The sequence below is a fragment of the Arthrobacter sp. SAFR-023 genome (assembly GCF_051965295.1).
GTDB lineage: Bacteria > Actinomycetota > Actinomycetes > Actinomycetales > Micrococcaceae > Arthrobacter.
Map to the genome: position 1 here is coordinate 1 of NZ_JBQCMF010000019.1, position 85,901 is coordinate 85,901.

72 protein-coding genes and 5 pseudogenes are annotated in these 85,901 nt (G+C 64.0%); 46 read left to right on the plus strand and 31 right to left on the minus strand.

The genetic code is table 11. The features are described 5' to 3' along the window. The 5 genes and pseudogenes from ACTHQX_RS18400 to ACTHQX_RS18420 form a co-directional block, all read right to left on the minus strand. Positions 1-634 (minus strand): annotated as a pseudogene (locus tag ACTHQX_RS18400) (IS21 family transposase); the annotation flags it as partial. A gap of 1,195 nt (positions 635-1,829) precedes the next feature. Then, positions 1,830-3,023 carry an oligosaccharide flippase family protein gene (locus ACTHQX_RS18405; protein ID WP_440158714.1) on the minus strand — a complete coding sequence of 398 codons (1,194 nt, stop codon included), beginning with the start codon at positions 3,021-3,023 and terminating at the stop codon, positions 1,830-1,832. 205 nt (positions 3,024-3,228) lie between these two features. Continuing rightward, entirely contained in the window at positions 3,229-4,398 is a 1,170-nt protein-coding gene (locus ACTHQX_RS18410) for a glycosyltransferase family 4 protein (RefSeq protein WP_440158713.1), read from the minus strand. A gap of 81 nt (positions 4,399-4,479) precedes the next feature. Further along, positions 4,480-5,988, minus strand: coding sequence for a polysaccharide biosynthesis tyrosine autokinase (locus tag ACTHQX_RS18415; RefSeq protein ID WP_440158712.1), 1,509 nt, complete (start codon positions 5,986-5,988; stop codon positions 4,480-4,482). Positions 5,989-6,467: 479 nt separating this feature from the next. Further along, on the minus strand, positions 6,468-7,910 hold the full coding sequence (locus tag ACTHQX_RS18420; protein WP_440158711.1) for an O-antigen ligase family protein: 1,443 nt from the start codon (positions 7,908-7,910) through the stop codon (positions 6,468-6,470). 252 nt (positions 7,911-8,162) lie between these two features. Here ACTHQX_RS18420 and ACTHQX_RS18425 point away from each other — a divergent pair, with 252 nt between their 5' ends. The 3 genes from ACTHQX_RS18425 (at position 8,163) to ACTHQX_RS18435 (ending at position 11,144) form a co-directional block, all read left to right on the plus strand. After that, on the plus strand, positions 8,163-9,440 hold the full coding sequence (locus tag ACTHQX_RS18425) for an acyltransferase family protein (protein ID WP_440158710.1): 1,278 nt from the start codon (positions 8,163-8,165) through the stop codon (positions 9,438-9,440). A 77-nt stretch (positions 9,441-9,517) separates the two neighbouring features. Next, positions 9,518-10,306 carry an SGNH hydrolase domain-containing protein gene (locus tag ACTHQX_RS18430; protein WP_440158708.1) on the plus strand — a complete coding sequence of 263 codons (789 nt, stop codon included), beginning with the start codon at positions 9,518-9,520 and terminating at the stop codon, positions 10,304-10,306. A gap of 175 nt (positions 10,307-10,481) precedes the next feature. Next, on the plus strand, positions 10,482-11,144 hold the full coding sequence (locus ACTHQX_RS18435) for an SGNH/GDSL hydrolase family protein (RefSeq protein WP_440158707.1): 663 nt from the start codon (positions 10,482-10,484) through the stop codon (positions 11,142-11,144). A gap of 80 nt (positions 11,145-11,224) precedes the next feature. On the opposite strand, the gene ACTHQX_RS18440 is transcribed toward ACTHQX_RS18435, so the two are convergent. Further along, entirely contained in the window at positions 11,225-11,689 is a 465-nt protein-coding gene (locus ACTHQX_RS18440) for an Lrp/AsnC family transcriptional regulator (protein ID WP_440158706.1), read from the minus strand. A gap of 159 nt (positions 11,690-11,848) precedes the next feature. On the opposite strand from ACTHQX_RS18440, the gene ACTHQX_RS18445 reads away from it, so the two are divergent. The 22 genes from ACTHQX_RS18445 (at position 11,849) to ACTHQX_RS18550 (ending at position 36,739) form a co-directional block, all read left to right on the plus strand. Then, positions 11,849-13,108 (plus strand): thiamine pyrophosphate-dependent enzyme, encoded by a 1,260-nt coding sequence (locus tag ACTHQX_RS18445; RefSeq protein ID WP_440158705.1) that lies wholly within the window; start codon positions 11,849-11,851, stop codon positions 13,106-13,108. Then, entirely contained in the window at positions 13,105-14,217 is a 1,113-nt protein-coding gene (locus tag ACTHQX_RS18450; RefSeq protein WP_440158704.1) for an alpha-ketoacid dehydrogenase subunit beta, read from the plus strand. Before ACTHQX_RS18445 ends, ACTHQX_RS18450 begins: the two co-directional genes overlap by 4 nt. 4 nt (positions 14,218-14,221) lie before the next feature. Then, the gene (locus ACTHQX_RS18455; protein ID WP_440158703.1) at positions 14,222-15,724 is read left to right on the plus strand and encodes a dihydrolipoamide acetyltransferase family protein; all 1,503 of its coding nucleotides are present in this window, start codon (positions 14,222-14,224) and stop codon (positions 15,722-15,724) included. A 364-nt stretch (positions 15,725-16,088) separates the two neighbouring features. Beyond that, complete coding sequence (locus ACTHQX_RS18460) at positions 16,089-16,904, plus strand: MBL fold metallo-hydrolase (RefSeq protein WP_440158702.1); 816 nt, start codon at positions 16,089-16,091, stop codon at positions 16,902-16,904. Between the two features lie 94 nt (positions 16,905-16,998). Next, positions 16,999-17,262 (plus strand): hypothetical protein, encoded by a 264-nt coding sequence (locus ACTHQX_RS18465; protein WP_440158701.1) that lies wholly within the window; start codon positions 16,999-17,001, stop codon positions 17,260-17,262. A gap of 376 nt (positions 17,263-17,638) precedes the next feature. Further along, positions 17,639-17,842 carry a hypothetical protein gene (locus tag ACTHQX_RS18470; protein WP_440158700.1) on the plus strand — a complete coding sequence of 68 codons (204 nt, stop codon included), beginning with the start codon at positions 17,639-17,641 and terminating at the stop codon, positions 17,840-17,842. A gap of 266 nt (positions 17,843-18,108) precedes the next feature. Then, on the plus strand, positions 18,109-19,344 hold the full coding sequence (locus ACTHQX_RS18475) for a MinD/ParA family ATP-binding protein (protein ID WP_440158699.1): 1,236 nt from the start codon (positions 18,109-18,111) through the stop codon (positions 19,342-19,344). A 365-nt stretch (positions 19,345-19,709) separates the two neighbouring features. Then, positions 19,710-20,225 (plus strand): SGNH/GDSL hydrolase family protein, encoded by a 516-nt coding sequence (locus ACTHQX_RS18480; protein ID WP_440174644.1) that lies wholly within the window; start codon positions 19,710-19,712, stop codon positions 20,223-20,225. Positions 20,226-21,707: 1,482 nt separating this feature from the next. Further along, the gene (locus ACTHQX_RS18485) at positions 21,708-22,397 is read left to right on the plus strand and encodes a hypothetical protein (protein WP_440158697.1); all 690 of its coding nucleotides are present in this window, start codon (positions 21,708-21,710) and stop codon (positions 22,395-22,397) included. Between the two features lie 89 nt (positions 22,398-22,486). Then, positions 22,487-22,744, plus strand: a complete 258-nt coding sequence (locus ACTHQX_RS18490) for a hypothetical protein (protein ID WP_440158696.1) — start codon at positions 22,487-22,489, stop codon at positions 22,742-22,744. 20 nt (positions 22,745-22,764) lie between these two features. Continuing rightward, entirely contained in the window at positions 22,765-23,166 is a 402-nt protein-coding gene (locus ACTHQX_RS18495; protein ID WP_440158695.1) for an FG-GAP repeat domain-containing protein, read from the plus strand. Beyond that, complete coding sequence (locus tag ACTHQX_RS18500) at positions 23,163-23,462, plus strand: FG-GAP repeat domain-containing protein (RefSeq protein ID WP_440158694.1); 300 nt, start codon at positions 23,163-23,165, stop codon at positions 23,460-23,462. The genes ACTHQX_RS18495 and ACTHQX_RS18500 overlap by 4 nt, the downstream gene beginning before the upstream one ends. 255 nt (positions 23,463-23,717) lie before the next feature. After that, positions 23,718-25,823 carry an acyltransferase family protein gene (locus ACTHQX_RS18505; protein ID WP_440158693.1) on the plus strand — a complete coding sequence of 702 codons (2,106 nt, stop codon included), beginning with the start codon at positions 23,718-23,720 and terminating at the stop codon, positions 25,821-25,823. A gap of 55 nt (positions 25,824-25,878) precedes the next feature. After that, positions 25,879-26,997 (plus strand): acyltransferase family protein, encoded by a 1,119-nt coding sequence (locus tag ACTHQX_RS18510; RefSeq protein ID WP_440158692.1) that lies wholly within the window; start codon positions 25,879-25,881, stop codon positions 26,995-26,997. A 177-nt stretch (positions 26,998-27,174) separates the two neighbouring features. Further along, the gene (locus tag ACTHQX_RS18515; protein ID WP_440158691.1) at positions 27,175-27,726 is read left to right on the plus strand and encodes an alternate-type signal peptide domain-containing protein; all 552 of its coding nucleotides are present in this window, start codon (positions 27,175-27,177) and stop codon (positions 27,724-27,726) included. A gap of 70 nt (positions 27,727-27,796) precedes the next feature. Then, entirely contained in the window at positions 27,797-28,405 is a 609-nt protein-coding gene (locus ACTHQX_RS18520; RefSeq protein ID WP_440158690.1) for a SipW-dependent-type signal peptide-containing protein, read from the plus strand. 88 nt (positions 28,406-28,493) lie between these two features. Continuing rightward, the gene (locus ACTHQX_RS18525; RefSeq protein ID WP_440174640.1) at positions 28,494-28,988 is read left to right on the plus strand and encodes a signal peptidase I; all 495 of its coding nucleotides are present in this window, start codon (positions 28,494-28,496) and stop codon (positions 28,986-28,988) included. Between the two features lie 529 nt (positions 28,989-29,517). Then, on the plus strand, positions 29,518-29,808 hold the full coding sequence (locus tag ACTHQX_RS18530; RefSeq protein ID WP_440158688.1) for a hypothetical protein: 291 nt from the start codon (positions 29,518-29,520) through the stop codon (positions 29,806-29,808). Between the two features lie 153 nt (positions 29,809-29,961). Next, positions 29,962-31,719: a CAP domain-containing protein gene (locus tag ACTHQX_RS18535; RefSeq protein ID WP_440158687.1), complete on the plus strand. Its 1,758-nt coding sequence runs from the start codon at positions 29,962-29,964 to the stop codon at positions 31,717-31,719. A 244-nt stretch (positions 31,720-31,963) separates the two neighbouring features. Beyond that, entirely contained in the window at positions 31,964-34,135 is a 2,172-nt protein-coding gene (locus tag ACTHQX_RS18540) for a S8 family serine peptidase (RefSeq protein ID WP_440158686.1), read from the plus strand. A 551-nt stretch (positions 34,136-34,686) separates the two neighbouring features. Continuing rightward, positions 34,687-36,006: a S1C family serine protease gene (locus ACTHQX_RS18545; RefSeq protein ID WP_440158685.1), complete on the plus strand. Its 1,320-nt coding sequence runs from the start codon at positions 34,687-34,689 to the stop codon at positions 36,004-36,006. 133 nt (positions 36,007-36,139) lie between these two features. Continuing rightward, positions 36,140-36,739 (plus strand): dihydrofolate reductase family protein, encoded by a 600-nt coding sequence (locus ACTHQX_RS18550; protein ID WP_440158684.1) that lies wholly within the window; start codon positions 36,140-36,142, stop codon positions 36,737-36,739. A 21-nt stretch (positions 36,740-36,760) separates the two neighbouring features. Here the strand turns inward: ACTHQX_RS18550 and rox are convergent, their stop codons facing one another. Then, positions 36,761-38,203: a rifampin monooxygenase gene (rox, locus tag ACTHQX_RS18555; RefSeq protein ID WP_440158683.1), complete on the minus strand. Its 1,443-nt coding sequence runs from the start codon at positions 38,201-38,203 to the stop codon at positions 36,761-36,763. 205 nt (positions 38,204-38,408) lie between these two features. Between rox and ACTHQX_RS18560 the strand changes: the two genes are divergently transcribed. Next, positions 38,409-38,906: a DUF2975 domain-containing protein gene (locus ACTHQX_RS18560; RefSeq protein ID WP_440158682.1), complete on the plus strand. Its 498-nt coding sequence runs from the start codon at positions 38,409-38,411 to the stop codon at positions 38,904-38,906. Continuing rightward, positions 38,906-39,151 (plus strand): helix-turn-helix domain-containing protein, encoded by a 246-nt coding sequence (locus ACTHQX_RS18565; protein WP_440158681.1) that lies wholly within the window; start codon positions 38,906-38,908, stop codon positions 39,149-39,151. The genes ACTHQX_RS18560 and ACTHQX_RS18565 overlap by 1 nt, the downstream gene beginning before the upstream one ends. On the opposite strand, the gene ACTHQX_RS18570 is transcribed toward ACTHQX_RS18565, so the two are convergent. Next, complete coding sequence (locus ACTHQX_RS18570) at positions 39,148-39,567, minus strand: hypothetical protein (protein WP_440158679.1); 420 nt, start codon at positions 39,565-39,567, stop codon at positions 39,148-39,150. The two genes, ACTHQX_RS18565 and ACTHQX_RS18570, sit on opposite strands and share 4 nt — an antisense overlap. Positions 39,568-39,669: 102 nt before the next feature. Here ACTHQX_RS18570 and ACTHQX_RS18575 point away from each other — a divergent pair, with 102 nt between their 5' ends. The 6 genes from ACTHQX_RS18575 to ACTHQX_RS18600 all read left to right on the plus strand — a co-directional run bounded on the left by ACTHQX_RS18575 (position 39,670) and on the right by ACTHQX_RS18600 (position 45,425). After that, positions 39,670-40,599, plus strand: a complete 930-nt coding sequence (locus ACTHQX_RS18575) for an ABC transporter ATP-binding protein (protein WP_440158678.1) — start codon at positions 39,670-39,672, stop codon at positions 40,597-40,599. Positions 40,600-40,603: 4 nt separating this feature from the next. Continuing rightward, positions 40,604-41,851, plus strand: a complete 1,248-nt coding sequence (locus tag ACTHQX_RS18580; RefSeq protein WP_440158677.1) for an ABC transporter permease — start codon at positions 40,604-40,606, stop codon at positions 41,849-41,851. 34 nt (positions 41,852-41,885) lie between these two features. Beyond that, a complete protein-coding gene (locus ACTHQX_RS18585; protein ID WP_440158676.1) occupies positions 41,886-42,449 on the plus strand; it encodes a GNAT family N-acetyltransferase in 564 nt (187 codons plus the stop codon). 132 nt (positions 42,450-42,581) lie between these two features. Continuing rightward, positions 42,582-43,244 carry a response regulator transcription factor gene (locus tag ACTHQX_RS18590; RefSeq protein WP_440158675.1) on the plus strand — a complete coding sequence of 221 codons (663 nt, stop codon included), beginning with the start codon at positions 42,582-42,584 and terminating at the stop codon, positions 43,242-43,244. Further along, positions 43,241-44,449, plus strand: a complete 1,209-nt coding sequence (locus ACTHQX_RS18595) for a sensor histidine kinase (RefSeq protein WP_440158674.1) — start codon at positions 43,241-43,243, stop codon at positions 44,447-44,449. Before ACTHQX_RS18590 ends, ACTHQX_RS18595 begins: the two co-directional genes overlap by 4 nt. Next, entirely contained in the window at positions 44,442-45,425 is a 984-nt protein-coding gene (locus ACTHQX_RS18600) for a hypothetical protein (RefSeq protein WP_440158673.1), read from the plus strand. The genes ACTHQX_RS18595 and ACTHQX_RS18600 overlap by 8 nt, the downstream gene beginning before the upstream one ends. Positions 45,426-45,588: 163 nt before the next feature. On the opposite strand, the gene ACTHQX_RS18605 is transcribed toward ACTHQX_RS18600, so the two are convergent. After that, positions 45,589-48,843: a bifunctional cytochrome P450/NADPH--P450 reductase gene (locus ACTHQX_RS18605; RefSeq protein WP_440158672.1), complete on the minus strand. Its 3,255-nt coding sequence runs from the start codon at positions 48,841-48,843 to the stop codon at positions 45,589-45,591. A gap of 666 nt (positions 48,844-49,509) precedes the next feature. On the opposite strand from ACTHQX_RS18605, the gene ACTHQX_RS18610 reads away from it, so the two are divergent. Together ACTHQX_RS18610 and ACTHQX_RS18615 are read left to right on the plus strand one after the other, a co-directional pair. Continuing rightward, on the plus strand, positions 49,510-50,841 hold the full coding sequence (locus ACTHQX_RS18610; RefSeq protein ID WP_440158671.1) for a M23 family metallopeptidase: 1,332 nt from the start codon (positions 49,510-49,512) through the stop codon (positions 50,839-50,841). Between the two features lie 113 nt (positions 50,842-50,954). Then, positions 50,955-51,401 carry a nucleoside deaminase gene (locus tag ACTHQX_RS18615; protein ID WP_440158670.1) on the plus strand — a complete coding sequence of 149 codons (447 nt, stop codon included), beginning with the start codon at positions 50,955-50,957 and terminating at the stop codon, positions 51,399-51,401. Positions 51,402-51,468: 67 nt separating this feature from the next. Here ACTHQX_RS18615 and map read toward each other — a convergent pair whose 3' ends face one another. Then, positions 51,469-52,245: a type I methionyl aminopeptidase gene (gene map / locus ACTHQX_RS18620; protein WP_440158669.1), complete on the minus strand. Its 777-nt coding sequence runs from the start codon at positions 52,243-52,245 to the stop codon at positions 51,469-51,471. A 66-nt stretch (positions 52,246-52,311) separates the two neighbouring features. Here map and ACTHQX_RS18625 point away from each other — a divergent pair, with 66 nt between their 5' ends. Next, positions 52,312-52,614, plus strand: a complete 303-nt coding sequence (locus ACTHQX_RS18625) for a helix-turn-helix domain-containing protein (RefSeq protein WP_440158668.1) — start codon at positions 52,312-52,314, stop codon at positions 52,612-52,614. A gap of 82 nt (positions 52,615-52,696) precedes the next feature. Here ACTHQX_RS18625 and ACTHQX_RS18630 read toward each other — a convergent pair. Then, positions 52,697-52,906: pseudogene (locus ACTHQX_RS18630) on the minus strand (hypothetical protein); the annotation flags it as partial. A 144-nt stretch (positions 52,907-53,050) separates the two neighbouring features. After that, entirely contained in the window at positions 53,051-53,908 is an 858-nt protein-coding gene (locus tag ACTHQX_RS18635; RefSeq protein ID WP_440158667.1) for an aldo/keto reductase, read from the minus strand. Between the two features lie 129 nt (positions 53,909-54,037). Between ACTHQX_RS18635 and ACTHQX_RS18640 the strand changes: the two genes are divergently transcribed. Beyond that, positions 54,038-54,922, plus strand: coding sequence for a helix-turn-helix transcriptional regulator (locus ACTHQX_RS18640; protein ID WP_440158666.1), 885 nt, complete (start codon positions 54,038-54,040; stop codon positions 54,920-54,922). Positions 54,923-54,931: 9 nt separating this feature from the next. Here ACTHQX_RS18640 and ACTHQX_RS18645 read toward each other — a convergent pair whose 3' ends face one another. The 9 genes and pseudogenes from ACTHQX_RS18645 to ACTHQX_RS18685 all read right to left on the minus strand — a co-directional run bounded on the left by ACTHQX_RS18645 (position 54,932) and on the right by ACTHQX_RS18685 (position 62,777). Further along, a complete protein-coding gene (locus ACTHQX_RS18645) occupies positions 54,932-55,786 on the minus strand; it encodes an IclR family transcriptional regulator (RefSeq protein ID WP_440158665.1) in 855 nt (284 codons plus the stop codon). Between the two features lie 172 nt (positions 55,787-55,958). Beyond that, complete coding sequence (locus ACTHQX_RS18650) at positions 55,959-57,230, minus strand: aminopeptidase P family protein (RefSeq protein ID WP_440158664.1); 1,272 nt, start codon at positions 57,228-57,230, stop codon at positions 55,959-55,961. A gap of 34 nt (positions 57,231-57,264) precedes the next feature. Then, positions 57,265-58,626: an MFS transporter gene (locus ACTHQX_RS18655; RefSeq protein ID WP_440158663.1), complete on the minus strand. Its 1,362-nt coding sequence runs from the start codon at positions 58,624-58,626 to the stop codon at positions 57,265-57,267. 834 nt (positions 58,627-59,460) lie between these two features. Continuing rightward, positions 59,461-59,970 carry a hypothetical protein gene (locus ACTHQX_RS18660; protein ID WP_440158662.1) on the minus strand — a complete coding sequence of 170 codons (510 nt, stop codon included), beginning with the start codon at positions 59,968-59,970 and terminating at the stop codon, positions 59,461-59,463. A 291-nt stretch (positions 59,971-60,261) separates the two neighbouring features. Then, positions 60,262-60,507: pseudogene (locus ACTHQX_RS18665) on the minus strand (alanine dehydrogenase); the annotation flags it as partial. A gap of 468 nt (positions 60,508-60,975) precedes the next feature. Further along, positions 60,976-61,398: a diacylglycerol/lipid kinase family protein gene (locus ACTHQX_RS18670; protein WP_440158718.1), complete on the minus strand. Its 423-nt coding sequence runs from the start codon at positions 61,396-61,398 to the stop codon at positions 60,976-60,978. Between the two features lie 133 nt (positions 61,399-61,531). After that, positions 61,532-61,879 (minus strand): annotated as a pseudogene (locus tag ACTHQX_RS18675) (acylglycerol kinase family protein); the annotation flags it as partial. Positions 61,880-61,886: 7 nt separating this feature from the next. Continuing rightward, positions 61,887-62,129: a hypothetical protein gene (locus ACTHQX_RS18680; RefSeq protein WP_440158661.1), complete on the minus strand. Its 243-nt coding sequence runs from the start codon at positions 62,127-62,129 to the stop codon at positions 61,887-61,889. 96 nt (positions 62,130-62,225) lie between these two features. Continuing rightward, the gene (locus ACTHQX_RS18685; protein ID WP_440158716.1) at positions 62,226-62,777 is read right to left on the minus strand and encodes a dihydrofolate reductase family protein; all 552 of its coding nucleotides are present in this window, start codon (positions 62,775-62,777) and stop codon (positions 62,226-62,228) included. Positions 62,778-63,189: 412 nt separating this feature from the next. Between ACTHQX_RS18685 and ACTHQX_RS18690 the strand changes: the two genes are divergently transcribed. The 3 genes and pseudogenes from ACTHQX_RS18690 to ACTHQX_RS18700 all read left to right on the plus strand — a co-directional run bounded on the left by ACTHQX_RS18690 (position 63,190) and on the right by ACTHQX_RS18700 (position 64,630). Then, positions 63,190-63,648 (plus strand): hypothetical protein, encoded by a 459-nt coding sequence (locus ACTHQX_RS18690; protein WP_440158660.1) that lies wholly within the window; start codon positions 63,190-63,192, stop codon positions 63,646-63,648. Positions 63,649-63,863: 215 nt separating this feature from the next. After that, positions 63,864-63,956, plus strand: a pseudogene (locus ACTHQX_RS18695) (ABC transporter permease); the annotation flags it as partial. 92 nt (positions 63,957-64,048) lie between these two features. Beyond that, a complete protein-coding gene (locus ACTHQX_RS18700; protein ID WP_440158659.1) occupies positions 64,049-64,630 on the plus strand; it encodes a dihydrofolate reductase family protein in 582 nt (193 codons plus the stop codon). Positions 64,631-64,661: 31 nt separating this feature from the next. Here the strand turns inward: ACTHQX_RS18700 and ACTHQX_RS18705 are convergent, their stop codons facing one another. The 4 genes from ACTHQX_RS18705 to ACTHQX_RS18720 all read right to left on the minus strand — a co-directional run bounded on the left by ACTHQX_RS18705 (position 64,662) and on the right by ACTHQX_RS18720 (position 67,840). Then, entirely contained in the window at positions 64,662-65,357 is a 696-nt protein-coding gene (locus tag ACTHQX_RS18705; RefSeq protein ID WP_440158658.1) for a maleylpyruvate isomerase family mycothiol-dependent enzyme, read from the minus strand. 8 nt (positions 65,358-65,365) lie between these two features. After that, on the minus strand, positions 65,366-65,761 hold the full coding sequence (locus tag ACTHQX_RS18710) for a hypothetical protein (RefSeq protein WP_440158657.1): 396 nt from the start codon (positions 65,759-65,761) through the stop codon (positions 65,366-65,368). Next, entirely contained in the window at positions 65,758-66,102 is a 345-nt protein-coding gene (locus ACTHQX_RS18715; RefSeq protein ID WP_440158656.1) for a PadR family transcriptional regulator, read from the minus strand. The genes ACTHQX_RS18710 and ACTHQX_RS18715 overlap by 4 nt, the downstream gene beginning before the upstream one ends. A 184-nt stretch (positions 66,103-66,286) precedes the next feature. Further along, positions 66,287-67,840, minus strand: a complete 1,554-nt coding sequence (locus ACTHQX_RS18720) for a PucR family transcriptional regulator (protein WP_440158655.1) — start codon at positions 67,838-67,840, stop codon at positions 66,287-66,289. A 127-nt stretch (positions 67,841-67,967) separates the two neighbouring features. Between ACTHQX_RS18720 and ACTHQX_RS18725 the strand changes: the two genes are divergently transcribed. Both ACTHQX_RS18725 and ACTHQX_RS18730 read left to right on the plus strand, forming a co-directional pair. After that, the gene (locus ACTHQX_RS18725; RefSeq protein WP_440158654.1) at positions 67,968-69,500 is read left to right on the plus strand and encodes a purine-cytosine permease family protein; all 1,533 of its coding nucleotides are present in this window, start codon (positions 67,968-67,970) and stop codon (positions 69,498-69,500) included. A 48-nt stretch (positions 69,501-69,548) separates the two neighbouring features. Next, the gene (locus tag ACTHQX_RS18730; protein ID WP_440158653.1) at positions 69,549-70,514 is read left to right on the plus strand and encodes a polysaccharide deacetylase family protein; all 966 of its coding nucleotides are present in this window, start codon (positions 69,549-69,551) and stop codon (positions 70,512-70,514) included. A 106-nt stretch (positions 70,515-70,620) separates the two neighbouring features. Here the strand turns inward: ACTHQX_RS18730 and ACTHQX_RS18735 are convergent, their stop codons facing one another. After that, the gene (locus ACTHQX_RS18735; RefSeq protein ID WP_440158652.1) at positions 70,621-71,841 is read right to left on the minus strand and encodes a glycoside hydrolase family 3 N-terminal domain-containing protein; all 1,221 of its coding nucleotides are present in this window, start codon (positions 71,839-71,841) and stop codon (positions 70,621-70,623) included. Between the two features lie 376 nt (positions 71,842-72,217). Then, positions 72,218-73,126: a helix-turn-helix transcriptional regulator gene (locus ACTHQX_RS18740; RefSeq protein WP_440158651.1), complete on the minus strand. Its 909-nt coding sequence runs from the start codon at positions 73,124-73,126 to the stop codon at positions 72,218-72,220. Between the two features lie 129 nt (positions 73,127-73,255). Between ACTHQX_RS18740 and ACTHQX_RS18745 the strand changes: the two genes are divergently transcribed. Next, positions 73,256-73,669, plus strand: coding sequence for a (R)-mandelonitrile lyase (locus ACTHQX_RS18745; RefSeq protein WP_440158650.1), 414 nt, complete (start codon positions 73,256-73,258; stop codon positions 73,667-73,669). A gap of 19 nt (positions 73,670-73,688) precedes the next feature. Continuing rightward, complete coding sequence (locus ACTHQX_RS18750; RefSeq protein ID WP_440158649.1) at positions 73,689-74,009, plus strand: carboxymuconolactone decarboxylase family protein; 321 nt, start codon at positions 73,689-73,691, stop codon at positions 74,007-74,009. A gap of 119 nt (positions 74,010-74,128) precedes the next feature. On the opposite strand, the gene ACTHQX_RS18755 is transcribed toward ACTHQX_RS18750, so the two are convergent. Together ACTHQX_RS18755 and ACTHQX_RS18760 are read right to left on the minus strand one after the other, a co-directional pair. Next, on the minus strand, positions 74,129-74,305 hold the full coding sequence (locus ACTHQX_RS18755) for a CsbD family protein (protein ID WP_440158715.1): 177 nt from the start codon (positions 74,303-74,305) through the stop codon (positions 74,129-74,131). A 273-nt stretch (positions 74,306-74,578) separates the two neighbouring features. After that, the gene (locus ACTHQX_RS18760; RefSeq protein WP_440158648.1) at positions 74,579-80,296 is read right to left on the minus strand and encodes a beta strand repeat-containing protein; all 5,718 of its coding nucleotides are present in this window, start codon (positions 80,294-80,296) and stop codon (positions 74,579-74,581) included. A gap of 572 nt (positions 80,297-80,868) precedes the next feature. Here ACTHQX_RS18760 and ACTHQX_RS18765 point away from each other — a divergent pair. Next, positions 80,869-81,243: a hypothetical protein gene (locus tag ACTHQX_RS18765; RefSeq protein WP_440158647.1), complete on the plus strand. Its 375-nt coding sequence runs from the start codon at positions 80,869-80,871 to the stop codon at positions 81,241-81,243. Positions 81,244-81,276: 33 nt separating this feature from the next. On the opposite strand, the gene ACTHQX_RS18770 is transcribed toward ACTHQX_RS18765, so the two are convergent. Together ACTHQX_RS18770 and ACTHQX_RS18775 are read right to left on the minus strand one after the other, a co-directional pair. Next, positions 81,277-81,969 (minus strand): potassium channel family protein, encoded by a 693-nt coding sequence (locus ACTHQX_RS18770; protein WP_440158646.1) that lies wholly within the window; start codon positions 81,967-81,969, stop codon positions 81,277-81,279. Then, positions 81,962-83,395, minus strand: coding sequence for a TrkH family potassium uptake protein (locus ACTHQX_RS18775; RefSeq protein WP_440158645.1), 1,434 nt, complete (start codon positions 83,393-83,395; stop codon positions 81,962-81,964). The genes ACTHQX_RS18770 and ACTHQX_RS18775 overlap by 8 nt, the downstream gene beginning before the upstream one ends. Before the next feature lie 408 nt (positions 83,396-83,803). Here ACTHQX_RS18775 and ACTHQX_RS18780 point away from each other — a divergent pair, with 408 nt between their 5' ends. Next, on the plus strand, positions 83,804-85,786 hold the full coding sequence (locus tag ACTHQX_RS18780; protein WP_440158644.1) for an amino acid transporter: 1,983 nt from the start codon (positions 83,804-83,806) through the stop codon (positions 85,784-85,786). Positions 85,787-85,901: the final 115 nt, after the last annotated feature.

Below are 85,901 nucleotides of genomic sequence, written 5' to 3' on the forward strand. Positions count from 1 at the left end.
CGCAGCCCAGCACGCCGGCGAACGCCGCCGCCGGCTCGGTCAGCCGCCCCTGGCCGATCCCTGATTCGTTGTCCCAGGCCAGCTGCTTGGGCACTGCACCGGCCTCCTGCAGCAGCGACCACATCCCGCCCAGCAGATCAAAGGTCGTGCGGGTCGGCAGCATCCTGGCGTGGATGTATCCGGAGAACGCGCTCGTCATCACCAACACCGGAGGGTTGCCCTCCTGCCCGTGACCCAGCGGCAGCGGCTCATGGGGAAACCACCAATCGCACCGCATCGCTTGGCCCGGTTCATGGACCAGCCGGTCCACCGGATCCGCCGGCATATACTCGGGCCGGAGTCCACGGACCTTGTCCCGAAACAAGGATGCAGAGCCCGTCCAGCCGACGCGTTCGGCCAGTACCGAGGCCGGCATCGTCGGCGTCTGCACCAACAAGGCCCGCACCTGCGGCGCGTAAGCATCGAAGCTCGAACCAGCCGGCTTCCGCTCATACTTCGGCGGCCGCTCCGCCTCCAACGCCCGGTCCACCGTTCCCCGGGAAACCCCGAGCTGTTTAGCCAGCTCCCTCTTGGAGATTTTCTCCGTCGCGTATCGGTGGCGTATCTGCACCCAAACATCCAATGTGATCACCATTCCATAATGGTCAGTGGCCTCATTTTCAGTTGGCGTATTTGGCCCTATTTTCGGCTGGCGTCAACAGCCTCTTTGAAATGGTTGAGACCAAGCAAAGCAATACCCAAAAGTAGACCCTGATATGAATAACTCTATGTCTTTGTCCCCGTGACCGTTGGTGCACGCGCGGGTGCTCTGCCCGGTGTTGAGGGCGTCCACGCCAGCTCCGTCACGACAACCAGGACCGGTCTGGTTCTGGGCGTCGCGACCGGAGAAGATGTGACGGGTTGCCCGGGCTGGCGTCGTGCCGTGGGCAATGGCCGCTGGCGGGTTCGGCTTCATGACATCCGTGTTTCGGCAGACCAGTGCGCTACGCCGACGGGATCGCCATGTTTGCTGGACCTCGTTCCGGGCTAGTCCGGGAAGCCTGTGCGGACTGGCCCGCACGAGGCTTCCCCAGTTTCACCATCTATGGGCAGAGATGCCGACGCCACCGGCGGTCGCCGCCCGTATCGATAGAACGCCCCCAACCATGGCCAAATGCCAAGGGCCGTGATGTCGGGCTGACCTGAGGTGTTGCATCACCCTTAGAATCCGCCCACTCGGCTGCGTTAAGGGGCGTCTTCGAGCAATTCTCACTGGCTACTGAAGAGCAGAGCCAAATACTAGTGAAGGTCTGATATAAGGCTCTTTATGACTACTGCTGGTGTGCCTGCAGCCAAGCTACACTCTGGAACGTCCTTGAGAACCACTGAATTGGCTGCGATCACAGACTCTTTGCCTATATTAATGCCACCTAAGACACTCGCTCCCGTGCCAATGACGACATGGTCGCTGAGTTTGGGGTAGTTGTGTGGCCCCTGTCCATCCGCGTACTTTTCTCCGAGGGTGACACATTGAAGAATCGTACAGTTCTCGCCTACTATGACACCGCGGCCGATGACAACACCGTTGGGATGGGGAAGGAGGAGGCCGGGCCCAATTATGCATCCGGGCAAGATGTCTGCGCCTGTCCATGCATTGTTGAGAACCCTAAGTATTCTCGCTAATCGCAGCTGTCCACGACTCCAGGCAAACGATTGTATCCGGAAGATTGCGCACGCCAGCATTCCTGGATTGGTTAAGCAGGCGTCTATCAGTCGAAGGAAGCTCAGGTGTCTACCCGGCTGCATGCGTCGATAGTCCGCGGCCAAATAGGAACTTTCTAAAAGAGTCACTAAGAAGCGTCCCTCCGGAGACGTAGTGTGGCAAGGATGCGGGTCGGAATGATCATACAAACGCCTAGCGGCAATAGGGTTGCGATAACAGCCCCCGTCGCACCGAACATCGGTATGAAAACGGTGCTTAGGAAGATCTTTGAAGTCAGAAGGAGGCATGCACCCGTGGCTTGAATCCTTCTGCCTTCATGGTCCATCAGAAGCATGCCCGGTGAAGCGTTGCTGCCAAACAATAGGATCATTACTCCAAAAGCAATGAAGAGAGCAAGGGGGGGGTCACCCTTACCATCGCTCACTATCCGGGTAACTACTGGGCCCACAGAGACCAGCCCCAGCATCATTACAACCCCCAGAGCACTGAAAACTCTATCAGCACGCTTGAACTCCCTTGAGAGCCGCCGAGGGCTAGACCGCATCCTCATGTACAGAGGCCACAGGGCTTGGCTTCCTATGGTGATGATAGAAAGTAGAGGCATGTAATACATGCTGACAAAAGAATAATCAGCTACCTGGGTTAGGTCTGCGAAGTGGGTGAGTAAAACGCGATCTGTCTGATACGTCAGGGGAAGCGCGACCGTGAGAATTGCCATGGGCAGAGCCATTTTCAGGATGCGAACGGGGCGAGCCTGGTCTGCGTGTTCGCTGACCCGCCATTTCTCCTTTAGGCTGCGGACCGCAATCACAAAAATCGCAGTTTGCGTTAGCAGGGGTCCTAACCCATAAGCAACCGCCAGAACCGCATAGTCCGGAGTCGAAAACGACAAGGTAAGCCAAACCATGGCAAGCGAAATGCACCCAGACGAGGACCCGAGCAGCGTCGCTGTAGTCTGACGACCTAATCCGAGCATGACCCTCTGCCCTGCACCGAGCGGGATACCCAAAGCCATGATAAGCATCATGGCGAGGCCGGCAACGTCGGCCGTATCGTCGTGTGGGAGCCCCAGGATGTTGCCCCACTGGTTACTCAAGGCGAGGACTGCAGCAATAACACCGGTAACAAGGGCTATGGCGACGAGAAGTATAAGCGTGCGCTTCCAGACAAACCGAAATTCTGCACTGGAAGGTCCATTCTTAGCCAGAGTATCAGTAATTGATACCGAAATGCCGAAATCGGAAATTGGAACCATGTAGGGCAAGGCCACGAAAATCGAAAAGAGCGCAAATCCTTCGACACCTTTTGATTGGGTAACCAAATTCGACGACCACAAAACCGCGACGGCTGATATAGGCATCAATACGGCCCGCGCAGCGGTTGAACCCGCTACATCGGCAAGGGCACGCCCACGAGGACCTGATGACAGTTTGCTTGTGATCAACTTGTTTGCTTTCTGGCAAGTTAGTAGCGCTGATCCCTAGCGGCTGGTGACCGAGGGGAGTATCAGATAGGTACTTTCCGAACTAGACTTCTCCGCCGCTGACTTGGTCCAACAGCATCGGAACGCTTGATTTTCCGCTCCTTTGCTCAGCTATTTGCCTGCACGCCGGCCGTGAATAGTCCTTGGCTGCTAATAGCGCCGCGGCAAGGGCGGCTGCATCGCGGCCGCGAATACGTTCGCCGTTGATGCCGGTTTGAAGCGCATGATCCGGGTCGGACTCTTCCGTAGCGACAACTGGGAGGCCGGAGGCGCCTGCTTCCAGCAGTACGACCGGGGATCCCTCGTACCGTGAAGTCATCAACAGCACGTGACTCTGTGCCAAGACATCAGCGACTTCTGCTCTGGATACTGCCCCGAGCATGTCGAACTGTGCGTCAAGACCGAGCTCCCGTGCTTTGGCGCTAACGCTCGCTGCAAGGGCGCCGTCGCCAACCATGGTCAGGCGTGCGCGCAAACCATTCGCAGTCAAATGCCTTAAGACTTCCAAGGCTAGATGTGGATCCTTCTGGGAGTCAATTCGTCCGATCCAGCATATTTCTATGTCATTCGCAGAGGCGCTGTCGTTGGCACGCGAACCAGCCTTATCAGGCACAAAGACATCTGAATCAAACCATGTTCGGCTAACAATGAGGTCACTGCGAAGTTTCGCCAGGCGGGAGCTGTCAGTCTTATTGAAGAGGACAGTTCGGTAGGTGTCGGACACAACGCTGCGTTCAAGGCGGCGATATAAGGCAGGAGCCCTGCGCCATATGGAATCAGACCCAGCTCCCAGCAGGCCATTCGAATCGTTGTGTATGAATTGCACAATCGGTCCCTTCTGCAGCTTCAGAAGAAGGTAGCCTGTTTCGATCCGGTGGGTGTGATAAGCGGCGGCCGGTAGGCTTCGGCGATGCCTCATTAGCCCAGTTGCGAACAACAGCGAATGAGGGGCGAACCGAGCTATTCCGTGGTGAGACATGCGATCCAGTTGCAAAACCGGCAGAAAACGGACATCTCTGCCGGCGAACTGGATAGGTTGCCATTTCCCAATTTCAATCTGAGGGTCTGTAGCTATTCCTACAATCGAAAAGCTAGTTTCCGGGCGTGAAAACTTAACTATGTCGTGGATGATGGAATCTATTCCTCCCGGAACCAAGTTGAGCGGATCCAGGTGTTCAACGATCACAATGTGCAGAGACTCCGCGGAGTTCATTCGGCTCCTTATTCGGCCACAGTCCACTCATTCTAGATGAGGGCCGAGGATAGTAGTTGGGCCCAACTGGGACCAGGCCGGCTATTTCCTGTTCAAGCTCGCGTTTGGATAGGCCCTTACGTTCCGACCTTCTTGCCCGCCAGCGATAATGGAATCAAAATCGCTTCCTTGGTCCGCGGACCGCGGAGGGGGCGAGGACGTCGAAGATTTGATCCGACGAGATGGGACCGCATCGACCTTAGATTCATAGTTGTAGTAGCTGTAGGCATACGCGTCAGGTCCTTTGCTCGGCAGTCGGTTGAGAACGACCCCAAGCACAGCACCGCCCACCAGCTCCAATGCGTTGAGCGATTTTTGCAGTTCTTGTGACTTCAGCTTGTGTGAGCCGACGACAACGACGACGCCACCGACGTGATGGGACAACACGGCCGCATCTGTCACTGGTAAGAGTGATGGTGCATCGATCACGATGGCGTCAAATTTCTCCTCCAGTCGCAAAATCAGATGGTTCATTTCCTCAGAGCCCAATAGCTCGCTGGGGTTTGGAGGAATTTGCCCCGAAGTAAGAACGAAGAGATTATCTTCTCCCCATGGCTGCAGTAGGTCCTCGACGTCGGCCGTCCCAACCAAAGCCGTCGTCAGTCCTGCGCTTCGGTCGAGTCCTAGATATTCGTTCACCATGGGACGACGAAGGTCAGCGTCGATGAGGCACACATTTTGCCCCGCTTGGGCCATGGCAATGGCGAGGTTGGTAGCCGTGGTGCTTTTTCCCTCGCCCGGGATCGAGGAGGTCACTAATACGGTCCGGGCATGCCCGGCGACGTTGGCGAACTGCAGGTTGGTCCTCAGCTGTCGAAAAGACTCCGCCCGCGGGCTCTGTTGAGCAGTCTGCGTTAGCAACGGTTTGCGGGTGGCATCTTGGTCGTACGATATGGCGCCAAGAATGGGAGCTGTTGTGACGCGCCTTAGATCAGCTTCTCCTCGAATCCTGTTGTCCAAATTAGTTTTCAGGAACGAGCCGAAAACGCCCAGCAGAAGTCCGGCCAGAGCCCCAATCACAAGATTGAGCCGCGTATTCGGGGAGGACGGAAGCGTAGGCGCCTTGGCAGGTTTTGTAATGGAGAGGCTGACAGGGGAGGACCCGCCCGTTTTGGGTTGCTCAAGAGTGTCGACGGTTTTGATCAAGCTGTCGGCTACGGCTTGCGCAGTGGCCGCCGCCTGAACGGGCGATTCGTCGGCCACAGTGATGTTGATCAGGACTGTATTAAGGTCGGTGGTGGCAGTTACCTGCGAGGCGAGTTGCTCGGCCGAAACGCTGAGACCGAGGGTGTCGATAGCTGGCTGCAGTACTAGTGGCGAATCCACCGTCTTCACATAGGACTGGACCCGCGCCTGACTGAACGTATTGCCCTGCTGCAATTCCTGGACGGACCCTGAGCTTTGTATAGCAACGAAGAGCTGTGTCTCCGCTTCGTACGTCGGCTTCGCTAGGACCGAGATGACGCCGCTGATGAGGACCCCAAGTAACGTGCAGGCAGCTATCAGTAGCCAGTTCCGACGCAAAATGCGCAAGTAGTCGCGTAAGTCCAAACCAGGGCCCCCCTGTGTCGATGGCAAGGGACGTCGAACAGTTGAGTCCCCCGAACGGCATTATTCATGCGGTCCAGCCAATTCTACCCGTCAACTTTCACCCTCAGCTTCACTGAGCAGATTGGAACCACTCATGCTGGAAAGCGTCTTTGACAGCAACAAGTCCTCTCCCGCGCCGCGAACCAAGTCGCTGTCATCTCGCGTGCCCGGTCGGAGTGGAGTCGGTCTCGCTCTCGAAGCACGGGAGCAGGAGGGGGCCCTGGGAACGGGGCAAGAGGTGGGTTGCGAGCCCTAACTTCCCGCTTTGGACTCACACTATGCTCACGAATTCAAGAAGGCAGCAGCGACCAACAACGGCGCGTGCTTAGCAGATGGCGGCAGTTTATTGAAGTAGCCAGCAGATTGCGACAAGTTCAGGTGTGAACCTGCGGCCTATCTGCGGGAAGATGTCGCATCACCCAGCACGCCTGCAACTTGAGTCAACCGTGCCGTAGACAGTTGTCGTTGGAACACCGTCGCAAGCTGGAGTGAACGCCTTCTCGTTTGCCGGTTGTGGCTGGGTGAAAGCCGCTGGTGGCCCAGCCGGGAAGCAGGACTGCCGGCTGAACTTTGACGTCCGCTGTCAACACTTCCGCTTCATGTTGATCCTCCTGCGATCTACGGCCCACGGAGGAAGCCATGACGATGGCTAGCAGTGCCCAAGTGAATCCATCGACGAGCGTCATCGACAACGGCCGCTCAAAAACACCGAGCGAAAATAGCCCCACAAAGACTGGCGCCAAGATCAGACGTTGCTCTAACCTCGCCCGGACGAGGCTGATGTAAATAAATGTCGCCATCAGCAACGCGCCGGCAGTGCCAGAAATGAGAAGCGCCTCGATCCACATGTTGTGTGTGGAATACGCTGCGGCTGCCCCGAACGCGCGATCGGCAAAAAGCTCTGACCATGCAGTGGCGCCTGCGCCGAAGGCTGGGGTTTCTTGATAGACACTGAGCGCGAGCCGCCAAAGGTATCCTCGTCCCGTTACGAACGTATCCTCATGCGGGATGAGGGCCACGATAAGTGCGATGATGCATGCGCCAAGCGCTGCAACCACTCCGAAGATGGATCGACGTCCCGTGACGCGGCCGCGGACCAGTGAAGCTTTTGTCACGGTGAGGACAAAGACGGTGAGGACTGCACTAACTAGGGATGTGCGACTCCCTGAAAGGGCCACTATCAGCAACAAATATCCCGTTATCCAAAGCTGAGATTTTCCATTCGCCACAAGCCACGTGAAGACAATCCCCAAGGTAACGAAGAGCGCCAAACCGTTGCCATGTGAGAAACCTCCGGTAAGAATTTCCCCCGCGAACGTACATTTGTCCACGCACTGCTGGATGGCGGCGTCCGGCCGCAGGACTGCGATGACGGTGCTCATTAGAACTGAACTGAGGACCAAGATCGACACGCCTGTCACCACAGCACGTTTTGAAGTCCGGACTAGGGCGGAGGCGACCAGAAGGGTGATGAGCATGAGCGGCTGGCCTGATGGGAACGAGGCCGTTTTCATTGCGGTGACCAAAGTGCCGACGAGAGTGATCCCTATCATCGGTATGGCGACCGGGGCCCACGACAAGCGTTCAGCCCTGGCAACTGAAACTAGGATCGCGACCACGGCCATCGCCAGCGCTGCGTAATCGCTGAGGGAGACAAGCCTATCCGCCCACCCCAGTCCAGCTACTGTTTTTTCTCCGAGGGGACCAATACGGTAAACCTGACTGTCCGTAAGCTTCGCAGCTATTGTGGGGACCTGATACGCCCACCCCACACCGATGATCAGCAGACTGCCAAAGTCCCATTCGAACCGCCCCTTCCGGGCGAGTTGGATGAGGACAACTAAGGTGACTGCACCTGTTGCGACCAGCACTGTTGTTAGCACTGCACTATTCTATGTGCGGACACCGCGTCGACCGCGCCATACGATGCTTTGCGAATGGGCCTCTCTGACGTTCTGGGGAGCACTCGTTGCGCGGACAAGCCTGACTCGATCTCGGACCGCAGTGCCTATGGCTTAAGGACAACAACTGCGGCGCTCGATTTTTAGAGTGCTCGGCCTCGCACTAAGATGACGGACGTGCTCAGCAGCCAGCATGGCACTGCCGCATTTTGTTGAATCTAACCAGGGGGAAAAATGGGGCAGTCCACTCTCACCGCTCGTGCCGCCTTGCCTGCGGTCGCGCCGCAAAACACATCGCAATTTCGAGCTGATATTCAGGGCCTTCGAGCGGTCGCTGTCCTGGCTGTAGTCTTTGACCACCTGCTCTCGTGGCCGCAGGGCGGGTTTGTCGGAGTTGATATCTTCTTCGTAATTAGTGGCTTTCTCATCACGTCACTGCTCATCAAAGACATAGAGCGCTCGGGATCCATTTCATTTATTGGGTTTTACAAACGCCGCGCAAAGCGCATTCTCCCCGCCTCCCTACTCGTGCTTCTCGTGACTTGCATCGCGTCATATTTCCTCCTACCGGTCTCCAGAGCTGACGCGACAAGGGCTGATGCGCTGTGGGCCTTGGTCTTCTCTGGCAACTGGAAGTTCGCAATTGGCGGTACGGACTACTTCCAAGAAGGCTTGCCTCCTTCGCCACTTCAGCACTTTTGGTCGCTGGGAGTGGAAGAACAGTTTTACTTCATCTGGCCTTGGCTGATGTTGCTTGTGGCTTGGGTTGTCGCGACGAGGACGCGTGGTGCTCGGACCGGCCGCTCGGCGATGGCGCTGCTTATGGTGGTCATTATCATTGCGTCCTTCACTTGGGCCATGCTGGAGACGGCCACGAGTCCGACCTGGGCATATTTTTCGACGTTCTCGAGAGCCTGGGAGTTGGGCATAGGTGCGCTGATTGCCGTCGTGGCCCCAATTCTCACAAAACTACCCAGTTGGCTACGCCCCGTTCTCGCTTGGTTGGGAGTTGGCGGGTTGATAGCGTCTGTTCTGTATGTTTCACCTGGGGCAGGATTTCCAGCCCCGTACGCTGCTTTCCCCGTAGCGGCAACGGCAGCGATTATTGTCGCTGGCACTGGCGGGCGTGTTGCCTCGCTGTGGCTTCTGACCAATAGAGTCATGGGGTACCTAGGTGATATCTCTTATTCGCTATACCTTTGGCACTGGCCCGTAATTATTCTGCTAGTCGCCTTTATGCCAGACGGAAACCCGACCTATTATTTGACAGCTCTTGCGGTCAGCGCTGTGCTGTCCGTGGCCTCGTACCACTTCGTCGAGAAACCCACGCGCAACTTCAGTCGACAAAAAACCTGCGCCGCTTGCGACGAAATCATCACGTTGCGCCAGTGCGTGAAGGGTGGAAATATGTCGGCCTCACGGCGCTTTTCGTTGCTACAGCGTTGGTGGCAACCTCTGCCCTGGTCCGGACGACACTCCCTGCCGCCGATAGCACTGCCGCCGCCGCGGTAAAGCCGCAGTCTGGAGCGCCCCTAGCGCCGGCGTCGAAAGCCTCTACGGATCCCACTACTTGCTTTGGTGCCGCCGCCATGGAAACGGATAGGCCGTGCGATGCGGACAAACTGGGCGGCATCATCCAACCGCAGGTCGATCGTTATGCGGAAGACACAGGATCTGCCTTCGCATGCTGGCGTGCTCAAGGGAAGCCGTTGGCAACCTGCAGCATCGGGTCGTCTAAGTCTGATGCCCTAAGTGTGGCGCTCATCGGGGACAGCCACGCGGCTTCACTCATTCCTTCTCTTGAACCAATTCTGGAACAAAAGAACTGGAAATTGGATGTTTTTGTTGGATACGGCTGTCCATGGATGCAGCTCGAGCCGGACTCTGACTGTTACGAAGTTATGCAGGAGATACAAAAGCGCGTCGACACTGGGAAAAAGTATGACGCTATTATCACTACTGCTTCCCGATCGAAAATGGGGGAGGATAAGGACCACGCTGCCGAGATGTTGGCCGCGGCCTGGAAGCCTGCTGCGGACCGCGGAACGAGAATTATTGCTGTTGGAGATGTTCCGTTAGTCAGCGATGACGCTTTGGCATGCATTACACGCATTGGCTTTGATGTGAAAAACACCCAATGCGGCACTGACGTTGCAGAGGCCACGGGCTCACTTGATCCACTCGTCAAGGCTGCATCCCTGGTGGACGGAGCTCGACTCATTCAGATGTCGCCGTTCCTGTGCACGGAGAAATTATGTCCATCCGTAATTGGTCACGTCATCGTTTACCGCGACGCGGAAGCGCACCTCACGTCAACTTTCGCCAAAACGCTGTCTCCTTACCTGAGCTCGAGCTTTTCGTCGGCGTTGAAGCCTTAGTAGCAGGTGATGCGTGCTAACGCGACCGGATCATATCGGCGTCTCGCAGCACGTGCTGGGTCTTCAACGTTCCGAGACGTTTCTTTCTCTGTGAGTTGACCGTGTTCAGGCTGATAACGCGATGCCGGACTGAACGCAGCGTAAGGTGTCACCTAGATTCTTTTATAATCGAAGTATGCGGGTGGTCGAGAAGCTCAAAGTCGTTAGGAACACTGCCAAAAGAAAGCTGTCCATACGAGTTGCTTCGCGTTCCAAGTTCAACAAGGAGACCTTGACAGTACTCGGAGATTCTTTCGTTACCGGAGCACCTTATGTACCTGCCGAGGGAACTTTTCCTCATTTGTTAGCCGATCACATGGGCTGGTCTGTGCGCTATTGCGATGGACAAAGCGGAACCGGCTACGTAGCTCGTCCGGCCGGCAACGGTAGTAGCAGTTATCCGGATCGGCTCAAGGACTTGCTTCCAGTGTCCGCGGACAACCTGCTGATAACTGGCGGATACAACGACACGTGGAATGTGGTCACCGGACTGGTTTCGATGGATGAAGTCTTTTTGGCCGTTGATAAGACACTGAACTCGGCTCGCTCGGTGGGTAGGCACGTCGTGATAGTGGGACCGTTTTGGACGCGAGTCGAAGGGGTTCCTCATGAGGCTTACACCATAAACAGGTATCTGAAACGCGGCGCGGAGTCGCGGGGGTTTCGGTATATCGACGTTCTGACCGACAACTGGATAACTCCAGAGAATCGCCATAGGGTTATCAGCTCAGACAGTACGCATCCGAGCAGCGCGGGGCAAGAATACATCGCCGACCGGTTGGCGCTTGCTCACAGATAGCCGTTGTTTGCCTTTCTGCTCAACAAGACGCGGGCGTACTTTCGGAAGGTCGGGGGCTTGTTGCCTAAGCTTTTGAGTTTCTACCGTGCATCCACGTCCTCAAACACCAGGAACGTCTGTGTATCCAGCACCCCTGCCATCGACTGCAGTTGGTCAAAGATCACGTGCTTTAAGTGCACGTTGTCTGTCGCCCGAACCAAAAGGATGACGTCGAAGTCTCCGCCAACAAGGGCGACGTGGTGCACTTCAGGGATCGTGCGAAGCTGCTCACGCAACTTTCGCCACGAGCGTTGCTGCACCTTGAGCGTGACGTAAGCGGAGGACTTGAGGCCGGCCTTGATCGGATCCACAAGTGCCGTAAACTTCGTCAGCACACCCTCGCCTGTCAGCCGTGCTATCCGCGTGTAGGCGTGAGCCCGGGAAATGTGTACGTTCTCGGCCACCTGCGTCACAGACATCCGGCCGTCACGCGTGAGCTCGGCGATAATGTTGCGGTCAACCTCGTCCAGCGGCACAACCGCCTGCTCCTCGTACGCTTCAACCATTCGTCTACAACTCCACCCAGTTATACAGCTCACATTTTCGATTTGTCTTTCAGAATATGCGACGGGAGCGTACTCATCCACAATTCGCGGGGGCACTGGATACGAAAGATCGTCCGGGACCATACTGAAAGCGAATAGTGGCTACAGAAGGACGGACCGATGACGATCTCCGCAGACCACACTTCGCCCGGCAAGGCGGGGAAGAGCCAACTTGCTCCGGAGCAGGCCGAGGACACATATCTGCCCGGCGAAGCCGCCGAGGCCGTGCGCAAGTTCGGCATTACTGCTGAGGACTACATGCTGCCCGCCCGCCATCAGATTCAGATGGTTGACCAGGGCGGGAACCTGAAGCACCGTTCAGAGCAGGGCGCCGAACCGGGCCATGAGTACCCGTTGCCCGGTGATAACGAACTCCTCACAGCCTACGAGCAGCTCGTCGTCGGCCGGCGGGTCAATGACCAGAACTCCGCTCTGGTTCGCCAGGGCCGCATGGCTGTCTACCCCTCGAGTCACGGCCAAGAGGCGTGCCAGGTCGCTGCCGCCCTCTGCCTCGCCGACGGCGACTGGATGTTCCCCACCTACCGCGATGCTGTAGCTGTCATGGCACGCGGCGTCGACCCGATCGAAGCCATGACCATCTTCCGCGGGGACTGGCACGGGGGCTATGACCCACTGAAGCACAGAGTCGGCATCCAGTGCACGCCGCTCACCACGCAATTGCTTCACGCCGTCGGCGTTGCGCACGCCGCCAAGCTGCGCGGCGAGGACACCGTGGTGCTGGCCATGTGCGGCGACGGCGCCACAAGCGAGGGCGACTTCCACGAGGCGCTGAACTTCGCCGCCGTATTCCACCTGCCCGTCATTTTCTTCGTGCAGAACAACCAGTACGCCATCTCCGTGCCGCTGGCTCATCAGTCAGTGGCTCCTTCGCTAGCGCACAAGGCTGTGGGATATGGCATGGCGGGTGAACGGGTGGACGGCAACGACGTCGTTGCGCTGCTCGCTGTGCTGGACCGCGCGGTCAAGCTCGCCCGCGGAGGCTCCGGCCCGCTCCTGGTCGAGGCACACACCTACCGCATGCAGGCCCATACCAACGCCGACGACGCCACCCGCTACCGTCAGGACAGTGAGGTTGCGCAGTGGGTTGCCCGAGATCCGCTCACACGGATGAAGAGATACCTCACAGACAAAGGGCTGCTGGACGACGGCAGTGACGCCAGGATTGCTGAAAAGGCAGAGACAGTTGCCGCACAGCTCCGTGACGGCCTCGGCGAGGACGTGTCTGTCGACCCACAGGACCTGTTCAAATATGTCTTCGCAACGCGGACACTGCAGCTCGATCAACAGTCGGCTCTGCTCGCCGACGAGCTCGCCCGTGATGCTGCCGGCGCATTTTCCGAAGAGGAGGCCTACAAATGAGCCCCACTGTCACCACTTCCGCCGAGGCCGACGGCAACGTCAGCTTGGCCACCGCCCGTGCTGCTGCCTCCGCTGCGGCAAGCGCCGAGGAGGCCGGACCGCAACCCGTCACCATGGCCAAGGCGCTGAACACGGCGATGGCGGATGCCATGCACGCGGATGATTCTGTCCTCGTCTTCGGCGAGGATGTCGGGATGCTGGGCGGTGTCTTCCGCATCACCGACGGACTCATGAAAACCTTCGGTGAACAGCGCTGCTTCGACACGCCCCTGGCCGAGTCGGGGATCGTCGGCATGGCCGTGGGCATGGCCATCAACGGCATGCGGCCGGTCATCGAAATGCAGTTCGACGCGTTCGCGTACCCGGCTTTCGAGCAGATCGTCAGCCACGTGGCCAAGATGCACAATCGCACCAAGGGCCGGGTCAAGCTGCCTATGGTCATCCGCGTTCCCTACGCCGGCGGCATCGGGGGAGTGGAGCACCATTGTGATTCCTCCGAGTCCTATTACGCACATACCGCCGGACTGAAGGTCTACACACCGGCTACGGTTACCGACGCCTACCGCACGCTCCGGGAAGCCATCGACTCCGACGACCCGGTGATGTTCATGGAGCCGAAAAAGCTCTACTGGTCCAAGGATTTGGTGGACTTGGATGCGCTCCGGGCGGAGTACGAGCGGCAGGTCGACGGCCGCGAGGCCACCGAGGGCCGTGCCGCTGTCGCCCGCTCGGGCACTGACGCGACGCTCATCGCATATGGTCCCTCTGTTCCGACGGCACTTGCAGCGGCCGCCGCAGCCGCCGAAGAAGGGCGATCGCTCGAGGTCATCGACATTCGCACCATCGTGCCGTTCGACGACGCGACGGTGGCCGCTTCCGTCCGGAAGACCGGCCGGGCGGTGGTCATCGCGGAGGCACACGGCTTTGCGTCCGTGTCCTCGGAGATCGTGGCCCGCATTCAGGAGCGCTGCTTCCACTATCTTACCGCGCCCATCCGCCGCGTCACCGGCTTCGATGTGCCGTACCCGGCGCCGAAGCTCGAGCACTACTATTTGCCCGGCGTGGACCGCATCCTCGACGCCGTTGACGACCTCCAGTGGGAAGACTGATCAGATGACCGAACGGAAAGTGTTCCTCCTGCCCGACCTCGGCGAAGGGCTGACAGAAGCCGAGCTCTTGAACTGGCTCGTGGCGGTCGGCGACGAAATCCGCGTGGACCAGCCCATTGCTGAGGTGGAAACCGCGAAGTCAGTCGTGGAGGTACCGTCACCGTACGCCGGCACTGTAGCCGAGTTGCATGGCGAACCGGGCGAGACTTTGGATGTGGGCAAACCGCTTATGTCAGTGACCCCAACGGAATCACAGTTTGAGCCCGTCGAAACCGAAACCACGCTGGTTGAGCCCCTCGAAACCCAAGAGACCGCAGCCGAAGCATACCGAACAGAAGAAAGAGCGGGCTCAGGCAACGTCCTTATCGGTTACGGAACCCCTGGCGGCACAACCACTGTCCGCCGAACCCGCCCCCGGCGCACCAATTCGGTGGTTGAGCCTGTTGAAACCGCGCCCGTCGAAACTGAGCCCCAAGACGATACAAAGCTGACAACACCCGCAGACGATGCCTTACTTCTGCGCACTCGCGTCCCCGGCAAGCTCGGTGCTGTTATTTCTCCCCTCGTCCGCCGGATGGCCAAGGAGCATGGTGTGGACCTCGGCCACATGCAGGGATCTGGAGAGAGCGGCCTGATCATGCGTCGGGACGTCGAAGCAGCCATAAAGTCCCCGGTGGTTGAGCCTTTCGAAACCCAGCCTGCCGAAACCAAACTGCGTGCGCTGATTGAGCCCGTCGAAACGGTCTCGACAAACTCGATCAGCGAGAACGTCGATACCCGCACCGGCCTCCAAATCACGGAACGCACGCCCGTCCGGGGCGTGCGGAAAGCCGTGGCTGCCAACATGTCACGCAGTCGCTCCGAGATCCCAGAAGCTACGGTCTGGCTCGACGTCGATGCCACTGCACTCGTTGAGCTCCGCGCCGGCCTTAAGAAAACGGACCCGAGTCATACGCCCGGGCTCCTGGCCTTCATCGCCCGCTTTGTGACTGCAGGCTTGAAGAAATACCCGGAGCTGAACACCCGCCTCATCAACGCAGAGGACGCGTCTGGCAGCGTGTCCCAGGAGATAGTTGCCTTCGATGGGGTCAACCTCGGGTTTGCAGCTCAGACGGATCGCGGGTTGGTGGTCCCATCTATCCGCCATGCGGAGCAATTGAGTGCGAGGAAACTCGACGAAGAAATTAAGCGACTTACCGCCGTCGTGCGCGACGGCAAGGCGACCCCAACGGAACTGGGCAGCGGAACCTTCACGCTTAATAACTATGGCGTGTTTGGCGTGGATGGTTCCGCGGCAATCATTAATTATCCGGAGGTGGCTATCCTCGGCATTGGCAGGATTATCGACAAGCCCTGGGTCGTCGAAGGCGAACTTGCCGTCCGAAAAGTCACTGAGCTGACTTTGACCTTTGACCACCGCGTCTGCGATGGCGGTACGGCCGCCGGATTCCTACGTTATGTTGCCGATGCGATCGAGGCCCCGCCCTCGCTTTTGGCCGATTTGTAACCGAAAGTATTGAAATCCAGGTGATCGGTCCTTCGCCGCTCTTTTTCGGCGGCGAAGGACGACTGGTCTTACCGTGTTGTATCTGAGTGGTCGCTGCACCTTACGAGAGCCACGAGGCCTCTTCCGTCATCCTTGTATGAAGTGACGTGGTTGGTGATCGTGTTGCAGGTCTCGCAGAAGTGCTTCTGTTGTTTAGTCCCCATGACCAGATCATACCTAGCGCGGTGTTTCGAATGAATGAATTTGCGGCCAGGGGCTGGGTCCCCCGCCGGTCTGGCGCCATAGCGCTTCCCTGATAAATCCCAAGCTAGATGAGTACAATCGAGGCCAGAAGATCGCAGCTCCCCAGATTTATGGAGAAACAATGTCACGATGGCTCGACGTCGGCGCGGACAACTATGTGCTGGTGACTGAAGGTTCAAAACTCAACACTGGCCTGATCGTAGGAACCGAACGGGCTTTGGTGATCGATACTGGGTGCGGGCCGAGGCAAGGCAAGGAAATCCTGGACGCCGTACGGGAGAAGACCCCGCTGCCGCTTGTCGTGGTGAACACCCACGCACACTACGACCACTTTTTCGGCAACGCGGTCTTCACCGAGGCCGGCGTCGAGGAGTTCTGGGCGCACGAGAACTGCGCTGAGGAAATCGGTGAGGGCGGCGACGCACAGCGCAGTGAGGTCACGGAGACCGAACCTGAAATGGCTGCTGGCGACGGTGAGCACGTGGAGATCGTGGTCCCCAACGCAATCGTCCGTGACCAGCCAGTGCTCGTTGACCTCGGGGGTCAGACTGTCACGCTGTTCTATTTGGGCCGCGGGCATACCGACGGTGACCTCTTGGTCGGAACCACCACCACGCTGTTTGCCGGTGACCTCGTGGAGCAGGGCTCCCATCCGTCCTTCGAAGATTCGTACCCGGAGGAGTGGGCCGACGCGCTCCGGCACCTGTCGGCTCTCCGGCACCGCTACGAGTTCCTCGTCCCGGGGCACGGCGAACCCTGCAGCGACCGGTTCGTCAAGACCATGGCCGACACGATGACCACCGCTGTGCGTCAGGCCCGGCAGTCCATCCGCGACACGCCGGCTGATGCCACCAAAGCCATCCCGGTGCTGCCGTACGGGCCCGAGCAGTCGCGCTGGTTCATTAAGCGTCTGCAGGAGACCCGCCAACAGCACTGAACCAAGTACTCGCTGCAGTCCGCGTATCGGACGCCCGAAAACACAGGTATTGACTACGCTGTGGGTGTGACCTGTGCCACTCTAGGTTTGGGTCATGAATACTGGAATCAGGGCGGTCATCCGCCGCTTCATTGATACACACATCGTGGCCGATGACCCGTTCCCCGAGCGTTCATGGCTCGACCGGCAGGACATGCCGGGCGTGGAAGAGCGTGCCAGGGCTGCCGTTGCGGGTTTGCCCGTGGAGCCGCTGTCGCCGCTTCCCGGCCGACACGCAAGGCATGGCGGGTTCCCGCAGCGGCTGCGGCGGACGGTGCACCGCCACAACGCCGCCACTGGTCACGGCGACGGCATCTAGGCCTATCTAGGTGGGAAGCGCTACATCTTGATCAAACCTTGATGTTTGCTTGCGCTTTCCTTGAGTTTCAGTCCGTAGCGTCTCCGCCATGGGATTCCGTGGGGGAGGCCGATACGGTCGGGAATCGCGGCGCGAAGTACGCCGCCGTCAGCTTCGCGCACTGTCATTCGTCGGGCTGGCGGTTCTGGCAGTGGCGACTGCGGTGGTGGTGACGCTGGCCCTCCGGCGCTAGGGGCAGAGGCATGAAGCGCAATAGATGAATAGTGGTTGCACCAATGGGCGTGTCCAATTGGACAGCGCCCTTAAGTGCTAAGTAGGCTGGCGAACGACCCAAAAATGGGGGGTCCATTCCCAGCCCCTTTGTCGCACCCTGAGCATGGTCGCTCTGGTTGTGTCGAAGGAGCTGCCGCTTACGGAGGTCTCAACCGTGGCTGTCACCGATTTCGTTCTCGCGCTGTCCGGCTTGCTCGGCAGCCTGTTGATTCCGTTCGCCGGGCTCTACTGGATGCTCCGGCTCAAGCGCAGGGCCGTTGCCGTTGCCCCGGCGGCAGCCTCTTCCGTTCCGGGTGGGCTGAAATAGCCGTGCCGTACGTCGACATCAACCCGCACCGTAGTCGACCCAAATGGTGGGGCTACGTGGCGTTGGGCATTCTGCTAACGATCACTGCCGCTGTTGTTGTGGCAGCCCTCATTCACAGCTGAGAAACCGTGTCTTTTGGCGCCGCGACGAACGCCCTAGCTAGGTCGCTGATCAATAGGTACTTTGCCAGCGCCTAGAATGGCTATTTGAACGAGACCAATCGACCACTGCAGCGGGACGCCGCTGCGAGCCCGGGGGGAACGACCATGCCCAAGCCAGCGAACCGATTAGCCGAGGCCAGCCCCGACGGGCAGCCCGAGCTCCGCCGCCGCTTCCGCCGCCGCAATGACGACGGCTCCGACGCCTGGACAGGAACCTTTCCCGCCGTGACACCTGAGCCCACCGCACCGCCCCGTCCCGTCCGCAGCTCGTCCTGGGCGGAAGCGGCGGCCGTTGCCGATGCACTCTCCGACGCCCCTCCTGCACCGGCGGCTCCGCCGACGCCCGCGCGCCAGCCTGCGGGAGCGCTGCCGTCAAACGTACCGGAAAGCCTTCCGGAGCCTGAGGTGCCGGTTGCGGACGCCACCGCATTGCCGACGTCGTTTGTCCGGGAGCAGAAGCCGCGCCCGAAGAAGGGCTTCCGGGGCTTCCTGTACCGGGCGACCGGCGGCGCCTGGAACCTGGGCCCTAGCGCTCTTGAACGCGAGGAAGATGAGGTGGCCCGCCGGATCTCGCGCCAGCTGCAGGGCAGCTATAACACCGCAGTGCTCAGCCTGAAGGGCGGGATCGGCAAGACGTCCACCACCGTTGGGGTCGGCCTCACCCTTGCAGAGTTCCGTGGCGACCCGCCATGCGCCATCGACGCGAACCCCGACTCCGGCGACCTCGTGGAGCGCGCGTTGGGGGAAGGCATCTACCAGAAGGCCACTCCGCGGACGATTACAGATCTGCTCCGGAACATCGACTCCGTCGACTCGCTCACTGAGTTGTCACGCTATATGCACCACTCCGGCCGGCTGCACCTCATTGCTGGCGAACAGGACCCCGAGGTGTCCGATTCACTCACCGCCGAGGAATACCTCCGGATCCGCAGGCTTATCTCCAGCTACTACTCCGTGGCGCTTACGGACTGCGGCACCGGAGTGACGCACAACGCGATGAGTGGGATCCTGCAATCCGCGGACAACCTGATCATCGCTGCCGGTTACGCAGTGAGCGGCGCCAAGCGCGCACGCAGCACACTGCAGTGGCTCGCCGGTCACGGCTACGAGGATCTGGCCCGCAACGCCATCGTGGTGATCACGGACAAAGACGAGGTCTCCAACCGTGTGGACAAGGACGCGATCGAGGAGCACCTTGCCGGGATGTGCCGCGAGCTCATCGCCGTGCCGCACGACCGGGGAGTGGCCGATGGCGATTTGGTCACGCTGGACCACCTGAAGCCAGAGACGCGGCGGGCTTATAAGGAGATCGCTGCTGCAATCGTGGATGGGTACCGGTAGGGCGGTTGGCTTCAATAGCGCAGCTAGATTCTGAGGCTGGACCTAGCTGAACGCTGAGTGGCCCTTGCAGGTAATGTCCCTAGCATAGTCATGCCCGGTGACGGGGTCCGCCCATAGCTACCGGGTAGAATCAGGGCACATTACTTCTTCTGGGGGACATCTTGCGCGTTCGTCATGTCATCATAAGTGCCGTTGTTGCGGTGGCCGTCGTCGGCGGTGGAACTGCCGCAGCACTTCAGGTCCGAAAGAACCTGCAAGCGCTGCAGGACAACCGAAAGCAGGCGGCCCAGTGCGAGGCGATAAACGCTGAAATTAGGTCAGCCGGAGCGATCCAAGCGATTGGCGCGGGCAGCCTCAAGGTAGCGGTGCTGGGAGACTCCTATGCGGCCGGTGAGCATCTCGCTGACCCAGCTGCGGGGTGGGTTTCTAAGGTGGCTAGTTCGAAGAAATGGGCCGTCGGGGTTGATGCGATTGGAGGCACTGGCTTCCTCAACGGTGGCCCCTGTCTCACGCATAACTTTTCGTCTCGTATCGGCTCAGTGGTCGAGTCGAAGCCAGACATTCTTATCATCCAGGGTGGCCTCAACGACCACGGGCGGGCTCCCGAATCGGAAGCTCAGGCTGTGACCAAGGTTCTAAACCAAGCAAAGGTGATCAAGACTGTCATCGTTATTGGACCGGCCGATGTCCCGAAAGTTACGGATGAGGCCCCGACTGACGAGGCCCTCAAGGACGCCACGGTAACTGCTGGGCGGACCTATATCTCTGCCCTCGGATGGGATGACCTGACTTTCATCGAGGACGGACTGCACCTCACACAGGAAGGGCACGCCGCCTACGCCAGCCATGTGGCTGTGGCCCTCCCGGCTGTGCGCCCCTAGCCGGGCGGCATAGGGGTAAGGTCGTTTTGACTGGTTCACGGGGCGCCGCGCACTTCTTATCCCCCGGTAGACTTGAGGGCATAGTCTCCTAGCCAATGTAGAAAAAACTACTTCTCCCACTGGCACGATTCACTGGCAATTCTGCGGTTCGTTGCCGTCATGCTCGTGGTCGTGCATTACGCGTCGGTGACGCTGGTGCCCGAGTTGTATCCGTTGGTGTCCATGGTGCAGACGGGTTGACGTTCTTTTTCCTGCTGTCCGGTTCGTTCAGCAGTCCAAGGCAGCTGTGGACGGCGACGAACATCGAGCACAGGGTGATCGTCACCCGGGTGGAGATGGCCCCATCATGCCGCGTCCCCTTCCCACAGACGTACTTCCGTGCCTGCAGCCCGGGAGGACGTGATGGCGGCGGATCCGCCCACGGCCTCAAGCGCCCGGTGATGGACACGCGGACCCCTGCCGTCGGTCGGAAACCAGTCTGGGGTCGAAACCGGTCCCGGTGTCACGAACGGTGGCCGTGACACGTGCCGTCCGTCCACTGCGGTGGCCCGCACGCGGACATCGCAGCGGTCCGCCCGCCGCGGAATGGCGGGGGGAGTTGGTGACCGCCTCACAGGCCGCCTCGACAACTTCACGGACGACGCGGGCCGGCAGGAGAAGGTGCTCCGGTGAATCCGAGGTGACTGCCGCTTCCGGAACGTGAGTGCCGCCGTCGGCCGCAGGGCGGTCATCAGGCTGTCACGAAACAGCGCGTCCATCCGCCGCCTCCCGGTAGCGGGAGATGGCGTCCTCGGCCGCGGCAGGCGTCCAACAATTGCCCAGGGCGTCTTGACAAGCGTCACTCGTGTCCCCACCTCTGGTGACAATTACCCCACCAGCGGATGACCCCGATGACGGCGCAGTTAGGGAATGGCTAGCCTCTGAGAAGGCGCAAGGATTCCAACGGGTTTTATGGGGGGCCGTTGGGCTCCTTGCTGCCGTGGGAGGACCTCACGTCCAAATCGTGATTCGACACGCTGCCTTCCTACTCAAAGGCCGCCGACTCGCCCCGGTAGTCTCGCCGCACCACAACTGGAAGGTGCGGCCGCGATGACTATCTCTGAATACGCCTCAGCACTGGCACTTACGCTCGGGTCCTTGGCCGCAGCAAGCGGTCATTCTGCTGTGATCATCCGGACAAGGGCCCGACGCTAAGCAGGTCGTCCACGAGCACACCCCGTAACTCCTCGCAGCCTCGCGCGCTTGACGAGCCTGTTCCCCTTTGGGGCGTCGGCGGTTCATCGCCGCAACCGCCTGGACTGGGGACCCGACTCATTCACCCGCGGAACTTGCTGGGGGCTCTACCCACTTCGGCTGCATCTGAGGCAGCGGGGCGAGCAGCGCGTTCTGCAGCTCGTCGCTAACGCCGTTGGGAACATCCAAGTCGACGCCCATGGCCAACACCCACTGACTGATGTAGTTTCGTGCGGGGTTACGGTGACGGTGACTGCGCGAGCGAAGAAGGATTACGTTTTGAAGGCGGGTGCCGTCACTGAGTGGTCGGCGACGTTCAAGGCGACCCCGATTGAGGTGGTCCCGGCTGCAGTGGTGTTCACGGATAAGGACGGCACCGCCGAGGACACCTACACGGTCCCGGTGACCGAAGGTGTGGAGTACGTGGTCGGGGACAAGGTCGTTGAGACCGGCGCCCACCCGGGTAGCGGTACGGTGACGGTGACTGCGGGGGCGAAAACCGACTGCGTGGTCAAGGCCGGTGCTGTCACTGAGCGGTGGGCGACGTTCAAGGCGGCCCCGTTCGCGGTGGTCCCGGCTGCGGTGGTGTTCGCGGACGAGGACGGGACGGCGCAGGATGCCTACGTGATCCCGGCCGTTGAGGGTGTGGAGTACGTGGTCGGCGACACGGTCGTCGGGGCCAGAACGTATCCGGGCTCCGGGACGGTGACGGTGACGGCGCGGGCGAAGACGGACTACGTCCTGAAGACCGGTGCGGTCACTGAGTGGACGGCGACGTTCAAGGCAACCCCGTTCGAAGTGACACGGCTGCCGTTATATTCACGGACAAGGACGGCGCCGCGGAGGACACCTACCCCGTTCCCGAGACTGAGGGCGTGGAGTACCTGGTCGGCGACATGGTCGTCGAGGCGGGGACCCTTCCGGGCTCCGGCACTGTGACGGTGACGTCGCGGGCGAAGACGGACTTCGTCCTGAAGGCGGGTGCGGTCACGGAGTGGTCTGCGACGTTCAAGGCGGCCCCATAAGAAGTGACACCGGCTGCCGTTACATTCACGGACAAGGACGGCACTGCTCAGGACACGTATACGGTGCCCGTCGTGGAGGGTGTTGAGTATCTGGTCGGCGGCAAGGCCGTTGCTGCCGGGACCTATGCCGGGACAGGAACGGTCAACGTCACCGCGAAGGCCAAGGCGGACTACGTCCTGAAGGCCGGGGCGGTTGCATCCTGGTCCGCGACGTTCAATGCCGTGTTCCGCATGACCCTGGTTGTACCGCGGGTGACCTGAACAGCGACGGGAAGGCCGACATGATCGCCCGCGACAGCGCCGGAACTTTGTGGCTGTATCCCGGCAACGGGCGCGGGGGATGGCTCGCACGCACAAAGGTCGGCGGCGGCTGGAACGTCATGAACTCGCTCGTCGGGGCCGGCGACCTGAACGGGGACCGCAGGGCCGATATGCTCGCCCGTGACTCTGCCGGGACGCTGTGGGTGTACCCGGGCAACGGGCGCGGCGGCTGGCTGGCCCGCATCCGCGTGGGTGCCGGCTGGAACGTCATGAACTCCATCGTCGGGCCGGGTGATGTGAACGGTGACGGAAAGTCCGATGTGCTGGCCCGAAACACGGCTGGCACGCTCTGGGTCTACCCTGGCAACGGGCGCGGTGGCTGGCTGGCCAGGATCCGGGTGGCGGAGGCTGGAACGCGATGACCGCCGTCGTCGGTCCCGGCGACCTGACCGGTGACCGCAAGGCTGACATCCTGGCCCGCGACGCGAGCGGAATCCTCTGGGTCTACCGTGGCGACGGGCGGGGCGGTTTCGCCTCCCGGAGCAGCACGGGTGCGGGCTGGAATGCGATGGGCACCATCGCGGGCCGCGGCGATTTCAACGGCGACGGCAGGACAGATGCCCTGGCCATAGATGCCTCCGGCGTGCTCTGGCTGTACAAGGGCAATGGTGCTGGAAACTGGCTGGGCCGGTCATCCATGGGCGCCGGCTGGAACTGACACCTCAGCTTCACTGAACTGAACGGCCGCCGCACGAAGCTTCGTGCGGCGGCCGTTGCACTTTTCTGCCGGCCATAGAAGGCACGTCACGGTTCCCTGCTCTGTTCGAAAAGCTGGTTTTAGGCATGCCAAAATGAGAGGGCGTTTGGGGGCGGCACTCGCTGAACAGGCGGGCAGCCGGCGTGCTACCTATCCTTACGCTCTGCAAAAACGGCTGCTGTCCCACAGCCCGATGGCGATGACACTAAGGACACCATGAGCACCACGGACACTGTGCGTTCGGCACCGGCGGAGTCGCGGCGGCCGGCAACAGGCTTGCGGCCCCGCAGGGCATTCCGTGCCGATATCCAGGCCCTCCGCGCTGTTGCCGTGATGCTGGTGGTGCTCGATCACCTGGGCTGGGTGCCCGGCGGCTACGTCGGCGTCGACATTTTCTTCGTGATCTCCGGATTCCTCATCACCGCCCACCTGCTCAAGGAACTCACCGCAACGGGAAAGATCCGGCTCGGGTCCTTCTATGCCCGCCGTGTCCGCAGGCTCCTCCCCGCGGCTTTCACCGTCCTGGCCGTGGGAACGGCCGCAGCCATGATGTGGCAACCCTACGACCGGTGGGCGGCTTCCGCGGCCGAGATGCTGGCCAGCACCTTCTATGCGGAGAACTGGGTGCTGGCGGCGAAGGCTGTGGACTATTCGGCCTCCTCGGAATCGGCCACCTTCGCCCAGCATTACTGGTCGCTCTCGGTGGAGGAGCAGTTCTACCTGGCGTGGCCGTTGCTGCTCCTGGCGCTGTTCTGGGCCGCCGCGCGGTTCCGGAAGGCAAGCGCCCAGGTGATGCTCATCGGGATTGCGGCCGCCCTGGTGACCAGCCTCGTCTTCTCCGTGGTGATCACCTCGCTGTCGCCCAGCGAGGCCTATTTCGTGACCCCGGCACGCGTCTGGGAATTCGGGGCCGGCGCCCTGGTGGCTCTCGGCCTGGGCCGTCTCACGCTCGGACCGCGGCAGACGCAGGCAATCGGTTTTGCCGGATGGGCCCTGATCGCCTTCTCCGCCGTGACGTACAACCACGAAACCCCCTTCCCGGGCTGGCTCGCCCTGGTTCCCGTTCTGGGTACTGCCTTCGTGATCCTCGCGGGCAGCTTTGGCCGGCGGCCTGCCTTGGGGAAAGTGCTTGGCTGGACGCCGGTCCAGTACCTCGGCGACGTTTCGTACTCCCTGTACCTGTGGCACTGGCCCATCATTGTGGTGGCACCGTTCGCCCTGGGGCGGGCCCCGTCCCCCCTCGACAAGGTCCTCATACTGGTTCTCGCCATCCTGCTGGCCGCAGTGACGAAGGCCCTCGTGGAAGACCGCGGGCAGAGGTTCGTCTTCCTCACCGCGTCCAGGCGGAACACCTTTGGGGCCATGGCCGTCGCCATGGCCCTGCTGGCAGCCCTGTGCTTTGCGCAGGTCAAGGCAGCAGAATCCAGGGGGGAGCAGGACGAACGTGCCGCCGCGGCTGCGGCGCTCCAGCCATGCCGCGGCCCGGCCGCCATGGCACCGGGCGCCGACTGCGCGGACAGGTTCGGCCCCATCAGTGCGGCGGGAAGTCCGGAAGCACGGAAGTACTGGAAAACTCCGCCCGAGTGCGCACGGTCCACGGAGGAGGCCAGGATCGGGCTGCTCTGTGACTTTTCGAAAGGGAAAACTGACGCCGACGTCGTCTGGCTGGTGGGCGACTCCCACGCGCAGCACTGGCAGGCGGCTGTCTTCGCGGCCGCCAAGCAGCGTCGCTGGATCGTCAAGACCGCGATGGCTGGGGGATGCCCTGTAGCGGACGTCCACTTCATTGGCTTCAACGGACACACCGAGGCCGAGCCTGCCCGGAAGTGCAGGGACTGGGCCCGCCAGGTCACCACTGCCGTTGCGGAGGACCGCCCTCAGCGGATCTTCACCTCCGCCTTTGCCCGGAAGGTCGTCGTCGACGACGGTTCCGGCACGTCCGGGACGGAGCAGATTGTTGCCGGGCTGCACCGGACGTGGCAGCGCTGGACGGATGCGGGCGCGAAGGTGGATGTCCTGGCCGATCCGCCGCTCAGTGAGGGCGTCCGGGCGGCTGACTGCAGCGTCCTGAACGTCGCCGCCCCGGCCAAGTGCGCCGTCGAGCGTTCCAAGGCCCAGCCGCCGGATCCCCTCGTCCTGGCGGCCCAATCCGCCGGCAACAGCAAAGTCACTCTTGTCGATCTGACCGACTACTTCTGTGACGCGGAGAAGTGCTACAACGTGGTCGGCGGCGTGGCCGTCTACTACGACCCCATGCATTTGAACCGGGAGTTCAGCGAACTGTTCTGGCCCATGATCGTGGCCAAGATCGGCAAGGACTAGCGGACCCGGTTGGAGGCAACATGTGGCCGGCCGGTAAACTGGTCCGTTTATTGCCGTGACACATGGGAGAGAAAGCATTTCACGCACGCGGCTGGATTCACTGACAGGACTGCGGTTCATCGCCGCCATGCTGGTGGTTTTGTACCACGCGGCAGTGACGCTGGTGCCGGAGGCGTATCCGCTGGTGTCCATGGGGCAGACCGGCGTGACGTTCTTCTTCATGCTGTCCGGGTTTGTGCTCGCCTGGTCCATGAATCCAAGCACGTCCAGGCGCCAGTTCTACTGGCGCAGGTTCGCCAGGATCTGGCCGCTCCACGCGCTTACGACGGCGGCCGCCGTCGTCCTCGTTTTGGTCACCCAGGGTGACCAGTCAGTTCCCCAGCTGCTGTCCTCGCTGCTTCTGGTGCAGGGCTGGCTCGGCGAGCAGCACTGGGTCTACGCCTACAACGGGGTGTCCTGGTCGCTGTCCTGCGAGGCGTTCTTCTATGCGGTGTTCCCGTTCCTGGCGGTGCGGCTGGCACGCCTCGAGCCGGGGAAGCTCTTCCGCGCCGGCGCCACGGTTTTCGCGGCCGCTGTTGCTCTTGTGTCCGTCCTGCTGGCGTTCGCCCCCGGCTTCGACTGGGGTGCCCTGTTCTACACGTTCCCGGCGTTCAGGATTGCAGAGTTCACCGTGGGTGTGTGCCTGGCCATCGCCATGGGGAAGGGCTGGAAGCCCCGGGTCGGCGTGGGCGTCGGAACTGCCGCGGCCCTTGGTTCCTTCCTTCTGCTCGAAGCGGTGGACGGCATCGCGCCGTGGCATACCGCCGGGCCGCTGGCGGGAGCGCTCAGCATTCCGGGCTTCGCCCTCCTGATCGCGGCCTTTGCGGACCGGGACCGCTGCGGGGGCCGCCCCACCTTTGTCAGTGCCCCGGCCCTGGTGAAACTGGGGGAGTGGTCGTTCGCGCTCTACCTGGTCCACGAACTCGTGCTGCGGACAGCACTCGAACTGGGCCCGGAGAACCTCGCCCAGCGGGCCGCGCTCGCCGCCGTCGGAATTGCCTTGTCCATCCCGTTGGCCGGCGCCGCCTACACGTTCGTCGAGCGTCCCATTGAGGCCCGGCTGCGGAGCCGGGGCGCGAGTCGCGGCCCAGCGGCGGATACCCCCGAGCCAGAGAAGAGCCTGGTGGCCAAGTAGCGCCGCCGAGACACCAGACCCAAGTAGGTCTAGGGGCGCCGAACCAAGCCAACAGTTGAAGTTCAAATAAATTGAGCAATCCTTGATTCTTTACACCCTTTGTTCCTGAGAGTCGCATCGCATTGTTGTTCCAGCAAGACAACTTCCAAGCCACACCAAAGTCTGAGGGGACACATCATGAAGAACAGCACTCTGATCAAGGGAACCGCAGCTATCGCCGTTGGCGCAGCACTGTTGCTGGGCGGCGGCGGAACCCTGGCCAACTGGAATGCTTCGGCATCCACCACTCCGGGCACGATCGTTGCCGGTGACCTGAACGTCGAAAACGTCGCCGCAGGGACGTGGACGGACCGTAACGGCGTGGCCATCGCCAACATCGCCAACTACACAGTGGTGCCTGGCGACAAGCTGACCTTCACACAGGATTTGAAGGTGACGCTTCACGGCAACAAGATGGCAGCGAAGATCGAGACCAGCGGGGTGAACAACCCGAACAACGGCTTCACCGGCACGAACGTCACTGTGTCCCCCGTGAGCCTGAAGGTCGGCACCGCGGCTGTGGTGAACCCTCTCGTCGCCTCGACTAATACCCAAACGGTCACCGCTACCGTAACGTTTGAATTCAGCGCCAACACCGCTGACCGGATTGACGTGGGGGCGACCTACAAATTCAACACGGTCGGCTTCACCCTCACGCAGGTGAACTCCGCCAACGACGGCCTGTCCTAGTCCGGCGCCGGCGGGTGGCTGAACGGCCACCCGCCCGCTGACGATCGGAACCAGGACCAGGAGGAAACGCATGCGCATCAGGCGCTCGCTGCAGGCCGCGGCACTGATCGCCGCAGCAGTGGTCCTGGGCCTCCTGACCGTGCAGGGGACTTACGCCCTCTGGAACGCGACCACGTCAACGACCCCCGGAACTGTCTCCTCGGCATCGTTCGATGTAAAGATGACCGCAACGCCGAACAGCCAGACCACCACGAACATGACGCTGGCCAACGGTACCTCCGCCAACCTGGCCATCACCCCCACCGGCACATTTCTGCCAGGCGACTCGGCGTACGGGGGAGTGGTGGTCACCAACAACACCAACGCCGGCGGGTCTTTTAATACGGTAATCACCGCAACTAGGGAAACAGTGACCAGTACGGGAGACGGAAGCCTGGCACTCAATGTCACCGTCAACGCCAAACGCGGCACCTCTGCGGCAGACTGCAGCACCACCACCGGCTACACGGTCCTGGGAGTTTCCGGACTTGTATCTCCCACCGTTCCAAAGGGCGGGTCCACGGTCCTCTGTTTCCAGGTCACACTTAATTCGAACCCCCCGGCATCTGTGAAAGGACAAGCTGTGAACATCTCCCTGACGCTCACCGCCCGTCAGTGCGGGGTGCCCGGTGATTGCTGACCTGACCGCGCGGCCGGAACCTACGGATAGCAAGGGCAAGGGCGGTGGTCCGTGGTCCGCCGTCGGACGCATTGCCAGCAAGTCCGCGATGCTTATTGCCTTGTTTGCAGCGGTGGTGCTGATTGTGATCCCGCTGGCAACCGGATCGCAGACCTACACTATCCTCACCAAGTCCATGGTGCAGAAGTTCCCGCCGGGGACGTTCATGGTGATGAAGCCGGCGCCATTCGACGAGCTGAAATACGGCGATGTCATTACCTTTCAGCTGTACTCCGGCCGTCCGGACGTGGAGACCCACCGCATTGTTGGATTCGGTGCCACCCAGCAGGGTGAAAAGACCCTGATCACCAAGGGCGACAACAACGGCGCCAACGATCCTGAGCCAGTCCGTGCCATCCAAGTCAAGGGCAAGCTCTTCTACGCTGTCCCGTACGTGGGCTACGTGGCCAACGCCCTGGGCAACTCGGACCGGGGCACCTGGACCATCGTGGCCGCTGTCGGTCTGATCGGGTACGGGGCCTTCACGGTCTTTAAATCCCTCCGCCGGTCACGGAACCGTGCGACTCCAGCCGAGGTGGAATAGATGCTTCGGTTCCGGAATCTGCCAGGGGCAGCAGTGGCTGTCTGCGTATTCGTCCTCACCGTCATGCTGGGGCTCGGAGGCACGGCTGCGTCTGCCCTGTGGCAACAAAGCGCGAAAGCCACGGTGACCGTGACCGCGGCGGCGACGTGGCCGGCACCCGCCTTCTCGGGGTTTGTCTGTAGCAATGACAGCAACAAAACTACTGCGACCCTGCGCGCCACCGGCACGAGGGCCCCAGCCTCCCTGACTTATTCTGCGCTCCAGACCAACGGAACCTACGGCCCCTCGTATACCGACTCGGTGACCCTGGGCACCGTTAGCAGCGTGGCGTTGACCATGACCTCACCGATGATCGTCGCCAACAGGACCACTTCGCAGCTCACTGTCAGGGTAATTGCTACCTACTCAGACCAGACTGAGACCACCGCGACCGCAGTCGTGCAACTCGAACAAGGCAACAACAGCAACAAAGTCACCTGCATCTCACCTCTGGCCTAACCCAGCGCTGTACCAGGTGGTCGACGGCGTCGTGCCATGGCATACGGCTGGGCCGTTGGCGGGCGCGCTCTGCATCCCGGGTTTCGCCCTCCTGATTGCGGCCTACGCGGCCCGTGACCGCTGCGGGGGTCGCGCCACCTTCGCCCGTTCTCCTGCCATGGTGAAACTGGGCGAGTGGTCATTCGCGCTCTACCTGGTCCACGAGCTGGTGCTGCGGACAGCCCGGGAACTCGAACCGGAGGGCCTGGCCGAGCGCGCGGCGGGCCTGGCCGAGCGCGCGGCGGCGCCGTGGCGGATACACGCGAGCCCGAGCGGGAGCTGATGGCCAAGTAGCGTCAGCTTGGGGTGGCTGGCCCGGCGACGGCACCTGCCACCACAGTGTTGCCGAAGGATTGACGCAAGTCCTCCGGCCCGGGTGAAATCCGCTGTTACGTTTGAATTCACTTTGCTGTTGGGGGACCCGTGGGGGGAACAAATGAATAACTTGGTTATGCCTCGGCTCGCCTCGGTGCTGATTGCGGCGGGCATTATTTCTGGCGGAATGGCCGCACCGTCCCAGGCGGCGGAGACGGGCAACGCCATCAACACGCAGTCGCGCGATGCCGTGGTGGCTGCATACAAGTCGCGCTACCTGCCCTCCCAAGCGGAGGACATCAACTGGACGGGGTCGGTGGCCGGCTGCAATGCGGGGACCCAGTCGCCGAACTCGCTGGCCAGCGGAACGGCGGCGATCAACTTCTTCCGGGGCCTGGCGGGACTGGACAGCATCGTACTCACCGCTGCGCAGAACGACAAGGCGCAGGCCGCGGCACTGATGATGCATGCCCAAGGCACGCTGAGCCACTATCCCACCAGCGACTGGAAGTGCTTCACGGCGCAGGGCCAGGCCGGTGCCAACACGTCGAACCTGCACTACAGCTACCCCAGGATCCCCTCCATGGCCACGGTCCTCAGCGGATACATGGACGACGAGGGTTCCGGCAACGCGGACGTGGGGCACCGCCGCTGGCTCCTGAACCCGGCCACCACCACCATGGGCATCGGGACCACCAGCATGTTCAACGCCGTCAACGTCATCGGCGGCGGAACCAGCACGGCGCGGGCCAACCCAGACTTCATCGCCTTCCCGAATGCCGGCTACTTCCCGGCCCAGCTGCTGCCGCCGGGTCGCTGGTCGCTGTCCTCCGCCCGCGGCGTCGATTTTTCCAAAGCCGCTGTCACGGTCAGGAATGCTGCCGGGACGGACCTGTTGGCCACCACGTACCACGCCGCGAACGGCTACGGCCCGAACACCGTGGTCTTCGACGTCCCGCAGGTGCAGGTGCCCAGCGGCGCCAATGAAACGAACTACACGGTCAAGGTCACCGGCATGGTGCGGGACGGAAAGCCCCTCGAGCACACGTACACGGTGAAGCTGGTCGACGCCACCGTAGCCGGCCCGAGCACCCCGGACCCCACTCCGGCTCCGGCGGTCCCCACACCGCCGCCGGCGGCCCCGCCCGCAACCCCCACGATCAAGTCGCAGGACAGCGTGCTCGCCATTGATTCAGCAGGCACCCTGTGGAACTACGGGAACCTGAAGGCAGCCCGGACCAGAATCGGCACCGGCTGGGGCATCTTCAGCGACATTCACGTGACGGACTGGAACCGCGACGGCTACTTCGACATCCTCGGCAAGACCAAAGCCGGGCAACTTCACCTGTATAGGGCCCTCCGCGGCGGCGGCTTCGCCAGGGAGGCGATCGGCGGGGGCGGCTGGCAGAACTACACCATCGACGTCGGCCCTTGGCGGGTTGCCGACAAGTACCCCTCGATCGTGGCCAAGCACGTGGCCACCGGCAGGCTCTACCACTACGCCAACACGTCCGGGAAAGCGCCCAGCGCGGGCGTCCAGATCAGCGCGGGCTGGCAGAAGCTGGACATCAGCCTGCTCGACTGGAACCGGGACGGTGCCACGGACATCGTGGCGCGGAACGCGGCCAGCCAGCTGCTGCTCTACCGCACCAACGGCCGAGGTTCGTTTCTCGCGGAGAACCGCCCGGTCATCGGAGCCAGCTGGCAGGGCTTCACCTCCCTCACGGTGGCGCGCGGGCTGGGAGGGGCCGGGACCCAGGGCCTTTTGGCGCGCACCAAGGCCGGAACGTTGGTGTACTACCAGGCGAACACGTCCGCCTGGGCTGCCCCGCGGACGCTCGGTACCGGCTGGGGAGCGTACCTCATCGGCAGCCACTGACCTGCACCAGTCACTGATCTGCCTCTTGCACTGACTCGCCTTCCACTGACGCGCCGCCATCACGACTGGTGGCGGCGCGGGGCGCGGTCACGTGATGCCCACCAAGCCCGCCCCCCGCTAGACTCGTCCTGAACGCGGCGGGGGCCGCGCCACATAACTGCGTCCCGGCACCAGCGGCCGAGCGGCGCCGCACAGGATGGTCTCGATGTCTCTTACGCGCCGAACACGTTTCTCTGCTGCTGTCATGTCCGCTGGCATCGCCAGCCTGGTGGCGGCCGCCCTCATCGCCCCGGCCGCCTCGGCGTCCGACGACACCACGTTCCCGTCCGTCCCGCGCCGGCCGTCAGTGGCCACCGCGCCCACGGACCAGTTCATCGTGAAGTTCAAGGACCCTGCCCGGTCCGGCTCCGCGCTCCGCGCGCAGTCTTTCAGCCGCGCCGCCGGCAAGCTCGGCGCAACCGCCAAGGACGTCCGCGGCACCGCCGGGGGAGCACGCGTGGTGCGCACCAGCAAGGAACTGGGCGACGGCGACGCCGAGAAGCTGCTTGCCTCGCTGCGCGCCGATCCCGCGGTGGCATACGCCGAGCCGGACGTGAAGCTGCACGCGCTGGCTTCCAACCCTAACGATCCAGCCTTCGTTGACCAGTGGAACCTCTCCCAGAACACCGGCGGCATCAGGGTCACCGGGGCATGGGATGTCACCCAAGGCGCGGGCCAGGTGGTGGCCGTCCTCGACACCGGCATCACCAGCCATACTGACCTGGACGCGAACGTCCTGCCGGGCTACGACATGATCAGCAGCCCCGAGGACGCCCGCGACGGCGACGCCAGGGATGCGGACGCCACTGACATGGGTGACTGGTCGGACAACGGCCAGTGCAGCGAGGGCTCGGCGGAAATGGCTTCCTCGTGGCACGGCACGCACGTGGCCGGGATCATCGCGGCGGTAACCGGAAATGCGGCCGGCATCGCCGGCGTCGCCCCCCAGGCGAAGATCCTTCCGCTGCGCGTCCTCGGCCCCTGTGGCGGGCAGGTCTCGGACATCGCCGATGCGATCCTCTGGGCGTCCGGAGCCCCCGTCACTGACGCGCCGGCCAACCTGCATCCGGCGCGCGTGATCAACCTGAGCCTTGGCGGCACGGAAGCGTGCCCGCAGACGTTCCAGGACGCCATCGACATTGCCACCGCCAGGGGAGCGGTGGTGGTCGCGGCGGCAGGTAACGAAATGGCGGAGGCCTCCACTTCCACCCCCGCCAACTGCCGGAACGTCATCAGCGTTGCCGCCAGCGGACACGGCGGCGGATTGGCGCCCTATTCCAACTTCGGTGCCGGGGTGGACATCACCGCCCCCGGCGGCGACATGACTCCCGCCTCCGCCGAGGATCCCGACAGTGGTGTCCCCAACGGGGTCCTCTCCACCGGGAACGACGGCGACAAGCAGGCAGAAGCGCTGCCCGGTACCAACTACTACTGGGTTGAAGGCACCTCCTTCGCGGCACCGCACGTTGCCGGCGTGGCCGCGCTGCTCCTGGCGCAGATGGGCCCGACGGCGACACCGGCCGCCGTCGAAGCCCGCCTGAAGGCCACCGCCAGACCCATCACCGGAGGCTGCCCGCAGGGATGCGGCGCCGGGCTGGTGGACGCCGCCGCCGCAGTGCTGCCGGACCGCGTCCGCATCACCCTGCTCGTGGCAACCGGCGACATGAACGGTGACCGGAAGGCCGACGCGGTGGCCAGGGACAGCAGCGGCACGCTGTGGCTGTACCCGGGCAACGGCCGGAGCGGCTGGCTGCCCCGTGTCCGCATGGGCGGCGGCTGGAACGTGATGACGGCCCTGACGGGAGCAGGCGACATGAACAGCGACGGCAAGGCGGATGTGCTGGCCAGGGATACCGCCGGAACGCTGTGGCTGTACCCGGGGAACGGGCGCGGCGGCTGGCTGACCCGCGTCCGCATGGGCGGTGGCTGGAACGTGATGACCGCCGTCGTCGGATCCGGCGACATGAACAGTGACCGGAAGGCCGACCTGCTGGCGCGGGACAGCAGCGGAACCCTGTGGCTGTACCCGGGGAACGGGCGCGGCGGCTGGCTGACCCGCGTCCGGGTGGGCGGCGGCTGGAACGTGATGACCGCCGTCGTTGGGCCAGGCGACATGAGCGGCGACGGGAAGTCAGACCTGGTGGCCCGTGACAGCAGCGGAAACCTGTGGCTGTACCGGGGCAACGGCCGCAGCGGCTGGCTCCCGCGGATCCAGATGGGCGCGGGCTGGAGCACCATGTCCGCCCTGGCCGGACGCGGCGACTTCAGCGGCGACGGCAGGAACGACCTCCTCGCCATCGACGCCGACGGGGTCCTCTGGCTGTACGGCGCAGACGCCTCCGGTGGCCGCATCCGGATGGGCGGCGGCTGGGGCTAAGCCCTTCGCCGCACGGGGCCGCGCGGTCAGCCGGTAACCGGGTATTCCGGGCCCGGAAAAACAGGTAGTGGTTACGCTGGGGCCGCGAGGTTAAACCTGCCTAGGTTTGCACTGTAAGACCGGGCCCTTGTCGTGGGCCCGGACCAGAGCAGGAGGCAGTGATGACAACCCAAAGCCAGGTGCGCATAAGCAAGGCCCGGCATCGCAAAGAGACACCGGCAGGCCCATCGTTCCTGTGGGTGGGAGTGGGCGGCGTTGCTGTTGTGGCGGTTGTACTGATGTTGCTGTTCGTCCGCTAGGCGCAGCCGGCCGCCAGCCTGCCACGCAAAGCAGGTCCTTGCGGCACCAGTCGACCTTACGGTGCCTTGTCATTCCTGAACGGCAGCCGACCGCTGCCGTTCAGGAACATTGCGGTCACGGCGAGAGTGCTAGTCACGGGACCAGCCTTCACAGGCTCCGCACAGCACCGGGACAGAAGGGCCAAAGCCCCGGTGGACAGGATTAGGGGAAAGCTCCGGGAAACCGTCGGAGCGGAACCTCGAGGAGCCACCATGCACACGGAGACCAGCCACAACCCCGTCCCTCACACCGGTGGTCCGCAGGGGACTGCAACCGTACCCTCCGTCCCTCCGGCCGCTTCGGCCTTTGGCCCTGTGCCCCCGGTCCCGACAGCCCGTTTGCGTGACAGGCGCCGGGTTGGCCCGGCGGTCTTCGTCACCTGCCTGGTGGCGGCGGGTCTCCTGGGCGGCGGGGTGGCTTCAGGTGTTTCCGCACTGTGGCCCGATGCGCCGGCACGGGCAGCCACCGCGGTGCAGGGGGCGATCAGCCCGGTCATTGTCAACAATACGGAGAGCGTCAACGCCGTCACGTCCGCCGCGCAGAAGGCCTCTCCCAGCGTGGTGACCATCAGCGTCAGCTCCGGCAGTTCAGGGGGTACCGGATCGGGCATCATCCTGGACACCGACGGCCACATCCTGACCAACACGCATGTGGTGACCCTAGACGGGGCGGCAGCGGATGCCGCCGTCGAGGTGCGCACCAGCGACGGTCAGGTCTACAAAGCGACCATCGTGGGCACGGACCCGCTCTCCGACCTGGCCGTCATCAAGATCGATGCCCAGGGGCTGACCCCGGCAACCCTCGGTGACTCTTCTGCCGTTAATGTGGGCGACACCGCCATCGCCATCGGTGCACCCCTGGGACTCAGCGGCACCGTCACGGACGGCATCGTCTCCGCCGTGAACCGCACCATCGAGACCGAGTCCTCAGCCACCTCCGACGGGTCCTCGTCCCAGGACGGAAGCTCGTCGCAGAACCAGTTCGGTTCCCAGTCCGGCATCTCCGCAGCAGCGCAGGATTCCATCAGCATCAACGTCATCCAGACAGACGCGGCCATCAACCCCGGCAACTCCGGCGGCGCCCTCGTGAACGCGCAGGGCGAGATCATCGGCGTCAACGTGGCCATCGCGTCGGCGGGATCGTCGTCGTCCTCGTCGAGCTCGAGCGGCAACATCGGCGTCGGCTTCTCCATTCCGATCAACCAGGCGAAGCGGGTGGCGGAGGAAATCAACGCCACGGGTAAGGCGACCCATGGCCAGCTGGGACTGTCCGTTCAGGACAAAACGTCGGGGTCGTCGTCGGACTTCACTGCAGGGGCGGAGGTGGCCTCCGTGACCTCCGGGTCCGCGGCGGAGAAAGCCGGGCTGCGGGCTGGCGACGTGGTGACCGGTCTGGCCGGCCGGACCGTGACTGACGCTTCCGAGCTGACGGCCGCCGCGCGCGAGCAGGCCGCCGGGTCCACGGTGAAGATCACTTTCCAGCGCGACGGACAGGAGCAGACCGCGGACATCACACTGGATGCGGCCTCCTAGCACTTCTTCCAAGGAACTCCATCTTTCTTCCAAGGACCGTGGCAAAGACTTGAACCGGCCGGCAGCGGACAGAGCCGCCTAGCTGTCCGCTGTTGGCCGCCAAATGGACCTCGGAGTCGTCTAGGATTCGTGTATGCGCCGGATTGTTGTGAACAACATCGTCTCCCTGGACGGTTTCTACGCTGACGAAAGCGGGAACCCGACGGTGCTGAACATGGACGAGACTTTCGACGCCTACAACCTTGAACGGCTGCGGCGGGCAGGAACCGTACTACTGGGCCGGACATCCTTTGAAGGATTCGGTGCCTATTGGCCATCCATCGCTGACGCTGACGAGGACCCCAACAACCGCGCGTTGAGTCCGGACAACCGGGAAATCAGCCGCCTCTACAATCGCGTCGCCAAAGTGGTGGTGTCAGACTCCCTGAATGTCCCGGCGGACCACCCGTGGGCGAGCACCACCACCGTCATCCGGCGGGATGAGGTGGGCAAGTGGCTGGAACAGGAAAAGGTTAACGGGACCGGAGACATCCTGATCTTCGCCAGCCGCGTTATGTGGAACGGCCTGCTGGCCCAGGGGCTGATCGACGAACTGCATCTGACTGTTAGTCCGGACGCCCTGACCGCAGGCCTGCCCCTGTTCCTCCAGCCCGCCCACCTTTCCCTGTTGGAGGTTCGGGCGTTCCCGGGATCCGGCAACGCCCTGTTGCGGTACCGCCCGGCGTCGGCCTAAAGCCAGCCGCCGTCGTCGGACTTAGCCGTCTTCGCTGCCCTCGGAAGCGGCCCCGAACCATCTCTCCAGCTGGGGGAGCAGCTCGTCCTGGTCTTCGCCGATCCAGGCGACGTGGCCGTCCGGCCGGAGCAGGACCGCGGGCGCGTCCAGTTCCGCGCTGGTGTCCGCGACGTGGCTGACCCGGTCCGTCCAGCCCGTCACGCAGAGCCTGCCGGTCTGGTCGAGCAGGAGCCCGCGGCCTTCGCGGGTGAGCTCGTAGAGACGGCCCCGCGAGAGGGGGATGTCACGCAGCCGTCTGCCGAGCAGCCCGGGTCCTTCGCCGAAGTCATACCGGACCCCGATCGAGGCGATCCTTTCGGCCAGGAACCGGCTGACGTCGTCGAACTCCATCAGCTCGGCCAGCAGGCGGCGCACGGCCTGGGGGCCGGGCTCGGGGGAGATCAGTTCGCTCTGCGCGCGGGTGATGGTGAGTACGCCTTCCGCGACCGGGCGGCGCTCAGCGAAGTAGGTGTCCAGCAGCCCTGGCGGCGCCCAGCCGTTGATTTCGGCGGCGAGCTTCCAGCCGAGGTTGAACGAGTCCTGGATGCCGAGGTTCAGGCCCTGCCCTCCCAGCGGCGGGTGGACGTGCGCCGCGTCTCCGGCGAGGAACACCCTGCCGGCGCGGTACTGCTCGGCCAGCCGGGTGGCGTCGCTGAAACGCGTTATCCAGCGCGGTGAATGGACGCCGAAGTCGGTGCCGGCATGGGCCCGCAGCTGGGTCTTTAGCTCCTCCAGCGTGGGCGGCACCGAGCGGTCCTCGGCCACCGTGGCCGCCGGCACCACAGCGCGGAACAGCCCGTTCCCGGCCGGGCCGACGCCGAACCCCCGGTGCGTCTTGCGGACCTCGTCCACAATCTTGGCTAGTTCGTCCGGCGGGGTGGTCACCTCCATCTCGCTGTGGATCCATTCATTCGTGGCGGGGTCGCCGGGGAAGCCGATGCCGAGCTGCCTGCGCACCAGGCTGCGTCCGCCGTCGCAGCCGACCAGCCAGCGCGAGCGCTCTTGTGTGCCGTCAGCAAGCGCGAGGGTGACACCGTCGTGGTCCTGCTCGAAGCCCGTCACCTCGCAGCCGCGCCGGACCTGTGCACCGAGTTCGACGGCGCGCTCCGCCAGCAGGCGGTCGGTGACCGGCTGCTGGATGCCGAGGATGTAGGCGTGTGCGGTGTCCAGGTCCGCCGGCAGGGGTTTGTCGATCCCGGCGAAGCGGCCGACCCCCGGGTACTGCTGCCCGTGTGCGAGGAACCGGTCCAGCAGGCCGCGCTGGTCCATGATCTCGATGCTGCGCGGGTGCAGGCCCAGTGAGCGGACCGCCTTGGTCGGCTCCGCGTCCTTTTCCAGCACGAGCACGTCCACGCCGTGCAGTCGCAACTCGCTGGCCAGCATCATCCCCGTCGGCCCGCCACCGCTAATGATCACGTCAAACATGTGAAACCCCAATCCAATAAGTAGGCGCGGCCAACCATTCTGGCCGAGGGTAGGGGCCTTGCGGCAAGCCCCCGGGTGCGCTATATCCTGAAAGTGGCAAGGAGCCTGGTTCTCCTTGCCTTTCTCATGTGCGGTCCCGCCGTTGGGCGTCTTTCAGCGAGGCGTTCATATTGACTTTCGATAGAAATAATCAGAGCATAGCGCTATGTCTATCGCTAGTCGATTGGTCCTCCCGCTTAGGGTCCTGCTGGTAATGGTGTTCCTCGGGCTGCTGGTGGCCCAGGTTATGTCGTTCCCCGGCCAGTTTCTTTCCACAGCCGACGAGGGCTCCGGGGCGGATCCCTGGCGCTGGCCGATGCTGCTGTTCTGGGAACTGGAAGCCGTCTGCCTGCAGGTTGTGATCGTGTGCATCTGGCGGCTGCTGACCCTGGTCCAGCGTGACCGGATCTTCACGGCGGCGTCGCTGCGGTGGGTGGACGTGATCATGTGGGCGTTCGTCGCGGCGTGGCTGGTGCTGGCGGCCATGGCCGGTTCCCTCGTCGCGTACATCTATTTCACCCCCGAGCTGCGCGACCCCGGGCTGCCAATGGTGTTGATTGGCGTCACGCTGATCGGTGCTGTGCTGGTCCTGCTGATCGTGGTGATGCGGGACCTGCTGCGGCAGGCGACGTCCTTGCGGACCGACATGGAAGGGGTGATCTGATGGCCATTGTGGTGCGCATCGACGTCGAACTGGCCAAGCGCAAGATGAGCGTGGGCGAGTTCGCCGAGCGGGTGGGGATCACCCCGGCCAACGTGGCGGTGCTGAAGAACGGCCGGGCCAAGGCGGTCCGCTTCAGCACGCTGGACGCGATGTGCCGGGTCCTGGGCTGCCAGGCGGGCGACCTGCTCGAGTGGGTCGATGACGATGCTGCCGGCGACGATGCTGCCGGTGACTTGAGGGACTAGGCCGCGCGGGGCACCCTGTCCGGGTGCACCATGTCGCCGAAGCCGTGGACCATCCACCGGCCGTGGTCGGGCCGCCACACAAGCGTGATCAGCAGCGGATCGTCCAAAATTGTGGCCGGTGTGATGAACGTATTTTCCTTGGCCTCCCGGATGACTCGCATGTAGCAGACCTCGAGGTCCCCGTGGGCGTAGACGGCTTCCTGGAGCATGCCGGGGTCCTCGATGGAGTCCAGCAGGGCTGCCGCGATTTCGAAGGCTCCCCACAACGGACGGGACTCCGGGGTGACGATCAGGTGCAGGTCGTCCAGGTTCCTTGCCCTGTCATGGAGCGCCCTGAAGAACCAATACCCGATCCGGCGCGGATCATCGGCGATCTCCTGCGACTCCTCCGCATAAAGGTCAAAGTCCTCCGTCATGGCACAAAGGTACTCGTGGACGGGGGCGCTGACGAGACCTCGCCGGGGGCGAAATTATGGCCGTAACCGGGACGGCTGAATCGTTTCCGCTAGGCTGGCGTCATGACGTTGGGGGACGCGGCAGAGCCGCTTGTGCACATTCAAAACTTCCGCATGGATTTCGGGGAGACGACGGTGGTCAAAGACCTGTCCTTCGATGTCCGGGCCGGTGAAACCTTCGGGTTCCTGGGCAGCAACGGGTCCGGGAAGACCACCACGCTGCGGGCGCTGCTGGGCATCTACCAGCCCACCGCCGGCACCCTGCACATCGGCGGGAAGGTCTTCGAGCCCCGGGACGGGGCGCGGCTGGGGTACCTGCCCGAGGAGCGGGGCCTGTACAAGAAGGAAGCCGTCCTGGACGTGATGGTCTACTTCGGCAGGCTCAAAGGCCTGAGCAAACACGGAGCCCGCGCCTGGTCCCAGACCTACCTGGAGCGCGTCGGCCTCGCGGACAAGGCCGCCGTCCGCCTGGACAAGCTCTCCGGCGGCCAGCAGCAGAAGGTCCAGCTCGGCGTCACCATCATGAACGACCCCGACCTGCTCATCCTCGACGAGCCCACGAAAGGCTTCGACCCGGTCAACCGGCGGCTGCTGATGGACATCATCGAGGAGCAGAAGCTCGCCGGCGCCACGGTCATCATGGTCACCCACCAGATGGAGGAAGTGGAACGGCTCTGCGACCGGGTGATCCTCCTCAAGGACGGCACGGCCCGGGCATACGGGACCGTCGCCGAAGTCCAGGACCAGTTCGGCGGCACCGTGTACCGGCTGGGCTACGAGGGCATCCTGCCCGCCTCGGACCTTTACGACGTGGTGCGCGACGGCGACGGGCACGCGGAGCTGGCCCCCGCCGTCGGGGCCGATGAAACGGCCGTCCTGCGGGAACTGATCGGCGCCGGCGTCGCGGTGCGCAGCTTCGCCACGGCACGGGCGTCGCTGGAGGAGATCTTCATCCAGGTGTACGGGGAACAGCACGAAATGGCGGAGGTCTAGGACCATGGCACGCACAGCATTCAAACAGCACAACCTGGGCACCGTCGTCGGGTTCGAATTCATGCGGACCATCAAGAAGCGCGGGTTCGTGATCGCCACCCTGGCCATACCGGTGGTCTTCGCAATCATCTTCGCCCTCGTTTACGCCAGCAACTCCAGCACCGAGGCGAACGCCGACGCGCAGAAGAACTCGGCGCTCACCTTCACCTACACCGACGCCTCCGGCCTCATCCCCGCACAGCTGGCCCAGGCCGCCGGCGGGAGCCTGACAACCAACCCCGGCGCCGCCCTCGAGTCGGTGAAGAACGGCGGCAGCGAGGCCTACTTCGCCTACCCGGCAAACCCCGGCACCGAGCCGGTCAAGGTCTATGGCGCGGACAAGGGCATGTTTGAGAACGGCAAGTACGAGGCCGTGGCCAAACACCTGCTGGTCACCGCTGCCCAGTCCCGGGTCAATGCACCGGAAGTCACCGCCGCCCTGAGCGGGGGAGTGAAGTTCGACGCCGAAACGTACCGGGACGGCCGGGTCTCCGGAGGCATCGGCTCAGTGATTCCGCCGCTGGTGTTCCTCGTCATTTTCTACGTCAGCATGATTCTGCTGTCCAACCAGATGCTCAACAGCACGCTGGAGGAGAAGGAAAACCGGGTCACGGAGATGATCCTGACCACGCTGAACCCCACCACCCTGGTGACCGGCAAGATCATCTCCCTGTTCGCCGTCGGGCTCCTCCAGATAACGGTGTTCCTCGCCCCGATTGCCGCCGCATACTTGCTCTTCCGCGACTCGGTGGCGCTGCCCGATCTCGACCTGTCCTCCCTGGTGTTCGAGCCCGTGCCGATGATCACCGGGGCGCTGCTGCTGCTGGGCGGCTTCACCCTGTTCACCGGCGTGCTCGTGGCTATCGGCGCGATCATGCCCACGGCCAAGGAAGCCGGCACCATCTTCGGCCCGCTGATGGCCCTGATCTTCGTGCCCTTCTACGCCGTCAGCCTCATCATCAGCGACCCCGAGGCCCTGATCGTGCAGGTCTTCACCTACTTCCCGCTCACCGCCCCCGTCACCGCGCTGCTCCGCAACGGCTTCGGAACCCTGGGTGCCGTCGAAGCAGCCATCGTGATCGCCGAGGTGTTCATCGTGGGGATCCTCATCCTGCGCATGGCTGTGCACCTGTTCCGCTACGGCTCCATCGAGTATGGCCGCAAGCTTTCCATCGGCGGGACGTTCCGCCGGAAGGAACTGACGGCCAAGTAGCTGACACACCTGCCGCCCGGTGCGAGAATGCCGCATGCGCATCTTCTTGGAGACCGAGCGGCTGGTGCTGCGGCAGTTCACTACCGACGACGCAGACCTGCTCCTGGAGCTCGACGGCGATCCGCGCGTGATGCGGTACATCACGGGCGGCGCCCCCACACCCCGGGAAGAGATTGAAGGCGACTACCTTCCGGCGTTCCTGGGCTACTACAAGCGATTTCCTGGCTACGGCTTCTGGGCCGCGGAGGAGAAATCGACGGGAGAGTTCCTCGGCTGGTTCCACTACCGGCCCGCCCCCGGCGATCCGCCCGACCAGCCGGAACTGGGCTACCGGCTGCGCTGCGAGGCATGGGGCAAGGGATACGCCACCGAGGGCTCCTGTGCGCTGATCGCCAAGGGGTTTGCGGAGTTCGGCGTGCAGCGTGTTGTTGCCCAGACCATGGCGGTGAACGCCGCCTCGCGGAGGGTGATGGAGAAATCCGGGATGCGCTTTGTCCGTTCCTTCGTAGCTGACTGGCCCGTATCCATCCCGGGCGATGAACACGGGGACGTCGAGTACGCGATCACCCGGAGTGAGTGGGTCGCAGCACAGCCGTGATACCTGACTGGCGTCATCTGCAAACCCATTCGCGACATCATCAGGAATGACCCGTTGAATGCGTATAGGTTGATCTGAAAGCCGCCTACTCGCCGTCGCGATGGTGGTTCCGCGTTGACCTTGGGGGAGTGGATGGATCATCGTGTTGTCAGGGTCGGGGTTGTTGACGATCACGAAGCTGTCCGCATTGGCTTCGCCGCTGCAGCGTCGGTGGAGGCCAAAACGGCGGAGGTCCCGGTTGTTGCGGTGAGGCTCGCGGACACAGTTGGCTCGCTGTTGGCTGGCTCCGACGGGATGTTCGATGTGGTGGCTCTGGACATGTCCCTGGCCGACGGATCCCGTCCAGGGGATAATGTGCGCAGGATTGTGCAGGCCGGGTACCCAGTTTTGGTCTTCAGTGTCGGTGACCGGCCGGACGCTCTTAGGGAGGCACTCGCGGCCGGTGCCTCCGGCGTATCAAGGAAGTCCGATGACATCCGTGACACGCTGAACCTCGTGCGCCAAGTGGCGGACGGGGCGACCATCGACAACCAGGACCTGGCGGCAGCCATCGACGGAGATGCCGAATTTGTGGTGGCGTTGAGCGACAGGGAACGCGAGACCTTGGGGCTGTACGCCGCTGGATTCACGCGGACGCAGATCGCGTCAAGAATGAACGTCTCTTCCAATACGGTAGGAACAAATATCAAGCGAATCCGCGAGAAATACGCCGCTGCCGACAGGCCTGCCGCCACCAAGCTGGAGCTCTACCACCGGGCTGTGGAGGACGGCGTCGTTCCCTCCGAGCGGTTGTGAGCAAGGCAGGGCCCATTTCCCGGGCCAGCATCGATTTCGTCCTTGGCCGCTCCATCAGCATCTTCGCGCTCGTGCTCTACTGCCTGTCCCTGCCCGCTGTCTTGGCCCAAATACCGTTGCACAACCTGTGGTGGGATCTGGTCTTCATGGCGGGAATCCCGGCCGCAATACTGTGGACCATGCTCGTTCGGAAATCGCTCGTGTGGCTTCGGATCGCTGCCGGCGTCGCCGCTACTCTGATGATCTCAAGCTATCTCTTGTTGTTCATGGGGCTTCTAGGCGACGGCAGCCAAAGTGCGTCAAGGCCCTGGTCATGGGGTGTAGCCGGTGTTGGCATCGCCCTGGCCGCCATTGCTTCCAGCGTTGGGGCGGCAGCAGTGTATGGAACCGGGTTTTGCGTGCTGATTGTGTTGGTGCCGCTGGCGGCGGCTGGTAACACTCAGGTGGGGACCGGCGCCGTTCAGGACGCGCTCCTGACCGCTGCTTTGGCGGTAGTGATAATCGCGCCGATCACGGCGCTGCGCCGAGCAGCTTCAGCTTCAGACCGGGCATCGATTGCGGCCGTTTCCAGCTTCGCTGCCGCTGCCCGCGCAGAGGCCATCCGAGTTGAAAGATCCAGGCTGGACGCGCTGACCCACGATACGGTGATGGCAACCCTCATCGTGGCGGGGCAGGCCCGTTCTCCCGAAGTGGTGGACGCCGCGCAGAAAGCCGCAGTGGACGCCCTTTCCAACCTCGCAACCCTGGCCGGGGAACCGAACGTGGACAGTGCAGTCGTCGGTGAGGACGAACTCGTAAGCCGGCTCCGCGCAGCCACAGCCCGGTACGGACCCAGCATCAGCTCTCATCCAAGTCTTGCGGAACCGGAAACCCAGTGGGCCATTCCGCTGGGCGCGGCCCGTGCACTCATCCAGGCAGCCACCGAAGCCGTAAGAAACAGCTTCCTCCACGCGCCGGCTGCGCCGGCACAACTGACCATCGCATGCCGGCCGGGATCGGCTGCCGCGGGGCCGGAAGTGGCTATTGATATCACCGACCGTGGACCAGGATTCGACACTGGCGCGCTCCCACAGGAGCGGCTGGGCGTCCGGGTGTCCATCATCCAAAGGATGCGCGAGGCAGGCGGCGAAGCCCGGATCACGTCGAGCCCGGCCGGCGGTACCCATGTCCGCCTCACGTGGAGGATGCCCGCGGACCATGGATAACGCCATTACACGGCCGCTCATTCTGGCCCTCGGCCTGCCCTTCCCGGCAGCCCACATCCTGCTCGGCCTGGCCAACCTCGGCACGGTGACGTCCATGTGGAATGCACTGGCCGCCATGGCAATCTGCCTCGGGCTAATGGCCATCGTTACGTGGCCAGGCAAGGGCAGGACCCTGCCACGGCTTCATGCGGGGGTGGCCGTTTTCGGCGTTGTTCTGATGGACCTGCTGGTGATGACCGCGCTCCCGTCAGATGTTCATCCCGGTTACGCTGCATGGCACTGCGGAGCCATCGAGATGCTGATGGTGACCGTCGCCATGAGGAACAGGGTGGCCCTGGCCTGGCTGGGCATCAGCTTGTTCGCCATTTTGGACTTCAGTGGCTCGATGCTTCACCGGCGGAGCGTTGTGGACGGGCTCGCCTTGGTGGTCACCCCGCTGATGTGGATCGGCATTGCAACCGCGGTGAGCAAGGTACTGCGTCGCTGCGTTGACCAGGCCCGGACATACACCAGTCAGGAGACTGAGGCGGCCGTCCGCTTGGCCCGGGAAGAAGCGCGGCGGCTGGCGCAAACCCACTGGACCCGTGAGCTTGACCGTCTGGCCCGTCCCTCACTGGAACTCATCGCAAGTGGTTCGCTGTCGGAGCAGGATCGCCAGGACTGTGCCCTTTTGGAAGCCCAGCTCCGCGACCAGATCAGGGGCCGCGCCCTGGCAACACCGGAAGTGCTTCGAGCTGCCCGGGATGCACGGGCGCGTGGGGTCAAGGTCGACATACTGGACGACCGGGAGACGGAACTTTCAGCCGCTGTGCTGAGTGAAGCATCTGCGCTGCTGAGCACCTCGCTGGAGAATGCTGACGGGGGATTCGTAAGGGGACGGGCACTCCCTTCCGGGTCGGAGACGGCGGTGACGATCCTCGCCTACGATGAGCTGGCGGATCAGGATGAGGTCTACGTGGAGATCAGGGAGCGGTAACCATCTTGTGGAGCCCGCCGTCACCAGTTCTGGTGACAATTCCTCGAATACGGCGTCTCAGCGGAGCAGCGCCGCCCTGAATATCGATAGCGTTTGGGCAGGGCCTGCTGCGACGGCTATTTGGGGGATCGTCGCAGCAGCCCTGAACAGGAGGGGCCACCTCCTAGGTGAAGATGTCCGCCACGTACCTGCCGTGCGTGCGCTCCACCTCGTCCATCCAGGCATCGGCATCCGCTTCGGAAGCGCCGGTGGCCTCCTGGTAGATGCGCTCGCAGGTCTCGCGGACTTCCGGAGCCATGTTCTTCCCGTCGCCGCAGACGAATACCGTGGCCCCTTGCTGCACCAGTTCCTTGACGTCCGCCCGGTCAGCCCAGAGCCGGTGCTGCACGTACTTCTGGCCGTCGGTCGGCGCCTTGGAGAAGACCGGCCGCAGGTCCAGGTTGGCCTGCTCGGCCCAGGACTCCAGTTCCGCCTGGTAGAGGAAATCGGTGTCAGGCGCCCGGCACCCGAAGAACAGCAGGGACTTCGCCGGCTTGATGTCTTCGGCCTGGGCCCGCAGCGCCCGGTCCTGCACAAAGCCGCGGAACGGGGCGAGCCCGGTCCCGGCGCACACCATGATGACCGGCAACGCCAGGGACTCCGGCGGATGGAAGGCCGCGTTCGACGGCCGGACCGTCACCGCCACCCGTGACCCCGGCCGCGCCTGGGCCAGGTACGTGGAAGCGGCCCCCTCGAAGATGCCGCGTCCGGACCATGCCGGGGCCTGGATGACGGCGAAGGTCAGCGTCGCGTGGTCAGGGCTCCAGAGCGGCGACGACGAGATGGAGTACCGCCGCGGGGTCAGCTGGGTGAGCAGCTGCAGGAACGACGTGAACGGAAGCTGGCACGACGGGTACATCTCCAGCAGGTCCAGCAGTGAGACGCGCTTGTCCACGATCTCCGCCGCATGGCGCTCCCGGTCCTGCGCCAGGGCCCCAAGCTCCGCGCGCTGGGCCGGGTCCGCCGCCACCTCGGCCAGCTGCTCCAGCTGCGGCCGCGTGGCCGGAACCGCGAGTTCCAGGTAGCTGCTCAGGAGCTCGCCCACGGCCACGGGCGTGCCGGTGGGCAGGAACGTGTCCCCGTGCTCCATGGCCAGCACCACGTGGGAATCGTAGTCCAGGTTGAAGCGCGTCAGCGCCCGCTGCACCAGGTCGCTGGGGTTCAGCGGCAGCACGGCCAGGTAGTCGCCGGCCCGGTAGCTCATGCCCTCCGGCAGCGCGATCTCCACATGCCGTTTGGACCGTGCATCCGGCTTGGTCAGGTCCACCAGTTCCCGGTTGACGACGACGGTTCCAACGGCCAGGTCGTTTTGCCGCAGGAACGTGTCCCGGACGTTGCCCACGAACTGGACCGCCAGCTGCGGCTTGCCGGTGGGCGCGCTGGTCCGCTGGCCCAGGGCGGCGTCCACAGCCGGCCAGAATCCCGCGTACCACTCCTCGAAATCGCCGAAGAAATCACCGCGCGCGTTCGCCTCGCCGCGTTCGTAGATCCGCTCGGCGCCGGCCGCCTCGAGCCGGCCGTCGATGGCTTTGGGCACCTCCTGGTACGTCCGCGCCCAGTCCCGGTTGCCGTTGCCGAACACCGTGTACCGCACCCCGGCGAGGCTGCCCGGCTGCAGGCTTTCGGTCCAGGTCATGAACTTCTTTGCGTTGTCCGGCGGCATCCCCTCATAGGAGGAGGCGACGACGGCGACCAGCCCCACCGTCGGCAGCCCGCCGGCCGCCTCGTCCAGCGGGGCGATGGTGGGGCTGTAGCCCCGCCGCCCGGCGTCGTTCGCTATCCGCTGCGCAAAGTCCTGGGACGTGCCCGCGTTGGACCCGTACAGCACGCGCACCGGAACACCGTTGGCGGCGGCAACCGCCAGCGCTTCCGCCGTCCTTGGCTGGCTGCCGCTCTCCAGTCCTCCAGCTGCTTGTCCGACGGCGGCACTTGCCGCTGCCTCGATCCGGACGTTCCGCCGTCGGACGTGGATGAACAGCCCTTCCGGCTTCATGGTGAGGGTGTGCTTGATGTGCAGCTCATAGTTCGGATCAGCGGCGGTGATGTCGAAGCGCTGCAGGGCCTTGGCCAGGAACAGCTGGGCCTCCTGCAGGGCAAACCCGCGCCCGATGCACGAGCGCTGGCCGTTGCCGAACGGCTTCCACGCATTGGCCGGAATGGACTCGACCCGCTCGGGGGAGAACCGGTCCGGATTGAAGAGCTCGGCGTCCTCACCCCACGCAGTCTTGTCCCGGTGCAGCTGCGGGATCAGCACCATGAGGGTCTGGCCCTTGGGGATCTCGTACTGGCCGCCGATCACGGTGTCCTCGTAGGGCGCCACGTTGAACGCCGGGGCGGTCGGCCACAGCCGGAGCGTTTCCTTGAGGATCTGGTCCAGGTAGCCCAGCCTGGGCAGGTGCTCGAACCGGGCGGCTTCGCTGCCCAGCACCTCGTCCACCACCGCGCGGGCCTTTCTCAGCACCTCCGGATGCCGCAGCAGCTCGTACATCATGAAGGTGATCAGGCCGCTGGTGGTCTCGTGCCCGGCCACCAGGAAGGTGACCATCTGGTTGCGGACATTCTCCTCGGGCAGGCGCTCGCCGGTCACCGGGTCCGCCGCATTCAGCATGGTGTCCAGGATGTCCTCGCTGCCCGGCGGGTTCGGGTTGCGCCGCCGGTCGCTGATGAGCTGCTCGGCCACCTCGAGCATCAGCGCGTTGTCCTCCTCGAGCTGGTGCCGCTTACGGATCATGAGCTTGTTCTGCACCGGAAGCCGGGTGGACCTGTCCCGGGACTCACTCAGGGCACGGACCATGGCCCCGATGAAGGGATGCATCTCATCGCGGTAGAGGCTGTTGAAGCGGTAGCTGAACGAGCACAGGGCAATGGTGTCGAGGGTCAGCCGGGTGGCATTGTCCGCGACGTCGATCCGCGCCGTCGGGCCGAGCCGCTCCCACTTGAGCAGGAGCTGCTCCAGGATGTCGTCCATGCCGGAGAACATCTTGGTCAGGGCTTTCGGCCCGAAGGCGGGCATCAGGATGCGGTGCGCCTTTTGCCAGTTGGGTTCCTCGGTTTCGGCAGTGAACAGTCCGTCGCCGATGAAGTCGCGGACCTGGCGCAGGGAGATACCTAGCACCTTGCCGAAGCGGGTCTCGTCGCAAATCTCGTTGACTAGCTCCTGGGAGGACACGGCGATCATGCTGCGGTTGAAAACCTGGATGCGGACGATGGGGCCGTACTCCTCGGCGACTTCCATCAGGCCCATGACTCCCTGGCTGGCGTCGATATCTGGCAGGTTGCCTACCAAAGGCTTTGGCGGCGGCTGGGGGATGGGGGTGCGGTTGCTGCTGTTGCTTTGGGCGCTGTCGGTGGGGTTGCTGGGGTTGCCGGGCGCAGGCATGGTGCCCTCCTAGGCGGTCTGCATTGACACTTGTGCACTAGTTTTGTTGGTTCCTGTTGCCGGGAGGGGCGCCACGTCTTGCCACTGTTTTGACGGGCTGGCCGGGCGTCACGGGCCGGGCTGGACCTAGGATACTCCCGTTGGATGCCGGGGACTACGGGTATTTTCTTCCGCGGTTTGGGTGGGTTTTTCGCTCCGTAGACCTGCCCGGGCCGCGGCTACGCCCTGCTTAGACGTGAGACCGGCCCTGGCCCTCATGACCGGCCCGGGCCGCGGCCGCTCCTGCGGTTTGGGACCGGTTTTGGTCGCTGAGGACAGCCCGGATTCCTCAACGTCAGCTGAAGATTTGCGCAGTTCAGCAAAGGCCCGGTCAAGATCTTCTGAGCTTATCCACATATGCGGGCGAATCGGTTTCGCCCGCCTGCCCGCCATGCTCCCATGGTAGGAACGACCGCGATTCACTCGCACCTGGCGAACTTCATGGGGGAGATCTACTTGTCAAAGCACCTGGCACCTGCCGCTGACCGGCGCACGCCTCGCATCACGAAAACTCAGGACCTGCGTCATGCGGTTCCGGGCAGGCCTGTACTGAGTCGTGCCGTTAGGATCGGCGCGGGCGCGGCGTTCCTGGCGGTCTACGCTTTTGGATTCCAGGGCGCTGGCCCGGTGCTTTCATACGGTCTGTCGTCCGGGCAGGCGCCGGCCGACGTGCGCGGTGACGCCTCAGTCAACGTGCCCCTCGGATCGGCCACGCTTGCCTCGGCTGGGGTTGCTTCGGCCACTATTGCCTCGGTTGCGGAGGGCTCCGTTTCAGGTGCCTTCGTTTCATCCGCCGGTGCCGTCTCGGCCTCGGCGGACGCGTACGTTTCCTACAGCCGCACGGTGGTCTTCACCGCCGCAAAGCCGGTGAGCCAAAAACTCCATGCGGCTTCAAGCAAGGTGCGGCGTCCCGCGGCAGGAACCCTGATGGCACCGTTGGATGTCCTTACCCCCACCTCGCACTTTGGGCTGCGGACGAGTCCCATCACAGGCTCGGCCGATGAGTTTCACTGGGGCCAGGACTTCTCCGCCGCCTGCGGAACCCGCGTGTATGCAGCGGATTCCGGCGTGGTGCGGGCCGTGGGATGGCATCCGTGGGGTGGCGGCAACAGAGTGGAAATCGACCACGGCAACGGCCTGATCACCACCTACAACCACCTTGAGGGCATCGGTGTGAAGAAGGGCCAGTCGGTCCAGGTGGGGCAACTCATCGCGAAGGTCGGGACCACCGGGTCATCAACCGGATGCCACCTCCACTTCGAAACCATTCTGAACGGCAAACACACCGACCCCGACAACTGGGCTCTGCTGCGGCTGCGGCACTCGGGGCCCGTTGCCAACATCAAGATGACCGACTACCAGAAGGCCGGCCCGGCTATGGAGGCTGCCTCCTGGGCTGTTCCGGTGGAAGCCAGCGCCGCCCGCCATGCAGTGTCGCACGAAGGGCATGAGTCGCCCGCCGGTGTCGTTTCGGCGGCCAGGTCTTCCTCTGCTGCCGCCGCGTCTGCTTCAGCAGCGCAGCCGTCGTACTCGTGGGCCGCGCTTCCGGCGCAATGGGTGGCCTCGCCTAGGCCGGTAATGCCGGTGCCGGCACCGAAGGTGGCCGCGACTATGCCCAAGCCGGCAAAGCCGGCTCCGGCACCGAAGGTGGCCGCGCCGAAGCCCAAGCCCAAGCCGGCAAAGCCGGTTCCCGCACCGAGGGTCGTCGCGCCGAAGCCCAAGCCCGCCAAGCCGGTCCCGGCACCGGTTGTCGTGCCCAAGCCGGCAACGCCAGCTCCTGGGGTTACCCCGGCTCCGGCCCCGGTTGTAGTGCCGGCTCCTGTGGTTGAGCCGGCTCCGGTGGTTGTGCCCGACCCGGCAGCTCCGGCTGTTATGCCGGCTCCTGTGGTTGAGCCGGCTCCGGTGGTTGTGCCGGCTCCGGTTGATGCTCCTGCTCCTGTGGCGGCTCCGGCACCATAAACCAAAGCAGCTCCGAGCGGGTGGCAAGACGGCGCCAAGAAGTGACCTGTTGAAGCCGAGTTATCAGTGGGTCGGACACTTGGCGCCGGTCTTGCACCTGCGACAATGACCGCATGACCCACGAACAGCACCGCACCGCTTTCGAAGCCGCCTACCAAGCCGCCCAAAAAAGCCTCCGAGAAGGCGGCATCCCCATCGGAGCAGCGCTCGCCCGTGACGGCGTGGTCATCGCGAGCGGCCACAACGAACGCGTCCAGAACGGCGATCCGATCGCGCACGGCGAAATGTCAGCACTTCGCGCAGCCGGCCGGCAGGCGAGCTACCGGGACACAACGCTCTACACCACGCTCGCCCCGTGTGCCATGTGCACCGGAACCATTATTCAGTTCAAAATCCCCCGCGTGATCGTGGGTGAAGCCAGCACCTTCGACGGCGAATTCGACCTTCTGCGGTCACGTGGTGTTGAGGTGCTGGTCCTGGATGACCAGCGCTGCGTGGACATGATGCGCACCTTTCAGGACAACAACCCGGACCTGTGGGCAGAGGACATCGCCGAGTAGAACTAGACGACAGTGTGTAGGGGCCTGTGCCCTGCGCTCCTCACAGTTTCTAATTGTGGTTCGGCTTCTAGTAGTGGTTCGGCAGCGTGAGTATTTCGGCTCCGTCATTGGTGATGGCAATCGTGTGCTCGCTGTGAGCCGTCCGGCAGCCCGTCGCACTTCGCAGCGTCCACCCGTCGGCATCGGTGACGAGCTGGGCCGTGTCCGCCATGACCCACGGCTCCAGCGCGAGCAGAAGGCCCGGCCGCAGTTTGTACCCGCGGCCGGGCCGCCCAGTGTTTGGAACGTGCGGGTCCTGGTGCATGGTTGATCCGATGCCATGACCGCCGAACTCGGTGTTGATCGGATACCCCGCCGCGCTGAGGACCGAGCCGATGGCATAGGAGATGTCGCCGATGCGGGCCCCGGGGCCGGCCGCGGCTATCCCGGCACTCAGTGCGCGTTCGGTCGCGTCGATCATCGCGACGCTCTCCGCGGGCTTTGATTCGCCCACGATGAAGCTGATGGCGGCGTCTGCGGCGACTCCGTCCTTGGAGACGGCGAGGTCGAGCGTCAGCAGGTCGCCGTCAGCAAGCGTGTAGTCGCGTGGCAGCCCGTGGAGCACGGCGTCGTTGACGCCCGTGCAGATGTAGTGGCCAAACGGCCCGCGTCCGAAGGACGGCGCGTAGTCGACGTAGCAGGACTCCGCCCCGGCCTCGCGGATCATGTCCTGGGTCCAGCGGTCGATCTCTAGGAGGTTCGTGCCCACCGCGCTGCGGCTCTTCAGCGTGTGCAGAATGTCAGCGACCAAGGCGCCGGACTCTTTTGCTCGGGCCAGTTCGGCGGGGTTCAGGATCTCGATCATGCGGCGGCCCTTCTCGTCTACCAATAACTATACCGGCCATATTATCCCGGTATTAGTATTGGAGCCATGGTCAGGTTGCCGCTCACATCTGAAGAAGTCGAACGCGGACAGCGTCTCGGTGCCCTGCTGCGCCGCGCCAGGGGAGGGCGCTCGATGCTGGAGACCGCGCTCGATGCCCGTGTCTCACCGGAGACCCTCCGCAAGATCGAGTCCGGCAGGGTAGCAACCCCTGCCTTCCCGACGATCGCTGCGATCGCGGATGTCCTGGGCCTTTCACTCGACGCCGTGTGGGCCGCAATGAACCAGCCCGAACCCGGTGTTGAACCAGCGGGCTCCCGGCGCAGCGCCAGTGAGCGGTTGGCTTCGTAGACCGTAATCCGTGGCGTTTGCAGGTGCTTGCAAAAGCTCCCGGGCAGGAGGCTCTGTAGTCGCGGGCTGTTGTCCCTAACCCGCTCATGGCATGGGTGGTGACGGGGTGGATGGTTTTACCGGCGAAGTCGTGGCTTTCGGCGAAGGTGGTCATGATCATTGGGGCTCTGACGTTCCACGTCGAGGTTGGTGCGGCCCCCGTAGTAGTAGTTCTCGCCAGCACGGGAAAAGTAGGCCAGCAGAATGCGCGCGCCGTTTTGGTTGGGGCGGGTGCTTGGCAAAGGGGTGGCATCAGGTGAAGGCAATGTGTCTGTTCCTCCCGTTGCGCAGCTGGTTGTAGCTGCGGCCAGCAGCCCGGCCAGGCCGGCGGCCGCCCCGCGAAGGGCGAACCGCCGGCTGACGCCAGCCAGTTGGTTGGTCATAGGTGGTCCCGTGCTTAGTTGTACCGGCGGCCGCCGAGCCAGCTGACCATGGCGGGGTCGCGGTGGTCGAAGAAGAGGCTGGCGCCGGTGTCCAGTGCCGCGATTAGCGTCGTCTGCTCCTCCGTGAGGGTGAAGTCGAAGACGTCAAGGTTCTGGGCCATCCGTTCGGGCCGGACGGACTTGGGGATGACGACGACGTCCCGCTGGATGAGCCAGCGCAGCACTACCTGGGCGACGGACTTGCCGTGGGCCTCGGCGATGGCGCTGAGGACCGGATCGGTGAACAGGTTGTTCTTGCCTTCGGCGAAGGGCCCCCAGGACTCGATCTGGACGCCGCGTTCGCGCATCAGCTCCTGGTCGGCCGCTCGTTGGTGGAACGGGTGGGTCTCAATCTGGTTCACCGCCGGGACGATTTCGTTGTGATCGATGAGGTCCACCAGCCGGTCCGGGTGGAAGTTTGAGACACCGATGGCCCGAGCGAGGCCTTCCTTGTTCAGGTCCTGCATGGCGCGCCACTCGCTGTAGTAGTCCCCGAGCGGCTGGTGGATCAGGTACAGGTCGATGTAGTCAAGGCCAAGCCGTCTCAGGGAACTGTTGAAGGAGCGTTTGCTGTCGTCATGGACGCTGCCCGTGGGGGCGTGCTGGATCCAGAGTTTTGTGGTGACAAAGAGTTCCTCGCGGTTGATGCCGCTGGCTTTGATGGCCGCACCGACGGCGGCCTCGTTGCCGTAGGAAGCGGCCGTGTCCAGGTGCCGGTATCCGGCGGCAAGGGCCGCTTCGACGGCGGCCTGCGTCTCTTCGTCTGGGATTTGGAAGACACCAAATCCCAGGATCGGCATTTCGACGCCGTTGTTGAGCGCGACATTCTTCATGGGATTTCCTTAGCGTTGTTCGTAGGGCTCTTCAAGAAAACCAGCCCTTTCACGCGCGGGGGAGTGCCTGCTGTGCGGTGTACTGGCAGTTCCTGTTAGAACGACTTGCCCCGCCGTAGCGTAGAAGCCATGGACAAGAGCAAAGACGTCCGCGAGTTCCTCATGAGCCGGCGGTCGCGCATCACACCGGCCCAGGCGGGGCTGCCCGCCTACGGTGGAACCAGAAGGGTGGCTGGACTCAAACGCGAGGAAGTGGCCATGCTCACCGGCGTCAGCACTGAGTACTACGCCCGCCTCGAACGGGGAAACCTGCGAGGAGTGTCCGACTCCGTTCTTGACTCCCTCGCCCGCGCCCTGCAGCTTGACGAGGCAGAACGTGCCCACCTGTACGACCTGGCCAAAGCCGCCGCGCCCGCCCCGGCATCTGGTGTCCGCCGGGCACGGTCTGAAGTGCGCCCGAGCATCGAAAGGCTCCTAGCCGGGATGACCGGAACGCCCGCCTACATCCGCAACGCCCGCACAGACGTGGTGGCCGCCAACAACCTCTGCTTCGCCCTCTACACGGACATTCTCAGCCCAACCACTCTGCCGATGAACCTTGCCCGGTTCATGTTCCTGAACCCGCGTTCCCGGGACTTCTTCGTTGACTGGGAAACCCTCGCTGACGACTTCGCGGCGGCCATGCGGACCGAATCCGGCCGCAGCCCCCGGGATAGGGCACTAAACAGCCTCATCGGTGACCTCGCCGCAGGCAGCAACGAGTTCTCCACGCGGTGGGCACGGCACAACGTTCGTTTTCACCGCACAGCCCGCAAGACCATGCGTAATCCGCTCGTCGGCGACATTGAACTCACCGGCGACGCACTCGACCTACCCGGCGAGGGACTGACCCTGATCGCTTACACCGCCGAACCCGGCAGCCACGCCCAGGACCAGCTGGACTTTCTCGCCAGCTGGAGCGCCAGCAATACAAGCACGGTTGACCAAGCACCAGCCATCCCGCCGACGGCATGATTGTGCTTCTTACGCGCTGCGGCGCTGCTTCGGGGCCACTCCGCCCAGGCGCTGGGTCACCTGCCGGGCCGCTGCGGCGCAGGCTTCGCCGAGGCTTTGCAGGGTGTCGGGGGAGACCCGGAACTTCGGTGCGGGGATGAGGACGGAGGCCACGATGTCGCCGCGGTGGTCGTACACGGGGGCCGCGATCCCCACTTCCTCGATGGACGTCTCGCCATAGTTGATGGCCCAGCCGCGCGTGCTGACTTCCTCGAGCCGCCGCACGTACGCGTCAACGGACTGGTCGTCGAGGCCAGGGAGCGTAATGGTGCCGCCGCGGAGCAGGGTGCGGACGCGTTCGGGCTGTTCGGTGGCCAGGAAGATCTGGACGGAGGCGCTGAGCGCACTGTTGTAGCGGGCGCCGAGCGGGGCCGTGTGTTTGACCTGCTGCCGGCTGGCGATCTGTTCCACGCACATGGACTCGGTGCCGTTCCACACCATGAGCGCACTGGTCTCGCCGGTGCGCTCGGTCAGTTCGCGCAGCACCGGATAGGCCACCCGGCGCTCCTCGAGCTCGGCCAGCAGAGGTCCGGCCACCGCGATGAGCCCCATGCCCAGCCGGAAGCGCCGGGTGTCCGGGTCCCGCTCCACCAGGTGTTCCTGCTCGAACGTGGCGAGGATCCGGGACACCGTGCTCTTGTGCAGGCCCACGCGGCTGGCGATCTCGGTGACGCCGAGCATGGGCTCGTCCGCGGTGAAGCTGCGCAGCACGGCGATGGCGTTGACGATCACCGAGGCGCCGCGGGCATCCCCGTTGCCTGCGTCTTTGCCTTCGGGGCCGCCGCTTGCGGGGGCGGGGTTCGCTGGTGTTGCCGGGGGAGTCATGGTGTTCACTATATTTCTTCGCTGTTGTGCTTCCGGCCCATTTGGCCGCGGAAGCGGGGGTGGGCATGCCCTCCCGGCCGCCCGCCGTCGTCGTACTTAACCCAAGGCTGCTAAAACTAAAGCCTTGCTGACAGCGGACGGCGGGGGAGGGCATGCCCCAGTTGCCCAGGTACTAGGCGCTGATGATGTTGTGCTCAGGGCCGAACGGGAACTTGGTGATGTTTTCGGCGCCGTCCTCGCCCACCACCAGGATGTCGTGCTCGCGGTAGCCGCCGGCGCCGGGCTGGCCGTCGAGGACCGTGATCATCGGTTCCATGGAGACCACCATGCCCGGCTCGAGCACGGTGTCGATGTCCTCGCGGAGCTCGAGTCCGGCCTCGCGGCCGTAGTAGTGGCTGAGGACGCCGAAGGAGTGGCCGTAGCCGAAGGTGCGGTTGGCGAGCAGGCCGTGGGACACGTAGATCTCGTTGAGCTCGGCGGCGATGTCCTTGCAGACGGCGCCGGGCTTGATGAGTTCCAGGCCGCGGCGGTGGACCTCGACGTTGATGTTCCACAGCTCGAGGGAACGGGCATCCGGTTCGCCGAAGAACAGCGTCCGTTCCACGGCGGTGTAGTAGCCGGAGGTCATGGGGAAGCAGTTCAGGCTCAGGATGTCGTGCTCCTGAATCTTCCGGGTGGTGGCCCAGTTGTGCGCGCCGTCGGTGTTGATGCCGGACTGGAACCAGACCCAGGTGTCGCGGATCTCCGAGTTGGGGAAGGTGCGGGCGATCTCGTGCACCATGGCCTCGGTCCCAATGAGGGCCACCTCGTACTCGGTGATGCCGGCGGTGATGGCGTTGCGGATGGCCTCGCCGCCCAGGTCGCCGATCCGGGCGCCGTGCTTAATGACCTCGATTTCCTCGGCGGACTTGATCATGCGCTGGCGCATCGCGGCCTGGGCCACGTCCACCAGGGTGGCCGAAGCGAAGGCGGCCTGGATCTTGTTCCGGTTGTCAAGCGGCAGGGAGTCGTCCTCGACGCCGAGCCGGCGGACACTGATGCCGCGGGTGCGCAGGATTTCCTGGATGGCGTGGATGTAGTTGTCCCGGCGCCAGTCCGTGTACACCAGGTTCTCGCCGTAGCTGCGGCGCCAGGGCATCCCGGCGTCGATATTTGCTGTGACGGTGACCGTGTCCTCCTTAGTGACCACCATGGCGTAGGAGCGGCCGAAGTAGGTGAACAGGAAGTCGGAGTAGTACTTGATCGAGTGGTAGCTGGTCAGGACGACGGCGTCCAGATCCTTCTCGGCCATGATGCTGCGCAGGCCCGCGAGGCGGCGCTCGAACTCTTCATTCGAGAAAGTCAGGGCGACCTTTTCGCCGTTGTTGAGGACCTTGAGGCGCTCGAGCTTGGCGACGTCGTTGACAGCGTTGCCGTGACGGGTGAGGTTCTCGGTGATGGTCATGCGGTTTTTCCTTTTCTTTCTTGGATGGGTGTTGTCAGTGCTGCTGCAGGGGCTTCTTGGAAGTCTCCGCGGCGAACAGCACTGCGATGAGGGAAACCAGGGAGGCGGCCACGAGGTACCAGCCGGGGGCCAGCTTGTTGTGCGTGAGGCCGATGAGGAGGGTGGCCATGAACGGGGCCGTGCCGCCGAACAGGGCGTTGGAGAGGTTGAAGCTGACGGCGAAGCCGGTGTACCGGGTCTTCGTGGGGAAGAGTTCGGCCAGGAAGCTGGGGAGTGTGCCGTCGTTGAGGGTGAGCATGCCGCCCAGGAGGATTTGGACCAGGACGATCACCAGGAAGTTGCCGGTGTCCAGGAGCATGAAGGCCGGTACGGTCAGCAGCATGAACAGCACGGAGGCGGTGATCAGCATCCGTTTGCGGCCGAACCTGTCCGAGGCGATGCCGGTGAGGAAGATGAAGCCGATGTAGCTGGCCAGCGCGATGGTGGTGGCCAGGAAGGATTCGCTGGCGCCGAAGCCCAGTTCCTCGGAGAGGTAGGTGGGCATGTAGCTGAGGATGACGTAGAAGCCCACGGCGTTCAGCAGCACCGCGCCGGTGGCGATGATGAGCTGCTTCCGGTTGTTCCGGAACATGTCCCTGGCGGGTTTTTTGGTCCCGTGGTCCTCTTGGGCGAGGGCGCGGAAGGCGGGGGTGTCCTCGAGCTTGGTCCGGATGTACCGGCCGATGAGGCCCATGGGCGCGGCGAGCAGGAACGGCAGGCGCCATCCCCAGTCGTGCAGCTGGGATTCGCTGAGGACTGACGTGAGCAGTGCGGCCAGCAGGCTTCCGAGGAGCAGGCCCGCCGCGGTGCTTGCGGGTACGACGGCGGCATAGAGTCCGCGGCGATGTGCCGGTGCGTACTCCACCAGGAAGGCGGAGGCGCCTGCGTACTCGCCCGAGGCGGAGAATCCCTGGACGACGCGGACCAGCAGGAGCAGGACCGGCGCGAGAAGGCCGATGGTGCCGTAGCCGGGGATCAGGGCGATGCAGAACGTGGCCACGGACATGATGACGATCGACAGCGACAGTGCTTTCCGCCGTCCGAGCCGGTCGCCGATGTGGCCCCAGAAGAAGCCGCCCAGGGGCCGGACGAAGAAGGAGACGGCGAAGACGCCGAAGGTTGCCAGGAGCGCTGTCTGGCGGTCTGCTTCGGGGAAGAAGACCGTGGAGATGATGCCGGCCAGGTAGCCGTAGACGGCGTAGTCGAACCACTCGACGAAGTTGCCGATGAAGCTCGCGGTGATGACCCGGCGTCGGGTGTCCTTGCTGACGTCGTCGCCGGTGTGGGGTGTGCTGCTGTTGGGCTGGCTGGTCAGCGGCTCTGCTGCTCCAGCCGGTTGGGTTATCGGGTGTTCCATGTGTCCACCAATAAACTTGGGGTTGCTTCTGTTGCAACGCTGTTGCACCAGAGTAGGCGTGACACAGCTCACCCGTCAATGGGTACTTTTACTGTCATCCGGGAGTCACCCCTTCGCGGCGTTGCTGAACGGCGATTCTTAGCTGGGAAATGAAGTTGCTTTCACCGCAACGAGGTTGTGACCATAGCCGCGATGGAGGCAGGCCGAGCTGGAACGCGTCCTCACTTCTCGTCGCGTTTTCCCTGACGCGTCCTCACCTTTGGTCGGGTTGCAGGCGCCACGAGCGCCTGGTATTGCTGGGGGTGGCCGGCTCGTCGCGTAGGGCTTATGCTCCGATACTCGAAGGCTGCGCCAGCTAGCGGTCGTCGTGGTTTTTGGCCCAGCGTCTTTTCAACGCTTTGCTGTTGTGCCGCGCCAGATCCAGAAACTCGGTCAGTGCGTCCGCTGGGCGCGGCAAACTGTTGGGTCCGGTGCTGTCCGCCGCAGAGCTCCGGTCATCCCTGACCCTGTTTGTTTACCGGATACGTTGATTCTCGACACGTCGTTGCCGCTGGCTGCGACGCAGTCCGTCAGAACCGCTGACTGCGTAACGGCTCTGATAGGGAACTGTGAACTCGTCGTTAGTCAGCGCCTGAGGTTAACGATTCCAAGGCCGTTGGCTTGACCGATTCATCGCTCTGCTCTTGACCAGCATGCGCGCACTAACGTCAAATAGCGAACTGGACGTCCTTCACAGGCACTGGCTGGAGTTACTTACCGCAGGTTGACGGGCCAGATGGCAACCGGGAATGTGGAGATTGCTTTCTTTTTCGGCCGATCCAGCGAGGATATCCTTCATTCTGTTGTGGCGGGCGTTGTGTTCATCGGTACCAGCCAGCCGACGGAGCGTTCAAAATTGGAAGCGAGTGTCCCCGTTCCCGGCCCAGTACTGCCTACGGTCGAGAGGTAGATAACACCGGCTTCGGCGCCTACCGTGTCGAGTCGTTCCCTGGCCCAGACCTTGGCGTCTTTCAGGCTCTTCATGGGAATGGTTTCCCTGGTTGTGTCGGAATCAGTGGGGTGGATATCCAGCTGATAGTCCCCTTCTTGAGGATGTCGGGGCAGGTGGAGGGGTTTGTTCTCGTCGCGCCTGCTGATTAGGACTTGCGCGGAGGCCTGAAGAATCGAAGGGTCCACGTGGTTACTGCCATGCGCGTATTTCTCCCTCCTCATTCGCGAGACTACGCTCTCCACGTTGTCCTCACCGCTGACCGCGCAGGCAGATCCGGCGACGTCAGCTTCTGAACCACCCAGACTTTTCAGATACAGCATGAATTGTTCGGAGCTGGACTGGTTGGGGTTCATGCACCCTCCCTGAGGGTAGTTGCGCGGCAAGTGCCGACACACCCAACACTAGGCCCGGCGGACCCCAATGCACCTGAAGTGCCCCAAGAAAATCGTTCCTGCGGCTTTGTTCATCCCGCCGGAACGCTGAAGCAGTCGAAGGGCGCCATGGGGCGCATGCCAAGCTCGCAGCCGTGGCAGCCGGGGTTGCTAGCCCGGAATCGGGGAGCGTCACAACCTCGAACCGGCCGCTACACCCGAGCGAGGTCGAACATCCGCTCGCCCAACCTGGGCGCTGAGGTGACGTAGCCTCTAGGCATGTAGTGGGAAGTGTGGGTACTCCGGCTCCCGCTGCTGGAACTGCAGCACGTCCTGGTTCAGGACCACGCCGTCGCGGATTTCGATCGCGCGGCTGATGGTCTCGTTCCCCGTCCAGGCTGTGGGACCCGCTATCACGGTTTCCAGGAAGGGCAGCAGGGCTTCGCTGATCTCCCAACTGGAGGAGTTCCAGAGGTAGGAGGGACTGTGGTCCACCGCGTAGTAGTCGATGTGGTCGCCCGCTCGTCGGGTTTTCGGGTGCTGGAAAGGACACCGAGGGTGAGGTGTTCTGTCAAACCGCTCACTTCTTAGGGCTCGTGGACTTGGCGGCGGTGGCCTTGTCTCCCGGGCCGGGGGTGCTGAAGCGGCCTTCTTGTCGGCGCGCTTTTGCTTGATGGATTTGCCGGATTTCTTGGATGCTGATTGGCGGGGGGATTTGTCAGCCATGATTGCTCCTGTAACGGAACCGAAGGGGTTCCTGACTTCGAACGATACAGGTGCCGTCTTAACGCGGCCTCGGAGCCGTCGGTGCCGATCGCTAGAATGCTCGCGGTCCGTGGGGAGTCCGGCGGCAGGCTGGCAAAAGACACGTAAGGGGTGTCTCGTTATGGGAGCAAAGCCAGGGCAATCAGGCCGGGCGGCAAAGCTGTACGAACGCCTATCCGGGCGGGGCGGCAAACACGTCATTCATCAGAAGGGCGCTCTGGGTCAGATAACGGCCAGGGCGCCCTTCGCGCTTTCCACCAGAACATGGGTGGCGGCTGGAAGATGTGTGACCTCGCCGTCAATCTGGCAAGGAACAGCATCCCGCGTGGTGAAGTCGTAGCTGCTGACGCTTGGTTGATTCCCGAGTCCCAGCGTCACCGCCCGAAGAGTCATCAGAGCCATCTTCCAGCGCCCGGAGTGGGGGAGCGTCACAACCTCGAACCGGCCGTCGTCGGGGCCGACCGACTCGCTGACCGTCCCATACTTGGCCATCCGCGAAATATTGGCCAGGATCAAGCTGTCGAATCGGGCGGTGGCCCCGTCTGCCCGGACAAGCTCGAACGGGCTCAAGTGAGAGAGCGTGCGCGCCACGGACAGAAGTTCGAGGAATTTGCCCTTTCCCCCGCTCTCGATTCCGATTGCCATCAGCGGCGTAAGCCCGAAACCTATGTAGGTGCGCGTAGTGAACCTTTGCCGGCGGCTCCTTCCCAAAGGTTATGCGCAACAGGTCGATGTGCCGGACCTGCCCTTCCCGGACAGCCTCCAGCAATGTAGTTACCGGCATGCTCCGGTGATGGTCATTGGCGTTACCTGCCGCGACGACGGTGCACACAGCCTTGCTGTCTGGAACGTCCATCACCCCGTTGACAACCTCGTTGTACCCGCCGTCGCCGCTAACGGAAACAATAAGCGGAGACCCTGTGGCGGCCACGGACCGTGCCAGGTCCCGCGCATGCCCCGCAAAGTCGGTCGGCAGCAAATCAACCCGCAGATCCGGCGCTCCGGCGGCGAGCTCCCGTTGCAGCTCGTTGATCCTTGCGCTCATACCGGGCTTGCCGGGATTGAAGACCAGCACAGTCCGATCAAAACGTGCTGCCGGTGCCCCCTTCGGGCCACTCGCTGTCATCGGCGTTTCAGCGCTCTCGTTCCCCCAGGTCGTCGGCTACGCGGCGAAGGTCCTGGACCCAGCCGGTTGAACGGCTGGGCGCTCCCGAACTGGCTTCAAAGTTGCCAAGAGCTTCCGCTATGCGCTCCAGTGCTTCCGAGATGTTGGCCTTGACCGCCGCGTAGCCTTCTTCCGAGCGGGGGTCGGAAGAAGCCGAAGACAGCAGTTCCGCTCCGGACTTGATGACCAGTGAAGCCTCGTACTCGTTCACACATGCACCTGACTTCCTTGTGTTGGACGTGCGGTATGTTTTCGTCAGCACAACCATACATCTGCGAGGCTTCTGACAGCCGAAGCGTTGACTGGTTCAGTCGTTGCGCACGCTGTAGGTGCTGACGACATTGCCCTTGCTGGTCCTGTACTGGTCCTTGAGTTCCAGCCTCGTGAGCGGGTCGCCATCTTCGAACAGCCGCCGCCCGCTGCCGGCCACCACGGGGTGAGTCATCAGGGTCAACTCATCGAGGAGGCCGGCGAACAGCAATTGCCGCGTGACCGAAATGCTTCCGCATACGGCGATCTCGCCGCCGTCGCGCTTTTTGAGATCTGATACGAATTCCTCCAGCGGTGCCTCGATCAGGTGCGAGTTTTCCCACTCCAGCGGCTCGGACAGGGTGCGCGATACGACGAACTTTTCCACCGGGTTGATGAAGGCGACGAAGTCCTCGTCCCGGGAGGCGTTCGGCCAGTAGCCCGCCCATTCCTGATAGCTGACCCGCCCGAGGACGACCGTGTCCACGGTGTTGATCATCTTGGTCAGCCCCTTGCCCAGGTCCTCATCGAAGCTGTCGAACTGGAACTTGAACGGGTCCTGCACCACGCCGTCCACGGAGTGGAACAGTCCGGCGGTCACTTTGCGCATCGCTTCCTCCAAAATCGGGTCGTCAGGCAATACCGTATTCGGCCGCAGCTGGCGTGGGAAGGTTTTGAAGCAGTCGCGTGCGGCGGTTTGACATGCCGAAGCTGGGCGGATGAACTGTGGGGACGTGCAATGATGCAGCCCGTTGCCCGGCTTTACGTTAACGCTGCCGTGGGGAACCACGCCAAGAATGATGGGCGGGCTGCAATTATCAAAAAGACAATGGACCACAAGGTCCGGCTGAAGGCCGTGCAGGCCGGCGAATTTGTGAAGCTCGGCGGGATCCCTCTGCGTGTTCTCTCGACTCGCCGCGACGCCGGCCTCGTGACCTTGAAACTTGAAGATAGACCGGAAAGACCCATGACGCTGGTAGGTCGGGCGGATATGGCGGTTCATCGCCCGAAAGCAACCTAAGGTGGCTCACCGCGCCGCCTTCGTTATTGCCGGTGCCATCGCGCTTTTTCTTTCGGCATGTTCGGCACCGCAGGGCGAGCCCGCTTCCGTGTCGGCTGTGCCGTCGGTTCAGCAGGAAATGCCGACGGCGGTGGTACAGAGTGCGGGAGGCAAGAAGGCCGTGGTGCACGCCGGAGTGTCGACCGCGCCCGAGGAAAGCGGCCAGCTCGTCGGCAATCTTGCCGCGGATGGTGCCGGATGCATTGTGGTGCGGGCTAGCGACGGGGAAGAAACCACTCTGGTCTTTCCTCAAGGCACGGCGTTCAAGGGCGAATCCCTGGCATTGCCGGACGGTTCATCCCTGTCCGCGGGGGATAACGTGGCCCTGGACGGTGCGCGTGTTCCGGCTGACGAGAAATTGAGCGTGTGCCCGAACTACTTCAGGCTCTTCTCAGTAGTGAGAGCCACCGTCAGCCCATAGCGGCAGGACGTGCGGACGCGTTGGGCTAGAAGCGGCAGGATGTGAGGACGCGTTCCCGTCGGCGATGGCCCTCAGGCGTCTCCGGGAGGATTGGCGAAAAACGGCAGGACCTGATGGAGGGTCTGGATCTAAGCGGCGAAAAGCCAGGAAGCGCTCGGTCACCCGAACGCTTTCTCAGCTTTCGTCGTCGTACCCCCAACGCTTCCTCAGCTTGGGACGGCGCCGGCGGCATCTCCTACCCCCTGATATTCCTGCCGTTCATCAGCTCAGCCTCTGTCCCAACGGCCACCATGCCGGGTCCTGTGCGCTCTACCGGCGCAAGATCTCGTAGGGCTGCGTCGTGCCACCAGCCGCGAAGAGCAACTAATCTGGGGGCACGCGAAAGCAAGAGGAGAGCCCCATGGGCAAGGTGGTCATGTACAGCTCGGTGTCGGTGGATGGCTTCATCGCAGACGAGAACGACCAGCCCGGACCCCTGTTCGACTGGTTGACCAGCGGCGACGTGCCGTTGGATGAGAGCGGCGAATTGAAGGTGTCGCAGGCGTCCTACGACTACACCCGGCCCTACTGGGACCAGATCGGGGCGACCGTCGTCGGCCGCCACGTCTTCGACATGACGGACGGTTGGGACGGGAAGCCTCCGGGCGGGATCGACCACATGGTCGTCGTGACGCACCGGCCGGAGCCTGAGGGGTGGGATGCCGAGGCGCCGTTTCACTTCGTCGACGGCGTCGAGGCAGCCGTGGCCAAGGCGAAGGAGCTTGCAGGTGACCGCATGGTCGAGGTCGCTGCTGGCGACGTCGGCGGCCAGGTGCTTGCCGCGGGCCTGGTCGAGGAGGTGCGCATGGACGTCGTGCCCGTCGCGTTCGGGTCCGGCAAACGCTACTTCGGGTCGGTCCACGCGCAGCACCTGTTGGAGGATCCTGACGTGGTGATTCAGGGCAACAGGGTGCTTCATTTGCGCTATCGGGTGCGCCGTTGACCGGTCTGAGCGGGTGCGCGAGACGGATCGTTTACGGCGTCAGCGGACCGCGGATGACGCGCAACGCGAGGCCGACGTCGCCGTCGAGCACAGCCGTTCCGGAAAGGCTGGCGCGGCCCCAGAGGCCCAAGTACATTTCCTGCGGCGCTGCTGTGACCGACGCCGCGACCTCTCCCGCCCCGAAGTTCCAGGCCGTGCCGCCCGGTACGCGGAACGTCACAGCCTTTCCCGGGTCGGTCATTCGCTGCAGCCGGAGCTGCCGTGGGGCAAACATCGCCAGCGCCTCGTCGATGCCGTCGAGCATGAAGTCTTCGGTGAATTCCGGGCCCGCCAGGCCGGATGACTGGTGGGCGTCGACGAGGTGGATGGCGTGTTCGTGCGCCTGCCGGCGGAGCCAGAAACCGGCCGTGCGTGGGGGAGGGCCGAAGTTCCAGCACGGCGCCGCCGGATCCAGGGAAGACATGGTGGCCAGAAAGTCAGGCGCTCCATCGAGGAACCATGCTGCGGCCTTCTCCGCTGGTGGGGCAGGCTCCGTGACATATTTGCCGGCACGAATCACTGCGGCAGCCCACCGTTCAATCGAGCCGAGATGCCCGAAAAGCGCATCCAGGGTCCATCCCGGACAGGCCGGAACTGGGCTTTTCAGCATGCCCTCGGACTGGCGAGCCAGTGCTTCGAGGGCGCCGAGGCTGCTGGTGAGTTCGGCAAGGTAGCGACCGGGCAACATGGGTCGATCTACCCCGGTACACCTTGGGTGAGCCGCGGTGCCGGTCTCAGGTAGTCGACAAAGAATCCGATGAGGGTGCCGCCGAAGACCAACGCCAGCGCTGGCATAAGCGATACCGGGCCCACGTATGTCCGGATGTCAACGCCGACGAACATCAGGAGAACCGATGCCACTACGTAAGCGAGAGCCAGCAGCGCAGCGACGGCGCCGACGACCTTCCCTCGGGACCAGTGGTTCTTCTTGGGAAACTGCTGGGCGTATTCTGCGGCCGTGCCAAACTCTTCTCTCGCCGGTACCCCGGTAGCCGCTTCATGGGAGCGGATATCTTCCAGCCCTTCAGCGATTTCACGTTCCGAGAATCCGCGTATCCGGAGATTGAAGGCGAGGTCACGCTCGTATTTCATGGAGTTTCCTGTCTGTCTGCGCGAAAATTCTTCAGCACTTCATCCATCTGGGACCAGGCCTTCGCCGCTCTTGCCAGCTCCTGGCGGCCCTGTTCCGTGACTGCAAATTGTTTGCGTCCTGGCCCTGCAGCGTCGTGCTGCCATTCATGCCTGACCAGGCCTTGGTCTTCCAGCCGTTTCAACAGCGGGTACAAGGTTCCGCCTTTAATCTTGCGGAACCCCCGCGAGCTCAGCACCTCGAGCATGGCGTAGCCGTGCATCTCGCCGTGGGTCAGCACCGCGAGTACCGCATGCGGCAGAGCTGCCCTGGTCAGCTCCTGCTGCCAATCGATTTCTTGCACGGTTAGATAGTGGCACTACTTAGGTTGCATGGCAAGCTGTGGTGCACAGGGGTGCACCAGCAGCCGAAACAGCAGGTGATGCTTTGAAGCGACGGGATGTGAGGACGCGTTTGGGTTTAGGCGGTGGGATGTGAGAGGGCGTTGGGTGGGAGGCGACGGGATGTGAGGACGCGTTGGGTGGGTGCTAGGGGAGTGGGGCCAGGCGGGTAGCCAGATGCAGGCCGACGAGGCGGCCGGTTCCCCGGGGGTCGCCGCCACAGAGGTCGAAGATGCGCTGCAGCCGGTGGTACATCGACTGCCGTTCGAGGTGCAGCTCGCGTGCTGCCTGCGCCGTGTTGCAGCCGGAGTCGAGCCACACCGTCAGGGTCTGCAGGAGCTGCGAGTTCCGCTGCTCGTCGTGCTCGAGGACCGGGCCCAGTGTCCGGCGGACGAAGTCGCGGCGGGCGCCGGCGTCGATACTCTCGGCGGCCAGTCGCTCGGCAACAAAGGCATCCGCGTCCCGCACCTGCCGGGCGGGACCGCCGGCTCGTCCACTCCGCGGCGCCAGGTCCAGCGTCCGGCGGGCCTCGGCCATGGACCAGGCCGCCTCGCCGATGCCCAGCCCCAGAGGTCCGACGGCGACCGTGGAACCTTCCGGAACTTCCAGGTTGCCCAGCGCCTCGATCAGTAACGACCGCGCGGCCCGCGTTCCCTCACGGGGGAGGCCGGCCAGCGCGATGAGCTCCAGCTTGTCCGCGTAGCTCGCCGCATGCGGCACCGCCCCTGCCAGGACCACGTCCAGCGCCGGGCGCAGCCGGCCCGATGCGGCGGAGCGGACCATGACGGCGGCCACCGGACCGTCGATGGCGAACCCCGCCGCTGCCCCCAACTGCTCCAGCCGCCATGGCTGGACGCCGGAATGGACGGCGCGCATCAGTTCCGCTCCCCCCAGTTCCTTCAGGCCCGGCGGCATCCGCTGCAGCAACGCCAGGCCGAGAATGTCGACGGACCGTTCGCCCGCCACCCGGACAAACGTCGGGTCGATGCCTTCAGGCAGTTCCAGCTCCAGCCGCGCTGCCAGCACACCGCGGACCGGAACGTCCACCGCCGTCGTACTCACCGCCGTCGTACTTACTGCCCCGGAACCGACTGTCCCCAAACCGCCGGTCCCCGGACCGCCGTCGGAAGCGCCGCCGTCGGCCGCTCCGGCACTCCCCAGCGTCAGCCCCGCCGGTGACACCAGCCGCACGCCGGTCCCGGTCTGCCCGGCGAGCACGGCGAGAACCTCGTCCAGCCCGCCGCCGTGGGCGAGTTCGGCGGCCATGGCGTGGCTGATCTCGTCGCCGCGCTGCAGCAGTTCCACGGACTGGCCGACCAAGATCGAGTTGATCTCCTGCATGATGCCGACGAAGGGCGCCACCTTGCGGAGCTCGAACAGTGGCAGGCCGTTGGACTCGGCGGCAACCAGCATTGACTCGGGAATGTCGGGCAGCGACGGCCCGGTCTCGATGGCCAGGGCGGCCACGCCGCGTCCGGCGAGCTCGCGCACGTAGCCGACCCGCCGTTCATCGGTAGCCGTGGCCAGGGCCTGCCCGCCGGTCAGGAGCAGCTCGCCGCCGCGGAGCAGGGGAGCGATGTCCAAGACCTCGCTCGAGTGCACCCACCGCACCTGCCGCCCGGGAACGGCGGCCGGCGCGGCGCGGAGGAGCGGGTCAGCCGCCTGCACGGTTCGATGCTTCAGGACTTCGTCGAGGAACATAACACTCCGTCATAAGGAAGGGGATTCTCTTAGACGGATCGTACCTTGTTGCTGTGATGCGGCCCACATACGCTTAATTCATCCCTTCTTCACGGAGGCTCTTCTTCCTCATACGGAGGCTTTTCCGATGCACAACTCCTCAACACCGCAGTCCGGGCCCGCAATGGAGCAGGCCGAGGACTTCGAAGCCTGGCTCCAGCCCATTCCCGAATCCGCGCGCACCCGCAAGGTGTCCGGCCAGTTCTGGATCTGGGCCGGCGCAAACCTCGCCCCGATCAACTGGGTCCTCGGCGCCCTGGGCATCAACCTGGGCCTCGGGTTCGCCGACACCGTCACCGTCCTGGTCCTGGGCAACCTGATCGGCATGCTGCTCTTCGGCTGCTTCGTCCTGCTCGGCCAAAAGACCGGAGCCACCGGCATGGTCCTGGCCCGAGCGGCGTTCGGCCGCCGCGGCAACTACCTGCCGGCCGCCATCCAGGCCCTGCTGGTGGTAGGCTGGTGCGCCGTCAACACTTGGATCATCCTCGACCTGGTTATGGCCCTCTTCGGCACACTCGGCTGGGTCGACCCACAAGCCCACAACTACGCGTGGAAGATCGGCGTTGCCACGTTCATCATGGCCGCGCAGGTCGCCATCGCATGGTTCGGCTACAAGGCGATCGCCGCCTTCGAAAAATGGACGGTCCCGCCCACCATCATCATCCTGGTGGTCATGTCCGCCGTCGCATGGTTCGGCCTGAAGATCGACTGGACCTACGCCGGCCCCGCGGGCAACATCCTGGAAGGCTCCGAGCGGATCGCCGCCATGAGCGCCGTGATGACGGCCATCGGCATCGGCTGGGGCATCACCTGGTTCACCTACGCCGCCGACTACTCCCGTTTCGTCAGCACCTCCGTGCCCAAGAAAAAGGTCTACCTGGCCTCGGTCCTGGGCCAGTTCATCCCCGTCGTCTGGCTCGGCGTCCTCGGCGCCAGCCTCGCCACCAACAGCGGCGAGGTCGACCCCGGCAAGCTCATAGTCCAGAACTTCGGTGCCATGGCGCTGCCCGTCCTCCTGATGGTGCTGCACGGGCCCATCGCCACCAACATCCTGAACATCTACACCTTCTCGGTGGCCACGCAAGCACTCGACATCACCATCAGCCGCCGGAAACTTAACCTGTTCGTCGGCGTCTTCTCGCTCATCGCCGTCGTCTACTTCATCTTCCAGGAGGACTTCGCCGCGGTGCTGGACGCCTGGCTGATCGGCCTGGTGGCCTGGGTGGCTGCCTGGGGCGGCGTGATGCTGGTGCACTACTTCTGGCTGGAGAAGCGCTGGCCCGGCAACGTGGAACGGCTGTTCGACGGCGTCGGCACCCGCCGCCTGCCCGTGGTCAACTGGGCCGGCGTGACGTCGCTGCTCGCCGGCATCTTCGCCACCTGGCTGTTCATGTACGGACTGGTTCCGGTGATGCAGGGCCCCATCGCGGTGGCACTGGGCGGCTGGGACCTCTCCTGGCTGGCCGGCGGGCTCACCAGCGCCGCGGTCTACGCGGTTCTCGGGCCCCGGCTGCACCGGCCGTACGTGACGGTGACGTCCGACGGCGGCTCCGCGGCTGTTGCGGCCAACGCGCCTTCCGCCGCCGAGGCACCCCAGCCGGTTCCCGCCGTCGAACTCTAAATCCTTCTGCACCGCTCCACTTCGCCCTCTGACGAAAGGAACCCCGGCATGAGCACCAGCGCCTTCGCGGATTCCCAGCACCCCATCACCTGGCCCGCCGGCTTCACCGCCGCCGCGTCCTTCACCTTCGATGTCGACGCCGAATCCTGCGTCATCGCGCACGACTCCACCAGCACGCGGCGGATGTCGCTCATGAGCCACCAGTCGTACGGGCCGAAGGTCGCGGTGCCGCGGCTGCTGCAGATCCTGGCGCGGCAGGAGGTCCGCGGGACGTTCTTCATCCCCGGGTTCACCGCGGAGTGCTACCCCGACGTGGTGCGGCAGATCGTCGACGGCGGCCATGAGGTTGCGCACCACGGCTATCTGCACGAGCCGATGCAGGGGATCGACGCCGCCACCGAGGCGAGCTACATGGACCGGGGACTGGAGGCACTCGAGAAGGTCGCCGGAATCCGTCCGGTGGGGTACCGGGCACCGTGGTGGGAACTGAACTGGCACTCCCCGGCGCTGCTCGCTGACCGCGGCTTCCTCTACGATTCGAGCCTGCTCGACGGCGATGCGCCGTACCGGATGTCCGTCGCCTCGGGTTCTCCCTCCGGCGCCGGCGACACCCGCGACATCGTGGAGATTCCCGTGGACTGGACCCTGGACGACTGGGAGCAGTACGCGTTCTACCCCGGCGTGACCGGCAGCGGCGTGATCGAAAGCCCCGTGAAGGTGCTGGAGATGTGGACCCTGGAGGCCGAGGCGCACCACTCGCAGGGAAGCTGCTTCGTGCTCACCAACCACCCGTTCATCTCGGGCCGGCCCTCCAAAGCCGTGGCCCTGGAACGGCTGATCGAGCGGGTAAAGGGCATGGACGGCATGTGGGTGACCACGCTGGAGCAGATCGCGGAGCACACCAAGGCGACTGTCACCGAGGTGCACACCCACGCGCGGATCGACGTGCCTGCCGCCCCCGGTTACGGCGCACGGTTCAAGCCGGGGCAGGTGCAGGTGCCCGCACTCAGCTAGCGCGGCTTCGTTTAGTGCGAGCGGACACTTGAGGCCCTTCAGGCAAGGGCCTCAAGTGTCCGTTCGCGCTCGCTGGGTTTCTGCACCTGGCTCTATCGCCGCGCCCCTAGTGCCCGGCCTTGACCGTGAGAACCTTCAGGGCAGCGGCGTTGACCTCCGCCGCGAACGCAGGGCTGTGTTGGGCGAGCTGAAGCACCGCGGTGTACATGGCGGGAATGGCGCGGGGGTTAGCGCACAGCAGCATGGTTCCGCCGGCATGGATGAAGTTCGTGGCCCGGGTGCCCAAGGCCCAGGGAGCCAGCTGCACCGCGTTGCACAGGTCGTCGGACAGGACGGCGCCGGTGAAGTGCAGGTCGGAGCGCAACATCGTCCGCATGACCAGCGGCGAGAACGGCGCGATGTGGCCGGCATCGATGCGCGTGTAGTAGGCGCTGGAGACCATCACCCACCGGGCGCCCGCCTGGATCGCTGTCCGGAACGGCAGCAGGTAGGGGTCGGTGCGTGTGGTGACGGTGTCCTTCACGTTCCGGGTGGTGTCAGTGTTCAGGGTAACGCGGCCCAGGCCGGGGAAGTGCTTGACGACGGGGGCGATGCCCGCCTGCCGCATGCCGGCTGCGAAGGCGCCGCCGTGGGTTGAGACCGCCTGCGGCGTGAACCCGTATTCGCGGGCGAAGAACCCGATGGGCGCGTTGCGCGGGGCGAACTGTCTGCTCGGCACTGTGTCCAGAACCGGCGCCAGGTTCATGGTGAGCCCGGCCGCGCGCAGCTGGCTACCCCACACGCGAGCGTTTGCCTGCAGGGCAGCCGTCGGCTGTGTTCCCTGCGACAGCGCTGTGGGGATCGCCGAGAACCCGGGGCCGCCGAGGACCTGGACGAAGCCGCCCTCCTGGTCGGTGGCCACGGCAAGGCGGATGCCGCCGGTGGTGGCCGCTGACACGGTTGCAGTCATCCGGCGCACGACGGCGGCCGTCGCCGCCGTGCCCGCGCGGCTGCGCCCGGCGAGATACACATTGCCGACGTGGTACCTGGTGAGGCCGGACATCGTGTTGGCGTCCGCTCCGGTGGCCGCGGCCGCCACCATGAACAGCTGGCCGACACGCTGCGCCAGTGTGAGCCGGGCGAGCTGCTGCGCCGGAGTGGGAGCAGCCGTCGCAGTGGGGGCATGGCCGTCGACGGGTTTGCGGATGGCGCGGGGGACAGATGCGGGCTGGCCTCTTGACGGCTGGCTTACGGTGGGCCTGGGCGTTGCGGGCAGAAACCCGGATCTGGCTGCCGGAAGGTTTGCTGGGGGCTGGGACGGGCCGGCCGATGCAGACAGCGGGAGCAAAAGCGCCGCTCCTATTACTGCCAATTTACTTAGATAATGCATGTTCACGCGGCTTTGCTGGGGCACTCATATATCAATGAGCGTACGCCGTTTCTGGCCTGCCGGACCCACCCCGCTCCGCTCTTCGTTTTGCCACGATGAGCAGCAACTCCGAGCCCTAGATGTTGCCGCAGACCCCGGGGCGCAGGAGGACGCCCACTGAGGTCATGGAAATGCCGCCCTGCGGTGTTGGGGGCCATCGCAGGACGGCATGGATCAAAGGTACTGTGCCGGGCTTCGCCCCAACAGCATTTTCGCCGGTGGCGGCGGGATCTTAACGGTTTTTTAACGCCTCCTGCCTTGATATGCGAAGGGCGCGCGGGTCAGCCACGGAGGGTCATCCGTTGGCGGGCTTGGGCTCCAGCGCGGCCTGCCGTGACGAGCCAGCCGCGGGTTGCTCCTGGCTCGCGGCCCAGCTGGCCAGCAGTTTGAGGGCGTCTTCCTCGGCGGAGCCTGGCTGCGCGCTGTAAGCGGTCAGCGTCAGCCCAGGATCAGCCGGCAGGTCCATGGCGTCGAAGGCGAGGTCGAGGGTGCCCACCACCGGGTGGTGGAAGTGCTTGAGGCCGGTCCGGTGGAGGCGCACGTTGTGGGCTGCCCACCGGATGCGGAACTCATCGCTGCGGGTGGACAGTTCCCCGATGAGGTCCTGCAGTGCCTTGTCGTACGGGTCCCTGCCGGCTTCGGTGCGCAGCAAGGCCACGGTGGTGTTCGCCGAGTCTTCCCACGCCGGATAGAACGTGTGGGCGCGCGGGTCGAGGAAGCAGAACCGGGCCAGGTTGACCGGCTGCTCCCCGCGGCCGAACGCTTCCGAGTACAGCGCCCGTCCCAGGCTGTTGATGGCCAGGATGTCCAGCCGCCCGTTGCGCACGAAGGCCGGCGACCCGGTCATCCCGTGAAGGATTGCCTGCAGGCTGGGACGGACCGTCTGCTTGCGGGCGGGTCGACGGCGGGACTTGCCTCCGGCGCTGGCCGCGCGGGCCAGGTCGAACAGGTGCTCACGTTCGGCTTCGTCCAGCTGCAGTGCCCTGGCAACCGCTTCCAGCACGTCATCGGAGGCTCCCGCGAGGTTTCCGCGTTCGAGCCGGGTGTAGTACTCGATGCTGACCCCGGCCAGGGAGGCAACTTCCCCGCGGCGCAGTCCAGGCACGCGCCGGTTGCCGCCGTAATCCTGCAGGCCGGCCTGGTCCGGGGTGATCCTCGCCCTGCGGGAGGCAAGGAAGTCCCGGATTTCGGTGCGGTTGTCCATGCCTACAACGCTAGGGGAATTCCGGCCCTGCGAGGGAGTCCCTGCCGGTACCCCTATGAACAGAGACTCCCATACCCGCCCTGTCTGCGGTTGTCTGGTAACTGAAGACGAACAAGAAGGAGACTCACCGTGGAAATTACGCCCAAGCCGCCCACCGTCAAGAACCCGCCCGAGCAGTTCACCGGCGACGTGTGGTTGGACATGATCGCAAGCCCGCAGAACGACAGTCAGCGCATGGTCGTGGCCAAGGTGCGCTTCGCGCCCGGTGCACGCACCGCCTGGCACAGCCACTCCAACGGCCAGACCCTGCACATCACCGAGGGAATCGGGCTGGTGCAGTCGCGGGGCGGGGAGCTCTTCGAGGTTCACCCCGGTCAGACCGTCTACACGCCGCCCGGAGAACTGCACTGGCACGGAGCCGCCCCGGATAGCTACATGGAGCACCTGGCCATGCTGGAAAGCGGCGGGGACCCGGCCGACGGCGGCTGGTTCGAGCACGTCACCGACGAGGAATACAACGGCCCCCGCACGGCGGCGAAGTAGGAAAAGGCAGGAAAAACCCATGACGGAGAACGAACCGTCCGGCGCCCAGAAGATGTTCGGCGAGTTTGCCCCGAAGCTCGCGCAGCTCACCGACGACGTGCTGTTCGGTGATATGTGGGAACGCCCCGAGCTGTCGCCCCGCGAGCGCAGCCTGGTGACCATCACCGCCCTGGTAGCGGGCGGCAACAGCGAGCAGCTCGGCTACCACGTCTCCCTCGGCCGGAAGAACGGCCTGACCGAAGACGAGATCAAAGAGGCAATCATCCACCTCGCGTTCTACACCGGCTGGCCGAAAGCCATCACCGCGATCATGATCGCCAAGGACATCTTCGCTGGCTAAACCCCCGCCTGCCGGGTGCGCGGCGTCACCGCCGTGCCGGTGCGGGGGAGCGTCGAACGCGGGCGAGGCCCTGTCCGCTCTTACCGGACAGGGCCTCGAGCATTAAAGCGGGATCTTGGTCAGTGCCTCTTGAAGGCGTCCTTGATCTTTTCGCCGGCCTGCTTGAGGTCGGCCCTGATGTGGCGTTCCCTGCCCTCAGCCCTGAGCCGGTTGTCTCCGGTGGCGCGTCCGGCTGCTTCCTTGCTTCTGCCGTGGAGTTTCTCGGCGGCATTGTGGATCTTGTCACCCAAACCCATGATGACCTCCTGTTCGGGAAAGCCGGGGCGGCGCGCTGCCGCGGCGGCCACTCCCAGTTTATCGGCGGCGGGGCCGGAACGCTCCTGCCGTTTATCCCCGCACGGCTTAATGCGGAACGGCCGCCGCAACCCGGTCGGAGTTGCAGCGGCCGTGCCGTCCTCGTGCGCCTAACTTACGACGACGGCCAGCTCACAGCGGTTGTCAGCTCACCGCCGCTGTAGCGGCGGAGGTTTTCGCCGCCGTCGTAAATCCGGCCTTGGATCCCGTGACGGTTACCCCACTATCGCAGTACCGGAGACGGTGGGCACGGGAGCAGTCAGCACGCCTGCCGCCACCTTGACCGACGCCGCGCTGGTCTTGGTAACCGTGGTGAAGCCGGACTTGGTACCGGTGACCGTGACCGTCAGGGTCTTGCCGAGCACCGCGGTTGACGGGGTATATGTGCCTGCCGTGGCGCCCGTGATGGCAACGCCGTTCGCCTTCCACTGGTACTTCAGTGTGACCGGTGCCGGCCCCCAGGCTCCTGTTGCCGTGAGGACGGACCCCACCCTGACAGCACCGCTGATGCCCGGAACCGGTGCGGTGAGGGTTCCGACGGCGACCTTTGCGGTGGCCGCGGACGTCTTGGCCGCCGTCGTATAGCCCGCCTTGCTGCCGGTGACCGTGACGCTCATGGTCTTGCCGACCACGGCCGCAGCCGGCTTGTACGTGCTGGCCGTGGCGCCGGAAATGGAGGCACCGTTGGCCTTCCACTGGTACTTCAGGGTGACCGGTGCCTGTCCCCACGCGCCGGGAACCGCGGTCAGCGTGTAGCCCACCTTTGCCGTTCCCGTGATCCTGGGAGCCGGTGCGCTGAGGGTTCCGACGGCGACCCTCGCGGTGAGTGCCGACGTCTTGGCCGCTGTGTTGTAGCCGGCCTTGCTTCCGGTGACTGTGACGCTGATGGTCTTGCCCACCACAGCCGCGGCCGGCTTGTATGTGCTGGCCGTGGCTCCGGCGACGGCGACGCCGTTGGCCTTCCACTGGTACTTCAGGGTGACCGTCGCCGGTCCCCAGGTTCCCGGAACTGCTGTGAAGCTGTAACCCAGCTTGGCGGTTCCGGTGATCCTTGGCGTCGGGGCGCTGAGAACGGGGTTGAGGGCCATGACCGTGCCGGTGGCGGCGGAGGTCTTGGTTGCCGTGGTGTACCCGGTCTTGGTGCCCGTCACGCTGAAGGTCAGCGTCTTGCCCACCTGTGCCGCGGCAGGCTTGAACGTCGCGGCGGTGGCGCCGGTGATGGCAACGCCGTTGGCCTTCCACTGGTACTTCAGGGCAACCGGTGAGGGCGCCCACGTACCGACCGTTGCCGTCAGCAGGGAACCCGCCTTGGCCGTGCCCTTGACTGCAGGGGTGGGCGCGGTGAGGGTTCCGGCTGCGACCTTGGCGGTGGCCGCCGAGGTCATGGTGACCGTGGCGTAATCAGCCTTCGAGCCAGCGACGGTAACGGTCAGGGTCTTGCCGACCGTCGCTGCCGTGGCCTTGTAGGTGCCTTCCGTGGCTCCAGCGATGCTGATGCCGTCGGCGTTCCACTGATACTTCAGCCTCACCGGCGCAGGTCCCCACGTGCCGGGTACCGCGGTCAGGACGGCATCCACTTTGGCCGTGCCGCTGATGGTGGGCGTGGCAGCGGTGAGGGCGGCGGCCGCGACCTTGGCAGTTGCCGCGGACGTCCTGGTTTCCGTGGTGTAGCCGTCCTTGGTACCGGTGACGGTCACGGTCAGGATCTTGCCCACGGTCGCCGTCGTGGGCTTGTAGGTGGCGGCGGTGGCCCCGGCGATGTCAGCGCCGTCGGCCTTCCACTGGTAACCCAGCGGCACCGGTGCCGGTCCCCACGTGCCGGGTGCCGCGGTGAGGGTGGAATCCACTGCCGCGGTGCCCGAAATGGTGGGCGTTGGTGCTGTCAGGGTGCCTGCCGCGACCTTGGCGGTGGCCGCCGAGGTCTTGGTTGCCGTGGCGTAGCCGGCCTTCGAGCCCGTGACGCTTACGGTCAGGATCTTGCCGACCGTCGCGGCCGTGGGCTTGTAGGTGGTGGCGGTAGCCTCGGCGATGTCGGCGCCGTCGGCCTTCCACTGGTAACTCAGTGTCACCGGTGAAGGTCCCCAGGTGCCCGGTGAGGCTGTGAGTGTGGAATCCACCTTGGGGGTGCCGCTGATGGTGGGCGTGGGTGCGGTGAGCTGGGGCGCCGCGTACGACAGGTCGAACGTTGTGGCACTCCCGCTGGTCACGGCTACCGGGGTGGCGCTGGCTTCCTCGGCGGTGTTGCCCGAGTACAGGTTGCCGCGTATTGCGTCCCGGAAGACATGCAGGAAGTACTTTCCTGTCGTGAGGCCCCCAATGCTGAATTTTCCAGCGGCATCTGAGCTTCCATACCGGCTGACGAATGAACCGTCGCGGGTGTACGCCTCAACGTAGGCGTACTGCAGAGGCTTTCCGGCGCTGTCCAGCAACGTTCCGGTTACGGACCCACCCGTTTTCAGCGTTGCGTCGATATTCTGCAGCGACTGGTTCTGGGCGAGGGTGATGACTTCGGCCTGGTTCAGACCCGCGGACTCCGGCTTGTTCGCGTAGAACTGCGCTTCGTCCTGGTATGTCCCGTTGGAGCGATTGAAGGCAATCTTGTAGGACTTTGCAGCGAGGCCCACCACGCTGTACTTGCCGGCCGCGTCCGTCTGCGTGGTCCTTGCTGTCTTACCTGCCAGATCATAAACAGTGACCGGGTAGCCATAAAGGCTTCCGGAACCCGTCACAGTGCCGCTTATGGATGCGCCGGTGGTCACTGTCATGTTGACCGATGCCTTGGCTTCTTCCGCCGCAACGACCACCGGGGTTGCGGTGTCCGGAGTGGTGCCGCCGTACCAGAGGTCTGTGGCTCCACTCTGTTCGCCTGAGAACCGCACCTTGTAGGTACCCGGTTCGAGGCCGCTGAGAGTGTAGGTTCCGTCAGCCCCCACCGATGCGACGGCTGCGGTTTGGTCCGGTGATTCGGCCCGTGTCGCGTAGACCAACGCTTTGCTGAGGTTCACTGAGTCAGGGGCCGTGATCTTGCCGCTGATAGAGGCGCTCTTCTTCATGGTCGCATCAATGGCCGTGCGGTCCTGGCCGTCCGTGACCGCCACTTCCGTAGCCGTGTCAATGGAGGATGCATCGCTGTACCACTGCTGCTGAAGGAGTCCCGCGTAACCGTAGCTCTGGAACTGCAGTTTGTAACTTCCCGCAGCAAGCCCGCGGAAAGAATAGGAGCCGTCATACTGATTGAGCGAGACGGTGCTCAGAGGTGTCAACTCGCCGCCCTGGTACAGGCTGACGTACACCGAGTAGGCGGGAACGCCTTCAGGGAGCGTGACCTTGCCGCTGATGCTGGCGCCCTTGGCCAAAGTCGCGTCGATGCCTGTGAGGTCTTGGCCTGCCGTTACTGTTACTGGTGTTGCTTCGGCGGAGGTCCGGGCATCCTGGTACCACTCTTCCAGGGCGCCCGAGTCGTAGCCGTAGAACTGCAATTTGTAGGTTCCGGCCGGGAGGCCGCGCAGCTTGTAGGTCCCGTCAGTGCGGACGTTTGCACTCGGTCCGTTCGGCTCTGCCTCGGAGACGGCCCGCACATAGGTCGATGTCAGGCTGACACCGTCAGGTGCCTTGACCGTGCCACTGATGGAGGCGCCCTTGGCGATCGAGGCGTTGATCCCTGTCACGTCCTGTCCCGGGGCAAGTGCCACAGCAGTCGCGGAATCCATGCTGGTGGCATTCTCGTGCCATTGCTCTAGAGCGCCAGCATTAGGCCCGTAGTACCGGATCTTGTAGTTGCTGGCCTGGAGCCCGACCAGTGAGAAACTTCCGTCCGGGCGGACATCTGCATTGACCGGGTATGCGCGGAAATTATCAACGTTGTACAGTTCCACGTTGACTGCGGAAATGTCGACGCCGGGAGCTCCCGACATCCTGCCGCTGATGGATGCGCCCTTTGTCAGAGTGGCGTCGACATTCGACTTGGCTTGGCCGTCTGTGAGCGCAATGACGGTAGCGCCGGCTGACGTCCCCGCGCCGCCGTACCATACGTCCAGGGCGCCGGAGTTGCCCGCAGTGAACCGTATCTTGTAGGGGCCGGCAGGAAGTCCGCTGAACTTGTACGAGCCGTCGGCGCCAAGGTCGACTGCTGCCAACCAGTTCCAGTCCGTACCGTCCGGGAACACGTAAGCCTGCACTCGGGCCAAGTCGACTCCATCGGGTGCGCTAACGCGGCCGGTAATGGAGGCGCCAATTACGAGGTCGGCGTCGATACCAGTAACGTCCTGGCCGGCGGAAAGTGCAACGGGGGTCGCTGTTTCGTATGACGAGGCCCCGGCGTGCCACTGTGTCAGGGTTCCCGTGTTGTAGCCCGAGAACTCGACCTTGTAGCTACCTGCGGCGAGCCCGAGGACTTTATAGTTTCCGTCGGCCATTACGCGGGCAGACCAGCTACGGTACTGGTTCGCTGCCGGGTAAACGTACGCGCGCAAAGAGGTCAAATCGACGCCTGCGGGTGCAGTGACCGATCCGCTGATGGATCCACCCTTGACCAGGGCCGCGTCAATCCCGGTGAGGTCCTGGCCTGTTTCGAGTGCCAACACGGTGGCGGCCTCAAAGGTGCCAGCACCGGAATACCACTGCTCCAGAGCGCCCGAGTTGCCTGTATCGAACTGAAGTTTGTAACTACCCGCCGCCAGGCCTCCGATCCGATAGCTGCCGTCTGCGGTCACCGAGACGGATGCGAGGATGGTCATGCCCTCAGCCCTTTGGATGCTGACACTCACGTTACTAAGATTGACCCCTGCTGGCGCCGTGATCTTGCCGCCGATCGTCGCGGCCTTGACCAGTGTCGCGTCGATTCCGGCGAGATCCTGGTTTGCGGTGACACTCACAGGTGTTGCGGTCTCGGCCGATTCCGCATTGGCGTACCACTGGTCGACTGCGCCGGAGTCATTCCCCTGGAACTGAACCCTGTAGGTTCCTGCAGGAAGGCCGGTGACCTTGTAGCTGCCGTCCTGGCCCACGGACGCGTACCTGTTGAAGTAGTACATGTTGTCCGCCTGGCTCACCAGGACACTTACGGAACTAATCTCGGTGCCCGCCGGTACGGTGACCTGGCCGCTAATTGTCGCGCCCTTCACAAGGGAGGCATCGATGCCGGTGAGGTCCTGGCCCGCCGCGAGTGTAAGTGCCGTGGCAGTTTCAATGGAGTCGGCTTCTGCGTGCCATTGGTCCAGTGCCCCGGAGTTGCTTCCCTGAAATTGCAGCTTGTAGGTTCCCGCGCGGAGACCCGTGACCTTGAATGTGCCGTCCGGCTTGACCCAGTCGTACCCGGTGTAGGAGTTGCGGTCGGCTTCGTGAACCGCGACTGTCACGGCGCTGAGGTCGACGCCTTCGGGTGCGCTGACGCGTCCGCTGATTGTGGCAGCCTTGATCAGGCTGGCGTCGATTCCCGTGGCCTCCTGGCCCGCCGTAAGCGTCAGAGGGGTGGCGGCCTCAAGAGAATCGGCGCCCCCGTACCACTGGTCCAGCACTCCCGATCCGTATCCGCCGAACTGGACTTTGTACGACCCCGCCGGAAGGCCGTAGACCTTAAAGCTGCCGTCCCCCGCCACAGCCGAATACCCCGGCGTTGACATGCCGTCCGCAGCATGGACCCTGACCTCAATTCCGCTGAGATCAACTCCAGCGGAGGCTTTTACGTGACCGCTGATTGTTGCGCCCTTGGCGAGCGTTACGTCAATGCCGTTGAGCTGCTGGCCAGCGGCGACCACCACAACCGTGGCGCCTTCCTGATCCGCGGTGCCGCCGTACCACTGTCCGAGGTTCAGGCCGCCGTAGTCAAAAAACTGCAGCTTGTAGGAGCCCCCAGGAAGATTTGAGGCAGTGTAATTTCCTTCGGCATCTGCGTAGCTGCTGGTTACATATTCGGAAGTTTCGGCGTTGCTCACGTGAACGCCTGTGTACCCTTGGCTGACTCCAGAGAAGTCAGCGGTGATTTTTCCGCTGATGGAGGCACTGGTGTCGCCTCCGAATTCTACTGCAGCCGCCGGCGTCAGCCCTGAAACTATCAGTGCCGATAGTACCGATAACAATATTGCGATTCTCATGCGGAATCGCCTGCTCCTAGCGAGCATTTTTCTTCCCCCCACGGGTACGGCAGCGGTGCGGCTGCTTCATTCAATTGTCAAAGAACGCCTTAGTGTAACTCGCCATCAGGGGTATATAAACCGAGTGGAGGAATCGGGTGTAATGAGCGGTTTAGTTGGCTGAGGGCTGCCTATTGCCACGGTTGTAATAAAGAACCTAAATGCAAATCGGAACACAAGAATTCCACAGGATTGGATCAAGAAGGGCGCAATTTCCGGAAAATAGAACAAGAGCGCCGGCCGGAGCTGTTACCTTGCCCGGCAGCTCCGCGGCACCGGGACCCGACACGAGCTCATCATCAACCAGAAACGTTTTAGAAAACAACCTGGTGCAGGCTTGGCCTATCGAAGCTGTTCGGGGAAGGGGCCCAAAGATGATTGAACACGACATGCTTGAGGTGAAGTCCGGCGCGGAGCTTGCTGTAGGCGACGAGATCGAGGCCTGGCACCGGGGACGGCTGGCTCACCGCGGGACCGTGAGCAGCACGTTCCGGGACATCGACCTCGTCTGGATCATCGACTCCCGGACCGGCACGCGCCGGCTGCTGGATCTCGAGCAGCTCAGCGTGCGGCGGGTCGCGGCCGGAAAGGCGGCCAACGCCGTCGGGCATTCAAACGGTGCCGCAAGCTTAAAGGCGTCCGACGCCGGGAACCCGGCCAACGCCGTCGGCAAACCCGCCGCCCGGAGACGGAGGCCCGTGAGGAGCCTGAGCCAGGTGGTCTTCATTGAGGCGCCGGCCACCCGGTAGGCAGCCACACGATGACTGGCCACGCGGCAAGCGTCAGGGCAGGTTGCTGAACCGTTCGGCCTGGGTCTTGCTGCCCTGCACGATGATCTGGTCGTCGTCGTACAGGACGGTCTGCGCGGTGGTGTGGCCCCAGATGCCGCCGGGGCGCTTGACCGCCACGATGGTGATGCCGTACTTGTCGCGCAGGCCCAGCACGCCGAGCGGACGGTCGCGGGCCTCGGTGGGCGGGCTGGTGCGGATCATCACGAAGTCGTCCTCGAACTCGACGTAGTCCAGCAGCGAGCCGCGGACCAGGTGGGCCACCCGCTTGCCCATGTCATGCTCGGGCCGGATCACGTGGTCCACACCGAGCTGGTTGAGGATCTCGGCGTGCGGTTCGCTGATGGCCTTGGCCCAGATCTGCGGCTTCTTGAAGGTGAGCAGGCGCGACGTCGTCAGGATGCTCGCCTCGATGTCGCTGCCGATGCCCACCACGGCGCGGTCAAACTCGTGGACGGAGAGCTGGCGCAGCACCTCCTCCTTGGTGGAGTCCGCCCGCACCACGTGGGTCAGGCGGCCGTTGTAGGACTGGACGGTGTCCTCGTTGAAGTCGATGCCCAGCACCTCGGTGCCCTGCGCCTCAAGCTCCAGCGCCAGCGACCCGCCGAAGCGGCCCAGTCCGATGACCACCACCGAATCCGCCTGTGCCGTGGATTCGGGGGAACGGGAGAAGAAGTTCTTAGCCAATGAGGGGCCTTTCCTTCGGGTATTCGTAGAGGAGCGGGCGTTCGCGCAGCGCCAGTGCGGCGCCGAGCGTCACGGGGCCGAGGCGGCCGACAAACATGAGCAGGATCAGCACCACCTGCCCGGCCGGCGGCATGGCGGCAGTAATACCGGTGGACAGACCTACTGTGGCGAACGCGGAGATCACCTCGAACAGGATCCGCTCCTGGCCGAAGTCCGTGATGAGCATCAGGAACATCGTGGAGCCGACCACCAGGGCGATGGCCAAGAGCACCACCGTGATCGCCTGCCGGTGCACCGCGCGGGACAGGCGCTTGCCGAAGATGTTCACGGCCGTGCCACCCTGCAGTTCGGTCAGCAGGATGAAGAACAGCACGCCGAAGGTGGTGATCTTCAGGCCGCCCGCGGTGCCGGCCGGGCCGCCGCCGATGAACATCAGGATGTCCATGCCCATCCAGGAGACGGGGTGCATCTGGCCGATGTCGATGCTGTTGAATCCGGCGGTGCGGGTGATGACCGACTGGAAGAACCCGGCCAGGATGCGCTCACCGGGGTTCAACCGGCCGAGGGTGGCCGGGTTGGACCATTCGACGGCGGTGAGGAAGGCGGTCCCGCTGACCAGGAGCACTCCTGTGCCTACCAGGACCAGCTTGGTGTTCATGCTCCAGTGGATGGGCCGCTGGTACTGCCGGCGCAGTTCGAACAGCACCGGGAAGCCGAGGCCTCCGATGATTACCGCGGCGGCGATGGGCAGGCAGATCCACGGGTCCCCGGCAAAGCCGATGAGGTTGTCCGTATGCAGCGCGAACCCGGCGTTGTTGAAGGAGGACACCGCGTGGAAGACGCCGTGCCATAGCGCACGGCCGGGCTCGTAGCCGTAGCCGGCGACGAGCCTCGCTGCCAGGATGCCGGCGAGCACGATCTCCACGGTGAGGCTGATCGCCAGCACGCCGAGCAGCACGCGGCGGACGTCGCCAAAGCCCGTGCTCTTGGTCTCCGCGGCCGCCGACAGCCGTGACCGCAAGCCCAGCCGGCGGGCCATGAGCACCCCCAGCAGGGTGCCGAAGGACATGACCCCGAACCCTCCGATCTGGATCAGGACCATGATCACCACCTTGCCGAAGCCGCTCCAGTACACCGGCGTGTCAACGGTAATCAGGCCGGTGACGCACACGGAGGACGTGGACGTGAACAGGGCGTCGAGGAAGGGTGCGCCCTGGGGGCCGTTCCTCGAAATGGGCAGCATGAGCAGCGCTGTGCCCATCGCGACGGCGCCGGCGAACCCGAGCACGATCACTTGGGCCGGGTGCTGGGGCGCGAAGACGTTGAGAATGCGCGGGAAAACTTTGGAGCCTCCGGCCCACAGCCCGCTGAGCCTGCGGTCCGTTCCGGCCGCAGGCGGGGCCTTTGGGGCAGCAGTGTCGCGCATACGCGTCACGCTACCACCGCGGTGTTCCCTACAGCCGGTGTGAAGAAAGAGGCGTTAAGAAAGCGTTAAGATCGCCGGTTTTGGCGCTTTACGGAATCCGGCCGGTGCTAGGCTCCCGTGGTCATCAGCAAACTGCCCATGTGAATCGAAGGACCCCGTGGCCACCTCAAGCACGCAAGGCCGTGGCCTGCCATGCTGACCCAAAGCGCCCCGTTGCTGTGGCTGATCCTCGGGATCGGCGCAACCGGCTACATGATCTACCGGCTCATCAGAGCAACGAAGTAGCCCCCGCCGTCGCAAATCGTCCCGCCGTCCGACGGCGGAAACCTCGAGCCGCTGACCGCCGAGCCTCCCGCCGCTCTGCAGCGGCCCCACAGCGGCCCTTCCCAAAAACCAGAAAGACACTCCATGACCGCACCAGCCCAATACTCCGTTCCGGCGAGCGTGCCCAACCCCGAGCGGGAGAACGGCCCCGGCGGCGCGTTCACACGTTGGCTGCTGGAACACAAGGTGCACCAGCCGGTGGGGCCGGAATCCGCGGAGGGCACCGGGCACCAGCAGAGCTGGTGGAAGGTCATGTGCCTGACCGGCGTGGACTACTTCTCCACGCTGTCCTACCTGCCTGGCATTGCCGCGCTCGCCGCGGGGGCCCTGTCACCGCTGGCCACGCTGCTGATCGTGGCCTTGACGCTGCTGGGCATGCTGCCGATGTACCGGCGGGTGGCGCAGGAGAGCCCGCACGGACAGGGGTCGGTGGCGATGCTGGAGAACCTGTTGCCGTTCTGGCGTGGCAAGGTGTTCGTGCTGGTGCTGCTCGGTTTCGTGGCGACGTCGTGGATCATCACCATCACGCTGTCCGCCGCAGATGCCACCGTGCACATGCTGGAGAACCCGTACCTGCCGCCGTTCCTGGAAGGCGAGGCCGTCCCCATCACCGTGGTGATGCTGCTGATCCTGGGCGGGGTGTTCCTGCTCGGCTTCTCCGAAGCGGTGGCCGTGGCCATTCCGCTGGTGGGCGTCTTTCTGCTGCTGAACGCGGTCATCATCGCTACCGGGATCTACGACGCCGTCACCCAGCCGGGTGCCGTTGCCGTCTGGATGGCTTCACTCGGCTCCTTCGGTGGCGGTTTCGGCAACATCGCCGGGCCCGCGATCCTGGCGTTCCCGCTGCTGGTGCTGGGCCTCTCCGGCTTCGAAACCGGCGTCAGCATGATGCCCCTGGTTAAGGCTTCCGGGTCCACGCCGGAAGAGACGCTGCAGAACCGGATCCGGAATACCCGCAAGCTCCTCACCACGGCGGCCGTGGTGATGAGCGTCTACCTGATCGGCAGCAGCTTCGTGACCACCGTGCTGATCCCGGCCGAGGCGTTCCAGGAGGGCGGGCCCGCGAACGGCCGTGCGCTCGCCTACCTGGCGCACGAGCGGCTCGGGAACGGCTTCGGGTCCGTGTACGACGTCAGCAGCATCCTGATCCTGTGGTTCGCAGGCGCCTCCGCGATGGCCGGGCTGATCAACATCGTGCCCCGGTACCTTCCCTCCTACGGCATGGCGCCCGACTGGTCCCGCGCGGTGCGGCCGGTGGTCCTGGTGTACACGGCCATCAGCATCCTCATCACCGTCGGTTTCAAGGCCGACGTCAATGCCCAAGCCGGCGCCTACGCCACCGGGATCCTGTTCATGATGGTCTCCGGCGCGGTGGCCGTGAGCATCTCTGCCGCGCGCAAGAAGAAACGCGGGGCCGCCGTCGGCTTCACCGTCCTGACCCTCGTACTGCTCTACGCCCTCGTGGAAAACGTCATCGAGAAGCCGGACGGCCTGGCGATCTCCGGGTTCTTCATCCTGGGCATCGTGGTGGTGTCGCTGGTGTCCCGTGTCTCGCGGACCACCGAGCTCCGGGTAGACCGGATCGAGTTCGACGAGGCCGCGCGCCGCTTCGTCACGGACACGATTGACTACGACGGGCGGATCAACATCATCGCCAACCGCCCGCAGGCCAGGGACGCCAAGGAGTACGCGGAGAAGGAAGCCGCGCAGCGGGAGAACAACCCCGTGCCCGGCACGGCCGACGTACTGTTCCTGGAGATCGACGTCACGGACCCGTCGGGTTTCAGCGGGGTGCTCGAGGTCCGGGGCGTCGAGGTGGCCGGGCACCGAGTCCTCCGCGCGAACAGTCCGGCCGCGCCCAACGCCATTGCCGCGATCCTGCTGGCCCTGCACGAGGCCACCGGAGTCCGGCCGCACGCGTACTTCGAGTGGGCGGAGGGCAACCCGCTGGCCCACCTGATGCGCTACCTGCTCCTGGGCCGCGGCGACACCGCCCCCGTGGTCCGCGAGATCATCCGCGAAAACGAGCCCGACCCCGCCCGCCGCCCCGGGATCCACGTCGGCTAGCCCCGCGGGACCCTCTCTCACTTCCTGCCGGTTTGCCACCGGCAGGTTCTAGGGGTCGTTGCAACACCTGAGTGATTGGTGGTGTTGTGGGACGTTTTGGTCGGCCTGAGGTGTT

Bases quoted from the DNA above. Each gene is read 5' to 3' on its own strand.
- ACTHQX_RS18410 (WP_440158713.1), bottom strand. From the start codon at position 4,398: ATGAACTCCGCGGAGTCTCTGCACATTGTGATCGTTGAACACCTGGAT.
- ACTHQX_RS18425 (WP_440158710.1), top strand. From the start codon at position 8,163: ATGGGGCAGTCCACTCTCACCGCTCGTGCCGCCTTGCCTGCGGTCGCG.
- ACTHQX_RS18430 (WP_440158708.1), top strand. From the start codon at position 9,518: ATGGAAACGGATAGGCCGTGCGATGCGGACAAACTGGGCGGCATCATC.
- ACTHQX_RS18435 (WP_440158707.1), top strand. From the start codon at position 10,482: ATGCGGGTGGTCGAGAAGCTCAAAGTCGTTAGGAACACTGCCAAAAGA.
- ACTHQX_RS18440 (WP_440158706.1), bottom strand. From the start codon at position 11,689: ATGGTTGAAGCGTACGAGGAGCAGGCGGTTGTGCCGCTGGACGAGGTT.
- ACTHQX_RS18445 (WP_440158705.1), top strand. From the start codon at position 11,849: ATGACGATCTCCGCAGACCACACTTCGCCCGGCAAGGCGGGGAAGAGC.
- ACTHQX_RS18450 (WP_440158704.1), top strand. From the start codon at position 13,105: ATGAGCCCCACTGTCACCACTTCCGCCGAGGCCGACGGCAACGTCAGC.
- ACTHQX_RS18455 (WP_440158703.1), top strand. From the start codon at position 14,222: ATGACCGAACGGAAAGTGTTCCTCCTGCCCGACCTCGGCGAAGGGCTG.
- ACTHQX_RS18460 (WP_440158702.1), top strand. From the start codon at position 16,089: ATGTCACGATGGCTCGACGTCGGCGCGGACAACTATGTGCTGGTGACT.
- ACTHQX_RS18465 (WP_440158701.1), top strand. From the start codon at position 16,999: ATGAATACTGGAATCAGGGCGGTCATCCGCCGCTTCATTGATACACAC.
- ACTHQX_RS18470 (WP_440158700.1), top strand. From the start codon at position 17,639: ATGGTCGCTCTGGTTGTGTCGAAGGAGCTGCCGCTTACGGAGGTCTCA.
- ACTHQX_RS18475 (WP_440158699.1), top strand. From the start codon at position 18,109: ATGCCCAAGCCAGCGAACCGATTAGCCGAGGCCAGCCCCGACGGGCAG.
- ACTHQX_RS18495 (WP_440158695.1), top strand. From the start codon at position 22,765: ATGATCGCCCGCGACAGCGCCGGAACTTTGTGGCTGTATCCCGGCAAC.
- ACTHQX_RS18500 (WP_440158694.1), top strand. From the start codon at position 23,163: ATGACCGCCGTCGTCGGTCCCGGCGACCTGACCGGTGACCGCAAGGCT.
- ACTHQX_RS18505 (WP_440158693.1), top strand. From the start codon at position 23,718: ATGAGCACCACGGACACTGTGCGTTCGGCACCGGCGGAGTCGCGGCGG.
- ACTHQX_RS18515 (WP_440158691.1), top strand. From the start codon at position 27,175: ATGAAGAACAGCACTCTGATCAAGGGAACCGCAGCTATCGCCGTTGGC.
- ACTHQX_RS18520 (WP_440158690.1), top strand. From the start codon at position 27,797: ATGCGCATCAGGCGCTCGCTGCAGGCCGCGGCACTGATCGCCGCAGCA.
- ACTHQX_RS18525 (WP_440174640.1), top strand. From the start codon at position 28,494: ATGCTTATTGCCTTGTTTGCAGCGGTGGTGCTGATTGTGATCCCGCTG.
- ACTHQX_RS18535 (WP_440158687.1), top strand. From the start codon at position 29,962: ATGAATAACTTGGTTATGCCTCGGCTCGCCTCGGTGCTGATTGCGGCG.
- ACTHQX_RS18540 (WP_440158686.1), top strand. From the start codon at position 31,964: ATGTCCGCTGGCATCGCCAGCCTGGTGGCGGCCGCCCTCATCGCCCCG.
- ACTHQX_RS18545 (WP_440158685.1), top strand. From the start codon at position 34,687: ATGCACACGGAGACCAGCCACAACCCCGTCCCTCACACCGGTGGTCCG.
- ACTHQX_RS18550 (WP_440158684.1), top strand. From the start codon at position 36,140: ATGCGCCGGATTGTTGTGAACAACATCGTCTCCCTGGACGGTTTCTAC.
- rox (WP_440158683.1), bottom strand. From the start codon at position 38,203: ATGTTTGACGTGATCATTAGCGGTGGCGGGCCGACGGGGATGATGCTG.
- ACTHQX_RS18560 (WP_440158682.1), top strand. From the start codon at position 38,409: ATGTCTATCGCTAGTCGATTGGTCCTCCCGCTTAGGGTCCTGCTGGTA.
- ACTHQX_RS18565 (WP_440158681.1), top strand. From the start codon at position 38,906: ATGGCCATTGTGGTGCGCATCGACGTCGAACTGGCCAAGCGCAAGATG.
- ACTHQX_RS18570 (WP_440158679.1), bottom strand. From the start codon at position 39,567: ATGACGGAGGACTTTGACCTTTATGCGGAGGAGTCGCAGGAGATCGCC.
- ACTHQX_RS18575 (WP_440158678.1), top strand. From the start codon at position 39,670: ATGACGTTGGGGGACGCGGCAGAGCCGCTTGTGCACATTCAAAACTTC.
- ACTHQX_RS18580 (WP_440158677.1), top strand. From the start codon at position 40,604: ATGGCACGCACAGCATTCAAACAGCACAACCTGGGCACCGTCGTCGGG.
- ACTHQX_RS18585 (WP_440158676.1), top strand. From the start codon at position 41,886: ATGCGCATCTTCTTGGAGACCGAGCGGCTGGTGCTGCGGCAGTTCACT.
- ACTHQX_RS18590 (WP_440158675.1), top strand. From the start codon at position 42,582: ATGGATCATCGTGTTGTCAGGGTCGGGGTTGTTGACGATCACGAAGCT.
- ACTHQX_RS18600 (WP_440158673.1), top strand. From the start codon at position 44,442: ATGGATAACGCCATTACACGGCCGCTCATTCTGGCCCTCGGCCTGCCC.
- ACTHQX_RS18605 (WP_440158672.1), bottom strand. From the start codon at position 48,843: ATGCCTGCGCCCGGCAACCCCAGCAACCCCACCGACAGCGCCCAAAGC.
- ACTHQX_RS18615 (WP_440158670.1), top strand. From the start codon at position 50,955: ATGACCCACGAACAGCACCGCACCGCTTTCGAAGCCGCCTACCAAGCC.
- map (WP_440158669.1), bottom strand. From the start codon at position 52,245: ATGATCGAGATCCTGAACCCCGCCGAACTGGCCCGAGCAAAAGAGTCC.
- ACTHQX_RS18625 (WP_440158668.1), top strand. From the start codon at position 52,312: ATGGTCAGGTTGCCGCTCACATCTGAAGAAGTCGAACGCGGACAGCGT.
- ACTHQX_RS18635 (WP_440158667.1), bottom strand. From the start codon at position 53,908: ATGAAGAATGTCGCGCTCAACAACGGCGTCGAAATGCCGATCCTGGGA.
- ACTHQX_RS18640 (WP_440158666.1), top strand. From the start codon at position 54,038: ATGGACAAGAGCAAAGACGTCCGCGAGTTCCTCATGAGCCGGCGGTCG.
- ACTHQX_RS18645 (WP_440158665.1), bottom strand. From the start codon at position 55,786: ATGACTCCCCCGGCAACACCAGCGAACCCCGCCCCCGCAAGCGGCGGC.
- ACTHQX_RS18650 (WP_440158664.1), bottom strand. From the start codon at position 57,230: ATGACCATCACCGAGAACCTCACCCGTCACGGCAACGCTGTCAACGAC.
- ACTHQX_RS18655 (WP_440158663.1), bottom strand. From the start codon at position 58,626: ATGGAACACCCGATAACCCAACCGGCTGGAGCAGCAGAGCCGCTGACC.
- ACTHQX_RS18660 (WP_440158662.1), bottom strand. From the start codon at position 59,970: ATGAACCCCAACCAGTCCAGCTCCGAACAATTCATGCTGTATCTGAAA.
- ACTHQX_RS18670 (WP_440158718.1), bottom strand. From the start codon at position 61,398: ATGGCAATCGGAATCGAGAGCGGGGGAAAGGGCAAATTCCTCGAACTT.
- ACTHQX_RS18685 (WP_440158716.1), bottom strand. From the start codon at position 62,777: ATGCGCAAAGTGACCGCCGGACTGTTCCACTCCGTGGACGGCGTGGTG.
- ACTHQX_RS18700 (WP_440158659.1), top strand. From the start codon at position 64,049: ATGGGCAAGGTGGTCATGTACAGCTCGGTGTCGGTGGATGGCTTCATC.
- ACTHQX_RS18705 (WP_440158658.1), bottom strand. From the start codon at position 65,357: ATGTTGCCCGGTCGCTACCTTGCCGAACTCACCAGCAGCCTCGGCGCC.
- ACTHQX_RS18710 (WP_440158657.1), bottom strand. From the start codon at position 65,761: ATGAAATACGAGCGTGACCTCGCCTTCAATCTCCGGATACGCGGATTC.
- ACTHQX_RS18720 (WP_440158655.1), bottom strand. From the start codon at position 67,840: ATGTTCCTCGACGAAGTCCTGAAGCATCGAACCGTGCAGGCGGCTGAC.
- ACTHQX_RS18725 (WP_440158654.1), top strand. From the start codon at position 67,968: ATGCACAACTCCTCAACACCGCAGTCCGGGCCCGCAATGGAGCAGGCC.
- ACTHQX_RS18730 (WP_440158653.1), top strand. From the start codon at position 69,549: ATGAGCACCAGCGCCTTCGCGGATTCCCAGCACCCCATCACCTGGCCC.
- ACTHQX_RS18740 (WP_440158651.1), bottom strand. From the start codon at position 73,126: ATGGACAACCGCACCGAAATCCGGGACTTCCTTGCCTCCCGCAGGGCG.
- ACTHQX_RS18750 (WP_440158649.1), top strand. From the start codon at position 73,689: ATGACGGAGAACGAACCGTCCGGCGCCCAGAAGATGTTCGGCGAGTTT.
- ACTHQX_RS18755 (WP_440158715.1), bottom strand. From the start codon at position 74,305: ATGGGTTTGGGTGACAAGATCCACAATGCCGCCGAGAAACTCCACGGC.
- ACTHQX_RS18765 (WP_440158647.1), top strand. From the start codon at position 80,869: ATGATTGAACACGACATGCTTGAGGTGAAGTCCGGCGCGGAGCTTGCT.
- ACTHQX_RS18775 (WP_440158645.1), bottom strand. From the start codon at position 83,395: ATGCGCGACACTGCTGCCCCAAAGGCCCCGCCTGCGGCCGGAACGGAC.
- ACTHQX_RS18780 (WP_440158644.1), top strand. From the start codon at position 83,804: ATGACCGCACCAGCCCAATACTCCGTTCCGGCGAGCGTGCCCAACCCC.